The sequence below is a fragment of the Pseudomonas sp. PB120 genome (assembly GCF_009761815.1).
Lineage (GTDB): Bacteria > Pseudomonadota > Gammaproteobacteria > Pseudomonadales > Pseudomonadaceae > Aquipseudomonas.
Map to the genome: position 1 here is coordinate 57,672 of NZ_RWIN01000033.1, position 103,906 is coordinate 161,577.

Annotated in this window: 96 protein-coding genes, 1 tRNA gene and 2 pseudogenes (1 of these 99 running past the window's edge); 44 read left to right on the forward strand and 55 right to left on the reverse strand. The window is 59.6% G+C overall.

From position 1 onward, the window contains the following. The 8 genes from hscA to trmJ all read right to left on the reverse strand — a co-directional run. Positions 1-1,070, reverse strand: the 5' portion of a protein-coding gene (gene hscA, locus EJA72_RS05305) for a Fe-S protein assembly chaperone HscA (protein ID WP_157710464.1). Its footprint begins 793 nt before the window's first position; 1,070 of the gene's 1,863 nt are visible here — the first part of the coding sequence; it begins with the start codon at positions 1,068-1,070; its stop codon lies beyond the left edge, outside the window. Between the two features lie 51 nt (positions 1,071-1,121). Continuing rightward, positions 1,122-1,643, reverse strand: coding sequence for a co-chaperone HscB (gene hscB / locus EJA72_RS05310; protein ID WP_178129065.1), 522 nt, complete (start codon positions 1,641-1,643; stop codon positions 1,122-1,124). Between the two features lie 8 nt (positions 1,644-1,651). Further along, on the reverse strand, positions 1,652-1,975 hold the full coding sequence (iscA, locus tag EJA72_RS05315) for an iron-sulfur cluster assembly protein IscA (RefSeq protein WP_157710466.1): 324 nt from the start codon (positions 1,973-1,975) through the stop codon (positions 1,652-1,654). A 34-nt stretch (positions 1,976-2,009) separates the two neighbouring features. Further along, positions 2,010-2,396: a Fe-S cluster assembly scaffold IscU gene (gene iscU / locus EJA72_RS05320; RefSeq protein ID WP_003443374.1), complete on the reverse strand. Its 387-nt coding sequence runs from the start codon at positions 2,394-2,396 to the stop codon at positions 2,010-2,012. Between the two features lie 85 nt (positions 2,397-2,481). Beyond that, entirely contained in the window at positions 2,482-3,696 is a 1,215-nt protein-coding gene (locus tag EJA72_RS05325; protein ID WP_157710467.1) for an IscS subfamily cysteine desulfurase, read from the reverse strand. Between the two features lie 50 nt (positions 3,697-3,746). Beyond that, positions 3,747-4,238: a Fe-S cluster assembly transcriptional regulator IscR gene (iscR, locus tag EJA72_RS05330; protein ID WP_008042436.1), complete on the reverse strand. Its 492-nt coding sequence runs from the start codon at positions 4,236-4,238 to the stop codon at positions 3,747-3,749. Positions 4,239-4,523: 285 nt separating this feature from the next. Continuing rightward, entirely contained in the window at positions 4,524-5,300 is a 777-nt protein-coding gene (gene cysE / locus EJA72_RS05335) for a serine O-acetyltransferase (protein WP_007982740.1), read from the reverse strand. 2 nt (positions 5,301-5,302) lie between these two features. Next, positions 5,303-6,073 carry a tRNA (cytosine(32)/uridine(32)-2'-O)-methyltransferase TrmJ gene (trmJ, locus tag EJA72_RS05340; RefSeq protein ID WP_157710468.1) on the reverse strand — a complete coding sequence of 257 codons (771 nt, stop codon included), beginning with the start codon at positions 6,071-6,073 and terminating at the stop codon, positions 5,303-5,305. A gap of 145 nt (positions 6,074-6,218) precedes the next feature. Here trmJ and suhB point away from each other — a divergent pair, with 145 nt between their 5' ends. Beyond that, on the forward strand, positions 6,219-7,037 hold the full coding sequence (suhB, locus tag EJA72_RS05345) for an inositol-phosphate phosphatase (RefSeq protein ID WP_007982736.1): 819 nt from the start codon (positions 6,219-6,221) through the stop codon (positions 7,035-7,037). A gap of 259 nt (positions 7,038-7,296) precedes the next feature. Here suhB and EJA72_RS05350 read toward each other — a convergent pair whose 3' ends face one another. From EJA72_RS05350 to queA, 6 genes are all read right to left on the reverse strand, one after another. Continuing rightward, positions 7,297-7,848 (reverse strand): glycine zipper 2TM domain-containing protein, encoded by a 552-nt coding sequence (locus EJA72_RS05350; RefSeq protein ID WP_178129067.1) that lies wholly within the window; start codon positions 7,846-7,848, stop codon positions 7,297-7,299. 121 nt (positions 7,849-7,969) lie between these two features. Then, on the reverse strand, positions 7,970-8,884 hold the full coding sequence (gene secF, locus EJA72_RS05355) for a protein translocase subunit SecF (RefSeq protein ID WP_157710469.1): 915 nt from the start codon (positions 8,882-8,884) through the stop codon (positions 7,970-7,972). A gap of 9 nt (positions 8,885-8,893) precedes the next feature. Beyond that, positions 8,894-10,762, reverse strand: a complete 1,869-nt coding sequence (gene secD, locus EJA72_RS05360) for a protein translocase subunit SecD (RefSeq protein WP_157710470.1) — start codon at positions 10,760-10,762, stop codon at positions 8,894-8,896. Positions 10,763-10,825: 63 nt separating this feature from the next. Next, entirely contained in the window at positions 10,826-11,164 is a 339-nt protein-coding gene (gene yajC, locus EJA72_RS05365; protein ID WP_003185175.1) for a preprotein translocase subunit YajC, read from the reverse strand. A 43-nt stretch (positions 11,165-11,207) separates the two neighbouring features. Next, positions 11,208-12,323, reverse strand: coding sequence for a tRNA guanosine(34) transglycosylase Tgt (gene tgt / locus EJA72_RS05370; protein WP_178129083.1), 1,116 nt, complete (start codon positions 12,321-12,323; stop codon positions 11,208-11,210). A gap of 14 nt (positions 12,324-12,337) precedes the next feature. Continuing rightward, entirely contained in the window at positions 12,338-13,387 is a 1,050-nt protein-coding gene (gene queA, locus EJA72_RS05375; RefSeq protein ID WP_157710472.1) for a tRNA preQ1(34) S-adenosylmethionine ribosyltransferase-isomerase QueA, read from the reverse strand. Between the two features lie 107 nt (positions 13,388-13,494). Here queA and EJA72_RS05380 point away from each other — a divergent pair. The 4 genes from EJA72_RS05380 to EJA72_RS05395 all read left to right on the forward strand — a co-directional run bounded on the left by EJA72_RS05380 (position 13,495) and on the right by EJA72_RS05395 (position 16,722). Continuing rightward, a tRNA-Leu gene (locus EJA72_RS05380) sits at positions 13,495-13,579 on the forward strand. Positions 13,580-13,729: 150 nt separating this feature from the next. Then, positions 13,730-14,059 carry a hypothetical protein gene (locus EJA72_RS05385; protein WP_157710473.1) on the forward strand — a complete coding sequence of 110 codons (330 nt, stop codon included), beginning with the start codon at positions 13,730-13,732 and terminating at the stop codon, positions 14,057-14,059. Between the two features lie 146 nt (positions 14,060-14,205). Further along, positions 14,206-14,706 carry a DUF3916 domain-containing protein gene (locus EJA72_RS05390; RefSeq protein ID WP_157710474.1) on the forward strand — a complete coding sequence of 167 codons (501 nt, stop codon included), beginning with the start codon at positions 14,206-14,208 and terminating at the stop codon, positions 14,704-14,706. 333 nt (positions 14,707-15,039) lie between these two features. Then, entirely contained in the window at positions 15,040-16,722 is a 1,683-nt protein-coding gene (locus EJA72_RS05395) for an AIPR family protein (RefSeq protein ID WP_157710475.1), read from the forward strand. Between the two features lie 382 nt (positions 16,723-17,104). Here EJA72_RS05395 and EJA72_RS05400 read toward each other — a convergent pair whose 3' ends face one another. Next, positions 17,105-17,473, reverse strand: coding sequence for a PH domain-containing protein (locus EJA72_RS05400; protein WP_157710476.1), 369 nt, complete (start codon positions 17,471-17,473; stop codon positions 17,105-17,107). A 150-nt stretch (positions 17,474-17,623) separates the two neighbouring features. Continuing rightward, positions 17,624-18,568 carry an Abi family protein gene (locus EJA72_RS05405; protein ID WP_256679635.1) on the reverse strand — a complete coding sequence of 315 codons (945 nt, stop codon included), beginning with the start codon at positions 18,566-18,568 and terminating at the stop codon, positions 17,624-17,626. 557 nt (positions 18,569-19,125) lie between these two features. Here EJA72_RS05405 and EJA72_RS05410 point away from each other — a divergent pair. From EJA72_RS05410 to EJA72_RS05425, 4 genes are read left to right on the forward strand one after another with little or no spacing between them, the layout of a single operon-like run. Then, positions 19,126-19,602: a formate dehydrogenase subunit gamma gene (locus EJA72_RS05410; RefSeq protein WP_157710478.1), complete on the forward strand. Its 477-nt coding sequence runs from the start codon at positions 19,126-19,128 to the stop codon at positions 19,600-19,602. After that, positions 19,602-21,158, forward strand: a complete 1,557-nt coding sequence (locus tag EJA72_RS05415; RefSeq protein ID WP_157710479.1) for an NADH-quinone oxidoreductase subunit NuoF — start codon at positions 19,602-19,604, stop codon at positions 21,156-21,158. Before EJA72_RS05410 ends, EJA72_RS05415 begins: the two co-directional genes overlap by 1 nt. Next, entirely contained in the window at positions 21,155-24,031 is a 2,877-nt protein-coding gene (fdhF, locus tag EJA72_RS05420; protein ID WP_157710480.1) for a formate dehydrogenase subunit alpha, read from the forward strand. The genes EJA72_RS05415 and fdhF overlap by 4 nt, the downstream gene beginning before the upstream one ends. Then, positions 24,028-24,246, forward strand: coding sequence for a formate dehydrogenase subunit delta (locus EJA72_RS05425; RefSeq protein ID WP_157710481.1), 219 nt, complete (start codon positions 24,028-24,030; stop codon positions 24,244-24,246). Before fdhF ends, EJA72_RS05425 begins: the two co-directional genes overlap by 4 nt. Before the next feature lie 144 nt (positions 24,247-24,390). Here the strand turns inward: EJA72_RS05425 and EJA72_RS05430 are convergent, their stop codons facing one another. Genes EJA72_RS05430 through EJA72_RS05440 form a run of 3 tightly spaced genes read right to left on the reverse strand, consistent with a single transcriptional unit; the run spans position 24,391 to position 26,967 of the window. Further along, positions 24,391-24,843 carry a hypothetical protein gene (locus EJA72_RS05430; protein WP_157710482.1) on the reverse strand — a complete coding sequence of 151 codons (453 nt, stop codon included), beginning with the start codon at positions 24,841-24,843 and terminating at the stop codon, positions 24,391-24,393. Between the two features lie 55 nt (positions 24,844-24,898). Then, entirely contained in the window at positions 24,899-26,260 is a 1,362-nt protein-coding gene (locus EJA72_RS05435; protein ID WP_157710483.1) for an ATP-binding protein, read from the reverse strand. Beyond that, positions 26,257-26,967 carry a response regulator transcription factor gene (locus EJA72_RS05440; RefSeq protein ID WP_178129070.1) on the reverse strand — a complete coding sequence of 237 codons (711 nt, stop codon included), beginning with the start codon at positions 26,965-26,967 and terminating at the stop codon, positions 26,257-26,259. Before EJA72_RS05440 ends, EJA72_RS05435 begins: the two co-directional genes overlap by 4 nt. A gap of 173 nt (positions 26,968-27,140) precedes the next feature. Here EJA72_RS05440 and EJA72_RS05445 point away from each other — a divergent pair, with 173 nt between their 5' ends. The 6 genes and pseudogenes from EJA72_RS05445 (at position 27,141) to EJA72_RS05470 (ending at position 30,281) form a co-directional block, all read left to right on the forward strand. Further along, positions 27,141-27,932, forward strand: coding sequence for a VacJ family lipoprotein (locus tag EJA72_RS05445; protein ID WP_157710484.1), 792 nt, complete (start codon positions 27,141-27,143; stop codon positions 27,930-27,932). Beyond that, positions 27,922-28,149, forward strand: a pseudogene (locus EJA72_RS05450) (hypothetical protein); the annotation flags it as partial. The gene EJA72_RS05445 and the pseudogene EJA72_RS05450, both read left to right, overlap by 11 nt. Positions 28,150-28,418: 269 nt before the next feature. Then, the gene (locus tag EJA72_RS05455; protein ID WP_157710485.1) at positions 28,419-28,919 is read left to right on the forward strand and encodes an adenylate kinase; all 501 of its coding nucleotides are present in this window, start codon (positions 28,419-28,421) and stop codon (positions 28,917-28,919) included. Between the two features lie 21 nt (positions 28,920-28,940). Further along, complete coding sequence (locus tag EJA72_RS05460) at positions 28,941-29,534, forward strand: DedA family protein (RefSeq protein ID WP_157710486.1); 594 nt, start codon at positions 28,941-28,943, stop codon at positions 29,532-29,534. Between the two features lie 241 nt (positions 29,535-29,775). Then, on the forward strand, positions 29,776-30,030 hold the full coding sequence (locus tag EJA72_RS05465) for a type II toxin-antitoxin system prevent-host-death family antitoxin (RefSeq protein ID WP_157710487.1): 255 nt from the start codon (positions 29,776-29,778) through the stop codon (positions 30,028-30,030). Continuing rightward, entirely contained in the window at positions 30,027-30,281 is a 255-nt protein-coding gene (locus EJA72_RS05470; protein WP_157710488.1) for a Txe/YoeB family addiction module toxin, read from the forward strand. The genes EJA72_RS05465 and EJA72_RS05470 overlap by 4 nt, the downstream gene beginning before the upstream one ends. Positions 30,282-30,289: 8 nt before the next feature. Here the strand turns inward: EJA72_RS05470 and EJA72_RS05475 are convergent, their stop codons facing one another. After that, entirely contained in the window at positions 30,290-31,465 is a 1,176-nt protein-coding gene (locus EJA72_RS05475) for an aspartate aminotransferase family protein (RefSeq protein WP_157710489.1), read from the reverse strand. Positions 31,466-31,567: 102 nt separating this feature from the next. Here EJA72_RS05475 and EJA72_RS05480 point away from each other — a divergent pair, with 102 nt between their 5' ends. Both EJA72_RS05480 and EJA72_RS05485 read left to right on the forward strand, forming a co-directional pair. After that, positions 31,568-32,473 carry a LysR family transcriptional regulator gene (locus EJA72_RS05480; RefSeq protein WP_157710490.1) on the forward strand — a complete coding sequence of 302 codons (906 nt, stop codon included), beginning with the start codon at positions 31,568-31,570 and terminating at the stop codon, positions 32,471-32,473. 75 nt (positions 32,474-32,548) lie between these two features. After that, entirely contained in the window at positions 32,549-33,562 is a 1,014-nt protein-coding gene (locus tag EJA72_RS05485) for a sensor domain-containing diguanylate cyclase (protein ID WP_157710491.1), read from the forward strand. 13 nt (positions 33,563-33,575) lie between these two features. Here EJA72_RS05485 and msrA read toward each other — a convergent pair whose 3' ends face one another. From msrA to msrB, 3 genes are read right to left on the reverse strand one after another with little or no spacing between them, the layout of a single operon-like run. Continuing rightward, positions 33,576-34,280 (reverse strand): peptide-methionine (S)-S-oxide reductase MsrA, encoded by a 705-nt coding sequence (gene msrA, locus EJA72_RS05490; RefSeq protein ID WP_157710492.1) that lies wholly within the window; start codon positions 34,278-34,280, stop codon positions 33,576-33,578. Positions 34,281-34,311: 31 nt separating this feature from the next. Further along, a complete protein-coding gene (locus EJA72_RS05495) occupies positions 34,312-36,087 on the reverse strand; it encodes a cytochrome c biogenesis protein DipZ (RefSeq protein WP_157710493.1) in 1,776 nt (591 codons plus the stop codon). A 33-nt stretch (positions 36,088-36,120) separates the two neighbouring features. Beyond that, on the reverse strand, positions 36,121-36,639 hold the full coding sequence (gene msrB, locus EJA72_RS05500) for a peptide-methionine (R)-S-oxide reductase MsrB (RefSeq protein WP_157710494.1): 519 nt from the start codon (positions 36,637-36,639) through the stop codon (positions 36,121-36,123). 542 nt (positions 36,640-37,181) lie between these two features. On the opposite strand from msrB, the gene EJA72_RS05505 reads away from it, so the two are divergent. Beyond that, positions 37,182-37,898: a response regulator transcription factor gene (locus EJA72_RS05505; protein ID WP_157710495.1), complete on the forward strand. Its 717-nt coding sequence runs from the start codon at positions 37,182-37,184 to the stop codon at positions 37,896-37,898. Then, positions 37,895-39,415: a HAMP domain-containing sensor histidine kinase gene (locus EJA72_RS05510; protein WP_157710496.1), complete on the forward strand. Its 1,521-nt coding sequence runs from the start codon at positions 37,895-37,897 to the stop codon at positions 39,413-39,415. Before EJA72_RS05505 ends, EJA72_RS05510 begins: the two co-directional genes overlap by 4 nt. Before the next feature lie 35 nt (positions 39,416-39,450). Here EJA72_RS05510 and EJA72_RS05515 read toward each other — a convergent pair whose 3' ends face one another. From EJA72_RS05515 to EJA72_RS05530, 4 genes are all read right to left on the reverse strand, one after another. After that, a complete protein-coding gene (locus EJA72_RS05515; RefSeq protein WP_157710497.1) occupies positions 39,451-40,206 on the reverse strand; it encodes a class II aldolase/adducin family protein in 756 nt (251 codons plus the stop codon). Then, on the reverse strand, positions 40,203-41,147 hold the full coding sequence (locus EJA72_RS05520; protein ID WP_157710498.1) for a GTP-binding protein: 945 nt from the start codon (positions 41,145-41,147) through the stop codon (positions 40,203-40,205). Before EJA72_RS05520 ends, EJA72_RS05515 begins: the two co-directional genes overlap by 4 nt. Further along, positions 41,144-42,892: an amidohydrolase gene (locus EJA72_RS05525; RefSeq protein WP_157710499.1), complete on the reverse strand. Its 1,749-nt coding sequence runs from the start codon at positions 42,890-42,892 to the stop codon at positions 41,144-41,146. The genes EJA72_RS05520 and EJA72_RS05525 overlap by 4 nt, the downstream gene beginning before the upstream one ends. Before the next feature lie 99 nt (positions 42,893-42,991). After that, positions 42,992-44,596, reverse strand: coding sequence for a 5-guanidino-2-oxopentanoate decarboxylase (locus EJA72_RS05530; RefSeq protein ID WP_157710500.1), 1,605 nt, complete (start codon positions 44,594-44,596; stop codon positions 42,992-42,994). Positions 44,597-44,898: 302 nt separating this feature from the next. Between EJA72_RS05530 and EJA72_RS05535 the strand changes: the two genes are divergently transcribed. From EJA72_RS05535 to EJA72_RS05565, 7 genes are all read left to right on the forward strand, one after another. Beyond that, complete coding sequence (locus EJA72_RS05535) at positions 44,899-45,804, forward strand: LysR substrate-binding domain-containing protein (protein WP_157710501.1); 906 nt, start codon at positions 44,899-44,901, stop codon at positions 45,802-45,804. Between the two features lie 351 nt (positions 45,805-46,155). After that, positions 46,156-47,241, forward strand: coding sequence for an ABC transporter ATP-binding protein (locus EJA72_RS05540; RefSeq protein ID WP_178129072.1), 1,086 nt, complete (start codon positions 46,156-46,158; stop codon positions 47,239-47,241). Positions 47,242-47,331: 90 nt separating this feature from the next. Next, positions 47,332-48,444 carry an ABC transporter substrate-binding protein gene (locus tag EJA72_RS05545; protein WP_157710502.1) on the forward strand — a complete coding sequence of 371 codons (1,113 nt, stop codon included), beginning with the start codon at positions 47,332-47,334 and terminating at the stop codon, positions 48,442-48,444. 10 nt (positions 48,445-48,454) lie between these two features. Next, positions 48,455-49,327, forward strand: a complete 873-nt coding sequence (locus tag EJA72_RS05550) for an ABC transporter permease (protein ID WP_157710503.1) — start codon at positions 48,455-48,457, stop codon at positions 49,325-49,327. 8 nt (positions 49,328-49,335) lie between these two features. Then, positions 49,336-50,163 carry an ABC transporter permease gene (locus tag EJA72_RS05555; RefSeq protein WP_157710504.1) on the forward strand — a complete coding sequence of 276 codons (828 nt, stop codon included), beginning with the start codon at positions 49,336-49,338 and terminating at the stop codon, positions 50,161-50,163. 265 nt (positions 50,164-50,428) lie between these two features. Next, on the forward strand, positions 50,429-51,133 hold the full coding sequence (locus EJA72_RS05560; protein ID WP_157710505.1) for a hypothetical protein: 705 nt from the start codon (positions 50,429-50,431) through the stop codon (positions 51,131-51,133). 490 nt (positions 51,134-51,623) lie between these two features. Then, complete coding sequence (locus EJA72_RS05565; RefSeq protein WP_157710506.1) at positions 51,624-53,045, forward strand: PLP-dependent aminotransferase family protein; 1,422 nt, start codon at positions 51,624-51,626, stop codon at positions 53,043-53,045. Between the two features lie 165 nt (positions 53,046-53,210). Here the strand turns inward: EJA72_RS05565 and EJA72_RS05570 are convergent, their stop codons facing one another. The 10 genes from EJA72_RS05570 to EJA72_RS05615 all read right to left on the reverse strand — a co-directional run bounded on the left by EJA72_RS05570 (position 53,211) and on the right by EJA72_RS05615 (position 62,482). Then, complete coding sequence (locus EJA72_RS05570; RefSeq protein ID WP_157710507.1) at positions 53,211-54,017, reverse strand: N-acyl homoserine lactonase family protein; 807 nt, start codon at positions 54,015-54,017, stop codon at positions 53,211-53,213. Between the two features lie 14 nt (positions 54,018-54,031). Beyond that, on the reverse strand, positions 54,032-54,991 hold the full coding sequence (locus EJA72_RS05575) for a diiron oxygenase (RefSeq protein ID WP_157710508.1): 960 nt from the start codon (positions 54,989-54,991) through the stop codon (positions 54,032-54,034). Positions 54,992-55,058: 67 nt separating this feature from the next. After that, positions 55,059-55,817 (reverse strand): TauD/TfdA family dioxygenase, encoded by a 759-nt coding sequence (locus EJA72_RS05580; protein ID WP_157710509.1) that lies wholly within the window; start codon positions 55,815-55,817, stop codon positions 55,059-55,061. 21 nt (positions 55,818-55,838) lie between these two features. Beyond that, positions 55,839-56,711, reverse strand: coding sequence for a branched-chain amino acid aminotransferase (locus EJA72_RS05585; protein ID WP_157710510.1), 873 nt, complete (start codon positions 56,709-56,711; stop codon positions 55,839-55,841). Between the two features lie 23 nt (positions 56,712-56,734). Continuing rightward, positions 56,735-58,075 (reverse strand): KamA family radical SAM protein, encoded by a 1,341-nt coding sequence (locus EJA72_RS05590; protein ID WP_157710511.1) that lies wholly within the window; start codon positions 58,073-58,075, stop codon positions 56,735-56,737. Positions 58,076-58,106: 31 nt separating this feature from the next. Next, positions 58,107-58,751: a glutathione transferase gene (gene yfcF, locus EJA72_RS05595; protein ID WP_157710512.1), complete on the reverse strand. Its 645-nt coding sequence runs from the start codon at positions 58,749-58,751 to the stop codon at positions 58,107-58,109. 196 nt (positions 58,752-58,947) lie between these two features. After that, entirely contained in the window at positions 58,948-59,433 is a 486-nt protein-coding gene (locus EJA72_RS05600) for a cupin domain-containing protein (RefSeq protein WP_157710513.1), read from the reverse strand. Between the two features lie 82 nt (positions 59,434-59,515). Beyond that, positions 59,516-60,010 (reverse strand): RidA family protein, encoded by a 495-nt coding sequence (locus tag EJA72_RS05605; RefSeq protein WP_157710514.1) that lies wholly within the window; start codon positions 60,008-60,010, stop codon positions 59,516-59,518. 48 nt (positions 60,011-60,058) lie between these two features. Continuing rightward, on the reverse strand, positions 60,059-61,339 hold the full coding sequence (locus EJA72_RS05610; protein WP_157710515.1) for an acetyl-CoA carboxylase biotin carboxylase subunit family protein: 1,281 nt from the start codon (positions 61,337-61,339) through the stop codon (positions 60,059-60,061). Positions 61,340-61,381: 42 nt separating this feature from the next. After that, on the reverse strand, positions 61,382-62,482 hold the full coding sequence (locus EJA72_RS05615) for a hypothetical protein (protein WP_157710516.1): 1,101 nt from the start codon (positions 62,480-62,482) through the stop codon (positions 61,382-61,384). Positions 62,483-62,633: 151 nt separating this feature from the next. Here EJA72_RS05615 and EJA72_RS05620 point away from each other — a divergent pair, with 151 nt between their 5' ends. Together EJA72_RS05620 and EJA72_RS05625 are read left to right on the forward strand one after the other, a co-directional pair. Further along, positions 62,634-64,049 carry a PLP-dependent aminotransferase family protein gene (locus EJA72_RS05620; RefSeq protein WP_157710517.1) on the forward strand — a complete coding sequence of 472 codons (1,416 nt, stop codon included), beginning with the start codon at positions 62,634-62,636 and terminating at the stop codon, positions 64,047-64,049. Beyond that, positions 64,049-64,144, forward strand: a pseudogene (locus tag EJA72_RS05625) (DUF3077 domain-containing protein); the annotation flags it as partial. The gene EJA72_RS05620 and the pseudogene EJA72_RS05625, both read left to right, overlap by 1 nt. 56 nt (positions 64,145-64,200) lie before the next feature. On the opposite strand, the gene EJA72_RS05630 reads toward EJA72_RS05625, so the two are convergent. The 14 genes from EJA72_RS05630 to EJA72_RS05695 form a co-directional block, all read right to left on the reverse strand. Beyond that, the gene (locus EJA72_RS05630) at positions 64,201-64,653 is read right to left on the reverse strand and encodes a hypothetical protein (RefSeq protein WP_157710519.1); all 453 of its coding nucleotides are present in this window, start codon (positions 64,651-64,653) and stop codon (positions 64,201-64,203) included. Positions 64,654-64,657: 4 nt separating this feature from the next. After that, positions 64,658-65,275: a DUF6036 family nucleotidyltransferase gene (locus EJA72_RS05635; RefSeq protein WP_178129074.1), complete on the reverse strand. Its 618-nt coding sequence runs from the start codon at positions 65,273-65,275 to the stop codon at positions 64,658-64,660. A 214-nt stretch (positions 65,276-65,489) separates the two neighbouring features. Further along, positions 65,490-66,377 carry a heme o synthase gene (gene cyoE / locus EJA72_RS05640; RefSeq protein ID WP_157710520.1) on the reverse strand — a complete coding sequence of 296 codons (888 nt, stop codon included), beginning with the start codon at positions 66,375-66,377 and terminating at the stop codon, positions 65,490-65,492. 11 nt (positions 66,378-66,388) lie between these two features. Next, positions 66,389-66,724, reverse strand: coding sequence for a cytochrome o ubiquinol oxidase subunit IV (cyoD, locus tag EJA72_RS05645; protein ID WP_157710521.1), 336 nt, complete (start codon positions 66,722-66,724; stop codon positions 66,389-66,391). Beyond that, positions 66,725-67,351: a cytochrome o ubiquinol oxidase subunit III gene (locus tag EJA72_RS05650; RefSeq protein ID WP_157710522.1), complete on the reverse strand. Its 627-nt coding sequence runs from the start codon at positions 67,349-67,351 to the stop codon at positions 66,725-66,727. Between the two features lie 3 nt (positions 67,352-67,354). Beyond that, on the reverse strand, positions 67,355-69,385 hold the full coding sequence (gene cyoB, locus EJA72_RS05655; protein WP_157710523.1) for a cytochrome o ubiquinol oxidase subunit I: 2,031 nt from the start codon (positions 69,383-69,385) through the stop codon (positions 67,355-67,357). A 3-nt stretch (positions 69,386-69,388) separates the two neighbouring features. After that, positions 69,389-70,333 carry a ubiquinol oxidase subunit II gene (gene cyoA, locus EJA72_RS05660; protein ID WP_157710524.1) on the reverse strand — a complete coding sequence of 315 codons (945 nt, stop codon included), beginning with the start codon at positions 70,331-70,333 and terminating at the stop codon, positions 69,389-69,391. Between the two features lie 825 nt (positions 70,334-71,158). Beyond that, complete coding sequence (locus EJA72_RS05665; protein WP_157710525.1) at positions 71,159-71,668, reverse strand: disulfide bond formation protein B; 510 nt, start codon at positions 71,666-71,668, stop codon at positions 71,159-71,161. Positions 71,669-71,959: 291 nt separating this feature from the next. Continuing rightward, entirely contained in the window at positions 71,960-72,736 is a 777-nt protein-coding gene (locus EJA72_RS05670) for an ABC transporter substrate-binding protein (RefSeq protein WP_157710526.1), read from the reverse strand. Positions 72,737-73,047: 311 nt separating this feature from the next. Continuing rightward, entirely contained in the window at positions 73,048-73,500 is a 453-nt protein-coding gene (moaE, locus tag EJA72_RS05675) for a molybdopterin synthase catalytic subunit MoaE (protein WP_157710527.1), read from the reverse strand. 2 nt (positions 73,501-73,502) lie between these two features. Then, entirely contained in the window at positions 73,503-73,745 is a 243-nt protein-coding gene (gene moaD, locus EJA72_RS05680; RefSeq protein ID WP_157710528.1) for a molybdopterin converting factor subunit 1, read from the reverse strand. Further along, a complete protein-coding gene (moaC, locus tag EJA72_RS05685) occupies positions 73,742-74,215 on the reverse strand; it encodes a cyclic pyranopterin monophosphate synthase MoaC (protein WP_178129077.1) in 474 nt (157 codons plus the stop codon). The genes moaD and moaC overlap by 4 nt, the downstream gene beginning before the upstream one ends. Positions 74,216-74,479: 264 nt before the next feature. Then, positions 74,480-75,874 carry a PhoH family protein gene (locus tag EJA72_RS05690; protein WP_157710529.1) on the reverse strand — a complete coding sequence of 465 codons (1,395 nt, stop codon included), beginning with the start codon at positions 75,872-75,874 and terminating at the stop codon, positions 74,480-74,482. Positions 75,875-76,210: 336 nt separating this feature from the next. After that, positions 76,211-77,335 carry a polysaccharide deacetylase family protein gene (locus EJA72_RS05695; protein ID WP_157710530.1) on the reverse strand — a complete coding sequence of 375 codons (1,125 nt, stop codon included), beginning with the start codon at positions 77,333-77,335 and terminating at the stop codon, positions 76,211-76,213. Positions 77,336-77,655: 320 nt separating this feature from the next. Here EJA72_RS05695 and yaaA point away from each other — a divergent pair, with 320 nt between their 5' ends. The 15 genes from yaaA to EJA72_RS05770 all read left to right on the forward strand — a co-directional run bounded on the left by yaaA (position 77,656) and on the right by EJA72_RS05770 (position 97,404). Continuing rightward, positions 77,656-78,435: a peroxide stress protein YaaA gene (yaaA, locus tag EJA72_RS05700; RefSeq protein WP_157710531.1), complete on the forward strand. Its 780-nt coding sequence runs from the start codon at positions 77,656-77,658 to the stop codon at positions 78,433-78,435. Between the two features lie 812 nt (positions 78,436-79,247). Continuing rightward, positions 79,248-80,564, forward strand: a complete 1,317-nt coding sequence (locus EJA72_RS05705) for a nucleotide sugar dehydrogenase (protein WP_157710532.1) — start codon at positions 79,248-79,250, stop codon at positions 80,562-80,564. Between the two features lie 103 nt (positions 80,565-80,667). After that, entirely contained in the window at positions 80,668-82,149 is a 1,482-nt protein-coding gene (alg8, locus tag EJA72_RS05710) for a mannuronan synthase (RefSeq protein WP_372240678.1), read from the forward strand. A 36-nt stretch (positions 82,150-82,185) separates the two neighbouring features. Then, a complete protein-coding gene (locus EJA72_RS05715; RefSeq protein ID WP_157710534.1) occupies positions 82,186-83,355 on the forward strand; it encodes an alginate biosynthesis protein Alg44 in 1,170 nt (389 codons plus the stop codon). 9 nt (positions 83,356-83,364) lie between these two features. Next, the gene (algK, locus tag EJA72_RS05720) at positions 83,365-84,870 is read left to right on the forward strand and encodes an alginate biosynthesis TPR repeat lipoprotein AlgK (protein ID WP_157710535.1); all 1,506 of its coding nucleotides are present in this window, start codon (positions 83,365-83,367) and stop codon (positions 84,868-84,870) included. Continuing rightward, complete coding sequence (locus EJA72_RS05725) at positions 84,867-86,354, forward strand: alginate export family protein (protein WP_157710536.1); 1,488 nt, start codon at positions 84,867-84,869, stop codon at positions 86,352-86,354. Before algK ends, EJA72_RS05725 begins: the two co-directional genes overlap by 4 nt. A 26-nt stretch (positions 86,355-86,380) precedes the next feature. Beyond that, positions 86,381-87,955 carry a mannuronan 5-epimerase AlgG gene (gene algG, locus EJA72_RS05730; protein ID WP_157710537.1) on the forward strand — a complete coding sequence of 525 codons (1,575 nt, stop codon included), beginning with the start codon at positions 86,381-86,383 and terminating at the stop codon, positions 87,953-87,955. Positions 87,956-87,965: 10 nt separating this feature from the next. Beyond that, positions 87,966-89,414 carry an alginate O-acetyltransferase gene (locus tag EJA72_RS05735; protein WP_157710538.1) on the forward strand — a complete coding sequence of 483 codons (1,449 nt, stop codon included), beginning with the start codon at positions 87,966-87,968 and terminating at the stop codon, positions 89,412-89,414. A gap of 8 nt (positions 89,415-89,422) precedes the next feature. Beyond that, complete coding sequence (locus tag EJA72_RS05740) at positions 89,423-90,547, forward strand: mannuronate-specific alginate lyase (protein WP_157710539.1); 1,125 nt, start codon at positions 89,423-89,425, stop codon at positions 90,545-90,547. Positions 90,548-90,759: 212 nt separating this feature from the next. Beyond that, a complete protein-coding gene (locus tag EJA72_RS05745; protein ID WP_157710540.1) occupies positions 90,760-92,325 on the forward strand; it encodes an MBOAT family protein in 1,566 nt (521 codons plus the stop codon). Between the two features lie 11 nt (positions 92,326-92,336). Then, positions 92,337-93,512, forward strand: a complete 1,176-nt coding sequence (locus EJA72_RS05750) for an alginate O-acetyltransferase (protein WP_157710541.1) — start codon at positions 92,337-92,339, stop codon at positions 93,510-93,512. Between the two features lie 17 nt (positions 93,513-93,529). Further along, positions 93,530-94,186, forward strand: a complete 657-nt coding sequence (locus tag EJA72_RS05755; protein WP_157710542.1) for an alginate O-acetyltransferase AlgF — start codon at positions 93,530-93,532, stop codon at positions 94,184-94,186. Positions 94,187-94,336: 150 nt separating this feature from the next. Continuing rightward, entirely contained in the window at positions 94,337-95,788 is a 1,452-nt protein-coding gene (locus EJA72_RS05760; RefSeq protein ID WP_157710543.1) for a mannose-1-phosphate guanylyltransferase/mannose-6-phosphate isomerase, read from the forward strand. 294 nt (positions 95,789-96,082) lie between these two features. Next, complete coding sequence (locus EJA72_RS05765; RefSeq protein ID WP_157710544.1) at positions 96,083-96,547, forward strand: multidrug transporter; 465 nt, start codon at positions 96,083-96,085, stop codon at positions 96,545-96,547. 32 nt (positions 96,548-96,579) lie between these two features. After that, positions 96,580-97,404 carry an SDR family oxidoreductase gene (locus EJA72_RS05770; protein WP_157710545.1) on the forward strand — a complete coding sequence of 275 codons (825 nt, stop codon included), beginning with the start codon at positions 96,580-96,582 and terminating at the stop codon, positions 97,402-97,404. 127 nt (positions 97,405-97,531) lie between these two features. On the opposite strand, the gene EJA72_RS05775 is transcribed toward EJA72_RS05770, so the two are convergent. From EJA72_RS05775 to EJA72_RS05790, 4 genes are all read right to left on the reverse strand, one after another. After that, positions 97,532-98,380 carry an HlyD family secretion protein gene (locus EJA72_RS05775; RefSeq protein WP_157710546.1) on the reverse strand — a complete coding sequence of 283 codons (849 nt, stop codon included), beginning with the start codon at positions 98,378-98,380 and terminating at the stop codon, positions 97,532-97,534. Positions 98,381-98,405: 25 nt separating this feature from the next. Further along, complete coding sequence (locus EJA72_RS05780) at positions 98,406-98,606, reverse strand: DUF1656 domain-containing protein (RefSeq protein ID WP_007896379.1); 201 nt, start codon at positions 98,604-98,606, stop codon at positions 98,406-98,408. Beyond that, on the reverse strand, positions 98,596-100,788 hold the full coding sequence (locus EJA72_RS05785; RefSeq protein WP_157710547.1) for an FUSC family protein: 2,193 nt from the start codon (positions 100,786-100,788) through the stop codon (positions 98,596-98,598). The genes EJA72_RS05780 and EJA72_RS05785 overlap by 11 nt, the downstream gene beginning before the upstream one ends. A 139-nt stretch (positions 100,789-100,927) precedes the next feature. Further along, the gene (locus EJA72_RS05790) at positions 100,928-102,427 is read right to left on the reverse strand and encodes an efflux transporter outer membrane subunit (RefSeq protein WP_178129079.1); all 1,500 of its coding nucleotides are present in this window, start codon (positions 102,425-102,427) and stop codon (positions 100,928-100,930) included. A gap of 291 nt (positions 102,428-102,718) precedes the next feature. Between EJA72_RS05790 and EJA72_RS05795 the strand changes: the two genes are divergently transcribed. Beyond that, positions 102,719-103,687 carry a LysR family transcriptional regulator gene (locus EJA72_RS05795; RefSeq protein ID WP_157710548.1) on the forward strand — a complete coding sequence of 323 codons (969 nt, stop codon included), beginning with the start codon at positions 102,719-102,721 and terminating at the stop codon, positions 103,685-103,687. Positions 103,688-103,906: the final 219 nt, after the last annotated feature.

The window sequence follows — 103,906 nt, forward strand, 5'->3', positions numbered from 1 at the left end:
AGAGGCTGGCGACCGAAGGCTTCAGCCACGGCTTCGCGGACGCGAGGTACACGGGTCGAGCCGCCAACCATAACCACTGCGTGCACTTCTTCCAGCTCAACACCGGAATCTCGCACTGCGCGGCGGCAGGCTTTCAGGCTGCGGGCAACCATCGGCTCGATCAGCGCATTGAAGGCTTCACGGCTCAGTTCGGCTTTCCAGTCGCCGTAAGCAACTTCGACGGACGAGGCATTGGTGAGGGCTTCTTTGGCCGCACAGGCGGTTTGCAGCAAATGACGTTGCGCGCCCGGATCGAGGTCAGCCGACAAACCAGCACTCTCGATGATCCAGCCGGCAATCGCGTGATCGAAGTCATCGCCGCCCAGGGCGCTGTCGCCGCCGGTCGCCAGAACCTCAAACACACCACCGGTCAGACGCAGGATCGAAATATCGAAAGTACCGCCGCCCAGGTCATAAATCGCGACCAGGCCTTCGGCGTGCTGATCCAGACCGTAAGCCACCGCAGCGGCGGTCGGCTCATTGAGCAAACGCAGCACGTTCAGACCGGCCAGCTTGGCCGCATCCTTGGTGGCTTGACGCTGAGCATCATCGAAATAGGCCGGAACGGTGATCACCGCGCCCACCAGCTCACCGCCCAGCGTCGCCTCGGCGCGCTGACGCAGCACCTTGAGGATATCGGCGGAGACTTCGACCGGGCTTTTCGGGCCCTGGATCGTATCGATGAACGGCATGTGCGATTCGCCGCCGACAAAGCGGTACGGCAGCTGATCGCCCAATTGCTTGACGTCGGACAGACCACGACCCATCAAGCGCTTGACCGACAGCACGGTGTTCAAGGGATCGGTGGCGGCAGCCAGCTTGGCGGACTCGCCCACTTCGACGCGATCAGCGTGATAGCGCACGGCGGACGGCAGAATGACCTGCCCGTCAGCATCGGCCAGGGGCTCGGAAAGTCCACTGCGCAACGCAGCGACCAGCGAATTGGTAGTGCCCAAGTCGATCCCCACAGCCAGACGACGCTGGTGCGGTTGAGGACTTTGGCCGGGTTCGGCGATCTGCAGTAGGGCCATCGTTATCAGGACTTATCTGTATATCAGGCGTGCGACCGGAGCGGCACTGGGTTAATCGTCGAGGCGCTCTTCTAACTGGCGCACTTCGTAGGTGAGCTTGTCGAGGAACTGCATGCGCCGCATCAGGCGTTCGGCCTGTTCACGTTGCGCTGCATCATTCCAGCAGGCTGCGAAACTGTCGTTCAGTTTTTCCTGAGCCGCTTTCAACCGGCGCTTGAAGACGGCAACGCCATTCAGGTCGGCGCTGTCCTGCAGGTCTTCGAGCTCTTCGCGCAACTCCATCTGTTGCAGAAGAAACTCCGGATCATGCACCGTGACCTCCAGCGGCAGCTCACCACCGTTCAAGGCGAGCAGGTAACGCGCGCGCTTGGGTGGACTCTTGAGCGTCTGGTAGGCCTCGTTGAGGCTCGCGGATTGCTCTAGCGCCAGCCGCTGCTCCCGCTCGGAAGCGTCGGCAAAGCGGTCTGGATGGACACTGCGCGCCAACTCACGGTAGCGCGTAGCCAGCTGGTCGAGATCCAGATTGAAGCCCGGTTGCAGCTCGAATAAAGCGAAATGACAAGGAGTACCCACGAGCAGCCTCAGATGTTGAAGCTTTCGCCGCAGCCACATTCACCGCGTACGTTGGGGTTGTTGAACTTGAAGCCTTCGTTCAACCCTTCCTTGACGAAATCGAGTTCGGTGCCGTCCAGGTAGGCCAGGCTTTTAGGGTCGATGATCACTTTCTCGCCGTGACTTTCGAACACTTGATCCTCTTCAACCACCTCGTCGACAAACTCCAGCACGTAGGCAAGGCCGGAACAGCCCGTGGTGCGAACACCCAGACGAATCCCCTCACCTTTGCCGCGCCCGTTGAGGGAGCGTCGCACGTGTTGAGCAGCCGCTTCTGTCATGCTGATAGCCATCGGTGACTCCTTACTCGTCGCCAAATCTTGAAAGTCAGATCAAGCCTTTCTTCTGCTTGTAATCGCGAACGGCCGCTTTGATAGCGTCTTCAGCGAGTACGGAGCAGTGAATTTTTACCGGCGGCAGTGCCAGTTCTTCGGCCAGCTGAGTGTTTTTGATGGTCTCTGCTTCATCCAGAGTCTTGCCTTTCATCCACTCGGTCGCCAGGGAGCTGGAGGCGATAGCCGAACCGCAACCGTAGGTCTTGAACTTGGCGTCTTCGATGATGCCTTGCTCGTTGACCTTGATTTGCAGGCGCATAACGTCGCCGCACGCCGGAGCGCCGACCATGCCAGTGCCGACATCCGGGTCTTCCGCGTCCATCTTGCCGACGTTACGCGGGTTTTCGTAGTGGTCGATGACCTTTTCGCTGTAAGCCATGATTCTTAATCCTCACTCATCAGAGAGTCGCTCTTGAAGCCCTGCAAACCTTGGTATTACAGGGCTGATTTGCGGCGACTTGAAATCAGTGTGCCGCCCACTCGATTTTCGAAATGTCGACACCGTCTTTGTACATGTCCCACAGCGGCGACAGAGCGCGCAGCTTGGTAACGGCCTCGCAGACTTTCTGCGCGGCGTAGTCGATTTCTTCTTCGGTGGTGAAACGACCGAAGGTGAAGCGGATCGAGCTGTGTGCCAGTTCGTCGTTGCGGCCCAGGGCGCGCAGTACGTACGAAGGCTCAAGGGACGCCGAGGTGCAGGCCGAACCGGACGAAACCGCCAGGTCCTTGAGGGCCATGATCAGCGATTCGCCTTCAACGTAGTTGAAGCTCAGGTTCAGGTTGTGCGGAACGCGGGCAGTCAGGCTGCCGTTGACGTACAGCTCTTCCAGATGCTCGACCTGCTTGTAGAAACGGTCGCTCAGCGCTTTGATGCGCACGTTCTCGGCCGCCATGTCTTCTTTGGCAACACGGAACGCTTCGCCCATGCCGACGATCTGGTGGGTCGCCAGGGTGCCGGAACGCATGCCGCGCTCGTGACCGCCGCCATGCATGGTCGCTTCGATGCGAACACGCGGCTTGCGGCTCACGTACAGCGCGCCGATACCTTTAGGGCCGTAAGTCTTGTGGGCGGAGAACGACATCATGTCGACTTTCAGCTTCGACAGGTCGATGTCGACCTTGCCGGTGGACTGAGCGGCGTCGACGTGGAACAGAATACCCTTGGAGCGGGTCAGTTCGCCGATGGCTGCGATGTCGTTGATGGTGCCGATTTCGTTGTTCACGTGCATGACCGAAACCAGGATGGTGTCGTCACGCAGTTCAGCTTCGATCATTTCCGGCGTAACCAGACCGTCGGTGCGAGGCTCGATGTAAGTGACTTCGAAGCCTTCACGCTCCAGTTGGCGCATGGTGTCGAGGACAGCCTTGTGCTCAATCTTGGTGGTGATCAGGTGTTTGCCCTTGGTCGCATAGAAATGCGCCGCACCCTTGATTGCCAGGTTGTCGGACTCGGTGGCGCCGGAAGTCCAGACGATTTCACGCGGGTCGGCGTTGACCAGGTCTGCGACCTGACGACGAGCGTTTTCGACGGACTCTTCAGCTTTCCAGCCGAATACGTGGGAACGGGACGCCGGGTTACCGAAGTTTCCGTCGACCAGCAGGCATTCACTCATTTTTTGCGCAACACGTGGATCAACCGGTGTGGTCGCAGAGTAATCAAGGTAAATCGGCAATTTCATGGACTATCTCCTAAATCAGGCTGGCTGGCGTGCCGCTAGCTCTTTGGCTGTCATTCGACGGCGGACGCTTCAATCTTGTCCAGGCGTGGCGTCTTGCTGTTGCAACGACGCTGGTCCTGACGCTGGGCTACTTCTTGTACCTCACGGCGAGTGACAAGATCAGCCAAGCTGATACCGCTCAGAAATTCGTGAATCTGCAAGCTCAGATCGCACCACAAGTGGTGAGTCAGGCAGGTGTCGCCTTGATGGCAATCACCTTGGCCTTGACACTTGGTGGCATCGACCGATTCGTTTACCGCATCGATCACCTGGGCGACCTGGATGCCCTGCATGTCGCGGGACAGCTGGTAGCCGCCACCCGGACCACGGACGCTGGAGACCAGATTGCTGCGGCGCAATTTGGCGAAAAGCTGTTCGAGGTAGGACAGGGAGATGCCTTGGCGCTCGGAGATATCGGCCAGGGACACGGGCCCGTGCTGCGCGTGCAACGCCAGATCGAGCATGGCGGTCACGGCGTATCGGCCTTTTGTAGTCAGTCGCATGGACAATTACCACGGAGTTCGGAATGGGGCGAGTATGCAATTCCCGAGTATTTAAGTCAACTATAAGACCTAGTACTTTAGTCAGGTTTACCCGCAAAAGAGCGGCGGCATCATAGCAAAGGCTGGGGCGGTACAGCCAGCAATTGCGCGTTATCGTTTCCCACTGTAGGAGCGAGCATGCTCGCGATGGTCGTCAACGATTACGCGGGGCGCCTGACACCCCGCGGCGCTCTCGGGCCCATCGCGAGCATGCTCGCTCCTACAGGAAGGGGGGGGGCACGCTCGTCAGCTGGCCTGGCTTTGATCCTTGTCCTTCACACACGCAAAGTCTTCTTCACGCAGCTCAGGCAGATCTTTCGCACAGTAATTACTGCCCAGATCCTTCAACGCCCCGCACATCCCCTCCAGTCGCCCATCGACCGCCTGCAAATGGTCGAGCAACTGATTAATGGCGCGCGCCACCGGATCGGGCATGTCTTCAGTCACACCGTAGGCATCGAAGCCGATCTTCTCGGCCATGGCCTTGCGCTTGGCGTCCTGCTCTTCGTCGGATTTGACGATGATGCGGCCCGGGATACCCACCACGGTGGCGCCCGGCGGCACTTCTTTGGTCACAACTGCATTGGAGCCCACCTTGGCGCCGGCCCCGACAGTGAACGGACCGAGCACCTTCGCGCCCGCACCAACCACCACGCCATCACCCAGCGTCGGGTGACGCTTGCCCTTGTTCCAGCTGGTGCCACCCAAGGTCACGCCCTGGTAAATCGTGACGTCATCGCCGATTTCAGCGGTTTCACCAATGACGATGCCCATTCCATGGTCAATGAAGAAACGACGACCAACCTTGGCTCCCGGATGAATCTCGATTCCGGTCAACCAGCGCCCGAAGTTCGACACCAGCCGCGCCAGCCACTTCAAATCTGCGCGCCACAACATTGCCGACAAACGGTGAATCCAGATCGCGTGCATGCCCGGGTAGCAAGTCAGTACTTCAAAAGCGTTACGCGCCGCCGGGTCTCGGTGGAATACGCTTTGGATATCTTCACGCAAACGCTCGAACATCATTAATCCTTCCGCTTCAGAAGCTCACCACGGGCCGCTTTTTGGGTTTCCGTGAGGATGCCACGCAATATATTCATTTCCGCCCGGCTGACCGAGCTTCGTCCGTACAACCGGCGCAGGCGCGCCATCAAGTGCCGTGGCTTTTCCGGATCGAGAAACTCGATGGCCACCAGGGTTTGTTCCAGGTGCTCATAGAATCGCTCCAGCTCATCCATGGTCGCCAGCTCACCACTTTTGGTGGACGCCACTTCATCCTTCTCGACCTTGCTGGGCTGGCCTTGGGCCGCGAGCCAGGACATGCGCACTTCATAACTCAACACCTGCACCGCCGCCCCAAGGTTCAGCGAGCTGAACTCAGGGTCTGATGGGATGTGCACGTGATAATGACATCGCTGCAGCTCTTCATTGGTCAGGCCGGAATCTTCACGACCGAACACTAGGGCAATCTCGGCGCCCTGCCCGGCTTCCTCGACCACTTTGGTCCCGCATTCGCGAGGATCAAGCAGCGGCCAGGGAATGCGACGGTCGCGGGCGCTGGTGCCGAGCACCAGATTGCAGCCGACCAAGGCATCTTCCAAAGTGGCGACGACTTGCGCGTTTTCAAGGATGTCCCCGGCGCCGGAAGCACGAGCATCGGCCTCGTGGTGCGGGAACAACCGCGGTTCGACCAGCACCAGCCGCGACAGGCCCATGTTCTTCATGGCACGCGCAGCCCCGCCGATATTGCCGGGGTGGCTGGTATTGACCAGGACGACACGAATGTTATGCAGCAAGGGAGGCGCTCTCGAACACAAAAAGGGGAGCCGAATCTTACAGCGCCTACTACCGTTAAGCTATGAAAGCGAACACCGACCTTCTCCTGTAGAAACTTTCTGATAGAATGCCCGGCTTTCTTTAACAACCTTAGGTGACACATCCATGCAGCCCATGCTGAATATCGCGCTGCGCGCCGCCCGCAGCGCCAGTGAATTGATCTTCCGCTCCATCGAGCGCCTGGATACCATCAAGGTCGACGAAAAAGACGCCAAGGATTACGTATCCGAGGTGGACCGCGCCGCCGAGCAGAAAATCATCGACGCGCTGCGCAAGGCGTACCCGAATCACTCGATCATGGGTGAAGAGACCGGCATGCACGCCGGCACCGGCATCGAAGGCGAAGAGTACCTGTGGATCATCGATCCGCTGGACGGCACCACCAACTTCCTGCGCGGCATTCCTCACTTCGCTGTCAGCATCGCCTGCAAATACCGCGGTCGCCTGGAACACGCCGTTGTTCTGGACCCGGTTCGCCAGGAAGAATTCACCGCCAGCCGTGGTCGCGGCGCTCAACTGAACGGTCGTCGCCTGCGCGTCAGCGGCCGCACCAGCCTGGACGGCGCCCTGCTGGGTACCGGCTTCCCGTTCCGTGACGACCAAATGGACAACCTCGACAACTACCTGGGCATGTTCCGCGCCCTGGTTGGCCAGACCGCCGGCATCCGCCGCGCTGGCTCGGCGAGCCTGGACCTGGCCTACGTGGCTGCCGGCCGTTTCGACGCCTTCTGGGAGTCGGGCCTGTCCGAGTGGGACATGGCTGCAGGCGCCCTGCTGATTCAGGAAGCGGGCGGCTTGGTGAGCGACTTCACTGGCGGTCACGACTTCCTTGAGAAAGGCCACGTTGTTGCCGGTAACACCAAATGCTTCAAGGCAGTCCTGACGGCGATCCAGCCGCACCTGCCGGCTTCGCTGAAGCGCTAAGCGTCCAGCGACAGAAAAAGCACCCTTCGGGGTGCTTTTTTTATGCCCATCAAACTCACCCCTACCCCTGTAGGAGCGAGCCGGCTCCGGGCGGCGTTCCGACGATGGTCGTCAACGATAACGCTGACCGCGTGACACCCCGCGGCGTTCTCGGGTTCATCGCGAGCAGGCTCGCTCCTACAGTGAGTCAGCGGCATCCCATAAATCGCGGGCACAAAAAAAGCACCCCGCAGGGTGCTTTTTTTTGAATCTGAGCGGCTTATTGATTCGGCTGATTCTGCGACAGGATCAACTTGCCTTCCTTGTCGACCGGAATCTGGTTACCCGGATCGCGATCCATCCGCACTTTGCCTTCCTTACCGTCCAGCGAGTAACGAACGTCGTAACCCACAACCTTGTCGCTGATGTCATTCACGGTGTTACAGCGAGTCTGTGTCGTGGTGTAGGTGTCACGCTCTTGCATGCCTTCCTGAACTTTGTTGCCGGCGTAACCACCACCGACCGCGCCTGCAACCGTGGCAATCTTCTTGCCCGTGCCGCCGCCGATCTGGTTACCCAGCAGACCACCTGCCAGCGCACCGACCACCGTACCGGCAATCTGGTGTTGATCTTTCACCGGCGCTTGCCGGGTGACCGCTACATCCTTGCACACTTCACGTGGAGTCTTGATTTGTGTCTTGACCGGCTCAACGGCGAGTACTTGCGCATACTCAGGGCCGCTTTTTTTAACCAGGCTGTAGGTGGCCACAGCGCCCCCGGCAGTTACACCGACAGCACCCAGTACAGCACCAACCAGCATCGACTTGTTCACATGAACCTCCTGACCATCACATGCGGGACATGCCCGCGCTTCTCCCAGCCTTGGAGCACAAAAAAAGGCGCGAGTTCAACTCGCGCCTTTTTGTGCTGACAGATGGGAAAAGCGATGGCCGTTATGGACGGTCGTCGACTTCCTTCTCGGTCGCCGCAGGAGGAATCAGGTCCTCGCTGTTCAGGTTCAGCCAGATCAGCACCACGTTCGCGATGTAGATCGACGAGTAGGTACCCGCCAGAACACCGATGAACAGGGCGATGGAGAAGCCGAACAGGTTGTCGCCGCCGAAGAACAACAGGGCCGCGATCGCCAGCAAGGTGGAGATCGACGTCGCCATGGTCCGCAGCAGGGTTTGCGTGGTCGAGATGTTGATGTTCTCGATCAGGCTGGCCTTGCGCAGCACACGAAAGTTCTCACGGACACGGTCGAATACCACGATGGTGTCGTTGAGCGAGTAACCGATGATCGCCAGTACCGCCGCCAGCACCGTCAGGTCGAAGGTGATCTGGAAGAACGACAGGATACCGATGGTCACGATCACGTCGTGGATCAGCGAAACGATGGCGCCGACCGCGAATTTCCACTGAAAGCGGAAGGCCAGGTAGATCAGGATGCCGCCCAGCGCCATCAGCATGCCGAGGCCGCCCTGGTCACGCAGCTCTTCACCCACCTGCGGGCCGACGAACTCGACGCGCTTGACCGTCGCCGGGTTGTCGCCGCCAACCTTTAGCAGCGCTTCAGCCACTTGGTGACCCAGTTGCGGATCTTCACCCGGCATCCGCACCAGCAGATCGGTAGTCGCACCGAAGCTCTGCACGATGGCTTCGTGGTAACCCGAAGTGACCAGCTGCTCACGCACCTTGGTGACATCGGCCGGACGCTCGTAGGTCAGCTCGATGAGCGTACCGCCGGTGAAGTCCAGGCCCCAGTTCATGCCCTTGTGGAAGCAGCTGAACAATGCCAGCGCCGTAAGGAACAATGTGACGCCGAACGCAAAGTTGCGAACGCCCATGAAGTTGATTGTACGTAACATGGCAGCCCCTTAAATCCACAACTTCTTGAAGTCACGACCGCCGAAGATCAGGTTGACCATCGCGCGGGTCACCATGATGGCCGTGAACATCGAGGTAAAGATCCCGAGGGACATGGTCACTGCGAAGCCTTTGACCGGGCCGGTGCCCATCGCAAAGAGAATCCCGCCAACCAACAGTGTGGTCAGGTTGGCGTCGAGAATCGCAGTAAATGCCCGGCCGAAGCCTTCGTTGATTGCCCGTTGCACGGTCATGCCCGCCGCGATTTCTTCACGAATCCGCGAGAAGATCAGAACGTTGGCGTCGACCGCCATACCCATGGTCAACACGATACCGGCGATACCCGGCAGGGTCAGCGTTGCACCCAGCAGCGACATCAGGGCCAGCAGCAACACCATGTTCACAGCCAGAGCGACGGTGGCGATGATGCCGAAGAAGCGGTAGATGGCGATGATGAACAGCGAGACAAACAGCATGCCCCACAGCGATGCATCGATACCTTTGGTGATGTTGTCCGCACCCAGGCTCGGGCCAATGGTGCGCTCTTCAGCGAAGTACATTGGCGCCGCCAGACCACCGGCACGCAACAGCAGCGCCAGTTCGGACGATTCGCCCTGACCGTTCAGGCCAGTGATGCGGAATTGAGCACCCAGCGGCGACTGGATGGTCGCCAGGCTGATGATCTTCTTCTCTTCTTTGAAGGTTTGAACCGGTACGTCTTTCTCGACGCCGTTAACCACTTGCTTGACGTAAGTAGTCACCGGACGCTGCTCGATGAAGATCACCGCCATGCTGCGACCGACGTTGCTGCGGGTCGCGCGGCTCATCAGCTCGCCACCGTGACCATCCAGACGGATGTTCACTTCTGGCGTGCCGTGCTCGCCGAAGCCAGCCTTGGCATCAGTCACCTGGTCGCCCGTGATGATCAGGCCACGCTCGATCTGTGCCGGCGGACGCTTGCCTTCACGGAACTCGAAAGTCTCGGAAGTGGCTTTCGAAGCGCCAGGCTCAGCGGCCAGACGGAACTCAAGGTTGGCCGTCTTGCCGAGGATACGCTTGGCTTCTGCGGTGTCCTGAACGCCCGGCAGCTCAACCACGATGCGGTTGGCGCCCTGACGCTGGACGATCGGTTCGGCAACACCCAGCTCGTTGACGCGGTTACGCACCGTGGTCAAGTTCTGCTTGATGGAGTATTCGCGGATTTCCGCCAGCTTGGCCGGGGTCATCGCCAGACGCAGTACCGCCTGACCATTGAGGTCGGCCGGAACAATGTCGAAATCGTTGAAGTTCTTGCGGATCAGTGCACGGGCCTGTTCGCGGGACGCTTCATCACTGAAGCCCAACTGAATGGCACCGTTGAGTTGCGGCAGGCTGCGATAGCGCAGCTTCTCTTTGCGCAACAGGCTCTTCACATCGCCTTCGTAGACTTTCAGGCGAGCGTCGAGGGCTTTGTCCATGTCCACTTCCAGCAGGAAGTGCACACCACCGGACAAGTCCAGACCCAGTTTCATTGGGTGCGCGCCCAGGCTGCGCAGCCATTGCGGGGTGGTTTGTGCCAGGTTCAGTGCAACGACGTAGTCATCACCCAATGCCTTGCGCACGACGTCTTTGGCCGGCAGCTGGTCTTCAGCCTTGGTCAGGCGAATCAGACCGCCCTTGCCGTTGGCCGCCAGTGTGGCTGCCTTGACGTTGATCCCGGATTCCTTGAGCGCAACGCTCACACGATCCAGATCAGCCTGATTGACCAGCAACGCAGTGCTCGCACCGCTGACCTGAATGGCCGGGTCATCAGGATATAGATTGGGAGCGGAATAAATCAGACCGACCGCCAGCACCGCCAGGATCAGAATGTATTTCCACAGAGGGTATTTGTTCAGCATCACGCCGCCCGCTTATGACGCGGGGCGCCTTGCGCGCCCCGTCGATTGAGTAGAAGTTGAAACTTAGATCGCTTTCAGCGTGCCTTTTGGCAGCGTGGCGGCAATAGCGCCCTTCTGGAACTTCATTTCGACGGTGTCGGAAACTTCCAGAACAACGAAATCGTCGGCTACTTTAGTGATCTTGCCGGCGATACCACCGGTGGTCACAACTTCGTCGCCTTTCTGCAGGCTACCCAGCAGGTTCTTCTGTTCTTTGGCGCGCTTGGCCTGTGGACGCCAGATCATCAGGTAGAAGATGACCAGGAAGCCGACCAGGAAAATCCACTCAAAACCACCGCCCATTGGGCCGGCAGCAGCAGGTGCAGCGGCGTCAGCCATGGCATTAGAGATAAAAAAGCTCATTTAGCACTCCAGTTGCAAATGTTGAATCTTGGGGTCAGAAAACTCAGTCCAAAGGCGGAACAGGTAACCCGCGTTTGGCGTAGAAGGCATCGACAAAGGCGGCCAATGTACCCTGTTGAATAGCCTCGCGCAAACCAGCCATAAGCACTTGATAATGACGCAAGTTATGGATGGTATTGAGCATGCTTCCCAGCATTTCGCCGCACTTGTCCAGGTGATGCAGATAAGCGCGGGAGAAGTTCTGGCAGGTATAGCAATCGCAGGTCGGATCGAGCGGCGAATCATCATGGCGATGGAACGCGTTACGGATCTTGATCACGCCGGTGTCAATGAACAGATGCCCATTGCGGGCATTACGGGTTGGCATCACGCAATCGAACATGTCCACACCGCGGCGCACACCCTCAACCAGATCTTCCGGTTTGCCAACGCCCATAAGGTAACGAGGTTTGTCAGCCGGCATCTGACCCGGCAAATAATCCAGCACCTTGATCATCTCGTGCTTCGGTTCGCCCACCGACAGGCCGCCAATGGCCAGGCCATCAAAGCCGATCTTGTCGAGGCCTTCCAGCGAACGCATGCGCAGATCCTGGTGCATGCCGCCCTGAACGATACCGAACAGTGCGGCCGTGTTGTCGCCATGGGCTTCTTTCGAACGCTTGGCCCAACGCAACGACAGCTCCATGGAAATACGCGCGACGTCTTCGTCAGCCGGGTACGGCGTGCATTCGTCGAAAATCATCACGATGTCCGAGCCCAGGTCACGCTGGACCTGCATCGACTCTTCCGGCCCCATGAATACTTTGGCGCCGTCGACCGGAGAGGCGAAGGTCACGCCCTCTTCCTTGATCTTGCGCATGGCGCCCAGGCTGAACACCTGGAAACCACCGGAGTCGGTCAGGATCGGACCTTTCCACTTCATGAAATCGTGCAGGTCGCCGTGCTTCTTGATCACTTCCGTGCCCGGACGCAGCCACAGGTGGAAGGTGTTGCCCAGAATGATTTCAGCGCCAGTGGCCTCGATATCCCGCGGCAACATGCCCTTGACCGTGCCGTACGTGCCCACCGGCATGAAGGCCGGGGTCTCGACGGTACCGCGCGGGAAGGTCAGGCGACCACGACGAGCCTTGCCATCGGTGGCAAGCAGCTCAAACGACATGCGACATTCGCGACTCATACTGTTTCCTCTGGGCCGCTTGGAGCGGGATTACGGGTGATGAACATCGCATCACCGTAGCTGAAAAAGCGGTATCCGTTATCGACCGCGGCTTTATAGGCGGCCATGGTTTCCGGATAACCGGCGAACGCCGAAACCAGCATCAACAGCGTGGATTCGGGCAAATGGAAGTTGGTGACCAGGGCATCGACCACGTGAAACGGCCGGCCCGGATAGATAAAGATGTCGGTGTCGCCACTGAACGGCTTGAGCACGCCATCGCGCGCGGCGCTTTCCAGGGAACGCACGCTGGTGGTCCCCACGGCCACCACGCGCCCACCGCGAGCGCGGCAAGCGGCGACGGCATCGACCACGTCCTGACCGACTTCCAGCCATTCGCTGTGCATGTGGTGGTCTTCAATCTTCTCGACCCGCACCGGCTGGAACGTGCCCGCGCCGACGTGCAAAGTCACGAACGTCGTCTCAACGCCCTTGGCCGCAATCGCTTCCATCAACGGCTGATCGAAATGCAGCCCCGCCGTCGGCGCCGCCACCGCGCCCAGGCGCTCGGCGTACACCGTCTGATAACGCTCGCGGTCCGAGCCTTCATCCGGGCGGTCTATATAAGGAGGCAGCGGCATGTGCCCGACGCGGTCGAGCAGCGGCAATACTTCTTCAGCAAAGCCCAGTTCGAACAACGCATCGTGACGCGCCAGCATCTCGGCTTCGCCACCGCCATCAATGAGGATCTTCGACCCAGGCTTAGGCGACTTGCTGGACCGCACATGGGCCAGCACGCGGTGACTGTCGAGCACCCGCTCCACCAGGATTTCCAGCTTGCCGCCGGAAGCCTTCTGGCCAAACAGCCGCGCCGGAATCACCCGGGTATTGTTGAACACCATCAAATCGCCGGGGCGCAAATGCTCCAGCAAATCAGTGAATTGACGGTGTGCCAGGGCGCCGCTGACCCCATCCAGGGTCAACAGGCGACTACCGCGACGCTCGGCCAAAGGATGGCGGGCGATCAGCGAATCAGGGAGCTCGAAAGTAAAGTCAGCAACGCGCATGATGGGGTTCGTCTAGCAGGGCCGGGAAGTCTAGCGGAAATATCAAAAATTCTCTATGTACCTGATTGACCGACGGTAATCTCATCTCTATACTTCGCCGCCATTGAGCCCTGATGGCGGAATTGGTAGACGCGGCGGATTCAAAATCCGTTTTCGAAAGGAGTGGGAGTTCGAGTCTCCCTCGGGGCACCAACATTAAGAAAGGTCTTGCTTAGGCAAGGCCTTTTTTTTCGCCTGCGATAAAGTGGCCGACACCCCACCGACTTGTGGGAGCCAGCCTGCTGGCGATGCTTTTGATCTTCTCGCTTTTGGCTGGTACGACAATTCTCAAGGATTCACCCCATGGAACTGCTGCTGGAAACTGTTGCTTTGTTCTGTCTCAAGCTCGCTTATGAGACGGAGGGGTCGAGTCCGATTCTGCGGGATGATCCGATCATGAGTGATTATGAGCGGGAGGTTTTTGGCCTGCTGGTACGCCGGGGTGATGTCGAGGGTATTCAGTTCAGGATTGCGCACTGTGTAGGTGTGGCGCTGGACGCCATAGGCGGGGCTGATACGCCGCTAGGGCGAGAACTGCAACGGTTGTCGGCTGATTTCAGCAGTACACGGTCAATGGTGCAGCTGAATGCGCCGCTCATCGCGCTTAAGGATTATTTGAAAGATATTCAGTAAGTGATCGGGCCAGGGAAAGTTTGGTAACTCTTTAAACCGACGGGTATTGGATAAGGCCTTGGCTGATATGAAAATATATCCGCCACTTTTCGATTGCGTCAGCAGACAGCAACGAAAGACCTTCCCGGCATCACAAGGACGTATCAATGCGGCAAATCGCCCTCAGCAACAAAGCACTCAGAGGCATCCCCCGCCGTCTTCGCGCACTGGAACGCTGGGCTTCCAGTTTTCGCGACGAGTTTTACCCGCGATCCGAGTTCATGGAGCGCTACACACACTGGAAGATCCCGGTGCACGAAGCCCTGGTCGAAGGTCCTCAAGCCAGGATCGAAGTTCAGGCCTTCTGCATTCAGCAACTGCTCGAAGCCGCTAGCCACCTGTCCAACGCTGCTGACCGCTCGAAGGGTTACTATCGCGTCGCTTGCCTATTGACGTGGCCATGGGTTCACCAGAGTGAGGTCACCGTCTTCTATGACCGGGATTATTATCTTGGTTTTCTCGGTAAAACTAACGCTCTCATGCCAGAGCGGATCAGTCGTGCTCTTGCTTTGCATACACCAGAGAATTTCATCGAGCATGGGCATGACGTCACTCAGCCTGATGATGATGTTGCGGTACAGTGGTGTTGTATCGGGGAACCTCCTTGAAGCCCTTGGCGAGGCTCGCTCCCATCTGGTTTGGGTTGACAGGCATCGATTGCCCATAGAGTGTGAATAAAAAATCTGCCCCCTTTTCTCCCTTGCCTCCTTTTCTCCCTTTTCTCCAAAAATCACCAACTCCCCGGATGCTACAAAACCTAGACATGGCGGGCTTTGTTTTGCTTCATATTTGCTGGCGCAGGGGAATTTCAACCCCCGTCTAGCCCCCAAATCTTATGGTCTTTCAGGCCAAAAGGCGGCATTAAGCCAGCATGTACTTGCGATCAAGACAAGCAACCGGCTATCGTGGCATTTCAATATCAAGGCATCCACGAAGGAAATATGACCGACGCAATCCAAGATATTCTTGCTTCGATAGACGAACTGGCCGGCCGGGCTAAAATCTCCCGTAGCCGCGCATTTGCAGCTTGGTACGCGATAACCTTTTTTGACGTCGAAGAAGATGACGCCTTAGAAGCCGCTGCGGCGGATGGAGGTAACGACCAGGGCATTGATATTGCTTTTGCAGATCAAAGCAGCGAAGAAATCGTGGTGCTGCAAGCTCTCTGTCCGGTTAACTTCGTCAAAGTCACGCCTAAAAGTAAATGGGACGCTGTCATAAGCTCCATACCATACGTACGGGATCCGGATATGCTCAAGCCGCTCGGCAGAGCCGACTTGGCAGAAACGCTTAATGACCTAAAAAAGAGGTTCCCAACGTATTCGTTCACAGTTGGATTGATTTCTTTAGGCAAGAATTCAACTGCTATCGAGCGTTCAGTTCAAGCCCATCAAAAGCAAGCATCGGACAAAACCCGTTTCTTTTTTGATGCACAAGAAGACATCTGCTCACGATATAAATCCATTGTAGAAGCTGAGAACGGTATACCTGAGGACGTATTGAACTTCTCGGGCGAGCACTTTGAAGACAGCGGTGATTATGGGCGCGCCTGGGTTGGATCTGTATCAGCCGCCGAGCTAAAACGGCTGCACACAGAGCACAAGGATAAACTTTTCGCTGGCAATGTGCGGCTTTTCTTAGGAGCTCGCAAGGGAGGAATTAATGAACAAATTATTAAAACCGCCCAAACCACTCCGGGTAATTTCTGGGCACTTAATAACGGCATCACCATAGTTGCTGATAACGCAGATATTGAAGCAGACGAGAATGGCCGGAATCGCCTTCGTTTGAAGCGCTTCAGCATTGTCAACGGCTGTCAAACAACGTCTAGTTTAACAAAGGCGAATGCAGCTGCAGATGCAAAGGTTTTGGCGAGAGTTATCTCCGCGAAGGTTGGCCTTAAAGATGAAATTGTTCGATTCAACAATTCTCAGAACACTGTTAAAATTTGGACTGTTCGGGCTGTCGACGACATTCAAGAACACCTTCGTAAAGAAATTGAAAAGGTAGGATTGATCTACGCTCCTAAGCAAGCCGGTTCGCGCACTCGGAAAGATCCTAAAATTATTGAGCTCGATAAATTAGCGCAATATCTTGCGTCTCTCGAGCAGTCCTACCTGATCCAAGCTATTGACAATAAGAGTGAGCTATTCGATGAGCCTTATCAAAAGATATTTCATCGCGGCATAAAGCCAGTGGAAGTTCTCCTTGCTTGGTTAGTAGGAAACTCCGCAGAAGTAGAGCGTAAAAAACTGGCTGACGGCCTTGCTGGAGACCCCAACTCTAATTTATTGATGGTTACGAGTGCATATTGGATTGTTTACACCTGTTACAAAATCCTAAGAAAAATTTCAGACATAGACTCGAAGTTAATAACTCTAGAAAGGCTATGCCGCCAAGAATTTCAAAATGCTATCGCAAAGTATGCATCGGTTGCAGCGAACGTATTCTATGATGCCGCCGTAGATACTTATGATAGAGAGGAGTATGGCTCCTTTAAAAGTACTCTACGCTCCACTAGATTCTTAGGAAAAATGGAAAGTAAACTTAATAGTCGAGTATTAAAATTGCATGACAAATCATTACCCGACTTAGCTTTAGTTGCGAAGGCTATTAAGATTTAACGTCAGTCATGACATAGAAAAGGGACAGATTTATTTGAAAAACAAATCTGTCCCCTTCCCCGTCTTGTTGGTAGGTGTGTGCTTGTGGGGTGAGTTGCTTGCGATTGCGACGGCAGATTCAGCGTTGGTGTTGTTCGGGCTGGCGCTTTCGCGGGCAAGCCTTGCTCCTACGGGGGTTGTGGCGGGCTGACGGGCATTTTTGGCCTGAGTGGGTACGTTGCTTGCGATTGCGGTGGCACGGTCAGCATTTGTGTTGATTGGGCTGGCCCTATCGCGAGCAGGCTCGCTCCTACAGGGGGTTTTGTGTGTTAGTTGGTATTTGGATTGGCCTCGGGTTTTCGGGGCTTTTTATTGGGTGGGGTTGGTGCGGCAGCGACTCGGGTCAGAGCAGGTGCTGAGAGATCAGTTTGGAGATTTCAACCATTGATGTCTTGCCGGTGAATTCGAATTTCACTTTTCCCAGCGACGAGAAGTAAATCTCCAGTTCCGAATCCAGGTCGAACGTGCCTGAGGTCTCTACCGAGTAGGCCACGATGTTTTTGTAAGGCAGTGAGGTGAAGTCTTTTTTGCTGCCGGTGATGCCCTGCACGTTGACGGCGATGATGCGTTTGTTGGTGAACACGACGCCGTCGCGCATGGATTTGTAGGAGTCGATGACGTGTTCGCCGTCGATCAAAAGGGCGGAAACGCGTTCGGCGTATTCGTCGTTTTGCTTGAGTTTGAAGAATCCTTTGTTGTTGAAATCAATCATCTGTCTTTCCCTTATTTTCGAATGAACGGCTTGAGAATGACTTCATACCGTATCTCGATCGGTATTGCAGAGTCAGCCTGCACGCCGCTGCTCCCGTGAATGGATAGGTGAAGTCAGCCTCGATTTTTTCGGGACTGACTTCGAAATTCACTAGATCCCGAACGAATGTCGAGGAAACCCCGTTTCATCTGGAAAACCCATCGCTTTGAAAGTGCAGCCGGGCATAGCGGGCTTATGATCGATCAGATCTGCAACCTCGTTGATCCAGGTCGAAGCAGGTGCGATCTTCTGAAGTAGAAACCAGATGACTGCGATTAACCCATACAGCCGCTTGAGCGCATGTTGGTCCAGCCCCAACGTCTGAAAATACGGCTCGGAGGGGACCGATAACGGGTTAGCCGAAGCCTGATTCCATATGCGGGTATGGTGAGCACAGCGGTTGCGCAAGTGGCTGGTCTGCTGCATCCACCGACTGAGCATCTTGGCGTTGTTCAAACCTAGGCGCGCAAGTATCAGATTCTGATACTTGCTAGTGAGCAGTTCGAAGAACTCAGAAAGATCCCCGAAATCCCAAGCTTCCACTGCGACCCAGACAGGGATGGACTTACCGGCCCGCAAGTGCCACTGAATACAGTCCTCTTTGCTGCGCGCAATATGCGACTGCTGTTTCAAGCTCCAATCTGTCCACTTGTTGCGCGCAATACCACGGTTGTCCGTGTACGGCTGGGTCCATTTGTGCAGAATGAATTTCCCATTGGTGTAGGCCATCGGGTCGTGATAGCCGACCTCGTGAGCCGTTATGGTCTTGAAGTGAACCTCCAGACGCTCGATCGCATCCAGCATGAGCATTCGCAATCGTTTATCGAACTGGTACAGGTCTACGATCGCATCGAAGGAGGTGGCCCTCTGGAAAGTGTCCAGACGTAGAGGCTTGCCCGCGACCGGGCAGATTTCCTGCAAAAGACCGTTCATTTTAAATTCCCGCGCCGGGTACCAGAATCCACTGAGACGGTAATACCCTAGCTGCGCGAGCTTGCGCTCTGCACGAGACTGATCATTGATTTGCATACCCCTGTTGGTCAGCAGCGCAACCATATCGGGATACGTAAGGAACGGCTTTGGTGGGGCTGGTTTAGGCAACTTCCATGTTCCATAAACAAGAAGGCCCGAACGTAATGCCGGACTGAGCCAGCACCAGAGGATCGGGCGCGATTGGGATCAATGCTGCCGTAGCCTCTTCACAATGTCAACGTCGACGGTTCTGGCTGGAACCGTGTTTGCCTTACGCTTTTCGCGAGCAAGCTCGCTCCTACAGGGGTTTGGATTGTCCGGTAGAAATTATGTAACAACCCTCCAGCAACAGCGTCTCGCCTCGCCTCGCCTCGCTATCTTCTAGACTTAATGAAGAGTCGCAGGCAGAACCGAACACGTCGCTTTGGTGCAGATGAATCAATAGCAGCGTGGCAAGCTGCCTTAATGCCCTATAAAAGGTGCGGCAAAGACCGCACCGGGCACAACAAGATGCCCACTCAGGGCACCCTGGCCACCGGCCTGAAATTGCCACGATACCGTGACGTGGTGTGAGTGCCGCAGCCGACACTTTCGGACGAACGACGACCATCTGGTTTGTCCGTGACCGTGAGGATTGCTGAATGCCTGATGTTGAGTTGCACCTGCCTGTGGTCAACACCCTGCTGGAGCGCCATAAGGGTACTCCCGGTGCGCTATTGCCCATTCTTCATGATATTCAGGAACGCATCGGTTACGTCCCCGATGTCGCCGTCCCCGAGATTGCTCATGCCCTCAATCTGAGTCAGGCCGAGGTTCGCGGGGTGATCAGTTTTTACCATGACTTCCGTACCGCGCCGCCGGCCAAGCATATTCTGCGTTTGTGCCGCGCCGAGTCGTGCAAGAGCCGTGGCGCCGAGCAGCTTGCCGCGCAGTTACGTGAACGTCTGCAACTGGACGATCACGGTAGCAGCGCCGATGGCAGCATCAGTTTGCGCCCCGTTTATTGCCTCGGTGCCTGCGCCTGTTCGCCGGCCTTGGAGCTGGATGGCCGGGTGCATGCGCGGCTGAGTGCCGAGCGGCTGGATGCGTTGCTCGATGCTTGCCGGGAGGACGCGTGATGCCGACTCTTTATCTGCCCTGTGATTCGCTGGCCCGTGCGGTGGGTGCCGATGAGGTGTCCACGGCGCTGATCACTCAGGCCAAGGCACTTAATCTGCCGCTGGAGTTGCAACGCACGAGCTCACGCGGGTTGTATTGGCTGGAGCCGTTGCTGGAAGTGGACAGCCCGCAAGGCCGGATCGGCTTCGGTCCGTTGACCGCAGACGATGTGCCATCCGTGCTCGATGCACTGCAAACAGATTCCAGCCACCCTCTGGCCTTGGGCCTGGTGGAAGCGCTGCCTTATCTCAAATCCCAACAACGCCTGCTGTTCGCCCGCGCCGGCATCACCCGGCCGTTGTCGCTGGACGATTACCGCGGCCATGGCGGTTTCGAAGGCCTGACAAGGGCCGTCGCCATTGGTGGCGAGCAAACCGCCACAGCGGTGTTCGATTCAGGCCTGCGTGGCCGTGGCGGTGCGGCCTTCCCTGCCGGGATCAAATGGCGCACCGTGCGCGGCACTCAGGCGGCGCAGAAGTACATCGTATGCAACGCCGACGAAGGCGACTCCGGCACCTTCGCCGACCGCATGTTGATGGAAGGCGACCCTTTCCTGCTGATCGAAGGCATGGCCATTGCCGGCATCACCGTCGGCGCCACCTTCGGCTACATCTATGTCCGCTCGGAATACCCCGACGCCGTGGCTACGCTGCGCGCAGCGCTGAACATCGCCCGTGAAGCCGGTTATCTGGGCGCCAATGTCGGCGGCAGCGGTCTGGCCTTCGATATGGAAGTGCGAGTGGGTGCTGGCGCCTACATCTGCGGTGAAGAAACCGCGCTGCTGGATTCCCTCGAAGGCAAGCGCGGAATCGTCCGCGCCAAGCCGCCGATCCCCGCGTTGCAGGGCCTGTTCGGCCAACCGACCCTTGTGCATAACGTACTGACCCTGGCCTCAGTGCCGCTGATTCTGGCCAAAGGCGCGCAGTTCTATCGCGACTACGGCATGGGCCGTTCCCTTGGCACCATGCCCTTCCAACTGGCGGGCAATATCCGTCACGGCGGTCTGGTGGAGCGCGCCTTCGGCCTGACACTGCGCGAACTGGTGGAAGACTACGGCGGCGGCACCGCCAGTGGCCGGCCGCTGAAGGCCGCGCAAGTTGGTGGCCCGCTCGGCGCCTGGGTACCGCCATCGCAATTCGACACGCCGCTGGATTACGAGGCCTTCGCCGCCATGGGTGCGATGCTCGGTCACGGCGGTGTGGTGGTGGCGGATGACACATTGGACATGGCCCACATGGCGCGCTTCGCCATGGAGTTCTGCGCCGAGGAATCCTGTGGCAAATGCACGCCTTGCCGCATTGGTTCGACCCGGGGCGTCGAGGTAATCGACCGCCTGCTGGCTGCGCCGGATCAGGCCAATCGCGATCAGCAGGTGATCATCCTCAAGGACCTCTGCGACACGCTCCAATACGGTTCGCTCTGCGCGTTGGGCGGCATGGTTTCGTTCCCGGTCGCCAGCGCCCTCAAGTACTTCCCCGCCGACTTCGGTCTGCAAGCCTCGGAGGCCGAGCAATGATCACTGTATTCGATCCGAAAACCGATATGGATCTTGGCACGCCTGCCCGCGAGAGCCAGGTGCAAATCACCCTGAACATCGACGGCCGCAGCATCAGCGTTCCCGAAGGCACTTCGGTGATGCGCGCTGCTGCGCTGATGGGTACCACCATTCCGAAGCTCTGCGCCACCGACAGCCTGGAAGCCTTCGGCTCCTGCCGCATGTGCCTGGTGGAGATCGACGGCATGCGCGGCTATCCCGCGTCCTGCACCACGCCGGTCACCGAAGGCATGACCGTGCACACCCAGACACCGAAGCTCGCGACCCTGCGCCGTAATGTCATGGAGCTGTACATCTCCGATCACCCGCTGGACTGCCTGACCTGCTCGGCCAACGGCAACTGCGAGCTGCAAACCGTCGCTGGCCAGGTTGGGCTGCGAGAAGTGCGTTACGGCTATGAAGGCGAAAACCATCTCGCCGATGTGAAGGATAAATCCAACCCCTATTTCGATTACGACCCGAGCAAGTGCATCGTCTGCAACCGCTGCGTGCGTGCCTGCGAAGAAACCCAGGGCACCTTTGCTCTGACCATCACCGGGCGCGGTTTTGAGTCCCGCGTGGCCGCTGCCGGTGGGGATAGCTTCCTCGACTCGGAATGCGTGTCCTGCGGCGCCTGTGTGCAGGCCTGCCCCACCGCGACGCTGATGGAAAAAAGCGTGGTCGAATTGGGCCAGCCGGAACGCAGCGTGATCACCACCTGCGCCTATTGCGGCGTCGGCTGCTCGTTCCGCGCCGAGATGAAAGGCGACCAACTGGTGCGCATGGTTCCGGACAAGAACGGCCAGGCCAACCACGGTCACTCGTGCGTCAAAGGCCGCTTTGCCTGGGGCTACGCCACCCACCCGGATCGCATCACCAAACCGATGATCCGCAACAACATCAACGATCCGTGGCAGGAAGTCAGCTGGGATGAAGCGGTGACCTACGCCGCCAGCGAATTCCGCCGCCTGCAGCAAAAATACGGCCGCGATTCCATCGGTGGCATCACCTCCAGCCGCTGCACCAACGAAGAAACTTATCTGGTGCAGAAACTGGTGCGCGCCGCCTTCGGCAACAACAACGTCGACACCTGTGCGCGGGTTTGCCATTCACCGACCGGTTATGGATTGAAGCAAACCCTGGGCGAGTCCGCCGGCACCCAGTGTTTCGACTCGGTGATGCAGGCCGACGTGATCCTGGTGATGGGCGCCAACCCGAGCGATGCGCACCCGGTGTTTGCCTCGCAGCTCAAACGCCGCCTGCGTGAAGGTGCGCGGCTGATCGTGATCGACCCAAGACGTATTGATCTGGTGGACTCGGTGCACGCCCGCGCCGACTATCACCTGGCCCTGCGCCCCGGCACCAACGTTGCCATGCTCAACGCGTTGGCCCACACGATCATTACCGAAAACCTGCAGGATCAGCCCTTCATCGACGCCCGTTGCGAGGGCAACGATTTCGCCCGCTGGAGCGAATTCGTCAGCCGTGCGGAAAACTCGCCGGAAGCCATTGGCCCGATCTGCGGCGTGCCTGCTGCCGACATCCGCGCCGCCGCTCGCCTGTACGCCACCGGTGGCAACGCGGCGATCTATTACGGCCTGGGCGTCACCGAACACAGCCAGGGCAGCACCTCGGTGATGGGCATCGCCAACCTCGCCATGGCCACCGGCAACATCGGCCGCGAAGGCGTGGGCGTGAACCCGTTGCGGGGGCAGAACAACGTGCAGGGCTCCTGCGACATGGGGTCTTTCCCCCACGAGTTGCCCGGCTACCGGCACATATCCAACGAAACGGTGCGGGCGCAGTTTGAACAGGCGTGGAACGTCACCTTGCAACCTGATCCCGGCCTGCGCATTCCCAATATGTTCGAGTCAGCCTTGGCCGGCAGTTTCAAAGGTTTGTACTGCCAGGGCGAGGACATCGCCCAGAGCGACCCGAATACCCAGCACGTCACCGCTGCACTGTCGGCCATGGAATGCGTGGTGGTGCAGGACATCTTCCTCAACGAAACGGCGAAGTTCGCCCACGTATTCCTGCCGGGCGCTTCGTTCCTTGAAAAGGACGGCACGTTCACCAACGCCGAACGCCGCATCTCGCGGGTACGCAAGGTCATGGACCCGCTGGGCGGCAAGGCCGACTGGGAAGGCACCGTGGCGCTGGCCAACGCGCTGGGTTACCCGATGAACTACAAACACCCATCGGAGATCATGGATGAAATCGCCAGCCTGACGCCGACCTTCACCAACGTCAGCTACGCCGAACTGGATCGCCACGGCAGCCTGCAATGGCCGTGCAACGCGGCGGCGCCGGACGGCACGCCGACCATGCACATCGAGCAATTCGTGCGTGGCAAGGGACGCTTTATGCTCACCGGTTATGTGCCCACCGAGGAGAAGGTCAACAACCGCTATCCGCTGCTGCTGACCACCGGGCGCATCCTCAGCCAGTACAACGTCGGCGCGCAGACGCGGCGGACCGAGAACGTTGCGTGGCACGATGAAGATCGTCTGGAAATCCACCCGACCGACGCCGAAAGCCGTGGCATCAACGAAGACGATTGGGTAGGCATCGGCAGCCGCGCCGGGCAAACCGTGCTGCGTGCGCGGGTCACCGAACGGGTGGCGCCGGGCGTGGTGTACACCACGTTCCACTTCCCTGAGTCGGGGGCTAACGTGATCACCACGGACAACTCCGACTGGGCGACCAATTGTCCGGAATACAAGGTCACCGCCGTGGAGGTCAGCCGCGTCTACCACCCTTCGGAATGGCAAAAACGCTTTCAGGAATTCACTGAAGAACAGCACCGTTTGCTCAAGGAACGCCGCCAGGGCGCTAAAGCGGAGGTACGCCGATGAGTACGGCCAATCTGATCAAGATGGCAAACCAGATCGCCCAGTACTTTGCCACCGAGCCGGATCAGCAAGCGGCCGTGCTCGGTGTGCGTAATCATCTGCAGATGTACTGGACGCCGGGCATGCGCATGGAGTTGCTGGCGTGGCAGACGGAGCATCCGGCGGATTTGCATCCGTTGGCGCAAGCGGCGGTCAGTGGGGCGGGGTGGAAGGCTTAGGTTAAATCCTGCTGGATGAAAACCTGTGGGAGCGAGCCTGCTCGCGATGAGGGCAGTCCATTCAACATTGATGTTGACTGAACTGACGCTATCGCGAGCAGGCTCGCTCCCACATTTGTTACGGGGGTTTGAAAATTCTGAAGGCTATTCAATCTGAATCGGCCCCTTGGTTCCGGCATCGCTGTCGGTCCAGAAATCCTCATTCTGCAGCCGCCGATCACCCTGAATCGTGAAGGTCATCTTGCCCTGGCGAAACTGCAGCGTCCCATCGGTGCGCTTGGCGTTCACCCGCTTGCCATTGACCCAGACCTGCTCCTTGGCATCGATCCGAATCGTGGCAACCGTCGCGCCGGCATCGCTCTTGGCGACCCACTGCCCGGCATACGGCGTTTGGGTACTTGAGCTGTCCGCCGCAGGATTGGTGAACCCGGCCTTGGCGTTTTCCGCTTTGCTCTTGTGGATGTCACAGCCCTGAGTCTCGCTGACTTGCGTGCAACCGGACTGCTCAAGTTGTTTTCGGTACTTGTCGCTGATGGCATAGGCCGGTAGTTGCACCAACATCAGGGTGGCCAGTGCCGGCAAGATGATCCGTTTCATAAGTCCTCTCTTCTGATCAGCGCTTTCCCCAGCGCCCGCGAACGGCATGAAGCATTCACTGTAGTCCGAATCCTGTACCCGCATGCACCGGCAAGATGACCAACGCTGACAACCCGCCCTTCGCTCGATTCGTCAGTTTCAACTCCCCGCCATGCTCCAGCACAATCGCCCGTGCGGCCGATAACCCCAGCCCCACACCGCCCGTGCTCTTGTTCCGCGATCCTTCCATGCGAAAGAACGGCACAAACACTTGCTCAAGACTGGCCTGCGCAATACCCGGCCCACGGTCCAGCACGTTGATCTGCACTTCCCCGGCCTCAGTCATCAGTTCAATCGCTGGCTCGCTGCCGTACTTGATCGCGTTATCCAGCAGATTGGTCATCACCCGCTTCAACCCAAATGGTCGCCCGAAATACACCAGCCGCATCGGCCCGCTAAAGGCAATCTCGACCCCCTGATCGCGGTAGTCATCGAGCAAGGTTTGCAGCAGTTCGGCCAGATCAAACTGGGTCGCCGGTTCAAGCCGCGCATCATCCCGGAAGAATTCCAGCGCCGAATTGATCATCGCCTGCATTTCATCCACATCCCGAAACAGCCGCTGCTGTTGCTCGGCATCCTCGATGAATTCGCCGCGCAAACGCATACGCGTCAACGGCGCGCGCAGGTCGTGGGAGATGGCGGCGAGCATTTGCGTGCGGTCGCGGATGAAGTGTTGCAACTGGGCCTGCATGGCGTTGAAGGCGAGGATCGCCTGACGGATTTCCTGCGGTCCGAGGGGTTCGATGGGGGGTGCGCGAAAGTCCACGCCGAAGCGTCGGGCACCTTCGGCAAAACGCTGCAAGGGCGTGGCGAGACGGCGGGTCGCAATCAGGGCGACCAGCGCGGTGGAGATCAGCGCCAGCACGATGACGATCAGGTAGCGCGGCGTTTCGTCGAGACCCCAGCTGCGTGAAGGCGCGGAGAACATCAGCCAGGTCGAGTCCGCAAGTTCAATCAGCAGCGCGTAGTGCGCCTCTTCGGTGTGCTCGGTCCAGTCGGCCGGCTCGTACGTTTCGATGCGCCGATCCGGGGCTTTGAGCATCGGCTGCAAGATCTGCTTGCCCAGTTCGGACGTGGCATCCGGTGTATTCGGCAGGTTGATATTGCGTCGATCCGCGTGCCAACTGACGGTGAAGCCCTTTTCGCTGGCGGCTTGTGCCAACGGGCTGCGCAGGGTCGCCGGTGCGGCTTCGATGACGCGGGCGATGGCGGCGGCTTTTTCCAGCAGGCCGATTTCGGTCAGAGGCGGTCGCCCCCAGACCCCGGCGAGTTGAATGAACAGCCCGTTGAGCGCCAGGGAAATCAGCATGGCGAGGATGATGGTCAGGGCAATCCAGCGCGCCACCGTATCCCGCCGGATCCGCTTCAGCCAGCTCATCGCCGTGTCACGCTGGGGGTGAACAGGTAGCCGCCGTTGCGCACAGTGCGAATCATCGCCGGGCGCTTGGTGTCGGATTCGAGTTTGCGTCGCAAGCGGCTGACTTGCACGTCGATGCTGCGATCGAACGCGTCGTGGCAATGCCCCCGCGCCAGGTCCAGCAGTTGCTCGCGGGTGAGGATGCGTTGCGGGTGTTCGACGAAAACCAGCAGCAAATCGAATTCGCCGGCCGACAGCGGAATCATCACGTTGTCCGGCGAGCGCAGTTCACGCCGGGTGACGTCGAGGTGCCAGTCGGCGAAGTCGATCAGCGGCCGTGGACGTTCCTGCTCCAGCGGCCGGCGGTCCTCCACACGGCGCAAGACGGCGCGCACCCGGGCCAGCAGTTCTCGGGCGTCGAAGGGTTTGGTCAGGTAATCGTCGGCGCCGAGTTCGAGGCCGACCACCCGATCGCTGAGCTCGCCCATGGCGGTGAGCATGATGACCGGGATCGCATGGCGGATGCGCAGTTGCTGGCACAGGATCAGTCCGCTGTCCCCCGGCAGCATGACGTCGAGAATGATCAGGTCGGGCGCCTGGCGTTCGATGGCCGCCCACAGCGACGCGCCGTCGGTGGCGACCTCGACGCCGTAGCCGTGCTGGACGAAGAATTTTTTCAGCAGATCGAGGACTTCGAGGTCATCGTCGACAATTAAAAGGCTGTTCACCGAAGGTCACTTGAGCTTGAGGGGGCGGATGGAGCCCCCATCTAAAACCATTCACGGCAGCACGTCATATATTTCAATCCTGCAATAAAACGACAGCGACGCAATAAACCGGACATCTTTGCGCAAGGCTCGGGCCCCAGCATCACCACGAATTCCTCCCGAGTCTCGCGTCCATGTTGCCTTTCAAATGTGCCCCTTGGCTTGCCCGTAACACCTCGATCGCCGTGCTGGTCGCCGGGTTGGCGGGCTGCAGCAGCAAGCCGTCCTCCAGCGCCGAAGTGAGCTGCGCCGACATCACCTATTCGGTATACGACCCGGCAGAGCCGTTCAATCGGGGCGTCTTCGCGTTTAACCGGGTGGTGGATGATTACGCCCTCGCGCCGGTCGCTCGCGGCTATCGTCAAACGCCAGACTTTTTCCAGACGGGTGTGCATAACTTCGTGGCGAACTTTGGCGAACCCAAGGTGTTTATCAATGATTTGCTGCAAGGCAACCCGATGCGTTCGGCCAATACGCTTGGACGGTTCGTGCTGAACACTACGGTGGGCGTGGTGGGCTTGATCGACGTCTCCGGCAAAGCCGGCATTCCACGTCACAAAGCCGACTTCGGCCAGACCTTCGGTGTGTGGGGCATTGGCAACGGGCCAATCGTCGAACTGCCGTTGCTCGGCACGTCCAATAGCCGTGATGCGACCGGGCGTGTGCTGAGTTTCATGGTCGATCCGTTCGGCGACAACAGCGATACCGTGGACACACTCTCAACGATCAACACCGTGGGCGGCATCGTCGACGGACGCGCAGAAGCCCTGCCGCTGACCGACAGCCTGCAAAAACTGCCGGATTATTACAGCGCGTTGCGCAATGTGGTCGCCGAGCATCGTGCCAACTTCGTGGTCGAGGGCCAGCAAGGCACGCCCGAGAAAATCCAGCGGCAATGCACAGGAGCACCGGCCGATGGGTTCTGAAAGCCTGGTTCTTCAACAACGGGTGAGCTGCGACGACGCGGCGAACCTGCATTGTCGGGAAATCACCTTGCGCCTGTCGGCCGACTGCCGCCACCTGGTGCTCAGCCGCTACACCGAACACTATGGCCCGGCGGTGGTGCGCTGGATCGAGCGCAGTCACAGGGTGTCGGTGAGCGAGGTGTTTCGCTGGTTGGTCGCCAACGGCGAGGTGGATGTCAGGGAGGAGATATCACTTCCTGAGGCGGGTGAGCGGCGGCGGTGGAGTTCGGCGGGAATCGGGCAGGTGTTCTTTAATGAAAAAGGGCAACCTCGGGACATTAATACGCGGATGGTGGCGCCAGAGCACGACGATTGACGTATATAGCCCCCTGTAGGAGCGAGCTTGCTCGCGATGGACGTCAACGATGACGCATGCAACCTGAACAAACGCGGTGATGCGATGTTTTTCGCGAGCAAGCTCGCTCCTACAGTAGATCGGTGTTGCTCATGGACCTCGCTCGAACCTTGATCATCGGCAACTCCGGCTCCGGCAAGAGCTGGCTGGCCGAGCGATTGGCCGCGCATCTTAAAGCACCTTGGGTTGATCTCGATTCAATTCACTGGCTATCCGACGAACACAGCATCCCCCGCCCGCGCGCAGAAGCATTGGGAATGGCGCGGATCGCAGCCGATGAAGAGCGTTGGGTCATCGAGGGTGTTTACGGCTGGATAATCAGCGAACTTATCCATCGCGCTACTGCGTTGATCTGGCTGTGTGTCGAGGACGAAAGCTGCATGGACAACATTCGTCAGCGAGAAAAAAAGCCGTCCGATGACGAGTTACTGCTAGCGTTGCTGGAATGGGCTGGCAGTTACCGTCTTCGCGAAGACGCCAGCGGATTTTCCGCACATCGACATCTGTTCGAACGATTCAGCGGTTCAAAAATCAAACTCATACATCGCGCCGACATCACGGCATTTGCGGACCACCCGCGACACGCCAACTGATTCATCCGTCAAGGAGCGTCCTTGTTCGAACACATAGACATCAGTTATCTACTGGCCACTTACGGTTATTGGGCAGTGTTCTTCGGCTGTTTGCTGGAAGGTGAAACCATCCTGATCCTGGGTGGCATGGCCGCTCACCAGCATCTGTTGCAGTTATGGCCGGTGATTGCCTGGGCCAGTGTGGGCGGGATGATTGGCGATCAATTGTTGTTCTGGAGCGGACGGTATTTCGGCGGACGGCTCTTGCCGCGCCTGAGTAAAAAACAAGCCGCCGTCGAACGTGTGACTGGAATGATCGCGCGTTACCCGTCGACGTCGGTTTTCGCGGTGCGTTTTCTGTACGGCATGCGTCTGGTGGGGCCCGTGGTGATTGGCGCCAGCGGCCTGTCACCGATCCGGTTTACGTTGCTGAATGCCTTGGGTGCAGTGGGTTGGGCAACGCTGTTTGCCAGCGCCGGTTACTGGGCGGGTCAAGCGCTAGAAAGTGTGTTGGGCAACCTCAAACCGTATCGCCTGCCGATTGCGCTGGGCGTTTTGGTGCTGGCCGTGGCGATCGCGGTGATTCGGCATTGGCGATCCAGAGCCAAGGCGCGTCAGGCACTGATGGGCAAGTGACTGTCGCAGCATAAGGCTTGCGACGCAAAGGGTCTGCATGGCCGATATCCAAACACTTGGGCACATGGATGGCATGCAAATCGGATTGGGATTACACGAGTCTCGGAAACGTCTCGACGGACATTCAGCGATACTCAGCACAAACGCAGATGCATCGTCTGCATAACGACCACTCGTAGGTATCGCCTTGTCATCCTGTACTCATTTCTGTACGTTCTTAGCATCGAGCGAGGACTACAACATGCAAACCATCAACTACACCACCGCACGCGCACACCTGGCCGAAACCATGGATCGGGTCAATGAAGACCGCGCTCCATTGCTGGTCACTCGCCAGAAAGGCGAGCCGGTAGTGATGATGTCGCTGGCGGAATACAACGCTCTCGAAGAGACTGCTTATCTGCTTCGTTCGCCTGCCAATGCTGAACGGCTGATCAAATCGATCAGCCATTTGCGGGCAGGAAAAACCAAGTCAAGGCAACTCATCGAAGAATGAATATTGAGTTCACTTCTGAAGGTTGGGAAGACTATTTGTGGTTCCAACAAAACGATAAGGCCGGACTCAAAAGAATCAACCTCCTGATCAAATCCATCCTGCGAGAGCCGTTCGACGGACTCGGAAAACCAGAACCGCTCAAGCACAACTTCAGCGGCTGCTGGTCACGTCGAATTACCGGTGAACATCGGTTGGTCTATTCGGTTAAAGACGACGAGGTATGCGTCTTGATGTGCCTATATCATTACTGAGTAAAAACTCAGACTGAGTTCACTGCCCGACTCACCCCTCTCACAATCATCTCCACTTCCCGCTCATCAATCGTCAACGGCGGCAGCAAACGAATGGTTTTGCCCCGGGTGACGTTGATCAGCAAGCCGTGATCCCGTGCGGCGATCAGGGTCAGGTCGCGGATCGGTTGTTTGAGTTCGATGCCGATCATCAGGCCTTGTCCACGGATGGCCAGGACGTTCGGGTGGTCTGCCAACTCCATGCGCAATCTGGCAAGCAAGCGTTCGCCCTGGAGCTTGGCGTTTTCGCGCAGGCCCTGTTCTTCGATGATCTCCAACACCGTGCAAGCGACGCGACAGGCCAGCGGATTGCCGCCGAATGTGCTGCCGTGGCTGCCGGGTGTAAACAGTTCAGCCGCTTTGCCTCGGGCCAGGCAGGCGCCGATGGGAATGCCGTTGCCCAGGCCTTTGGCCAGGGTCATGACGTCCGGGACGATGCCTTCGTGCTGGAACGCAAACCACTGGCCGGTGCGGCCGATGCCGGTCTGGATTTCGTCGAGCATCAGCAGCCATGCGCGCCGGTTGCACAGTTCGCGCACGGCTTTTAAGTAACCTGCCGGCGCCAGTTGTACGCCGCTTTCGCCCTGAATCGGTTCCATCAGGATCGCCACAATCCTTGGGCCGTGGGCCTGTTGCACGGCGTCCAGTGCCTCGAGGTCACCGAACGGCACTTTGACAAAATCCCCCGGCAGCTCGTTGAAACTCAGGCGCACCGCCGGGCCGTCGCTGGCGGATAAGGTGCCGAGGGTTCGACCGTGGAAAGCGTTTTCCATGACCACCACCAACGGTTGCTCGATCCCTTTGTGCCAGCCGTACAGCCGCGCAAGCTTCAGCGCCGTTTCGTTGGCCTCGGCGCCGGAATTGTTGAAAAACGCCCGCTCCATGCCCGACAACCGAGTCAGTTTCTGCGCCAGTTGCTGCTGCCAATCGATGCTGTAGAGATTGGAGGTGTGCAGCAGCAAACCGGCCTGTTCGCTGATGGCCGAGACGATTTTCGGGTGAGAGTGGCCGACGTTGGTCACGGCCACACCCGCCACTGCGTCCAGGTATTCGCGGCCGGCCTGATCCCACAGGCGCGTGCCCAGGCCCTTGCTGAAACTCAGGGCCAGTGGTTGGTAAGTGCTCATCAGGCAGGCGGCGGTCATGACATCAAGCTCCATCAATTGTCGGTGTTTTTGCAGTATGGTTAGCCACCTGAGCTGGATAAACACCGCTTCACTTCAATCATTTATAAGCTGGGCTTGATAATGGATGTGTTCCAGGCAATGACCGTGTACGTCAGGGTGGTGGAAGCCGGCAGCATGACGGCGGCCGCTTTACAGTGCGAAATGTCTACCACCATGGTGGGAAATCACCTGCGAGCGCTGGAGCAACGCCTGGGAGTGCGCTTGCTCAACCGCACGACGCGGCGCCAGCGCCTGACAGAGTTCGGCACGGCGTACTATCAGCGCTGTCTGGAAGTGTTGGGCCTGGTCGCCGACTCCGAGCGCTTGGCCGAACAGGCCCTCGACGAGCCCATCGGCACCCTGCGCATCACTGCGCCGCTGACTTTCGGCACTGAAAAACTTGCGCCGGCGTTGAGCGAATTTGCGCTGCTGTGCCCACGGGTCAAGCTGGACATCGTCCTCAGCAACGGGCGCCCGGACCTGCTGGAAGAAGGGATCGACGTGGCCTTTCGCCTGGGCAACACCGAGGAGCCCCACCTGATCGCCCGCCCACTCGTCGATTACACGCTGACCATGTGCGCCTCCCCAGAGTATTTGCGTCGCCGGGGCACCCCGGAAAATCCGCTCGACCTGCAGCACCACGACTGCCTGTCCTTCGCCTACCCCGCCGGCGATGACTGGCAGTCGGTGGAAAAGCAATGGCGCCTGAGCGGGCCGGAAGGTGAAGTGTCGGTGGCGGTCAGTGGACCGATGTTGATCAACAGCTCGGCCGGGCTGCATCAAGCGGCGCGGACCGGCATGGGGATCGTCTTGCTGCCCGATGCCTTGGTGGAGCAAGACCTGCAGGACGGAAAACTGCTGGCCCTGATGCCGGACTATCTGCCGCCCTGCCGGCCGATGAACCTGTTGTACGCCCAGGATCGCTACCGTTTGCCGAAACTGCGCAGTTTTGTCGAATTTGCCCTGCAGAAATGGGGCAAACACTAGCGGGCTCGCCGCCCCATCGACTACTCTGCGCCGCTTGCGGGTTACTTTGACATCAGCGCAACAGGGAGTGCAGTGATGGAAGACGCTTCGAACAACGAGTCGTTGAAGTTCAATCTGTCGGATTTGAACGAAGACATGCTGCACACCATCCTGGAACTGGTCAGCGAAGGCATCTGGGACTGGAACGCCAACACCGGGTTCGTCTACCGCAATCCGGGCTGGTACGAAATGCTGGGCTATGCGCCTCACTCCCTGGACAACAGCGTGTTGACCTGGGAAAACGTGATCCACCCGGATGACCACGCGCACGTCATGGCGCAGTTTGATGCCTATCTCAATCGTCGCGCCCCCGCCTATCAGGCCGAATATCGCTGTCGCATGCAGGATGGCACCTACACCTGGATCGAAGACCGCGGTTACGTGATCGCGCGCAATGCCGACGGATCGGTGGCGCGAATGGTGGGCGCGCACCGCAGCATCGCCGACAAGAAACGCTTGCTCGAAGCGTTGGAGCAGCGCAATCACTCCCTCGAAGCCATCGTCGAGGAGCGCACCCGTGAGTTGTCCCGGGTCAATCAGCAATTGCAGATTCAACTCGAAGAAAATCGCAAACTGGCCGAAACCGATGTGCTGACCTCCGTCGCCAATCGCTACCGCCTGGAAAAAGCCTTGCCCCTAGCCTGTGACCGCGCCCAGCGCTTTCGACAGCCGCTGTCGCTGATCGCGATGGACATCGACGACTTCAAGAACATCAACGACCACTACGGCCATGCCCTGGGCGATGCCGCCCTGGTGCAGGTGGTCGACAGCGTGAAGCGGTGCGCACGAGAAGGCGATCTGCTTGCCCGTTGGGGCGGTGACGAATTCATCATGATCCTGCCCGATACGCCGCTGGCCGATGCCAGACTCCTCACCGAGGACATCCGCCGTGCGCTCGCCATCCTGCTGCCGGTGGGGGACTATCAAGTCACCATGAGCTTTGGCGTGGTTCAGCGCTTTGAAGACGAACAACAGACCGGGCTGCTGGCCCGGGCTGATCAAGCCCTGTATCGATCGAAGATCGCGGGTAAGAATGTGATTTCCGGATAAGGGCCGCGCCTGCTCACATCCCCGCCTTCACCAGCACCGGTTTTTCCTGATAGCGATTCGGGTACAGCTGCTTCAGCTGTGCGACTTTCGGTAGATCGTTGATCACGATGTAGGGGTACGTCGGGTGCTCGGTCAGGAAGTCCTGATGTTCCTCTTCCGCCGGGTAAAAACCGTTGTAGGTTTCCAGTTTGGTCACGATGGGTTTGTTGAACGAATGCGCAGCGTCAAGCTGGGCGATGTAGGCCTGGGCAACGCGTTGCTGTTCACTGTTCTCCACGAAGATGGCCGACCGATACTGCGTACCGCTGTCGGGCCCCTGGCGATTGAGTTCGGTCGGGTTATGCGCCACCGAGAAGTAGATTTGCAGCAAGGTGCCGTAGCTGACCTGCGTGGGATCGAAGGTGACTTCAACCGATTCGGCATGCCCGGTATCGCCCTCGCTCACCCGCTCGTACCGCGCGGTATTTGCCGCCCCACCGGCATACCCGGAAACGGCTTTCTTCACGCCTTTGACATGCTGGAACACCCCTTGAACGCCCCAGAAACAACCGCCTGCAAACACAGCGATTTCGCTGTGGGCCTGGGTGGTTTCATCAAGGGCTGGCGGGGCGATGACGACGGCGTCTTCGGCGCCAAAGGAGAACGCCGAGCATTGGCCGATGAGGCCGGCAGCGGCCAGGCCCAAAACGGTTCGACGCCAGTTGAATGGAGATTTCATGAGGTGACTCCCTGGAAAATTGAGTTCGTGATCAACCAAAGGTAAAGGCGTACGCAGACACGCCCGGATCGAGAAACTCGATGCTGAACGTGCGGTCCGTGACATCGCCCGGCTGGCGCACCAGCTGGTACAAACGTTGTTCGGTTACGCTGCCGCTGCCATCGGGTGCCACGTCGGTACCGTGGGCATCGCCGGGCGCTTTGCCGTCGACCAGCACCTTGAAGCGCACCGGTTTGCCATCAGTGCCCGGGCCCAGCACCAGGTGCAGATCGCGAGCGTGGAAGCGGTAAACGATGCGGCTGGAAGGTGCATTCGCCGTGGCCCGTTCCGAACCGACCTGCCACTGACCTGCCAGGCTCCAGTCGTTGAGCGCCAATTGCGACGGTGGGTGGTAGGCCGACACCTTGTCCGGCACCAGGCCGGTTTCGGGCACGAAATGTTCCGCACGCTGATAACCGACGTAGGTTTCTGGCGATTGCACTTCGTTCATGTCCGGCGCAAGCTGGACGCCCTCGGCGCTGGCATTGATCAGACCGTCCGCCACCTTGGCATTGCCCGCTTCGCGCAGCAGTTGCTGAATGACCCGCTCCGATTCGGCGTATTCGCCTTCGCCAAAGTGGTGATAACGAATCCGCCCCTGAGCGTCGGCAAAATAGTGGGCCGGCCAGTATTCGTTGTTGAAGGCGCGCCAGATCTTGAAGTCGTTATCGATGGCCACCGGGTAGTTGATGCCCAGGTCTTTCATGGCCTTGGTGACATTGCCGACGTTGCGTTCAAAGGCAAATTCGGGGGCATGCACGCCGATCACCACCAGCCCCTGATCGCGGTATTTTTCGGCCCAGGCTTTTACGTAGGGCAAGGTGCGCAGGCAGTTGATGCAGGAGTAGGTCCAGAAATCCACCAGCACCACTTTGCCCTTCAACGCCTGGGCATCGAGGGGTGGCGAGTTGAGCCATTGCACGGCGCCGTCCAGCGGTGGAAGGTTGCCCTCCACCGGCAACGTGCCCGGTGCCTTGTCAGCCACTTTCATCGCGCCGTTGGAGGCGGAATCCTGTGCCATCATCGCCCCGCTGCCGTTGGGTGATTTACCGGCCAAACGACTCACCAGCGCCTGCTCGATGCCACCCGTGGAGGCGGTCGAAAACTGTGCCAGAATCCCGGTATCCAGCCCCAGCGCAATCGCCGCCACACCGGCCAGCATCGCCGCGCCAAGACCTCGACGCACCCATTCGCCAGCGCCGATGGAGCGCTTCATCGCAGCAAAGACTTTACCGCCCAACAGTAACGCAACGGCCAGCGAAGTGGCGGCGCCCGCCGCGTAGGCCAGCAGTAACAAGGTGGTCGCAACGCTTGCCCCTTGCAACGCCGCGCCGGTCAGCAACAGGCCCAGAATCGGCCCGGCACAGGGCGCCCAGAGCAAACCGGTGGCAACACCAATCAGGAAAGAGGCGCCAGGACGCGGCCGCGCATCGGCACCGGCGGCCTCCGACAACCGACTGCCCGCCGCCACCAGCGGACGGGTCAGGCGTTCAGCCAGTTGCGGCAACAACAGCGTCAACCCGAACAGCGCGACAAACACCAACGCAAGCCAGCGACCGTATTGATTGAGCTGCACCACCCAACCGCCCCCCACCGCCGCCAGTGTGGCGACCAGCGCAAAGGTAATGGCCATCCCCGCCAGCAGCGGCAGGCCGCTCTTTACGAACGGCTGGCCGGTACGGGCGAAGACAAAGGGCAAAACCGGCAGGATGCACGGGCTGACAATTGTCAGCACACCACCCAGATAAGCGAGGACCAGGAGCCACATAGCGTCGACCTGCGTTAAAAGTGAAAGAAAGGATCAAGCCGTCTTCGGCTGGAAGGTCATCGCCAGGCCGTTCATGCAGTAGCGCAGACCGGTGGGTTTTGGGCCATCGTCGAAGACATGGCCCAGATGACCGCCGCACCGCCGGCAATGGACTTCTTCACGCACCACGCCGAACGAACGGTCCTGGCGCGTGGCCACAGCCTTGTCCAGCGGTGCCCAGAAACTCGGCCAGCCCGTACGGCTGTCGAACTTGGTCGCGGAAGAAAACAGCGCCAAGGCGCAACCGGCACAGGCGAACGTACCGTCGCGGTGCTCGTTGTTCAGCGCGCTGCTGTAGGCCCGCTCGGTGCCCTCCTCCCGGAGGATGTCGTATTGCTCGTCGCTGAGCAGGGTGTGCCATTCGGCATCGCTGTGGGTCACCTCGAACACCTCCGCCGCGTTGGCGTCACTGATCAACGCCGCGCTTGTCGAAAATTTTGGCAATACACCGATCACCAGGGCTGCAGCCCCCAGCCCACCGCTCGCTAACAGAAATTGTCGCCGTGAAAACATGGCCGTCTCCAAAAATCCAGGGTGCCTTTCATGGAACACAGCCTAGGCTTGGGTGGATCGCCAAATCCTCACGGAGAGTTAAACAATTCGTGATAACTGGAGCCGTGAAAAACCCGCACAATGCCTCTGCCACACCTGTAGGAGCGAGCTTGCTCGCGAGGGTGGTAAACGATGACGCGGGACACCTGACGCCCCACGGCGCCCTCAGGTTTTTCGCGAGCGGGCTCGCTCCTACAATAGGGGCAATACGCACGATGCCTCTGTCACTGTAGGAGCGAGCTTGCTCGCGAGGGTGGTAAACGATGACGCGGGACACCTGACGCCCCACGGTGGCCTCAGGTTTTTCGCGAGCGGGCTCGCTCCTACAGTAGGGGCAATACGCACGATGCCTCTGTCACTGTAGGAGCGAGCTTGCTCGCGAGGGTGGTAAACGATGACGCGGGACACCTGACGCCCCACGGCGCCCTCAGGTTTTTCGCGAGCAGGCTCGCTCCTACAGTAGTTGGTGGCAATACGCACGATGCGCAGAAGGATTGAGCTTTATGGAACAGACCAAACGCGTTCTCGTGGTCGAGGACGACCTGCACATCGCCGACCTTATCTGCCTGCATCTGCGTGATGAGCAGTTCGAGGTGGTGCATTGCGCCGACGGCGATGAAGGCATGCGCCTGCTGCAACAAGGCACCTGGGACGCGTTGATCCTGGACCTGATGCTGCCGGGTGTCGACGGCCTGGAAATCTGCCGCCGCGCCCGGGCGATGGCCCGCTACACGCCGATCATCATCACCAGTGCGCGCTCCAGTGAAATGCACCGGATCGTCGGGCTTGAACTGGGCGCCGATGATTACCTGGCCAAACCCTTTTCCATGCTCGAACTCGTGGCCCGGGTCAAAGCGCTGCTGCGCCGGGTCGACGCCATGGCGCGCAACCTGAAAATGGACGCCGGCAGCCTGATCGTCGACGGCCTCTCCATCGACCCGATCACCCGCGATGTGTCCCTCGAGGGCAAGCGCCTGGACCTCACGCCACGGGAGTTTGACCTGTTGTATTTCTTCGCCCGCCAGCCCGGCAAAGTCTTCTCGCGCATGGACCTGCTGAACGCCGTGTGGGGCTACAGCCATGAAGGCTACGAGCACACGGTCAACACCCACATCAACCGCTTGCGAGCCAAGATCGAGGCCGATCCGGCACAACCGGTGCGCATCCTCACGGTGTGGGGGCGCGGCTACAAATTCGCGGCAAGGGAGGAGCAGCCATGAGGCTGACCCTGACTCAACGGTTGTCGCTGGTGTTCGCCGTTTTGTTGCTGGTGTGCTGCGGCACGTCGGCATGGATGCAGGTGCGCTCCAACCAGATGCATGAACAGGAAGTGGTGCAAGGGCTGTCACGGGACCTGGCGCAACACATTGCCCGCGACACGGTGCTGATGGACACCAAAGGCCTGATGCCCGATGCGGTGCGCAATCTGTTCAGCCAGCTGATGCTGGTCAACCCCAGTGTCGAGGTGTACCTGCTCGACACCGAGGGCAAGATTGTCGGCAACGCGGCGCCCGAAGGGCGGATTCACCGGGATCGGGTCGACCTCGCCCCGATCCAGCGCTTGCTCCGAGGGGATGCCCTGCCGATTCTCGGCGACGACCCGCGCAGCGTCGATGCGCGCAAGGTGTTCAGCGCCGCGCCGCTGAAAGTCGATGGCAAACCCGCGGGTTATCTCTACGTGGTATTGCTCGGCGAAGACCACGATCGCCTGGCCGAACGCGGCGCCACCAGCGCCGCACTCAACACCGCCCTGCTCTCCATCGCGCTGGTCGCGTTGCTTTGCCTGATTGCCGGTCTCACCGCGTTCGCCCTGATCACCCGACCGTTGCGGCGCCTGACTGAAACCGTCAGCCGGTTCGACATTGACGGTGTCCCGTCGACGCCGCCCGCATCAGCCCCGGTGGAAAAAGCCGCGAGTCACGATGAGATCGCCATCCTCGACGCCACCTTCCGCCAGATGCAGGCGCGCCTCAGCGAACAATGGCGCTCATTGACCCGCCAGGACCAGGAGCGCCGCGAATTGGTGGCGAACATTTCCCACGACCTGCGCACACCACTGGCCTCGCTGCACGGCTACCTGGAAACCCTGTCGATGAAGGACGCCACGTTGTCCCCTGCCGACCGTCGCCGCTACCTCGGCATCGCCCTGGACCAAAGCCGCAAGGTCGGCGGGCTGGCGCAATCGCTGCTGGAGCTGGTGCGGCTGGAACACGGTTTTGTGCAACCGGTGCTGGAGCGCTTCTCGCTGACCGATCTGGTGCAGGATATTTTCCAGAAATTCGAACTGACGGCCGAGGCGCGTCAGGTCGAACTCAAGGCGACGTTCGCGCCCAATGTCGCCGCCGTCTGCGCCGACCTGGGGTTGATCGAGCGTGTGCTGACCAACCTGTTCGACAACGCCTTACGTCACACGCCACAGAGCGGCGCCATCGACATCAGCCTTGTGCCGCAAGGCCGGTTCGTCGAGATCACCGTCAGCGACAGCGGCCCGGGCATTGCGGCCGAACTTCGGGAAGGCTTGTTCTTGCGCCCGTTCAATATCGGTGGTGCCCGGCGTGATGGAGGATTGGGGTTGCGTATCGTGCATCGGATCCTGCAGCTGCATGGGCGCGAGATCCGCCTGGTGGATGTGCCGGGGCAAGGCGCGACGTTCAGCTTTTCGCTGCCGGTGGATGAGGAAACCGCGAATGCCCTGGCGGAGCGCTCGATGAACCTGAATACGCCGGGGAAAACCTGATTGGCCATGCTGGCCCGAACAACCGAACATTCAGATCAGTCGCGATAACCCGGCGCCACCCGGTCGAGCAATCGCAATAACGCCGCCCACGCCAATTGCATCGCATCCGGATCGTTCAACTCGCCTTCATCCAGCGGCCGGCCAGGATCATTGAACTGCCGCTCGGTGTACTCACACACCTCAGCCGGCGGCAAAACCAGCTCACCGGCCGCCATCGCCGCCAACTGAATTTCGCAGGCTTTTTCCAGGTAATACATGCGCAAAAACGCCTGACTTACGGTTTCACCCACGGTCAACAACCCATGGTTACGCAGCATCAGCACCGGCTTATCGCCCATGTCCAGCACCAGTCGTTCTTGCTCACTCAAATCCAGCGCCACACCTTCATAGTCGTGGTAGGCAACGCGCCCGTAAAACTCCATGGAAATCTGATTCACTGGCAACAATCCACACTTCAACGCCGCGACCGCACAACCGGATTTGGTGTGGGTGTGCAGCACGCATTGCGCATCCTCCCGCGCCCCATGAATCGCGCTGTGAATCACAAACCCCGCCGGATTTACCGGGTACGGTGACGACTCCACTGCCTGACCATCGAGTCCGATTTTCACCAGGTTGGACGCGGTAATTTCATCGAACATCAACCCGTAGGGATTGATCAGGAAATGATGCTCAGGCCCCGGAATGCGCACCGAGATGTGAGTGAAGATCAAATCGGTCATACGAAAGTGCGCGATCAAGCGGTAACAGGCGGCAAGTTCTTCACGTAAACGTTGTTCGCTCGGGTTCATGCGCTCACCTTCACGGTGCAGGCCTCAAGTCCTTGACCCAAGGCCTCCCAACCGTCGAAACCACGGCGGGCGATGAACACCAGCCGAGTCGTATCGGCGCCGGCTTCATCGATCGCCGGCAGAAACTGACTGCGGGTACCGACGTGTTGCAGCCAGTGCGCCTTGTTGCCCTGCGCCAGCTTCACCAATCCCTTGACCCGAAACACATCGCTGGGCAGCGCCTGCAACCAGCCGCGCAATGCTTCGGCATCAAGTACTACGTTGCCCTGCCACAACCAACTGCTGAACATTTCGCTGTGATTGTCGGTGGACACCGGCGTCAGCGATTTCAGCACACGCGGTTCCAGGTCCAGCTCCGAATCCAGCCAAAGGGCATCCGGCAGCTGCGCCTGCACACTGACATGCACCCGGGTCTTGGCGCCCAGCGCATCGCGTAAAACCTGCAACTGCTGATCGTCGACCAGATCGGATTTGTTCAACAACAGCAGATCGGCCGCAGCCACCTGCGCCCTGGCCAGTCGAGCGTATTCACCCTCGAGTTGCAGGTGCCGGGTGGCGTCGACCACGGTAATGACCATGTCCAGGTGCATCTGGCTGCGCAGTTGCGGGTACGCCAGGGTTTGCACGATACGCTGCGGATCGGACACGCCGCTGCATTCGATGACGATACGCTCAAGCCTCGGCTGCAGTTGCGCCAGGCTGGTCAGCTGCGCCAACAGGTCTTCCTGCACTGTGCAGCAAATACAGCCGTTTTGCAGGCTGACCACCGTGTCCGTGACTTCGGAAACGATGGCCGCATCGATGTTCAGCTCGCCGAAATCGTTGACGATGACGGCCAGACGACTGCCCTCCGCTCGGCGCACCATCCCGTTGAGCAAGGTGGTTTTACCGGCCCCGAGAAACCCCGAAACGACGGTGACTGCAATCCGTGGTGTGCTCATTTCGCCTTACCTTCCAGCACCGGTGGCTCGCCTTGCCAGACCGATTTCAGTCCCGCCGATGCCAGGGTCGAGTGCCGGTCGTAGACCAACTGCCCTTGCACAAAGGTCAGCAGCACGTTGGTGCGGTGGATGTAGTTGCGTGCCGGCTCGGCGAACAGGTCGCGGTCAATGACAATCAAGTCCGCCGATTTTCCGACTTCCAGGCTGCCGGTGCTGTGTTCCAGTCCCATGGCGACGGCACCATTGCGGGTGACCACGTTCAGCGCCTGTTCGAGGCTGATCGGATCACCAAAGCAGGACGGATCGTCGTTCCACGGGTTCTGGCGGGTGACCATGGTTTCCAGCGCCAGCCACGGGTCGATGGACGCCACCGGCCAGTCGGTGCCCATGACCGCCGTGCCGCCAGCTTCGAGCACGCCTTTGAAGTCATAGATGCGCTTGAGCCGTTCCTGACCGTAACCCGAGCGCGCACCGCTGGCGAACGGCGTCGGGTACCAGGCCGCGGGCGAGAACTCGGCAATGACGTTCAGCTCCTTGAAGCGCGGCAGGTTGCCCGGGTGCAGCAACGTACTGTGGGCGCACTGGTGGCGCACGCCACTGAAACCATTGCGACGACGCGCTTCGGCCACGGCATCGAGGAACACGTCGGACGCGCCATCGCCGGTGCAATGCGCGATCACCCGGATCCCCTTGCTGTCCATGTCCACCACCATGTCGGTGATGTGTTCCGGCGTCAGGTTGAGCTTGCCGCGCCAGCTCTTTTCCTCTGGCCATGGTGCCAGCAGGTACGAAGACTTCGGCTCGACCGTGCCGTCGAAGTGGAACTTCACCGCGTTGGCACTCAGGCGTGCACTGCGGTAGTAGTGACGTTCGCCACTGAGCAATTCCCAACGACGACGTACCGGAAAAATATCGTCCTGCCAACTGATGGCGGCTTCGATGCGTACGGTCAGTTCGCCGCTGTCGTCCAGTTCTTTCAATGCCTGCAAACGTTGTTCGCAAACATGAACGTATTTGCTCGCGGTCACGCCACGGGAACTCTGAAAATGCACGCCATCGCGGTAGGCGCGGCGCAGTACGCTGACCGGTGTCGGTGGCATGGCGGCATGGATCATCGCGTAGGCGCCGTCGATCATCAGGCCGGTGGGTTCACCGGTCAGTTCATCGCGCTCCAGATAGCCGTTGCGCGGGTCAGCGGTGTGGCCATCGATGCCCGCCAGTTCCAGCGCTTTGGAGTTGACCATCATGGTGCCCCACATGCGGTCGAGCAGCGCCACGGGGCGGTCCGGCATGACGCTGTCGAGCCAGGCGCGACCCGGCGTCAACCCGGCCTCGCGGAAGGTGTAGCGCACCCAATATTGCCCATAAATCCAGCCGTCACCCGGATGGGAATCGGCGTAGGCGAGAATGCTTTCGCGCAGTTGTTCGGGCGTCGGGTCTTCGATGCCGACATCGAGGTCATCGCTGTAGCGCGGCGCCAACGCCAGGTCGGGGTGCGTGTGCATATCGTGCAGGCCCGGCATGCAGAACGCGCCTTGCAGATCATGCAACACGGTGTTCGGGCCCTTGAACGCCTGCAGCGCGTCAAGACTGGCGACACCGATCAACTTGCCGTCGCGGATCGCCACGGCCTCGGCCCACGGGTTCGAGGGGTCCTGGGTATAGATGCGACCGTTAGCAAGGATCAGATCGGCAAAGGTCCCTTGCGCGGAATGGGTCGAGGAAAAGTTGTCGGACTCAGCCATGTAAGCCACCTTTTGAGTTCAGTGCGATGGGAAGGTCCACCGTGCGCCGGGCGCTTCGGGGACCTGGAAATGTTCAGGGTTGTCACGCGCACGCGGCGCTTACTCCGCCAGAAACGCGGCAGCGTCCAGTTCGAGCATGACCGGTGTTTCCGTGCTAGCGAGTTGGGCCAACAACTCGCGCAGCGTGTGCAGATTGCTGACCGGGTGATGCGGCACGTGGCAGCTGCGGGCCAGGGCGGCGAAGTCCGGCGTGAGAATGTCCACGCCCACTAACGGCACCGCTTTGGCATTCATGTAGTCGCGAATTTCGGCGTAGCTGGTGTTGTTCCACAGCAGCAAAATAATGGCTGCGCCCGCCTCTTTGGCGGCGATCAGTTCGGCGCTGGAAAACTGCAATCCACCGTCCCCGACCAGCGCCACCACCGGGCGCAGCGGCCGGGCCAGTTTGGCGCCGATGGCAGCGGGCAATGCGTAGCCGAGCGTTCCGTACCCCGTCCCGGCGTTGAACCAACTGTCAGGCGTTGGCGCCCGATAGCCCAGGGCGCCCTGATACACCGGCTGCGTCGAATCACCGACGATCAGCGGCTGCGGCAGGCAGTCACGGACCGTATCGAGCACGGCCTGTAAGCGACTCTGCTTCGAACTCCAGCCTGCGTGTTCCAGCGCATTGACCTGCGTTACACGGGCACTCGACCACGTTTGAACGGCCTGGCGTTGCGGCAGTTGCGCCAGCAGCGCACGTAGGCCTTGGTCGGCGTCACCCAACAGACCGACAGCCGCCGGTTGCGCGCCAAGCACCTGCATCGGATCGATGTCCAGACGAATCAGCGGGGCGTTGAACGTCAAAGGCCCCAGGCCGAAAAAGTCGTAATCGGTTTCGCCCAGTTCGGTACCGACGGCGAGCACCACGTCCGCCTCGGCGATCAATTCGCGACCATGGGCTGACGACTGCACGCCATCGAGCAGCAACGGGTGTTCGGGGGGCAGCAGGCCTCGGGCATTGGTGGTCAGCGCGACCGGCGCCTGTAGACGTTCAGCGAGCAATGTCAGGGCCTCGGCCGCTCGACGGGTGCCACCACCGGCCAGGATCAATGGCCGCTGCGCGTTGTTGATCAGCGCGACGGCGGCATCGATGGCCGCAGGCGCCGGTGCAGGCGCCGCCGGCAAGGCGCGGGGGCGCAAGTCGAGCCCTTCGGCGGACATGTCCAGCACATCCAGCGGAATTTCAATGTGCACGGGACGAGGCCGTGTGCAGCCAAACAAGGCAAAGGCACGCGCCAGCACTTCAGGCAATTGGTCCGGGTGCTGCAACGTGTGGCTGAACGCACACACACCGGCGACCATCGCGCGCTGGTCGGGCAGTTCATGCAGGTGACCATGGCCCAGGCGCAGGTGTTCGCGTCGGTTGCAGGTGGAGATCACCAGCATCGGCACCGAGTCCGCATAGGCCTGGCCCATCGCGGTAAGAATATTCGTCATCCCGGGGCCGGTGATGATGAAGCAGACACCCGGCTTGCCGCTGGCACGGGCGTAACCGTCCGCCATGAACCCGGCCCCCTGCTCGTGGCGCGGGCTGATGTGCTTCAGACGACTGCCTTCCAGGCCGCGATAAAGCTCGACGGTGTGCACGCCGGGAATGCCGAAGACGGTTTCGACGCCATAGCCTTCCAGCAACTGAACGAGCGCCTGGGCACAACGGGTCATGCAGCACCTCTTTGATAATGGGCCAGTCTGGCCCGATGACGAGTTGAGCTAGTATTGTTGAACCAACCGATACAACAATCGATTTTTTTTGGCCTGACTGTTCGATTTACTTCACCATACTCATTAGTGCAGTCACGCATGAACTTGTGGCGAGGGAGCTTGCTCCCGCTGGGACGCGTAGCGGCCCCAAAAGCTTTCCAAACGCTTTGCGACTGCTTCGCAGCCGAGCGGGAGCAAGCTCCCTCGCCACAGAATTAGCGTTCGCTTAATGTCTGTTTTCTCAACTTTCAGCGGGATGATTTATGCGTTTTCCATCGATGACAGCCCTTCGTGCCTTGGACGCGGTCGCCCGGCTGGGCAGCGTGTCGGTCGCCGCCCGTGAACTGAACCTGACCCGTAGCGCGATCAGCCACCAGATCAGCAAGCTTGAAGAATGCGTCGGTTTCGCCCTCACCGAACGGATCGGCCGTGGGATCGGTTTGACGTATCAGGGCGAACGCTATGCGCGGGAGGTGCACGGGATTCTCATGAACTTGCTCGACGCCGGTCAGTTGGTCGACGACCAGGAGATCTCCGGCCGGTTGTGCGTCAGCTGTGCGCCGGGCTTTGCCACGTATTGGCTGTGCCACCACATCGGCGCGTTCCTGCGCCAGTACCCGCAAGTGCAATTGCAGCTGATTTCGCCCCGGACACCGGACGACATCAGCAACCCCGGCGCCGATCTGTTCATTACCTACGGGATTGGCGACTGGACGGAGATGGTCGTTGAAGAAATCGTAGCGCTGCGCTTTTTCCCGGTGTGCAGCCCGCGTTTGATCAACGCACTGGGCGGCCTGAAGAACCCGCAGGAACTCAGCGCCTACCCGTTGCTGCACATGACCGACTACTCGGACTGGCGCGTCTGGCTGACCGCCGCCGGTGCCTCGGGGGTCAACGCGGTGAGCGGAATACTGTTCTCCGATGCGCATTGCGCGCAGTCGGCGTGCATTGCCGGCCAGGGCATCGCCATCGGCGACAATCTGATCAGCGGCGATGCGCTGTCCAAGGGTTTGCTGGTGCGTCCGTTCGACATCACCATCGACCTGCACCGTGGCTATTACCTGGCCGCCGACCCGCAAAAGGCCGAACGCGCGGTGGTCCAGGCCTTCAGTAACTGGGTCAAGACCCAACTCCAGTCGTCCCGCCAAACCTGGCAAGACACCCTCTGAAACCCCGCAATGTATTTTTGTGACGGCCGCCTTTGTGGTGAGGGGATTTATCCCCGATGGGTGGCGAAGCCGCCCCAAAATCTGCCACCCCCGCTTTAACAGGTACACCGCGTTATCGGGTGTTGGGGGCCGCTTCGCGGCCCATCGGGGATAAATCCCCTCACCACAAAGCCGCACGCCTCCAGTTTGTGTTGTAAATGAAGGCTGGAGATTGAGTAATAAAACTAACCAATATGGGCAAAATAATTCCATTGATGTAGCGATATTTTTAACAATAATGAGCCCAAAGCCCCTGCCGGATTTGCATCCGCCCTCGCACGCCTCGGGGCAATAAAAAGAGGAATATTCATCGTGTCCAGCGGTTCTGCGATTCAGCTCAGCGCACAAGGTATCAGCCAGTATTACGGTCGTTTCGCGGCGCTGGATAACGTCGATCTTGACGTTCGCCAAGGCGAATTCCTGACCCTGCTGGGCCCGTCCGGCTCCGGTAAAACCACCTTGCTGATGATCCTCGCCGGCTTCCTCAGCCCGACTTCGGGCAAGTTGATGGAACACGGCGTGGACATCATCAAGCGCTCGGCCGAGAAGCGAAACTACGGCATGGTGTTCCAGGGTTATGCGCTGTTCCCGCACATGAGCGTGGCTGATAACGTGGCCTATCCGCTGCGCATCCGCAAAGTCGCCGCCGAGGAGCGCCAACGCCGGGTCAAGCACATCCTGGAAGTGGTCGGGCTGGGCGCGCACATGCACAAGAAGCCGGCCGAACTGTCCGGTGGCCAGCAACAGCGCGTCGCGATTGCCCGGGCGCTGGTGTTCGAACCGGATTTGCTGTTGCTCGACGAACCGCTGTCGGCACTCGACAAAAACCTGCGCGAACAGCTGCAAACCGAACTGCAACGCATCCATCGCCAGGTGGGCACCAGCTTCGTCTTTGTGACCCACGATCAGAACGAAGCGTTGGCGCTGTCCTCGCGCATCGCGATCTTCAATCACGGCAAGCTGACCCAGGTCGACACGCCGGAAAACATCTACAACCGCCCCGAGAGCCGTTTCGTCGCCGAGTTCCTCGGCAAGATGAACCTGTTCCCGCTGGTGGACATGACCCGCAACGGCCCGACCGCCAGCGGTCGCTGCGGCAACAGCGTGTTGCATGCCCTCGCACCCAATCCGCTGAATGCCCAGCCGACGGTACTCGCCGTGCGCCCCGAGCACATGGAACTGCACAGCGACTGCCCGTCCCTGGACGGTTACAACGTGATGCCCGCGCAACTCACCGACAAGGTCTATCAGGGTTCCAGCACTCACCTGGCGCTCAAGGTCGATGGCGTGCCCGTCAACCTGTCGGTACCCGGTAATCATCCGGGCGCCCTGATGCCCAGCGGTGCGCCGGTATGGCTGAGCTGGCCGGTACAGCAAAGCTTCCTGCTGCAGGCCTGAAGTCGCCCGCGACTTTCATCACCAAGCTCTCCCCTAATGACAACAACAAGGCGACTGCCCTGAGGGACACCCGCCAACTGAGGACGTGCAATGAGCCAGGATCATCAACGCGACTGCATTGAAGTGCTGATCGAAAAAGCCCGAGGCGGGCAGATCAACCGTCGGACCTTCATGCAGGCCATGGGACTGTTGGCCGCGGTGCCGCTGGCCCTGCGCAGTGGCATCAGCTGGTCGGCCGACAAGCCGCTGGTGGTGGTCAACTGGGGTGGCGACGCCCTGAACGCGTTCCGCTCGGCGTGGACCGAGACCTTCACCAAGAACACCGGCCTCCAGGTGCGGATCGATGGCGCCGGCCCGACCGAGGGCGCGATCCGCTCGCAGCTCGCCAGCGGCCAGCCGAGCTGGGACGTGGTGGATGTCGAGAGCTACAGCGCCCTCGTGCTGGGCCGCGAAAAGATCGTGCAACCGCTGGATTACAACGTGATCAAGCGCGACCAGGTCGCGCCGGCGCTCGCCTCCGACTTCGGCATCGCCAGTTATCAGTTCAGCTACGTCATGGCCTGGGACAGCGCCAAATTCGGCGACAACGGCCCGAAAACCTGGGCCGATTTCTGGGACGTCAAGAAATTCCCGGGCAAGCGCACGCTGTACAAATGGATGAACGGGATGCTCGAAGCGGCGTTGCTGGCCGACGGTGTTCCCGCTGATCAGCTCTACCCGCTGGACGTGCCACGGGCGATGAAAAAGATCGATGAGATCAAACCCCACGTGCTGTCGTTCTGGAGTTCGGGTGCCGAGAGTCAGCAGTTGATGGTCGACGGCGAAGTGTCGGTCGGCGCCATCTGGCATACCCGCGCCAAACTGCTCAGTGAAGACACCGACAACCGTGTGCGCTGGAGCTTCGACAACGGTTTTATCAACTCCAGCAGCTGGGCCGTGTTGCAAGGCAACCCGGCGGGCACGCAGCCGGCCATGCAGTTCATCCAGCATGCGTTGCAACCTGAAGGCCAGCTCAAACTGTTCGAGTTGCTGGGTAACGGACCGTCGAACAGCGCGACCGAAAAACTCATGTCGGCTCAGCAACTGAAGGCCAACTGCGCCTCGCCAGAGAACCTGAAAAAACAGATCGCCCTCAATGCCCAGTGGTACGCCGACAACTACTCCAAAGCCCTGGAAGAGTATTTGACGCGCTTGTCCAAGTGAGCCATCGACCATGAATATGACCCTGACCTCAACCCTGACCAAACCCAAGCCCCGGTTCAGCTCGCCGGGCCTGGAGCGAGGGTTGCTGCTGTTTCCGCTGCCGGTGTTGCTGCTGATTTTCTACGTGCTGCCGTTTCTGGGCGTGGTGGGTTGGAGCTTCTCGCTGCCGACGCCGGGCATCGAGCAATACCAGCGCATCGCCACCGACCCGGCCATCCACGAGATGCTCTGGCGCACCTTGCGTTTGTGCATGACCGTGAGTTGTCTGGCGTTGCTGATCGGTTACCTGCTGGCCTACTGCTGGGTGTTCAGCCCGCCGTTCTGGCAGCGCGTGGTGGAAATCTGCATCTTCATTCCGTTCTGGATTTCGGTACTGGTCCGGGCGTTCGGCTGGTTGATCGCCTTGCGCAGCAACGGCGCGCTCAACGAAGGGTTGATGGGCATGGGGCTGATCGATCAACCGCTGCAACTGAGCCGCAATGAAATTGGCGTGGTCATCGGCATGCTTCACGTGATGATTCCGTACGCCGTGTTCCCGTTGCTGTCGAGCATGCGTCAACTCGACCAGCGCATCCTCATGGCCTCCCGCGGCTTGGGTGCCGGTGCTTTTCGCACCTTCTGGCAAGTGCTGCTGCCGCAGACACTGCCGGGCATGCTGGGTGCGTTCATCATGGTCTTCGTGTTCTGCCTGGGCTTCTTCATCACCCCGGTTTTGTTGGGCGGCGGGCAAACGGTGATGATTGCCGAATACGTGTTCCTGCAAATGTTCCAGACCAGTAACTGGGGCTTGGGCGCGGCACTCAGCGTGGTGCTGCTGGCTCTGGTCAGCGCATTGATCTGGGTGTTGCTGAAAATCACCCGCGTGAACCGACTGGTCGGCTGAGGTTACTTATGAACACCCATCGCACAAGCCTGAGTACCCGGCTGCTGGCCGTGATCGCCATGGCCTTCATGCTGTTCCCGTTGCTGACGGTCATTCCGGTGTCCTTCACCAGCAAACGCTTCCTGTCGATGCCGGAAGGCAACTGGTCGCTGCGGCACTACGAAGCACTGGTCAGCAACCCTGACTGGTTCCACGCGATCAGCCAGAGCCTGACCATTGCCTTCGCCACCAGCGTGATCGCCACGTTGTTGGCCGTCAGTTTCAGCCTCGGCATCTGGTACATGCGCTCAAAACTGGCCACGGCACTGATCGGCCTGGTGCTGTTGCCGATGGCGATTCCGCCGGTGATTTCGGCGCTGGTGCTGTACTTCATGGAAACCAAACTTGGGCGCTTCGCACCGGGGATGGGTTACGACACCCTGACCGGCGTGGTGATCGCCCACGTGATCATGGTGGTGCCGTATGGCGTGGTGACCATGATGGTTGCCCTCAGCCAGATTGACCGGCGCATTGAACTCGCCTCACGCAACCTCGGCGCCAGCCTGATGCAGACCACGTTCATGGTGATCCTGCCGAACCTGAAACTGGGCATCGCCTCCACCGCCCTGCTGGCCTTTGCGCTGTCGTGGGAAGAAGTCGCGGTGACGCTGTTCATCACCAGTGTCAACGTCGATACCTTGCCGAAGCGGATCTGGAGCGGTTTGCGCGATAACGTTGACCCGAGCGTGGCGGCGATTTCGGTGCTGCTGATCTCGATCACGCTGTTGGTCCTGATTGGCCGGTTGGTGCTTCAGCATCTGGCGGATAAACGGGTGCAGAAGCTTCTGCACCCGTAGGAGCGAGCTCGCTCGCGATGGACGTCAACGATAACGCTGACAGCCTGACGCCCCGCGGTGTTCTGTCGTCCATCGCGAGCAAGCTCGCTCCTACAGGCGGGTGCAGAACGATTGCGTCATTGTGAGCGTCCAGCGGAATCGGCAAAAACTTGAGCAGCCGGTCGGTGGGCCGTGACAACGTCGCCCCGGTCCAATAGATTAGGCGACCTGAAAAAGCCCTGTGCTTTTTCGCCCCAATTCAAGTTAAAGAAGTAGTGAAATTTCAATGTCCGATTCCAATACCGCTGAATCCGTAGTCACCTTGTCGTCCAAAGCGGAATACGAAAACTCCATCAATCTTTCACAGCACGTGCCCCAGGCCAAGACCATCAGCGAGATGGTCCTGGACGCTTTCCAGTCCACCCGGGAAAGCGACCAGATCCGCGAGCTGCGCACCGCGATTCGCCAGGCTCACGACAGCTTCGACGACGATAAAGCCTACGAACTGATGGGCGAACTCAAGCAACTCAAGGACGCCGAAGCTTCTGACATCGCGGCCCTTGAAGACTTGAGCAGCAAATTCCCGATCAGCCGGATTCTGTCCAGTTTCAAGGACGATCCGTCGTTTCAAGAGATCGTTTACGGTCTGGCGCTGAAGGTGCTGAACCAGACGCATCAGGCGATCAGCAACCCGAGCAGCGGCAAGAGCAAGGCGGCGCGCGCCAAGAAAGACGTCGAAGTATTCACCATCAGCAAAGACGGCATGAGCGTCACCCTGCCCCTGCGCACACCGCGTTCGCGCATGAGCGTTGACCGTGAAGCGCTGGAGTTCCTCGGTTTCACCTTCGTTGGCGAAGGCGAAGAGGCGGAACTGGAAAGTGAGACATTCCTGGACAACAACGGCACCGAGCAAGCGGTCAACCGCAAGAACATCATCACCGCGCTGCAGCAGCAGACGGCGTTCGATGGCTTCAGCATCGCCGCGCAGTAAAACCCGCCCTTGATGCAGAAACAGCGCCCATGTGGCGAGGGAGCTTGCTCCCGCTGGGCTGCGTAGCGGCCCCCTTTGTGAGTGCTACGCACTCAAGCGCGAGCAAGCTCGCTCGCCACAGGTTTGTCGCCGCGCAGTAAAACCGCTTCCAGCTGCACATGACGCACACTTGATGCAGAAACAGCGCCTTTGTGGCGAGGGAGCTTGCTCCCGCTGGGCTGCGTAGCGGCCCCTTTTGTGAGTGCTGCGCACTCAAGCGCGAGCAAGCTCGCTCGCCACAGGTTTGTCGCTGGTTCGTGTATCCCCTCAAGCCCCGCCCTCATGCGGGGCTTTTTATTGCCCGTGATTCGGGCAAATCCGCGATTACTCTTCCAGTATCGACGCCAGAACCACACTTCCCATAACCCAACAGCACCACGGGTCCGCCTGCGGGGAGCGTCAACCTCACTTTCCAGCCCAAGACCTCAGTGGTGCGATTGCTGAGGTCATCATGCACACGACGCCCCTTTACCGTCAGTTAGCCAACCACTATCTGGACGCCATCCGCAGCGGCACCTTGAAAACCGGTGAGCGCTTTCCCTCCATACGACTGATGATGGAAAAACACGCCGTCAGCCTGTCGACCGCCGTGCAGGTATGCCGGGAGCTCGAAGACTATGGCGTGCTTGAAGCGCGCCCACGCTCCGGCAACTACATTCGCCAGCCCGACACACTGCCCAAGCCCATCACTCCCCCGCCACTGGACACCGGCGTCTACGTCGGCATCCATGAACAGGTCTCGTCGGTCCTCAAGGCCAGCCAGCGCGCGACCATCAAGGTCAATTTCGCCAGCGCCTACTGCGCGTCGGAACTGTATCCGCTGAAGATTTTGCAGGACCACATGATCAAGGCCTTGCGTCAGGATCAACACCTGCTCGGCGCTCCGGGCACGCCCTGCGGCAACATCGCGCTGCGCAGCACTCTGGCGCGTCGAGCACTGACCGCCAAAACCAACCTGGCGCCCGAGCGCATCGTGATCACCAATGGCGCGACCGAAGCGATCAACCTCGCCTTGCGCGCGGTCACTCAACCTGGCGACACCGTGGCCGTGGAGTCCCCGACGTTCTACGGCCTGCTGCAAATTCTCGAAAGCCTGAACCTGCGAGTGCTGGAAGTGCCAGCGACAGCCGATGCCGGGATCAATCTGTTTGCCCTCGAACAGGCATTGCAACGCCCCGAACGCATCCGGGCCTTGATCGTCATTCCCAACCTGCAGAACCCACTGGGCAGCATCATGCCCGAGGCCCACAAGGCGCGGCTGGTGCAGCTGTGTGCCGAGCACGACACCGTGCTGATCGAAGACGACACCTATGGCGATCTGGTCGACACGGAGCAGCCGCTGTCCACGCTCAAACACTGGGACCGCACCGACAACGTGATCTATTGCGCCTCGTTGAACAAAACCCTGGCCCCCGGCATGCGCCTGGGCTGGATCAGCGCCGGCAAATGGCACGACCGCGTGGAAATGCTCAAGCACACGCAGTCCCGTGGCTGCGAGGCATTGTCACAACTGGCCGTCAGTGCCTTCATGAAGACACCGTCCTACGAACGTTACCTGCGCCGTTTGCGCACAACCCTGACTCAACAACGCCGCCACATGAGCGCAGCGATCACGCGTTACTTTCCCGCGGGTACCCGCGTGACCCATCCACAGGGCGGCACGTTGTTGTGGGTGGAATTGCCGGTGCACTACTCGTCCATGGCGTTGTTTCATGAGGCGCTGAAGGTCGGTATCCAGATTTCGCCTGGGGATATCTTTTCCAACGGCAAGCGATTCCATCACTTTGTGCGGATTGGTTGCGGGGCACCGTATTCGCCGAAAATCGATGAAGCCCTGGCGACCCTTGGTCAACTCCTCAAAAAGCAGGGTTAACACCACTTTATAACTGCCTGGCCTGCACCCTGTGGCGAGGGGATTTATCCCCGCTGGGCTGCGAAGCGGCCCCGTTTTTCCCCAGTCATACCGCATCCAACGAATTACGACGGCTACGCCGCCGAACGGGGATAAATCCCCTCACCACAGGGGCAGGCTGGGTATCTATGGCGTTGTGGGGGATTGGTGCAAACAGATAATGTGCGGATCGTCGTTCCAGTGCGGGAATCGTTCGGCGATCAGCGGGTCGTGACCGGGGATGACGTGGTCTTCGCTGTCCGCCAGGCGATCGATTTCACTGAACGCCTCCAGTGTCTGCGCCAGGTCATCCAGGATCGGAAACGGGCTGCGCTGTCGGATGTTCGCCCACAAATGCGCCGCATCCGAAGCCAGGACAATCCACCCGCGCTCGGTCGCCACGCGCACCACCTGGCTGCCGGGCGTGTGCCCGCCCACGGGGTGCAGGGTCACGCCGGGCAGCACTTCGACGGTGCCGGTGTGCAAGCGCATCCGACCCTCGAACAGCGGTGGCAACGCCGACATCACGTCATCGACCTCGTAGGTTTTGTTCACCGTGTGATGGGCCATTTTCGGCCCGGTGCAGAAGCGCAGTTCCGCTTCCTGCACGTGCACCGTCGCCTTCGGAAACAGCCCCAGGTTGCCGGCATGGTCCCAGTGCAAATGGGTGAGGATCAGGTGCTCGACCCGTGACGGATCAATGTCGAGCTGACGTAGGGATTCTTCCGGCAGGCGATACATCTCACGGTTGCGTCGAGCCGCCGTGGCCGGTTGAAAACAGGTATCGACCACCAACACCTGCTGCTCGTTACGGATGACCCAGAAGTAATAATCCAGCGGCATCGACGCATTCGGATCACCGCAGCAGGCGTCGTACAGAAAGTTCTCCCGGGCGGTGCGCTGGGCATTGGCGCCGACACGGATGGCGAAGACTTCATACACAGGAACGGACATGTTCACCTCCTGATTCAGGCCATGGCCGCGGTGTTGAGGGTCGGACGAAAGTCGAAATCGATCTCGTCGGTAATCCCCAGGTCCTCGGCCAGGCGCAGCAGGCCGCTGTAGTCGCGCATGATCGTGGCGTTCTTGTTGCTCTCGCGGGTGTCGGCAATGATCAGCGCCGCGTCCTCGACGCCGAGCTGCGTCAGAATCGCCTCCCACATCGAGTAGTCCTGAGCGACAAAAGCGCTCAGCGCCTCCGACAACGTCTGTGCGAAAAATGCCCGTTGCGTCGGCTGCATGTTGGCGTACATGACTTTCGCCACTTCAGCGAGAATCTTGCTGTGGGCATATTCGTCACGGTTATGCAGTTCGGCCACGCGACGGTTTTGCGGCTGAATGGTTTGATCGTCCGCCAGCAGATCCAGATAAGCGTTAACGCTGATCTCGGCCACCACCGCAAAGGTGATCGCCGCCAGGTCACGCTGCCACTGCTCGCTCAACGTTTCACGCAACGCAACCAGGCGCAGATAGGTCACCGACGGCGGAAGCTCCAGGTCCTGATCCAGTTCACGTTCTTCTTTGGTCCGTTCGATGGCCCGCAGGTGCATGAGCGTGTGGTAGTGCTCGTCGATCAGCGTCTGCTGCATCGCCTCGCGAAAATGCCAGTCGTTTTTGCCCAGGTACTGGTTGGCGATGACGCTCAGCGCCGGGTTCACCACGTACTCTTCGGCGGTCACCGTGCGCAGGTTGTAGCCGATCCAGCCCCAAGTGACCACGTTGCTTTTGAGCTCATCGCTCAGTGCCTGGAATCTCGGGTGATGGAAGAACGGCACCATGCACTCCGGGTAATCCGGGCGCGTCGGGTCGAATGCTTCGCTGACCGACAGTTTGTCCGGTGCACACACCGTGGCGCGCTTGGTCCAGGCCTGATTGAGCCGCACGACCAGTTGATGATCGACCTTGGCCATCTCGATTGCTGTTTGCATGACGCGATACCTGTAAGACGCGTACCCGCCCTGGGGTACGCCGATTGAATTGTGGGCGACGGAAAAATCAGGCCAGCCAATAGCGGGTCAGGTTGCGCGCCGGGTCAGTGTATCGGCTGCGAGCGTGAATCATTCGCCAGTTGTCCCAAATCAGCAGGCAACCGTCGGGAATCAGCACCGGCGTGTTGTGCCGCACGAAGTATTCCTCACCGAGGATTGCAAACCGGGCCAGCGGCGAGGCGCTATTGGCGACCAGCGATTGCAGCAGATTTTCCTTCGACGGATTCACGTCGCCGTAATGAAACTGGTTGTAGCTGAAGCGGAAAATGTCCCCGTCCTCGGTCGGCGTCAGGATGTACTCCTTGACCCGACGTTGCGCGGCTTCACCGGGTTTGGCGGTGGCGACGAATTCTACGGGGGTTTCGTCGATCCATTCCCGTAACTCGGGTTCGGTCCGTTCCAGGAATGCGAGAAACTCGATCCCGTCGACCAACCCGGTGTGCCCGCCACCGCACGTCGCCTGTTGATGACAATGCAGCGCCAGATAACGCGGCGGCGGCCCGTAGACCGGCGCTTCAGTGTGCGGGCCGATGCCGTTCATGCTCTGGGAATACGGCAGGTCTTCGTACCCGGGCTTGCGGGTGATGGCGAAGGCCATTTGCCCGTTGAATTGCGGAATGATCTGCCCAAACGCGTGCAATGTTCCTACGACATCCTCGGCCAATTCTTCCGGGGTCAGTACCGCCCAGCCACGGGACGACAGTTCTTCATGGCGATGGCCCAGCGAAACGAACGGTGTAGACGCAACAATCCCTTGATCTGACATGGTGATATTCCTGGCTGTTTATCAGGCGTTAACGGTTGAGGTGTAAGCGGCAATGAAGTCGCGACAGGCGGCGCCCGGTTGATAGCGCTGCTCGTCGATGCTCTGCACGGGGGTGATTTCGGCGGCGGTGCCCGTCAGAAAACATTCCTCGAAGTCGCCCAGCTCCGCAGGCAGTAGGGTTCGCTCGATGACTTGGTAATCCAGCGCCTTGGCCAGTTCGATGACGGTCTGGCGGGTGATGCCATTGAGGAAGCAATCGGGCAACGGCGTGTGCAGCGTCCGGCCTTTGACGAAGAACACATTGGCGCTGGTGGCTTCGGCCACATGGCCACGCCAGTCGAGCATCAGCGCGTCGTGGTATCCGTTGTTTTCAGCGTCGTGCTTGCTCAGCGTGGCGATCTGGTAATGCCCGGACGCCTTGGCTTCAAACGGGCTGCTGCTCGGTGGCGGACGGCGCCACTCGGCAGTCTTCAAGCGGATGCCGGCCATGCGCGCCGCCGGGTCGAAATAGCTCGGCCATTGCCAGCAGGCGATGGCCACATGAACGCGGTTGAAACGGGCCGAGGTGGAAATCATGTCGCTGCCGCGCCACGCAACTGGCCGCAGGTAGCCGTCGACCACCTGGTTGCGTTGCAGCAGTTCATGGCTGGCCGCTTCCAGTTCGGCCAGCGCATAGGGGATGGCGAAATCCATCAGCGCCGCCGAGCGATACAACCGCTCGCTGTGTTCGCGCAGTTTGAAAATCTTGCTGTTGTAGACGCGCTCCCCTTCATACACCGTGCTCGCGTAATGCAGGCCGTGGGTCAGCACGTGCAACCGTGCCTGGGACCACTCGACGAACTCGCCGTCGAGCCAGATAAAGCCTTCTCGCTGATCAAACGGAATACCGCTCATCTTTCAATCTCCTGTGAATCGTCCTACGCCGTTTCCAGCAGGACCGGTATCAATTCGGGCGCCGCCAACGGATCGTTCTGAAAGAAAAACCGCCGCTCGCCAAACGCCGGCCGCAACTCATCGAACCAGGTCGCTTGCGGGTCGAACCGCGCATAGAAGGTGCGCAGTACCCACTGAGGATTGCGCGCCTGGAGAAACTGCAGCACGAAGACTTTTTCCCCCGCGACGGTCTCGATGCCGTTGATCAACACCTTGCCGTAGAAGGTGCTCATGGACGGCCCGCGAACGGTTCGCGCCAGCCCGGACACCGTTCGGTACGCCGCCTGGAAGATCTCGAACGCGCGAGCCAGCGGCATCGCGAAGTAATGGCTCGGCCCGGTATCGCGTTCGACAAACATGTAATACGGCACCGCGCCCAGTCGCACGCCTTCGGTCCAGAGCGCCGCCCAGTCGGCCGGGTTTTCGTTGATGTGCCGAATCACCGGCGCCTGCATGCGCAGGGTCGCGCCGGTCGACCGGATGCGTTCGACAGCCTGGCGGGCGATGTCCTGGCGGAGTTCCACCGGGTGGTTGTAGTGGCCCATGATCGAGAGGTTTTTCCCGGCGGCGACGATCCGCTTGAACAGGTCAAGCAACTCGGGCGCATCCTTGTCGCTGACAAATCGCTGCGGCCAATACGCCACGGATTTGGTGCCGATGCGGATGCTGTTCAGGTGAGGCAGTTCCAGCAGCGGCTCGATGTACCCGGCCAGCGAGCGTGTGTTCATGATCATCGGGTCGCCGCCGGTGATCAGCACATCGGTCACTTCGGGATGAACCCGCAAGTAACTCACCAGCTCCTGGGATTCCCGGGCATTGAACTTGAGTTCTTCCTCACCGATGAACTGCGCCCAGCGGAAACAGAACGTGCAGTAGGCGTGACAGGTCTGGCCGGCGCCGGGGAAAAACAGCACGGTCTCGCGGTACTTGTGCTGAATGCCCTGCAGGACTTTTCCGTCCAGGCTGACGCTGTTATGCGTCAATTGCCCGGCCGGATGTGGGTTCATGCGCAGCCAGATCGCCTCGATCCGCCGCTTGATGGCAACGGCGTCGTCCTGTGCGATCAATTGCTTGAGCTGCGCGTACTCGTCCGGCAACAGCATGTCCTTGTGCGGAAAGGTCATGCGAAAAATCGGATCGTCCGGGATGTTGCTCCAGTCGATGAGCGTTCCGAGTACGTATTCATTCGTGCGAAACGGCATGACCCGCGCCACGACCGTCATGGCTTCCTGCAACGCTGGCGTCAGCTTCTGCCAGTACGGCGTGTCGCGAATCGTGCGTGAGTTATAGGGTTTGTATCTTTCCTGCTCCGACATTCCCTGCATGGCAGCGCTCCTGATCATGTCCTGGCGGTTGTCACTGAATGGCCGGCGCTGTGCGCTCGATGTCCATCCACGCCCGAACGCTGTCGCGATCCCATTGCCGGTGCACATAGGCGGCGAGGCGCGCCGGGACTTCATCGCCATTGGCGACCAGTCGGTTGAGCATGATGGCCAGGTCGGTGTCGGCAATGCTCCAGTCGCCAAACAGGTGCTCCGCGCCGCCCTCCAGCAGGCGATCGGCGACGTAAAACAACCGGTCGACGGCCGCCAGGGCTTCGTCGGACAGCGGGTTGTTCTTTTTGCCGAAGTAGACGAGGTCTGCCGGACGCTCCTTGCGAATGACCAGCAAATCGCTGCGCAGCCAAGCCTGGAGTTGGCGAGCGCGGGCGCGTTGCTTGATGTCCAGGGGCAACAGTTTTTTGTGACCCGGCGCGAGTTCGTCCAGGTATTCGGCAATGGCCGAAGATTCCGACAAGGCGAACTGTTTATGAACTAACGTGGGAATTTTGCACGTTAGCGACAGATCTTGATAAGGCTTTAAATAGTTATCACGGCTTTTTAAATCAACCTTAACCAGATCAAACGAAAGTTGCTTTTCCTTCAACCCCACAAAAGCCGACATCGCAAAGGCACTGACAAAATCCGCACCGACATAGAGTTTAAATTTCGTGCTTTCCATAGACCACTCCCTTTCATTAACTGCGCTGATTAACAGGCATTGGAAGTGATCGTAGTTAGTTGGTCGATGACTGAATAGATACAGAAAATGCCTGTTTCGACGAATACAGAAAATGCCGCAGGCAGGCTGGAGGGGGCTTGGCAGAAATGAAAAAGGGAGCCAGTGAACACTGACTCCCTCGTGTGAAACGGGAGGATTACGCCGGGCGGGTAATCAGCCCATGGCTGTCGGCAAAATTGGAGAGCAGCGCCACTTGCGGCATGTTGCTCATGTTCAACATCGCCAGGGGCTCGACGGTGCCGGTGTTGACGAACCCGTGTTTGGTCCAGGCCGGCACCAGCAGTACGTCGCCCGGGCTGACCGATACTTCATCAGCATCGCCCAACGTCAGCGCGCCGCTGCCGGACTGAATGACGAACAGGTGCCACCATGAATGGGCATGTCCCTTGAGCACAACGCCCGGGTTCAACCATTGCATGGCGATGGCCATTCCCGGGGTCACTTCGCAGCCCTCGACAGATGTGTCGTGAGCCAGGGCGACGGTATCGACATCGCTGTGTTCCAGGTTTTTACGCGCTTGCGTTAGTTCAGCGCCTTTCCACACACGTGGACTGACGTGTTGATGGTGCAAACTTTTGCGAAAATCTTTATATGAAAACAATGCACCCTGGAAGTTACTCATACGCACGCCCCGTCTTTTCCTGCTTACTGTAGCGCCGAACCTTATGTTAACGATCCGACACTGTAAAGCCGAGCGATTGTATTTATAACGCTGAAGGGCGCAACGCCACGATCATGTCCACTTCCACTGCAGCATTTTTTGGAAGTTGATAAACACCGACGGTTGTCCGTGTATGTTTACCGGCATCTCCCAATACATGACTGAACACGTCCGAAGCACCGTTGGCCACGTCGCTGAGATCGACAAAGTCCTCCGTGCACCTCACGTACACCGTGACGCGGATCAGGGACTTTATTTTATCCAGTGAGCCGATGGCATCGACGATCAGCGAAAGCCCGCGCATCGCGCTGATGCTGGCGGCCGCTTGAGCATCGGCGAGGTTGAGCTCCTTCCCGACTCGGCCGGGGTACTGGATTTTGCCGTTCATGCGCGGCACCAGCCCACTGACGTACACCTCATCATGATGCCGGATCAGGGGGACGTAATGCCCGCCCGCCGTGTTCTCACCATAGATGTCGTAGTTGAGTTCCTTTGCCAGGGTCAGGAAGCGTTCGTCGCAGCTCATTTGCTCAATCATTTACCAATCCTCTTAATCAATAATGCAAAAAACATTGATTACCGCGCCTTAGCCCATCGCTCGCGCGGGAGGTGCCAGACAGGTCACCTCGACGCGTGACTCGATGGCTTCGGCGAGAATCAGCAGGTCCTTGCTAAGTTGCTCGTAGTGCTCGTTGAACAGCACGATGTGGCCAATGAACGAGGTGTTGTCCTGCACCAATGCCGTGACCGAATCACCGAGGCGCTTGGCATACACGGCCTCCACACACTCGATGTTCAGCGACCGGGCCAGCGCCTCGATGTCTGGCGCACCGCGCAGCAGACCGCCCGCCGGCGCCCTGAGCAGGCGAATGCCGCAATAGCCCCGGGCGACGGGGTCGACCGTTTCGGTCGTGCCTTCCACCGCCCACCGGACCCAGCGCTCCCATGGGTCGAAATCGATAAACGCCAGACGGGCCAGGTCCCAGATGTGCATGCCGCCGGGGCGCATGTTGGTTTCCACCGCCGAGGTCAGGCCGTCGCTGCGCAGGAACACTTCGTTGTGATAAGCGCCGTTATCCAGCGAGACCAGACCGGACATGTGTCGGCCAGCCTCCGCCAGGCGCACTTGTACGTCCGCGGTCAAAGGTGCGGGCACCACTTGCTGGATTTCTGCGCGATAGGCGCCTTCGGTGGTGGTTTTTTCGGTGAGCCACGTACTGCCCGCCACGTAATCCCAGCTGTATTCCCGTGCGTTCTGAATCAGTTCTTCAAGGACGATGCCGCCCTCGCGATAGGGCTTGAGCGCCTGCCAGGCTTCATCGCATTCGGACGGGTGATGGATGACCCGGCACCCTCGGCTCGCACCTTCACAGGCCGGTTTGATGAACGCTTTGCCGCCGAGCTCGACCACCCGCTGACGCAATTCGGGCAGGCTCTCGATGCGTGCGGAATACACCGCACGGTAATCCTGCGGTGCCTGGCTGGCCGAAGCTTCCAGCTTGCGAAAGATTTGCTTGTCCAGCCCCGCCCGCGCCTCGCCAGGCGTGATGCCTGGCAGGCCGTAATGGCTGGCCAGAGCAGCACCGAGCAGCACGCCGCGGTCGGAAAACGGCAGCACCCCGATCAGTTTCCAGCGGTCGGCATTCAGGCAACCGGCCACCAGTTCAAGGGATGCCGCTACATCTTCAACCGCCAATGACGTGGTGCACACGTGGTCGGCGACTTGATCGTCCCCGGGCCGGATCTGCTCGACCAGCAGGATCAACCGGGCGTTGTAGAGCGTCTTGCAGAGGTCGCGCAGCTTCGGGATATCGTGGACCCGATTGCCGTTGTACCCGACCACTACTACGCATGACGTCGTGTTCATGAAACCTCCGAACCGTGAAGCAAAAAACGCAAACGCGATGACTCAGTCATGCAGGGACGCGTTGGATTTGCGGTTGAGCCAGTACCAGGCCAGGATCCCCGCTGCACCGATGGCAGCCAGCATCAGCGCGTTGTAGGGCGGCGGCGCGACACGCATGATCAGCACCGTCAGCCCGGCGCCCACGCCCAGCGAGACTTCCTTGACGAACATGTTGTTTTGTTTGACGGAGAAGTAATCGAGGTAGCTGAACGCGCACTCGGCGATGGACAGCAATGCGACCCAGACCAGCGCCCCGGCCAGCGTCTCGACATGGAACGCGGCCGGTGACGAGAGCACCGCGAAGCCGCCAATGATGATCCCGATGACCGCAACCACCTTGAATCGACCGGTGCGCTCGATCAGTTTCATCACCGGCACCTGGGCGAACACCACCACGGCGCTGTTGAGGATCAGCATCAAGCCGTACCAGGCCGGCAACTCACCGGTTTCGAGAAGGATGGCTTGGGGCAGGATCGAGAACACACCGAAGAGCTTGATGCCCATGATGATGCCGGCGATCACCCACGGCAGCTTGTTGCGCCAGCCGCTGCCTTGCTGGGTGACCGGGCTGGGAACAGCCGCTTGCGTGGTGAACGTGGCGCCCAGGGCGATGGGCAGGCACAGCAGGACGAAACAGGCGGCGCCGAGGAAAAACAGGGTGGGTGTCAGCAGCGGCGACAACAGGATCAGGCCCGCTACCAGACTGCCCATGTTCATGGCCACGCGGTTGTAGGCCGCTCCTTCCTTGGTCTGCGCCGCTTCGCTCTTGATCAGATACCCGGCAATCGCGATGCCGTACGCAAACAAGGCAGCGGCGAACATCACCAGGCCCTGGTTGCTGGTGACTGCCAGCAGCACCAGGCCGAGGGCAGCGCACAGCAGCGTGACACTCAGGGAACGCCGACCCAGCACCAGCAAGGTCAACGGCAACAACAGCAGCAAGGCCCGATACCCAAGGGCGAGGATGCTGTTGGTGGCGGTGTCGAGCCAGACGTTGGCCTTGCCCAGTACCGCAAACAGCGACACGGCGGTGATGATCCGGATCGTGAACAGGCGGATGTTGATCACCGGCTTGGCGATGGCGACCGTTGTTTGAACACTCATGCAACACACCTCAGCAACCGAACGATGGCCGTGCCCACAGACGCCGACCATCAGGAAAGTCTTTAAGGCGATGGTAGAGAGAGACGTTTGTTTTCATCAGGGCAAGTTCGTATAGAATCAAACGAACTTTACTGCCGGAGAGACCAGTAAAATGCAGGTTCAACGTGCGGTCATCGCTGCCATAGAATTCCAGCCCGGCGTGCCGCTGGTGCAGCAGATCGTTGATCAATTGTCCGTTGCGATCAGTCAGGGCGGGCTGCCCCACGGGGCCAAGCTGCCGCCCATTCGCGAACTCTCCGACCTGATGAACGTGGGCAAATCCACGGTGGTCGACGCGCTGGACCGCTTGCGGGCCAAGGGCCTGGTGGTTTCACGCCAGGGCTCGGGGCATTACGTGCACCGCACCAGCACCACGCTCCAGACCGGCACTGGCCCGGATCTGCAACCTCAAGACACCCTCAGCGTGGTCCGCCGCGCATTGTTGCTGGACAACGGCGCCCTGCGTCCCGGCTGCGGATTCCTGCCGACCTCGTGGCTGCCGGCTGACGAATTGCTCAAGGCGGTGCGCGGCACCTTGCGCGCCACCAGCCTGCGCATGGGCGAATACGGCGTTGCCGGCGGCTACCTGCCGCTGCGCCAGGCATTGCGGGTCAAGTTGTCGACCTTCGGCATCGAAGCGCCGGTGGACCAGATCATCACCACCGCCAACACCATGCAGGCCATCGACCTGCTGATGCGCCTGCTGATCAAGCCCGGCGACACGGTGCTGCTCGACGATCCGTGCTACTTCAACATGCACGCCAACCTGGCGTTACACGGGGCCAAGGTCATCACCATCGCCCGGGATTGCGACGGCATGGACCTGGACGCGTTCGAGCAATTGTTGATCGCCCACAAGCCTGTGCTCTACATGACCAACAGCACGCTGCATAACCCGACCGGGCATTCATTCTCCCCGGCCCAGGTTTACCGGTTGCTGGAGTTGAGCCACCGCTATGGCTTCCACATTCTGGAAGACGATTTGTATGCCGACATTCAACAACGCCGCACGCCAAGACTGGCCGCGAGCGGGCTGGACAATGTCAGTTATATCTCCGGTTTCTCCAAGACCCTGACCGCCAACAGCCGCGTCAGCTACGCGGTGCTGTCCGCGCCACTGGCGGCCCGGCTGGTCGCCCTGAAAATGGCCTGCGGCGGCGTGACCTCGGAACTGGCGGAGCAGATCACCTGCACCATGCTCAGTGACGGCAGCTACACCAAGCACGCGCGGCGTACGGTGGATCGGTTGTATGAATCGAGCAGCCGCGTGGCGCGCTGGCTCGAAGAGGCCGGGTGCTCGGTGTCTTCGTTGCCAGGTGAAGGGTTGTTTATCTGGACGCGATTGCCCGACGGGCTGGACGCGGAAACCCTGGCGAGAAAGGGATTGGAGAATGACCTGGTGTTGGCGCCCGGTACGTTGCTTAGCAAGGCCGCTGATGCCAGCCATTTCCTGCGTTTCAACGTGGCGCACAGCGATCACCTTCAGGTGCGTGAGCGGTTCTTCCGGTTGCTCGACACACAGAGATGACGGACCGTCATCAATCCTTCTTGCAGGAAATGAGCAAAGCCGTGATCGATGACGTGGTGAAGGTGCTAGACGCTCCGGGTAACAACTGCAATTGAATAAAAAAGCCCCGCGATTCTATTGAATGCGCGAGGCTTTTCAGATTTCGGTTAGTTCAGGAAAACATCGAGCGCTGCTCTGCCTCGTAGTGCCGTGTCTGATAAGGCATCAGAGTCTGAACTTTCAGACCAAGCCCTTCACTCAACCCCCAGGAAACAGCAAGTTCATCACGACGCAGCCGAAGCCGTGCAGCAACCGACGACGTCTCGAGTGGTCTCGAAGTTGAATGAGCAAACAGTTCGAGGGCATTGAGGGTTTCCGATACTCGGATATCGGACACGCATGCAAATCGAGTGAATCGCTCGAGCAGATAGCCCGCACGCCGCACCTCCAGCTCGTCACTGTGGCATTGCAGAAATGCTGTCACCTCTCTCTCAAGATTGGAATCTGAATACCAAACGGCTTTCGCCGCGCTAACGAGCGCGGCGTCATCTGCCTGACTGAGAGGACTTTTGACCAGTGTGTCCAAGGCAGATGAGAGGGCTTGGCCTACAAGGAGCTTCGTCAACTGTCTACTCCAAATAGTCTTGCAGGATATTTGTAAGAACGGAGGTGGGTGGCTCTTTGTTGCCAACATATACATCAATCGCTTGCAACGCCAGCCGGCGTAGTTCGGCGCCCAGAATAAAGCCGCCTCTGAGAAGCGCCATGATATCGCCGATATCCTGATCGGTAGCCCTGCCCAGTTTGGAGATGGCAATGTCGATAGGCGCTGCAATGTGAACGTGTAAAGGCGACTCTTGCGAAAACTCTGCCAGACGAAGGCTTCGCTCCCAGTAATCCTCATGAAGGGGGCCAAAGCTTGTGTTGTATTGCAGGTCGTAATTCAGCTCCATCACTCGCCCGGATCGTTCGTCTACAAATAGCTCAGGGATCTGCGCGAGCATGGTTTGGAGGTGAAGGCCTTCGGGAACATTAACCTCGTAAATTTCAGCATCGACGTCCGTGGAAACACGATGATTTGTATAGAGGTGAACTGCGCAGCCACCAAATACGATAATTCTGACTGCTCCCGGTGTTGCATTCTCAAGCACCAAATCCGCTTCGGCCGACTTGAACATCGACACCAGTGCCTGCCCCAGCGCTGTGCCTGTATTAATACGGGGAGTGATTACATCCGGCAATTCCATTTCGAACCTCTACCATTAAAGGAAGTGTGGTGATCGAAATGGACCGTACCCAGCAAACACGGATCTGGCGTTAGGACGTTTCCTAAATGCCCTGCACCGTTTTCCGAAATGAGCAAATCCTTCGTACGACGCAAAGCTTTGATGGATTTTCATCCAACAAAAAACCCCGCACCTTCTCTCAAAGGGCGGGGTTTTTCTTTACAGCATCCGACGCTTAAGGCGCGTACGTCAGCAACAACTCGGTCGGCACTTTGAAGTCCAGGGACATCATCACGCTCAACGCGGTAATGGTGAAGATCGAGAACACGAACAGCTTGCGTGCCCAGACCGTGTCATCCACTGCCTTGTAGCCGGTCCAGGCCATGTACAACCAGTACATCCCCATGGCCGCGGCGACGGCGAGGTAGCTCATGCCGGCGTAGCCGCTGAAGGTCAGCATCAAGGTCGCCACGAGGAACGCCAGGATGTAGAGCAGGATGTGCTTCTTCGCCACTTCGATACCGCGCTTCACTGGCAGCACCGGAATCGATGCGGCCAGGTAATCGTTGAAGCGGAAGATCGCGATGGCGTAGGAATGCGGCATCTGCCACAGGCTGAACATCACCAGCAACGTCAGCGCGGCCATGTCGAAGCTGTTGCTGACGGCGACGTAACCGATCACCGGCGGCATCGCGCCCGACAGACTGCCCACCAGCGTGCCGTGAACCGACTTGCGCTTGAGGTACAGGCTGTAGAAACCGACGTAGATGACAAAACCGATCACCGCGAACAACGCGGCCAACGGGTTGGCCACCTTGTACAACAGTGCAACGCCGGCGACACCCAGGACGGTCGCATAGATCAGGGCCAGCTTCAGGGAGATCAAGCCCTGGACCAGCACCCGGTTCTTGGTGCGTTCCATCTTCAGGTCGATGTCGCGGTCGATGCAGTTGTTGAACACGCAACCGGAGGCGACGACCAGGGACGTGCCGATCATGGCGGCCAGGAAGATGGCCAGATCGACATGCCCTTTCGAGGCCAGGAAAAATCCGCCTGCCACTGAAAGCACGTTACCGAAAATGATCCCCGGCTTGGTGATTTGGATAAAGTGCTTCAACGACATCCGGATTTACCTCAGTGCGCCATCATGTTGTTGTGGATGCTGAACATGATCCACAGCGACAGGCCAACCAGCAGGACAATCACGATCGCGGCGAACACAAACGCAATCACGTTGTTACGTTGCGCGGCGGAACGGTCCAGGTGAAGGAAGTACACCAGGTGCACCAGCACCTGGATGACTGCGAAGGCCAGTACGATCCACAGGGTCAGGGCTTTCGGCAGCGACGGGTACATCACCAGACCGAACGGGATCAGGGTGAGGATGACCGACAGGACGAAACCAATGCCATAGGACTTGACGCTGCCGTGGCTGGCGTCGTGGCTGTCATGGGAGTGAGTGTTAGCCATTTACATAGTCCCCATCAGATAAACAACGGTGAATACGCAGATCCACACCACGTCCAGGAAGTGCCAGAACAGGCTCAGGCAGCTCAGACGGGTCTTGTTGGTCGCCGTCAGGCCGTTTTTCTGCACCTGATACATCATGATCGCCATCCAGATCAGACCGCTGGTCACGTGCAGACCGTGGGTGCCGACCAGGGTGAAGAACCCGGACAGGAAGCCGCTGCGGCTAGGACCGAAGCCCTCGGAGATCAACATGTGGAACTCGTTGATTTCCATGCCGATGAAGCCGGCGCCGAACATGAAGGTCAAGGCCAGCCAGCCCAGGACCTGCTTCTTGTTACCCCGGAAGAACGCCAGCATGGCGAAGCCGTAGGTGATCGAACTGAACAGCAGCAGAGCGGTTTCGCCCAGTACGTACGGCAGTTCGAAGATGTCGTGGCCCGACGGGCCACCCGCTACGTTGTTAACCAGTACCGCGTACGCTGCGAAGATCGACGCAAACAGAATGCAGTCGGTCATCAGGTAGAGCCAGAAACCGAATACGGTCATCTCGCCCGAGTCGTGGTGATGGTCATCGTGCCCATGTTCATCGACATGGGTGTGTCCAGCATTGGTCACTAAGTTCGACATGGTTTAAGCCTGTTCCAACGAGGTTTCAACACGGGTGGCGGTAGCTGGGACTTTCCCGGCCGCAACCAGACGCTTGTGCTGTTCTGCTTCGATGCGCTCGATCACGTCGACCGGCACCATATAGCCCTGGTCATCACGAGCAGCGTGGATCACGAAGTAGCCCACGGTGCCAACCAAACCAACGATGGCCAACCACCAGATGTGCCAGATCATCGCGAAACCGAACACGGTCAACAGAGCACCCATGACCAGACCGGTCGCGGTGTTGTTTGGCATGTGGATCGGCTCGTACTTGGCCGGAGCCTGGTACGCGGTGCCGTTTTCCTTGGCTTCGGTGAACGGGTCGATGCTTTCTGCTTTTGGCAGTACGGCAAAGTTGTAGAACGGTGGTGGCGACGAGGTCGACCATTCCAGCGTGTGGGCATTCCACGGGTCGCCGGCTTCGCACATGTTTTCTGGCAGCTTGCGATCACGCACGCTGACGTACAACTGGATCAACTGGCAGGCGATACCGACTGCAATCATCACCGCGCCGAACAGGGCCACGTACAGGTACGGCACCCACTCAGGGTTGGTGGTGGCGTTCAGACGACGGGTCATGCCCATGAAGCCCAGTACATAGAGCGGCATGAACGCGACGAAGAAGCCGGTGATCCAGAACCAGAATGCGGCCTTGCCCCAACCTTCGTGCAGCTTGAAGCCGAACGCTTTCGGGAAGTAGAAACCGAAACCTGCGATGTAACCGAATACCGCGCCGCCGATGATCACGTTGTGGAAGTGAGCGATCACGAACAGGCTGTTGTGCAGCACGAAGTCAGCACCCGGGATGGCCAGCAGTACGCCGGTCATGCCGCCGATGGCGAAGGTCACCATGAAGCCCAGGGTCCAGAGAACCTGGCTGGTGAAACGCAGACGGCCTTGGTAGATGGTGAACAGCCAGTTGAATAGCTTCACCCCCGTCGGGATCGAGATCAGCATCGTCGCCAGGCCGAAGAAGGCGTTGACGTTGGCGCCCGAACCCATGGTGAAGAAGTGGTGCAGCCAAACCATGAAGCCCAGGATCGAGATCGCGCCCGAAGCGTAGATCATCGAGTGGTGGCCGAACAGACGCTTGCCGGAGAAGGTCGAGATGACTTCGGAGAAGATACCGAACGCCGGCAGAATCAGGATGTAAACCTCGGGGTGACCCCAGGCCCAGAACAGGTTGACGTACATCATCGGATTGCCACCAAGTTCATTGGTGAAAATGTGGAAATCCATGTAACGGTCAAGCGTCAGCAGTGCCAGGGTAGCGGTCAGGATCGGGAACGAAGCCACGATCAGGACGTTGGCCCAGGTGCAGGTCCAGGTGAAGATCGGCATGTCCATCAGTTTCATGCCAGGGGTACGCATTTTCAGCACGGTGGCGAGGAAGTTGACCCCCGTCAGCGTCGTCCCCAACCCGGATAACTGTAGCGCCCAGATGTAGTAGTCCATCCCCACGCCAGGGCTGTATTGCAGACCCGACAGCGGTGGATAGGCAACCCAGCCGGTCTTGGCGAATTCACCGACGCCCAGGGACAGGTTGATCAGCACAACGCCGGACACCAGCAGCCAGAAGCTCAGGGAGTTCAGGAACGGGTAGGCAACGTCACGCGCGCCGATCTGCAGCGGCACTGCAAGGTTCATCAGGCCGGTGAAGAATGGCATCGCCATGAAGATGATCATGATCACACCGTGGGCGGTGAAGATCTGGTCATAGTGTTCAGGCGGCAGGTAGCCAGGCGAACCCTCGGTGGCCATGGCCAGCTGGGTACGCATCATGATGGCGTCGGCAAAACCGCGCAGCAGCATGACCATGGCAACGATGATGTACATCACGCCGATTTTCTTGTGGTCGACCGAGGTCAGCCACTCGGACCACAGGTAGGTCCACTTCTTGAAGTAGGTGATTGCAGCGAACAGCGCCAGACCACCGAGCGCGATCATGGAGATGGTAATCATCACAATCGGTTCGTGGAACGGGACCGCTTCCCAACTTAATTTACCAAACATCGTTTACTCCTCTGCCCCGGCAGCTGAATGCGAACTCATGTCCATCCCTTCCATAGCGGCCACTTCGTGCTCTTTCTTCTCGTGGTGCATTGGCTTGCCCGGTTTCATGCCTTCGTACTTGTCGAGGATGGTCTGGAACAGGTTTGGCGTGAACGAGGAGTACAGCGCGACTGGGTTGTTCTGGCTTGCTTTGGCAAGGGCTTCGTATTCAGCTTTTTCAAGCTGTTTAGGTGCCTTTTTGACTTCGCTGACCCAGGCGTCGAACTCTTCCTGAGTGGTCGCGATAGCTTTGAACTTCATGCCGGTGAAACCCGCGCCGCTGTAGTTGGCGGAGATACCGTCCATTTCAGCGTTCTGGTTGGCGATCAGGTGCAGTTTGGTCTGCATGCCCGCCATCGCGTAGATCTGACCGCCCAACGCAGGGATGAAGAACGAGTTCATCACCGAGTCGGAAGTGATCTTGAAGTTGATCGGCGTGTGCGCCGGGAACACGATCTTGTTGACCGTGGCAATGCCTTGTTCCGGGTAGATGAACAGCCACTTCCAGTCCAGCGCGACCACTTCAATGGTGACCGGCTTGACGTCGGATTCCAGCGGCTTGTACGGATCCAGCGCGTGGGTCGACTTGTAAGTGACGTAACCCAGGGCAATGATGATGAGCACAGGAACAGCCCACACCGCGATTTCGATCTTGGTGGAGTGCGACCACTTCGGCGTGTACACGGCGTCGGTGTTGGACGCGCGGTATTTCCAGGCGAACAGGAAGGTCATCACGATGACCGGAACCACGACCAACAGCATCAGCAGCGTTGCGGTGATGATCAGGTTTCGCTCGTCAAGGCCAACCTGGCCCTTGGGATCGAGCAAGGTCATGTTGCAGCCTGACAGCAACAACGTGCCGATCAGGGGCAATAAGCCTAGTAGTCTGGGGTACCTGTTTTTACTCATCTCACGACCTCTAAAGCAGCTTGCGCAATGCAGTTGGGTTTTGATCGCCAACACTTCACCCTGCCAAGGGTTGGCATTTTCTTGGATTGAATAAGGGCTGCCCGTCGCGCGTCAGACGCAGTTCGACAAATCCTGGGCGAGCGTTAAGTTCTTATTCGAATTCGTGGTCAAAGGCCTTGTTACAGACCAATTCCATTTGGTGCGGATAGTGGAGGCACCGACACCTTGGGAGTCGCATGAGGCCATCTGGCTTCTCGACACCCGTTTACTGCTCATGCACCTGAGTCAGGGTGAGCAATGCCGGGAATTCAGTGCGGGCGATTGTAGATATGTAACGAGTCATAAACCATGTCTCATCCCGAAATAATTTTTATCCATTCCAGCAACAATCATTAACGGTTTTCGCAAAAGTGCGGCATCTTATCGAAATTAATTCTCAACAAAAACACCAAAATAAGTAGGTCTACCAAACGCAGTTCAGACAGTATCGAAGGCGCAACGCCCTCCTCCGACCCGGCGCCAGCCCCTATCTGACAAGGGCTCCGGCCATTCGCCAGGGCCTGTTAAAACTGCCTGTTTCGGTTTTGGCAGGCTCGCGTGCCAGGTTGCCCAAAAAGGCCAATTTCGTTGCGCCGTTCTTTACCAATACGTGTTACCGAAATGCGTTGCGACACTCTTGCTGTGACAACATGTCGCACACGTGTCGCACCCCTGACTGCCGCGTATCACGGACTTTTAACCTGGCCTCTGAAATGCACAACGCCCCGGCCCTCTCAACGAGGACCGGGGCGTTTTATTTGAAGTGCTACGGTGTGGCAGACAGCCTCAGCGCAGGGCTTTGCGGTTACGCGAAATGAGCAGCGGCACCAGCACCACGACCAGCACAAACGCGAGCAACGCCCACTGCGCCAGGGACAAGCCGAGGATCGGCGGATACGGCGTAGAGCAGAAGCCGTCGACCTGGAAGCCCAGCGGGAAGATCTTCGCCAGCGGCAAACCGTCGACAATCGGTTGCAGCACATCGATGCCGCAACTGACCGAAGGGTAGAACTGGGTGAACACGTGATGGCCGGCGACCGCAACGCCGCCCAGGGCGCTGATCACCACCAGGGTTTCAAACACCGTAATGCTGCGACGGGTGCGCATGGCCGCGCCGATGAAGGCAAAAATCGCAATCAGCAGCAACGCATAGCGTTGCAGGATGCACAGCGGGCACGGTGCCTCTTCCAGAACGACTTGCATGTACAACGCGCCGCCGATCAGGGCCAGGCAGATGATGCCCAGCAACACCAGATAGCGCCGTTCACGTCCCAACCGCATTGTTTCCTCGCTCATCGCGTTTCCCTTCCAGATATCGATTGCCCCGAAGTCTACACGCTGGCCCCGGGCTTGGAGAGCCCGGAGCGCATGGAGAGATCGGGGGAATAAACGACAGGCCGGTTAAGCAGCGATTAACGGGTAACGCTCTATAGCCCCACTGTAGGAGCGAGCTTGCTCCGGGCGGCGTTCCGACGAAAAGCGCCTGGGCGACGCCTTTCACTCAGACAGCCCGCGTTATCGTTGACGACCATCGCGAGCAAGCTCGCTCCTACAATTGAACGCAGTTCAATGTGGGAATGCAGCTAATCAGTCGCCGTAGATATCGGACTTGAAGTACTTGTCCGAGATCTTCTGGTATTCGCCATTGGCGCGAATGCCGTCGATGGCGGTGTTCAGTTCGGAAACCAGTTCGGTGTTGCCCTTGCGAACGGCAATCCCGGCGCCCTCGCCCACGTATTTCGGGTCCTTGAGTTCCGGGCCGACAAACGCGTAGCCCTTGCCGCGCGGCATCGACAGGAAGTCATTGAGCGGAATGGTGTCGGCGAAGATGGCGTCGAGGCGGCCGGCGGCCAGGTCCATATAGATCTCTTCGTTGTTGCCGTAGCGCTTGACGTTGATGCCCTTGGGCTCAAACACCTCGGTGGCGTAGCGGTCGGTGGTGGTGGCGCGCTGCACGCCGACCGTCTTGCCCTTGAGGCTGGCGTACTGGTCATCCACGACGGCGCCGTCCTTCATGACCAGGCGCGATGACGTGAAGTAGTACTTGTGGGTGAAATCCACCGACTTCTTGCGGTCTTCGTTGATGGTCATGGACGACAGCGCCATGTCGATTTTCTTCACTTTAAGGGAAGGAATCAGGCCGTCGAACTCACCTTCGACCCAGACGCACTTGACCTTCATCTGCGCGCAGAGGGCATTGCCGATGTCGTAGTCGAACCCAACGATTTCACCTTGGTCGGTTTTGGAGGCAAACGGTGGGTAAGCCGCTTCGATCCCGATGCGCAGGGTTTTCTCGGCGGCGAACAGGCTGCTGCACGCCAACAGACTCAGTGCCATACCGGTGATGAGGGGGAGTTTCTTCATGTTCGTTCTCTCGCGGGTTGTTGTTGGTTTGGCAAGACAGAAGAAAGAGCTGGAACGGGGAACGCCTTTTTTGTACTTATAATTCCATACTGGACTTTTATGTATTGGTCGTCAATTGGGCGGGCGCAGTTGTGCTGGCCGATGGTCGGGAGGTGGGTCAGGAGGATATTGGGTGTTGCGGATGACGCTATCGCGAGCAGGCTCACTCCCACAGGGGAGCGGAGGCGTACCCAGGATTTGCGTTCACGCAAATCAACTGTGGGAGCGAGACCGGCTTGCCGGCGATGACGTGCCAGAGGCCAATGAAGAAATTACTGCTTCCAGCGATCCGCCGCCGCATGGTCGCTGTCACGCCCTTCAACCCAGCGCGCGCCATCACGGGTGTTCTCTTTCTTCCAGAACGGCGCACGGGTTTTCAGGTAGTCCATGACAAACGCACACGCATCGAACGCCGCCTGGCGGTGGGCGCTGGCGGCACCGACGAAGACGATCGGCTCGCCCGGCTCCAGGGCCCCGATGCGGTGCAGCACTTCCAGTTTGAGCAGCGGCCAGCGTTGTTCAGCCTCGACGGCAATCTTGCCGAGGGCCTTTTCAGTCATGCCCGGATAGTGTTCAAGGAACATCCCGGCCACATCGAGCCCGTCATTGAAGTCGCGCACGTAGCCGACAAAACTCACCACCGCACCGACGCCGACATTGGCCGCGTGCATGGCATTGACTTCAGCGCCCGGATCGAACGCCGTGGACTGCACGCGAATCGCCATGTTCAGCCCCCGGTCACGGTCGGAAAAAACGCCACTTCATCGCCATCGCTCACCGGCTCGTCGAGCTGGCAAAGGTCTTCGTTGCGGGCGCACATCAGGTTCTGCTCGCTCAGCACATCGGCGCCATCACGCCGGGCCAGCAGTGCACGAACGTCGTCGACGGTGGCAAAGTCGCCTTCGACCTTCACCGAGTCCACGCCCAGCGCTTCGCGGTAACGGGCAAAAAATCTCACGGTGACGTTCATGGCTGATCCGCCTGGAAATGGCCGCTCTTGCCACCGATTTTCTCCAGCAGCCGCACGCTTTCGATGGTCATGCCGCGATCCACGGCCTTGCACATGTCATAGATCGTCAGCGCCGCGACACTGGCAGCGGTCAGCGCTTCCATTTCGACGCCGGTCTGACCGGACAACTTGCAACGGGCAACGATGCGCACCGCGTCGTCCCCTTCGGCACTGAGTTCGACCTTGACGCCGGTGAGCATCAGCGGATGGCACAGCGGGATCAGATCGCTGGTTTTCTTTGCCGCCTGAATGCCGGCGATCCGCGCCACGGCGAACACATCACCCTTGGGATGACCACCACTGACAATCATCTGCAGGGTCTCGGGCAGCATGCGCACCAGCGCTTGGGCAGTCGCTTCACGGAACGTCACGGCTTTTTCGGTGACGTCGACCATGTTGGCGCGACCTTGGGAATCGAGATGAGTCAGCACAGGGTTACTCCTGATCAGGAGCCCCGATTGTAAACCTGCGGGTCAATTTTTCGCACGCACGATTATCGGTTCACACAATTCCCCTGTAGGAGCGAGCCTGCTCGCGAAAAACGAAAGGACAACGCGGTCATTCAGACAGTACGCGTTATCTTTGACGTCCATCGTCGGAACGCCGCCCGGAGCAGGCTCGCTCCTACAGGGGTTAGGTGTCGGGCATAAAAAACCGGGCAGCCTGTGAAGACTGCCCGGTTTTGTGTTGGCGGGTTACAAATGCGATTCCGCGTATTCAGCCAGAATCGAACGTGGCACCCCTTGCAGGGTGATGTGGACGCCGTTCGGGAAATCCTTGAAGCGTTCGGTCAGGTACGTCAGCCCGGAACTGGTCGCGGACAGGTAAGGGGTGTCGATCTGCGCCAGGTTGCCCAGGCACACCACTTTGGAACCGGCGCCGGCACGGGTAATGATGGTTTTCATCTGGTGCGGCGTGAGGTTCTGGCATTCATCGATCAGAATCAGGCTCTGCTGGAAGCTGCGACCCCGGATGTAGTTGAGGGATTTGAACTGCAACGGCACTTTGCTGAGGATGTAATCGACGCTGCCATGGGTATTTTCGTCATCCATGTGCAAGGCTTCGAGGTTGTCGGTGATAGCGCCCAGCCACGGTTCCATTTTCTCGGCTTCGGTGCCGGGCAGGAATCCGATTTCCTGGTCCAGACCCTGCACGCTGCGGGTCGCAATGATCCGGCGGTAGCGCTTGCTGACCATGGTCTGCTCGATGGCCGCCGCCAGGGCCAGGATGGTTTTACCCGAACCGGCTGCGCCCGTCAGGTTGACCAGGTGAATGTCCGGATCAAGCAAGGCGTACAGCGCCAGGCTCTGATAGATGTCACGCGGTTTCAGCCCCCAGGCTTCCTGGTGCAACAGGGGTTCCTGATGCAGGTCGAGAATCAGCAGCTTGTCCTCGTCGATCTCCTTGATCCAGCCGACAAAGCCCTGTTCGTCGATGATGAACTCGTTGATGTGCACCGCTGGCAAGTTGTCGATCATCTTGACCTGGTGCCAGGTGCGGCCGTGGTCCTGGCGGGTTTCGACATTCTTCACCAGATCCCAGAAGGACCCGGCCATCGTGTGATAGCCGTTTGGCAGCAGCGAAACGTCGTCAACCAGTTGGTCGGTGCTGTAGTCCTCGGCCGCGATCCCGCACGCGCGGGCCTTGAGGCGCATGTTGATGTCTTTGGTGACCAGCACCACGGGCAGCTTCGGGGAGCGCGCGTGCAGGTCAATCAACTGATTGATGATGATGTTGTCGTTCAGGTGTTCCGGAAGAATGATGTTTGGTTCGGCGCGTTTGCTCATCAGAATTGACAGCAAACCCTTGGGCCCACTTTTGCCACGCTGGATCGGCACGCCCAGCTCAACGTCTTCGGGGCTGGCATCGCCCAGTGTCTTGTCGATCAGGCGAATCGCCTGACGGCATTCCGCAGCCACGCTGTGATGCCCGCTCTTGAGCTTGTCGAGCTCCTCAAGCACGGTCATCGGGATGGCAACGTGGTGTTCTTCGAAGTTGAGCAGCGCGTTTGGATCGTGAATCAATACGTTGGTATCGAGTACATAAAGGATTGGCTGGTTGGAGGAAGAACTACGTCCGTGATCATCCATACTCGGTCACCTTTGTGGGAGCCATTCGACGCAATACCATGACAGTGCTGCGCCTCGAAGTGACTACCGAACTCACCTGCTGGGACTCAAGTGAACTGCACACAAACTGGGGTCTTGGGAGACGCCACCTGTGTTGCAGGTTTCGGCGGTCTGTCTTCGTAATACTCCAAAACCTGTGACAGAAAAAAGTACTTTGACGCTTTTTCGAAGTTTATTTTTCAGAGTGACCAATAGCACTTGGCGGATGGCCATCACCCCGTTAAAGTCGGAAGTCCGCCTGCATCGAAATCCCTCCTGAAATCGCCCCTCCCCCAATGATTACGGGGTTTTAGCGTTTCAGCGAAAACCATCCTGACAGTCTTCCCAGCCAATCCCGCTCTGCGCCGTTTGCGTGATCAACCAAGGCAGTGCCGTCTTCACCGCATCCTGTTTCACATTGAAATTGATCACCCCGTGCCGCCACAGCAGCATCAGGGTCAGCACCCGTTGCGCGCTCTGATTGCCCTTGAGTTTGCCGGCGCCATCCTGGGCATCGATGTCCCACAGCGCCACCTGCAAGCCCTGAGCCTTGAAGAAGCCTTCGGCATCCGCGCGGCGCTGGCCATCGGGCGGGCGAAACAGCGGTACGTAGTTTTCCGGCAGCTTCGTTTTCACCAGTTCTACAGTGCGCCGCACCGAATCCTGCCAGTCTTGCCAATGGCTATGGGAACGGAACTCCCAACCCTGGACGCCGATGCACTGGGTTGAATACGTCGATTGCAGGCTGGCCACCGAACGTTCTGCCAGACGGGCCTGAACGTCCTTGCCGAGGACGAAGAACGTGCCACTCATGTTCGACTTGCGCAGGTACTCGGTGGCCCAGGCCGTGTTGTCCGGTGCCACGTTCGCGGCGCTGTCGAAGGTCAGCAGAAACAGGCGGTCGTTCATCTCGTCGCCGTTGCGTTCATAGTCGCCAAAACGATCGATTTCGCTGCTGGTTTGCGGGAACAGTGCAGCCTTGCGCAACTGCTCGTCGAGGTATTGGGCGTGGAACAGCCGGCTCGGCTCGGCCCACTTTGTGTAGTAGCTGTCTTCGCTGAGCTGAAACTTGCCGGCCTCCTCGCGCAGGGTCTGCATGTCCTCGACCAGGAAACAGAACGACGCATCCTGATCGCAGCTGCGCTGGGCGAAGTTGTAATTGCTCAGCAAGCGCTGCCACAGGCGCTGGCGCAAGTGGTTGACCGAATCCATATTGATCGTGCGCAGGCCCAGGCGCTGGGCCAGGCTTGGCTCATCCAGGGTTTCGCTGGCCAGCAGGACACGGGCGAACATGAGGATTTCGGCCCTCGACGCCACGTCGAACAGGGTCGGATTGCCGAGCTGTTCAGGCCAGGTGCTGCGATCAAGCGTTGCCACATCGCCGGGCGCCGCCAGGGCACCAAAACTCAACAGCCAGGCCGAGAATAGAAAAACGATACGCAATGGGATGTCTCCATAACAAAACCCGCGCGGCACTATAGCTGATCGCGGCCCAACTCCCGCAGCAGCACAAGCATCCTTGCGGCGAGGGAGCTTGCTCCCGCTCGATTGCGCAGCAATCGCAAAACCGGCGAATGCGATGTTCCTGAAAAATCAGGATGCAGCTTGGGGCTGCTTCCCGGCCCAGCGGGAGCAAGCTCCCTCGCCACAAAAGCCTTTACAGTCAAAACCGCGTCGAGCCGTCGATCCCCTATGGACTTGATAGCTGGAGTCAAAACGGCCTACCCCCTAGAATCGCCCCCACGATTAAAGGAGACGACTTCATGCTGATGGTGATTTCCCCCGCCAAGACCCTCGATTACGAAACACCGCCGGCGACCCAGCGCTTTACCCAGCCGCAATACCTCGATCATTCCCAGGAATTGATCATGCAGCTGCGCGACCTGACCCCGGCGCAAATCAGTGAATTGATGCACGTCTCCGACAAGATCGGCGGGCTCAACGCCGCGCGCTTCGGCAGCTGGACGCCTGCGTTCACCCCGGAAAACGCCAAGCAGGCCTTGCTCGCGTTCAAAGGCGACGTTTACACCGGCCTGAATGCACAAACCTTCAGCGAAGCCGATTTCGATTACGCCCAGCAGCACCTTCGCATGTTGTCCGGCCTGTACGGCCTGCTGCGGCCACTGGACCTGATGCAGCCGTATCGACTGGAAATGGGCACCAAACTGGCGAATGCCCGTGGCAAGGACCTCTATGCCTTCTGGGGTACGCGGATCAGCGAGTGGTTGAATGAAGCGCTGGCCGAGCAAGGCGATGACGTGCTGCTGAACCTGGCCTCCAACGAGTATTTCTCGGCGGTCAAACGCAATGCCCTGAACGCCCGCATCATCAACACCGACTTCAAGGACCTGAAAAACGGTCAGTACAAAATCATCAGCTTCTACGCGAAAAAAGCCCGCGGCATGATGAGTCGCTTCGTCATTGAAGAACGGATCAACGACCCGCAAGCCCTCAAGCAATTCGACGTTCAGGGCTACCGCTACAGCGCCGAGCAGTCGAAACAGGACAACCTGGTCTTCCTGCGCGATCACGCTCCCGAATAACGCCCCTTTGTGGCGCACGACATCAATAGCCTCGTCGTGCGCCCGCTTCTCATCGTCCGACAATTCCCCTCCTGATTCGCCATTTTTACGGCGTCAAAAATCCAACACCCATATTTCTAACTTTAGTTTCACTCGACTTCGATGATTTTTTTCAGTAGTGGCACTGAAAATTTTTCTCAGTAGTGGCACATGAATATCTAATTCGACGACGCCCCTGTGTATCAAGGGTGAAACAGCCGTTGCCATCAATATGAAAGCAGTGCCATCTTTTTCAATATTTCAAGAAATTTCAGAATTCGTGATGAGCGGGCTGGAACTATGTCCAAATGCGTAGCTCATACCACCGGTAACGATTATCACCGTGCTTGTACGAGATAACTTACGCAGAGAAGAGATTCACGCAGCGAAGTTGTCACATTAACTTCCGCTGATTAATCCCTGATTTGGGCAACACATGAAGGACAGGAGATAACGGATGATGGCTATCCCCTACACGGCCAAGGCTGCGCCCCTATAAACGTGCTCATTTGAGCACCCAACCGCTTGATTTACGGGCCTTTCGCCTGGCATTGAGCGCGCAAGACCTTTGCACAAAAGTCCTCTGGCTAGAGGATCAGCTGCATAACAGGGCAACTCACAATAACAAAGCCTAGTTGCGCATACCTTGAGTGCACTTATTTAGACACTCGGAACTTAGTATGCCTGCACACGGCATTGTGGCGCCTGTCAGCCGCACTTCCGAGTGCACTTTGACCGCTGAACACTATTAACTCCAGCCATGTAATGGCTTGATAATCACAGAGGTAAATGCGATGCGCATCAGCATATTTGGTTTGGGTTACGTCGGTGCAGTATGTGCCGGTTGCCTGTCTGCACGGGGCCATGACGTCGTTGGCGTCGATATCTCCAAAGACAAGATCGATATGATCAACGCCGGCAAATCGCCGATTGTTGAACCTGGTCTGGGCGAACTTCTGGCACAGGGTATCGAGACCGGCCGTCTGCGCGGTACGACCAACTTCGCCGAGGCGATTCGCGACACCGACGTGTCGATGATCTGCGTCGGTACGCCCAGCAAGAAGAACGGCGACCTGGAACTGAACTACATCGAAGCCGTGTGCCGCGAAATCGGTTTTGTCCTGCGTGACAAAGCGACTCGCCATACCATCGTGGTTCGCAGCACCGTTCTGCCGGGCACCGTGGCCAACGTCGTGATCCCGATCCTCGAAGACTGCTCCGGCAAGAAAGCCGGCGTCGATTTCGGTGTTGCGGTCAACCCTGAGTTCTTGCGTGAAAGCACCGCGATCGCCGACTACGACCAGCCGCCAATGACCGTCATCGGCGAATTCGACAAGGCGTCTGGCGACGTACTGCAAGCACTGTACGAAGAGCTCGACGCACCGGTCATCCGCAAGGACATCGCCGTCGCCGAGATGATCAAGTACACCTGCAACGTGTGGCACGCCACCAAGGTGACCTTCGCCAACGAGATCGGCAACATCGCCAAGGCTGTGGGCGTCGATGGTCGTGAAGTGATGGAAGTGGTCTGCCAGGACAAGACACTTAACCTGTCCCAGTACTACATGCGCCCTGGTTTCGCGTTCGGCGGCTCCTGCCTGCCCAAGGACGTACGCGCCCTGACCTTCCGCGCCGGCTCGCTGGACGTCCAGGCACCGTTGCTGAACTCGCTGATGCGCAGTAACGAATCGCAAGTGCAAAACGCTTTCGACATCGTCTCCAGCCACGACAAACGCAAAGTTGCCCTGCTGGGCCTGAGCTTCAAGGCCGGTACCGATGACCTGCGCGAAAGCCCGCTGGTTGACCTGGCGGAAATGCTGATCGGCAAGGGTTACGACCTGAGCATCTACGACAGCAACGTCGAATACGCCCGTGTCCACGGCGCCAACCGCGATTACATCGAGTCGAAAATCCCTCACGTATCGTCGTTGCTCAACGCCGATTTCGACGAAGTGATCAACAACTCCGACGTGATCATCCTCGGCAACCGCGACGAAAAATTCCGTGCCCTGGCGCAAAACGCCCCACACGGCAAGCAAGTGATCGACCTCGTCGGTTTCATGTCGCAAGCCACCAGCGTGGCCGACCGCACCGAAGGCATCTGCTGGTAAGTCAATTTTCCGGCCGGGGACTGTTCCCCGGCCGGACTTTCGCCTGCCTTAACCCCATCGGGCCACCCCACAGGCTCGCCCGAGATCGAGACGGATGCAGATTATGCACAGGCTAAAGCACGGCCTACTTCAGGCCGCCGGTTGGCTGTTTTACTTAAGTATTCTGATGGGCATCGCCTTGGCGTTGCCTGCGAGTACGTTCGATTCCGAGTCGAAGGATTTCATCTTCCTGATCGGCTTCATCGGGATCTGGCGTTACTCGATGGGTGCCACGCACTTCCTGCGCGGCATGCTGTTTTTGTACGTGGTCTACCCGCACCTGCGGCGCAAAGTGCGCAAGCTGGGCAAAGCGGCAGACCCGTCCCATGTCTACCTGATGGTCACCAGTTTCCGCATTGATGCGCTGACCACCGCGCAGGTGTACAGCTCGGTGATCCGCGAAGCCATCGACTGCGGCTTGCCGACCACCATGGTCTGCTCGATCGTGGAAATGTCCGATGAGCTGCTGGTGAAAAGCCTCTGGGCCCGGATGAACCCGCCTGACCGGGTCAAGCTCGACTTCGTGCGCATTCCCGGCACCGGCAAACGCGATGGCCTGGCCTACGGTTTTCGCGCCATCTCCCGCCACCTGCCGGACGACCGCGCCGTGGTCGCCGTGATCGATGGCGACACCGTGCTCGCCGAAGGCGTCGTGCTCAAGACCGTGCCCTGGTTCCAGCTGTTCGGCAATGTCGGCGGCCTGACCACCAACGAGTTCTGCGAAGTGCGCGGCGGCTACATCATGAGCGAATGGCACAAGCTGCGCTTCGCCCAGCGTCACATCAACATGTGTTCGATGGCCCTGTCCAAGCGCGTACTGACCATGACCGGCCGGATGTCGGTGTTTCGCGCGTCCGTGGTCACCAACCCGGACTTCATCGCCGACGTGGAAAGCGACTCGCTGCAACACTGGCGCCTGGGCCGCTTCAAGTTCCTGACCGGTGATGACAAGTCGAGCTGGTTCAGCCTGATGCGCCTCGGTTACGACACGTTCTACGTACCGGACGCGGCGATCCACACCGTGGAACACCCGCCGGAAAAAAGCTTTATCAAGGCCAGTCGCAAACTGATGTTCCGCTGGTACGGCAACAACCTGCGCCAGAATTCCCGCGCCCTCGGCCTGGGGATCAAACGCCTTGGCCTGTTCACTTCGGTGGTGCTGTTCGACCAGCGCGTCTCGATGTGGACCTCGCTGCTCGGCCTGACCGTCGCGCTGATTGCCAGCTTCAAGTACGGCACCGCGTTCATTCTGGTTTACCTGCTGTGGATCGGCATCACCCGCCTGATCCTGACCGTGCTGCTGTCGTTGTCCGGTCACCGGATCGGCCCGGCCTACCCGGCGATTCTCTATTACAACCAGATCGTCGGCGCGCTGGTGAAGATCTACGTGTTCTTCCGCCTCGACCAACAGTCCTGGACTCGCCAGCCCACTTCCCTGACCCGTGATCTCGCCAGCTTTCAACGTTGGTTCAACACCTGGTCGTCTCGGACCATGACCTTCTCCGCCGGCAGCATTTTTGTCGCCGTGCTGCTGATGATGGTCTGACCGCCCCCTTATTGAATTAACCAGGAAATCGCCCCTATGAATACCGCCGTCAACGCCAACGTAGTGCATGAATCTGAAGCCCAGCGCCAGCACGCCCGGGTAAAAATCCCGGCCAAGCTGCGCTTCTTCGGCCCAGACCGGACCCCGGTTGAAGCCCGGGTCATCGACCTCTCCGCCGGCGGCCTGGCGTTCAACGCCGGCCAGCTGCCGCTGAAGATCGGCGACGTGCACAAGGCTCGTCTGCAATTCGTCATCGATAACCTCGGCCTGGCCATGGACGTGGAGCTGCAAGTGCGCTCCTTCGACCGCCAGACCGGCCGTGCCGGTTGCCAGTTCCAGAACCTGGAACCGCAGGATATCTCGACCCTGCGCCACCTGATCACTTCGCACCTGGCCGGCGACATCGTCAGCATGGGTGAAGTGCTGGCAACGCTGCAACGCGACAACTTCACCAAGGCGCGCAAGGTCAAGGACGGCGGCCATGGCATGACCCCGTTCGGTCGCCTGCGCGCCGTGACATTCAGCCTGGCGATTTTCCTCGTCGGCCTGGCGGCGTTCGGTTTCATTTTCAAATCGGTGTACGGCATGTACTTCGTCAGCCACGCCCAGGCCGGTCTGGTCAGCGTGCCGGGCATGAACATCACCATGCCGCGTGACGGCACCGTGCAGAGCCTGATCAAAGCCGACGGCGTTGCCGCCAAAGGCGCCCCGCTGGCGACCTTCAGCACCAGCATGCTCGACGTACTCAAGGGCCATCTGGACGAAGACCAACTGCAACCGGCCAAGGTTGAAGAACTGTTCGGCAAGCAAATGACCGGCACCCTGACTTCGCCGTGCGATTGCACCGTGGCGCAACAAATGGTCGCCGACGGTCAGTACGCCAGCAAGGGCGACGTGATCTTCCAGCTGGTGCCGCGCAACAGTGAAGCCAACGTCGAAGCGCGCTTCTCCTATCGCCAGTTCGGCGACGTGCTGCCAGGCAGCCCGGTGCGCTTCCAGATTGCCGGCGAAGACAAATCCCGCACCGGCAAAATCGTCAGCAGCACCAGCCTGAAAAGCGCTGACTTGTCCTCCGACATCCGCGTGCTGATCCAGCCGGACGAGCCACTGGACAGCAAGTTCGCCGGTCGCCCGGTTGAAGTGAACAGCGACCGTGGCCCGAACCTGAACTGGCTGATCGACAAAGCCATGGCTTCCGGTCTTTAAGTCGAGGACATGCCTGTGACGACTCCTACCTTGAACACACCGCAGACCCTGTGGGAGCGAGCCTGCTCGCGATGGGATCAACGCGGTTCGACTGATGCACCGCGCTGCCTGAATCGCCAGCAGGCTGGCTCCCACATTGGAACAGTGTGTGCCTTGGCATTGGCAGTCAGTCTGGCCGGTTGCGCCGGCCTGCCCGACCAGCGCCTGGCCAATGAAGCCCTCAAGCGCGGCGACACCGCGCTCGCGGCGCAGAATTACCAGCAACTGGCAGACCTGGGTTACAGCGAGGCCCAAGTAGGCCTGGCCGATATCCAGGTCGACAGCCGCGACCCGGCGCAGATCAAGCAGGCCGAAGCGACTTACCGCGCGGCGGCCAGCGTTTCGCCACGGGCCCAGGCTCGTCTGGGTCGCTTGCTGGTGGCCAAACCCGGTTCCACCGAAGCCGAACAGCACGAAGCCGAAGGCCTGTTGAAGAAAGCTTCCGTCGCCGGTGAAGGCAACACCCTGATACCGCTGGCCATGCTGTACCTGCAATACCCGCACAGTTTCCCGAACGTCAACGCTCAGCAGCAGATCAGCACATGGCGCGCCGAAGGCAAGCCGGAAGCGGGCCTGGCCCAGGTGCTGCTCTATCGCACCCAAGGTACGTACGACCAGCACCTGGATGAAGTCGAAAGCATCTGCAAGGCCGCGTTGAACACCACCGACATCTGCTATGTCGAGCTGGCCACGGTCTACCAGAAAAAAGCCCAGCCAGAAAAACAGGCCGAGCTGATCAAGCAACTGCAAGCGGCTCACGCCCGTGGCACCGTTTCCGCGCAACGCGTGGACAGCGTTGCACGCGTACTGGGCGATGCAACCCTGGGCAAGACCGACGAGAAAACCGCGCAATCGCTGCTCGAAGACATCGCTCCCGGCTACCCGGCGTCCTGGGTCAGCCTGGCGCAACTGCTCTACGACTTCCCGGAACTCGGCGACGTCGACACGATGATGAAGTACCTGGACAACGGCCGCGCCGCCGACCAGCCGCGCGCCGAACTGTTGCTCGGCAAGCTCTACTACGAAGGCAAGTGGGTCCCGGCTGACGCGAAAGTCGCCGAAGCGCACTTCCAGAAAGCCGTCGACAAGGAAGTGGCCGCCGATTACTACCTCGGCCAGATCTACCGTCGCGGTTACCTGGGCAAAGTCTATTCGCAGAAAGCCCTGGACCACCTGCTCAAGGCGGCGCGTAACGGCCAGAACAGCGCCGACTTCGCCATCGCCCAACTGTTTTCCCAAGGCAAGGGCACCAAGCCCAACCCGCTTAACGCTTATGTCTTCAGCCAATTGGCCAAGGCCCAGGACACCCCGCAAGCCACCGAGCTTGCGCAAACACTCGAAGCCCAACTGCCGCCTGCCCAGCTCGCCGAGGCCCAACGCCTGTTGAAACAAGAACAGGCCGTTCGCGGCGCCTCGAGCCAGAACACGCTGGAACTGCACGCCCTGCAAGAAGAAGACGGCGAGGAATCCCTATGAAGTTGAATCCATTTGTACAGGCCGGTATTGGCCTGACATTCGCCCTGTTGTGGTCGTGCCCGACCCTGGCAGCACTGACCGACACCAAGAACTACGGTCTCGATGTGAAAGTCACCGCCCAGTCCGAAGACGACACGGACCTGGGTACGCAAAGCGGCGGCGACGTCAACGGCGTGGGCCTTGACCTGCGTCCGTGGATCTACGGCGAGAGCGGCGCGTGGAGCGCTTACGCCATGGGCCAGGCCGTGACCGCCACCGACATCGTCGAGACGGACACCCTGCAGCAGTCCGACAGCGCTGGTACTCAGACCACCGACAGCGGTGATCGCAAGACCAAGAAAAACTACCTGGCGATGCGCGAGTTCTGGGTCGGCTACAGCGGCCTGACGCCGTACCCGGGCGAGATCCTCAAGCTCGGCCGCCAGCGCCTGCGCAATGACGACGGCCAATGGCGCGACACCAACATCGAAGCCCTGAACTGGACCTTCGACACCACCCTGTTGCGGGCCAACGTCGGCGTTGCCGAACGCTTCAGCGAATACCGCACCGACCTGACCGAACTGGCGCCGAAAGACAAGGATCGCCTGCACGCCTACGCCGATGCGGCGTATCAGTGGACACCGGGCAACTGGGTCGGCATTCGCGGTCATCACACCCACGACGACGGCAAGCTCGACTACGCACAACCGGGTGTGGCCGCCGATACGCTGGACAAGAAAGAGAATGGCGACATCAGCTGGATCGGCCTCACCGCCGACAGTGACGCCTATAACTGGCGCAACACCAACACCGTCAATTACTGGGGCAGCGTCACCGGCATGAGCGGCGACCGCGACAAGGTCAACCCGCTGAACGCCGACGGCACCGCGCCGGCACAAGCCAAGTCCAGCGGCAACATCGATGGCTGGGCCACCGACCTGGGCGTGCGCCTGCGCCTCGATCCGCAATGGCAAGTCGGCGCAGCCTATGCCCGCGCCAGCGCCGAATACGAACAGAATGGCCTGGAAAGCAACCGCTCGAACTACACCGGTACCCGCTCGCGGGTTCACCGTTTCGGCGAAGCCTTCCGTGGCGAAATGCAAAACATGCAAACCGCGACCCTGTTCGGTTCGTGGATGCTCAACGACGAATACGACGCCAGTCTGATCTACCACAAGTTCTGGCGCGTCGACGGCAACAAGCCGGTCGGCAGCAATGGCATCAACGCCGTCGAGAACAACACCGACGACGCCACGGGCGCGATTCTCTCCAGCACGTCCCTGCCGCTGGAAGACGGCAACAAAGACCTCGGCCAGGAAATGGACGTGGTCGTCACCAAGTACTTCAAGCAAGGCTTGCTGCCCGCGTCCCTGAGCCAGTCGATTGATGAACCATCGGCCCTGGTGCGTTTGCGTGGCGGTGTGTTCAAGCCCGGCGATGCCTACGGCAAAGGCGTCGACTCGTACATGCACCGCGCGTTCATCGACGTGATCTGGCGCTTCTGATGCGAACCGCGAAGGGAGTGCCCGACATGAACAGCCCGAAGAGAGGCTCGTTGACCTTGCTGGCCGGCGCGATGCTGCTGGCAAGCTCCGCTGCCTTCGCCACTGCGGAGCCGGCGGCGAAGCCGGTCACCCTGGCCAAGGAACTGCAACAGGCCAAAACCTATACCGTGAGCAGCGCGCCAACTGCGCCGCTGGAGCTGGCCAAGCCAACCTTGCCGGACACCTCCGGCTACACCGCCGAGGCCATCGCCGCGAAAATCGTGCGGACCAAGGCCGGCAAAATCAGCGTGCGCCGGATGATGCAGGAAGACGCGTTGAAGGACTTCATCGGTGGCGACAACAAGATGGCCGAATGGGTGGTGCGCCAGCACGGCATCCCGCAGGCGATCTTCGTCGACGACGGCTACATGAACCTCAAGGACCTGGCGAAGAAACTGCCCAAGCAGTACTTCAGCGAAACCTCGCCGGGCGTGTTCCTGGCCAAGTTGCCGATCGTGGTCGGTCGCCACGGCATTCTGGAAATCGACAAGCAGACCCAGGAATTGCGCCTGTCGCAAGAGGCCGGTTCGTTCCTGGTCAACGACGGCCAGTTGTTCGTGCGTGACACCAAAATCACCGGCTGGCGCGAGAAGGACAACGGCCCGGCGACGTTCAACTCGCCGAAAGAATTCCGTCCGTTCCTGCTGTCCTGGGGTGGCACCGAAACCTACATCGCCAACAGCAAGATCGCCAGTTTCGGCTACGCCAACAGTAAGTCCTACGGCGTGAGTATTTCCCAGTACACGCCGAACATGGCCAAGGTCCTCAAACGCCCGGAGCCGACCGGCTGGATCGTCGGGTCCGAGTTCTCGGACATGTGGTACGGCTTCTACTGCTATGAAACCCGCGACTTCGTGGTCAAGGGCAACACCTACAAAGACAACGTCGTCTACGGCATCGACCCGCACGACCGTTCCCACGGTCTGATCATTGCCGACAACACCGTTTACGGCACGAAGAAGAAGCACGGGATCATTATTTCCCGTGAGGTCAACGACAGCTTCATCTTCAACAACCGCAGCTACGACAACAAGCTCTCGGGCCTGGTGATCGACCGTAACAGCGTGAACAACGTGATCGCCTACAACGAGATCTACAAGAACCACACCGACGGCATCACCCTCTACGAGAGTGCCGACAACCTGCTGTACGCCAACAAGGTGATCAGCAACCGTCGCCACGGCATCCGGATTCGTAACAGCGTGAACATCCGCCTCTACGAAAACCTGTCCCTGGCCAACGGCCTAACCGGTGTCTACGGCCACATCAAGGACCTGAGCGACACCGACCGCGACATCAAGCTCGACCCGTTCGACGCCGAGGTTTCGCTGATCGTGGTCGGCGGTGAACTGGCCGGCAACGGCAGCGGGCCGCTGTCCATCGACTCGCCGCTGAGCGTCGAGCTGTATCGCGTGTCCATGCTCGCCCCGACCAAATCCAGCGGCATCAGCTTCAGCGGGATTCTGGGCGAGCGTCAGGACGAAATTCTCGACCTGCTGGTGCGCCAGCAGAAAGCCGTGCTGATCGACCCTGTCGAACGCCAGACCGAAATGCGGGACTGAGGATAATTTTATGCACCCACACTTGATCAAATTACTCAGCCTGTCGGCCCTGACCGCCGGCATTCTCGCGGCCAGCAGCGGTGCTCGCGCAGACGACATCCAGGCACCCACCTTCAGCGCCGAACCGTGCTGCAACCTGTGCCCGGAAGCGCACGACGCGAAGAACTACACCACGCGTTACCAGCAGAACTTCACCACTCTGGTACAGGCCCAGGGCGATTGGCTGTTCCGTACCCAGGAAGACTTGCGCACCGAATTCGACACCACGCCCGCCGGCTACAAACGCATGAAAGAACTGCACGATGCGTTCAAGAGCAAAGGCGTGGAGCTCGTTGTCGTTTACCAACCCACCCGTGGCCTGGTGAACCGCAACAAGCTCAACCCGGAAGACAAGGCCAAGTTCGATTTCGACAAGGCGCTGAAGAACTACAAGACCATGCTCGGCCGTTTCGCCGCCATGGGTTACGTGGTGCCGGACCTGTCGCCGCTGACCAACGAATCGCTGCCCGACACCCTGCCCGCCCATGACTTCTACTTCCGCGGCGACCAGCACTGGACGCCGTATGGCGCCCAACGCACGGCGAAAATCGTCGGCGCGAAAATCAAGCAAATGCCTGAATTTGCTGACATTCCGAAACGTGAATTCGAGAGCCACAGGTCGGGTCGCATGGGCAAGACCGGAACGTTGCACAACATGGCCGGTCAACTCTGTGGCACCAGCTACGCGATCCAGTACATGGATCAGTTCACCACCGAGCCGAAAGGCGAAGCAGCAGATGGCGACCTGTTCGGTGATTCCGGCAATCCGGAAATCACCCTGGTCGGCACCAGCCACAGTGGCAAGAACTATAACTTCGCCGGTTTCCTCGAAGAGGCCATCGGCGCCGACATCCTCAACGTGGCGTTCCCCGGCGGTGGCCTGGAAGGTTCGATGCTGCAGTACCTGGGCAGCGAAGAGTTCCAGACCAAGCCGCCGAAGATTCTGATCTGGGAATTCTCGCCGCTCTACCGCCTCGACCAGGAAACCATCTACCGCCAGATGATGGCGCTGCTGGACAACGGTTGCGAAGGAAAGGATGCACAGATGACCGGCAGCACCACGTTGAAACCGGGCAAGAACGAATTGATGGTCAACAGCAAGAACCTGAACCTGCAAAACAGCAGTCACCAGGTTGATATCCGTTTCGCCGATCCGTCGGTGAAAACCCTGCAAGCCACCCTCTGGTACATGAACGGTCGCCACGAGGACATCAAGATCGAAAAACCGGAAACCTCCGAAACCGACGGGCGTTTCGCCTTCGAGTTGCGCACGGACGAAGACTGGGCCTCGCAGAATCTGCTGGCCGTCGAAGTCCAGGGCCCTGAAGCCGGTGCCGCGCCACAGAAAGTCGAAGCGAAAATCTGCAAACGCAACGTGTTCCCAGGCGCTGAGCAACGTACCGCTCAGGCCGGGCAATGAGGTCTGCCATGCGAAACCGAACGTTGAAAAATCTGATCGCGCCATCGCTGCTGACGCTGGCGATGTTCGCCGGCGCTACCCAGGCTGCCGCGCCACTGCGCCCGCCACAGGGCTACTTCGCGCCGATTGAAAAACTCAAGACCGGCGACAGCAGCGAAGGCTGTGACGCAATGCCCGCGCCGTACACCGGCTCGCTGCAATTTCGCAGCAAATACGAAGGCTCCGACAAGGCCCGTTCGACCCTGAACGTGCAGTCGGAAAAAGCCTTCCGCGACAGCACCGCCGACATCACCAAACTGGAACGCGGCACCAGCAAGCGCGTGATGCAGTTCATGCGTGACGGTCGTCCGGAGCAGCTCGAATGCACCCTGAACTGGTTGACCGCGTGGGCCAAGGCCGATGCGTTGATGTCCAAGGACTTCAACCACACCGGCAAGTCGATGCGCAAATGGGCGCTGGGCAGCATGGCGTCTTCGTACATTCGCTTGAAGTTCTCCGACTCCCATCCGCTGGCGAACCATCAGCAAGAGTCGCAGTTGATTGAGGCCTGGTTCAACAAGATGGCCGATCAGGTGGTCAGCGACTGGGACAACCTGCCGCTCGACAAGACCAACAACCACTCCTACTGGGCCGCTTGGTCGGTGATGGCAACGTCCATCGCCACCAACCGCCGCGACCTGTTCGACTGGGCCGTGAAGGAATACAAGGTCGGCGCTAATCAGGTCGACGCGCAAGGCTTTCTGCCCAATGAACTCAAACGTCAACAACGCGCCCTCGCCTATCACAACTACGCCTTGCCGCCGCTGGCGATGATCGCCAGTTTTGCCCAGGTCAACGGCGTGGATTTGCGTCAGGAAAACAACGGCGCGCTGAAACGCCTGGGTGATCGAGTGCTCGCGGGGGTTAAAGACCCCGACATCTTCGAGAACAAGAACGGCAAGGAACAGGACATGACCGACTTGAAAGAGGACATGAAATTCGCGTGGCTCGAACCGTTCTGCACCCTCTACACCTGCTCGCCGGAGGTGCTTGAAAAGAAACACGGCATGCAGCCATTCAAGACCTTCCGCCTCGGGGGTGACCTGACCAAGGTCTACGACCCGGCCAATGAAAAAGGCAACAAAGGTTCCTAGAGCCAAACACCAATCCCCTGTGGGAGCGAGCCTGCTCGCGATGGGATCAACGCGGTTCAACTGATGCACCGCGCTGCCTGAATCGCCAGCAGGCTGGCTCCCACATTGGACCAGTGTCAGGCAAGTGTTGAGTGTTTAGCCCCCCGGTTTTTCGTGGGGGGTTTGGGGGGGCCGTTGGCCCTTGACTGTTGGTTAAACATGGAGAGATCGGGATGGTATTTTCATCCAACGTATTCCTGTTTCTGTTCTTGCCGGTCTTTCTCGGCTTGTACTATTTGAGCGGAATACGCTATCGCAACTTGCTGCTGTTGATCGCCAGCTACGTGTTCTATGCCTGGTGGCGCGTCGACTTTCTCGCGCTGTTCGCGGCCGTCACGCTGTGGAACTACTGGATCGGCCTCAAAGTCGGCGCCGCCGGCGTGCGGACCAAACCGGCCCAGCGCTGGCTGTTGCTTGGCGTGGCCGTCGACCTGTGCATTCTCGGCTACTTCAAGTACGCCAACTTCGGCGTCGACAGCATCAACGCGATGATGACCTCGGTCGGCCTGTCGCCGTTCATCCTGACCCACGTGCTGTTGCCGATCGGGATCTCGTTCTACATCTTCGAGTCCATCAGCTACATCATCGACGTCTACCGTGGCGACACCCCGGCGACTCGCAACCTGATCGACTTCGCTGCCTTCGTCGCGATCTTCCCGCACCTGATCGCCGGCCCGGTGTTGCGTTTTCGCGACCTCGCCGATCAGTTCAACAACCGCACCCACACCCTCGACAAGTTCTCCGAGGGCTGCACGCGGTTCATGCAGGGTTTCATCAAGAAGGTCTTCATCGCCGACACCCTCGCGGTGGTGGCCGACCATTGCTTCGCCTTGCAAAACCCGACCACGGGCGATGCCTGGCTCGGCGCCCTCGCCTACACCGCGCAACTGTATTTCGACTTCTCCGGCTACAGCGACATGGCCATCGGCCTGGGCTTGATGATGGGTTTCCGCTTCATGGAAAACTTCAAGCAGCCGTACATCAGCCAGTCCATCACCGAGTTCTGGCGCCGCTGGCACATCAGCCTGTCCACCTGGCTGCGTGACTACCTGTACATCACGCTGGGCGGTAACCGCAAAGGCACGCTGATGACCTATCGCAACCTGTTCCTGACCATGCTGCTCGGTGGTCTGTGGCACGGCGCGAACATCACCTACATCGTGTGGGGTGCGTGGCACGGCATGTGGCTGGCGATTGAAAAAGCGCTGGGCCTGAACACGTCCCCACGCAGCATCAACCCGATCCGCTGGGCGTTGACCTTCCTGCTGGTGGTGATGGGCTGGGTGATCTTCCGCGCAGAAAACCTGCACGTCGCCGCCCGCATGTACGGCGCGATGTTCAGCTTCGGCGAGTGGTCGCTGTCGGAACTTAACCAGGCCAGCCTCACCGGTCTGCAAGTGGCGACCCTGGTGGTGGCGTACGTGACGCTGGCGTTCTTCGGCATCCGTGATTTCTACACTAACCAGCCGCCGGTCAAAACCAAGCCTGTGGTCAACGTCGAGACCGACGGCCCGGCTGCTGCGACACCTGGAATGATCAAGGCCGTACCGGGCGACAACCCGGCCAGCATCCATCAACCGGGTTACACCGTGGGCGTTGAAGCCACCGTGCAACCGGCCTACTGGACGGCTGACTGGTCGCGTTACGTGATGCGTGGCCTGGTGCTGCTGCTGTTCATCGCTTCGATTTTCAAACTCTCGGCGCAAAGCTTCTCGCCGTTCCTTTACTTCCAGTTCTGAGGGATCTGACCATGACCCGCTCATTACGTCTGTTCTACATCGCCCTGTTCCTGGTGACCTTGCTGGTCCTGGGGCTGTGGTCGACGCGTAGCTTCCTTGGCTTCAACACCAACGCCGACGCGACGGTGCTCAACGGTCGCTGGACCAAAGCCGTGGAGACGCACTACGACGCCGAGTTCCCGATCAAGCGCCTGGGCACCAACCTCTGGGCCGCGCTGGATTTCAAACTGTTCAACGAAGGCCGTCCGGGCGTGGTGCTCGGTCGCGACCAGTGGTTGTACAGCGATGAGGAATTCAACCCGATCGTCAACGAAGAGCTGAACCTGCAAGGCAACTACGCGCTGGTCGAAGGCGTGCGTCAGACCCTGAAAGAGAAAGGCGTGAAACTGGTCATGGCCATCGTGCCAGCCAAGACCCGCCTCTACCCGGAACACTTGGGTGAAGTGAAGCCTTCGAGCATCCACGCCAACCTCTACCAGGATTTCCATGCCCGCGTCGCAGCCGACAAGATCCTCGCCCCCGACCTGCTCGCCCCATTGCAAAAAGCCAAGCAGAACGGTCAGCAAGTGTTCCTGCGCACCGACACTCACTGGACGCCGGAGGGCGCGCAAGTCGCCGCCGAAACCCTGGCCAACACCATTGCCGACAAGACCCCGCTCAGCGGCGAGCCTCAGCGCTTCGTCACCGAGCCGGCGGAAAAAGTGACCCACAAGGGCGACCTGCGCTTGTTCCTGCCGCTGGACCCGCTGTTTGAAAACATGATGCCGGCGCAAGAGCCCTTGCAGAAACGCAACACCGTGGCCGTGGACGACCAGCCTGCTGGTGACGACGCGCTGTTCGCCAACACTGAAGTGCCGGTGGCCCTGATCGGCACCAGCTACAGCGCCAACCCGAACTGGAATTTCGTCGGCGCGCTGAAAGAAGCCCTGCACAGCGACGTGGTCAATTACGCCGAAGACGGCCATGGCCCGATTCTGCCGATGCTCAGCTACCTCAAAAGTGATGCTTTCAAGAACAGCCCGCCACAGGTGCTGATCTGGGAGTTTCCTGAACGTTATCTGCCTGTGAACAACGAAATCGGTGACGCCGACCCGCAGTGGGTCGCAGAGCTTAAACAAGCCGGCGCTCGCCAACAAAACGTAGCCGCAAACACTAAATCCGAGACGCCCGACCGGGCGCAAAACTGAAAGAGAGAGGTACTACCATGACTTTCACTACTACTCCTCGCCGTCTCGCCAAGACCTTTGCACTTGTTGCCGGCATGAGCGTGTTGTCCATGCAGGCGTTCGCCGGTGGCGACGCCGCGCTCTACGGCCCGACTGCACCGAAAGGTTCGAGCTTCGTACGGGTCTACAACGCCGGTAACGCTGAAGTCAGCGCCACCGTCGGCACCACCAGCCTGAACGACGTCGCGCCGCTGTCCAGCAGCGACTTCAGTTTCATGCCAGGCGGTGACTACAGCGCCAAGGTCGGCAGCCAGACCCTGCCGGTAAAACTGACGGGTGACCACTATTACACGCTGGTCAACAACGCCAGCGGCGCGCCACAATTGATCGAAGAGCCGCCTTTCAAGAACAAGCAGAAATCCCTGGTTCGCGTGCAGAACCTCAGCGACAAGGCGCTGACCCTGAAAACGGCCGATGGCAAGACCGAAGTCGTCCCGTCCGTGGCAGCCAAGGGCCGTGGCGAACGTGAAATCAACCCGGTGAAAGTCAGCCTGGCCCTGTACGACGGCGCCACCAAAGTCGGCGACGTGAAGCCGGTGGCCCTGGAACGCGGTGAAGCAGCGGTGCTGTACGTCACCGGCAACGGCAGCAGCCTGTCGCCAGTCTGGGTAAAACGCCCGGTTTCGACGCGCTAACACATTTTCCCGAATTGACCCGGCTCTCTGTGGGAGCCGGCCTGCCGGCGATGCAGGCACCTCGGTTTTGTCGATGTACCGAGGTGATGCCATCGCTAGCAGGCTAGCTCCCACAAAAGCCTAACCAAACAAATTTCAAGGAGTAACAACATGATTCCGGTGATCTTGTCAGGTGGTAGCGGCTCGCGTCTTTGGCCGCTTTCGCGTAAGCAATTCCCTAAGCAATTCCTCGCCCTGACCGGCGAACACACACTGTTCCAGCAAACCCTGGAGCGCCTGGTGTTCGAAGGCATGGACACCCCGATCGTGGTCTGCAACAAGGAACACCGTTTCATCGTCAACGAGCAACTGCTCGCCCGTAACCTGGACACCCAGCGCATCCTGATGGAACCGTTCGGCCGCAACACTGCGCCGGCCGTGGCCCTGACCGCGATGATGCTGGTCAATGAAGGCCGCGACGAGTTGATGCTGGTACTGCCGGCCGACCACGTGCTGGAAGACCAGAAAGCCCTGCAGCGCGCCCTGGCCCTGGCCACCGTCGCCGCCGAAAATGGCGAAATGGTGCTGTTCGGCGTGCCAGCCACCAAACCGGAAACCGGCTACGGCTACATCAAGTCGGCCAACGATTCGCTGCTGCCCGAAGGCGTCAGCCGTGTCTCGCAGTTCGTTGAAAAACCGGACGTGAAACGCGCCACCGAGTTTGTCCAATCGGGCGGTTACTTCTGGAACAGCGGCATGTTCCTGTTCCGCGCCAGCCGCTTCCTCGAAGAACTGAAAAAACACGATCCGGACATTTACGACACCTGCGTCTTGACCCTGGAGCGCAGCGAGCAGGATGCCGACACGGTCGACGTCGACCCGGCCACCTTCGCCTGCTGCCCGGACAACTCCATCGACTATTCAGTGATGGAAAAAACCCAGCGCGCCTGCGTTGTGCCGTTGACCGCCGGCTGGAGCGATGTCGGCTGCTGGTCGTCGCTGTGGGAAGTGAATGAAAAAGACGCCAACGGCAACGTCACCAAAGGCGACGTGGTGATCCAGGACAGCAAAAACTGCATGATCCACGGCAACGGCAAACTGGTGTCGGTGATCGGCCTGGAAAACATCGTGGTGGTCGAAACCAAGGACGCCATGATGATCGCGCACAAGGACAAGGTCCAAGGCGTGAAACAGATGGTCAACACCCTCAACGAGCAGGGTCGCAGCGAAACCCAGAACCACTGTGAAGTCTACCGTCCGTGGGGCTCCTACGATTCGGTGGACATGGGCGGCCGCTTCCAGGTCAAGCGCATCTCGGTCAAGCCGGGTGCGTGCCTGTCGCTGCAAATGCACCACCACCGCGCCGAGCACTGGATCGTGGTCAGCGGCACCGCCGAAGTGACGTGCGACGAGAACGTGTTCCTGCTCACGGAAAACCAGTCGACCTACATCCCGATTGCCTCGGTCCACCGCCTCCGCAACCCAGGCAAGATTTCACTCGAGATCATCGAAGTGCAATCGGGCAGCTATTTGGGTGAAGACGATATCGAGCGGTTTGAAGATATCTACGGCCGGTCGACTCCGATCGAGCGCGGCGTGTCGGTGAAAACCATCGCGCAGTAAGCGTTCAGCAATACAAGAAGCCCCCGCTCGGCCCGCTGCGTTCCCCATCCGCAGCGGGTTGGGTGGGGGCTTTTTTTGGGTCTGTTTTTTTGTGTTGCCTCGACCGGCCTCTTCGCGGGCAAGCCCGCTCCCACAGGGTTTTGAGTTGGTCATATATTCTGTGTTCACTCCGGTCCACTGTGGGAGCGGGCTTGCCCGCGAAGAGGCCTGCACATCCACCACAACCATCAAGCCCATCGCCACCTCACCCGCGCTTAGGTAGGATGAACCTCTCATCCCCCGAGGTTGCGCGTCATGTTCATCGGTGTCCTGCTGGTCATCACCTGGCTCATCCTGTTGCTGCGCTATCCCGCCAAGGCCCTGCCGGTTTCAGTCGCGGCCGCCATTGGCCTGGGGCTGGTAGCGACCTGGGTGATCTGGCTGGACAATCGCGAGATCAAGCAACTCGCGCGCCTTGAGTTGCGCATCACGTATGCGCCGGAAAATTGCCCTGCGGACCGGCCGTTGCAGCTGAAAATGAACAACGGCAACGACGTACCGCTGACCGAACTGCGCTGGCGCGTCGCCGCCTACGCCCCCGGCGACACGGTCAATCTCGCCGACAATCAATACGCCGCCCCCCGCTACCGCGGCCCGGGCGAATTGCAGGCCGGCGCCAATTGGGAAGACTGCTTGCCCCTGCCACCACTGCGCCCCGGTTATCGTCCACAAACCCTGGAGTTTCGCGCCGAGCGATTGCAGGGTAGTTTCTCCGACTGATCCCCCTCTCCCTTTTGCACAAGGACCGCGCCATGCCCGTTGCGTTGATTACCGGTTGTTCCAGCGGCATTGGCCGCGCCCTGGCCGATGTGTTCAAACAGGCCGGCTACGAAGTCTGGGCCAGCGCTCGCAAAGCTGAAGACGTGGCGCTGTTGACCGCCGCCGGGTTCACCGCTGTGCAACTGGACGTCAACGACGGCCCTGCACTCGAACAGCTGAGCGAGCGGATCAACCAGGAACGCGGCGGCCTCGATGTGTTGATCAACAACGCGGGTTACGGCGCCATGGGGCCGCTGCTCGATGGCGGCGTGCCGGCGATGCAGCGCCAGTTCGAAACCAATGTGTTTGCGGTGGTCGGCGTCACCCGCGCCCTGTTCCCGGTGCTGCGTCGCGCCAAAGGATTGGTGGTGAACATCGGCAGCGTTTCCGGGGTGCTGGTCACGCCGTTTGCCGGCGCCTACTGCGCCTCGAAAGCGGCCGTGCATGCGTTGAGCGATGCGCTGCGCATGGAGCTGGCGCCGTTTGGTGTGCGGGTGATGGAAGTGCAGCCAGGCGCGATTGAGTCCAGCTTTGCCAAGAATGCCGGCCATGAAGCCGAGCAGTTGATCACGGAGCAATCGCCATGGTTTCCGCTGCGCGAAGGCATTCGGGCCCGGGCCAAGGCGTCACAGGACAAACCGACGCCGGCCAGGGAGTTCGCTGCCGGGTTACTCAAGGCCGTGCAACAAGACAAACCACCACGCCTGATTCGTCTGGGGAATGGCAGTCGGGCGTTGCCGTTGTTGGCGGGGTTGCTGCCCAAGGGGTTGCTGGAGTCGGGGTTGATGAAGCGGTTCGGGTTGCGCGGGCAGCTCTGAGACCGAGTCGACACCATCGCGAGCAGGCTCGCTCCCACAGAGGATTTGTGTCGTTCGCCTGATTTGCGTTCAACTCGGTCAATGTGTGAGCGAGCCTGCTCGCGATGCAGGCACCTCGGTCTAACGGCTAGTTAACCACCACGGTGCAGGTAATCCCCGCCGCCAACAGCACCCCGTCCGGCACTTCATCAATGTGAATCCGCACCGGTACCCGCTGCGCCAGGCGCACCCAGTTGAAGGTCGGGTTCACGTCGGCGATCAGCTCGCGGCTTTCCGGGTTGTCCCGGTCGTAGATCCCGCGGGAAATGCTCTCCACATGGCCCTTGAGCACTTCGCCGCTCATCAGTTGCATGTCAGCCTTGTCGCCCACGCGCACGTGGGGCAGTTTGGTTTCTTCGAAGAAGCCATAGACCCAGAACGAGTTCATGTCGACCACGGCCATTTTCGCTTCGCCGATGCGCGCGTAGTCGCCGCGATGGACGTTGAGGTTGGTCACGTAACCGTCCACCGCTGCGCGGACTTCGGTGCGCTTGAGGTTGAGTTCGGCCGCCTCGAGTTGCGCTTGGGCGTTTTGATAATCGGCCAGTGCCGAGTCGGCGATGTTGCTGGCGTCGTCACGGTTTTCCTTGGAGATCACCAACGCGTCCATGTCCGCGCGGCGATGGGCGTTGACCTTGCGCATTTCCCAGGTCGACTTGCGTGAAGCCACCAGCGATTGCGCCTGTTTGACCGCGATGCGGTAGTGCTCGGGGTCGATCTGCATCAGCAAATCGCCCTTTTTCACCAGTTGATTGTCACGCACCGGCACGTTGACCACTTCCCCGGTGACGTCGGCGGCCACGTTGATGATGTCGGCGCGCACCCGGCCGTCGCGAGTCCACGGCGTGTCCATGTAATGCACCCACAGGGTACGGCCGATCCATATCGCAAGGGCCAGCACCAACAAGGTCGCGAGCAGGCTGAAAAGCTTTTTCATCAGGGCCTTCTTCAGAAATAGAGAGTCAACGGTAGACAGTCAGCGCCAAAGCGCCGAACAGACAGGTAAACAGGCTCAGGCGCAGCAGCGCCGGGTGCCAGAAAAAACGGTACAGGTCGAACCCGGACAGGAACCGGTCAAGTGCCCAGGCCAGCGCCGCGGCGATGAAAAACATCAGGGTCATGGTCGGCATGTACACGCCGTGGAAGGCGATCTCACGAGGCATGTTCAAGTCCTTGAGCCGGTGGGTTGGCGTAAGCGGCGAGCGGTGACTGCGGGTCGAGCAACGAGGTGCGAATGAAGTGCAGATAGCTCTTCACCCGACGCAATGCCGAGGTGTCGAAGTGCGGGGCGAAGGGCTCGTCGGTGGCTTGTACGCGGCTGATCGCATGGTCGACGGCGATCAGGGCGCGCTCCAGATTGCTCCGTCCCGGTTTCAGGAACAGCCGCACCAGCGAGCGACCCATCACGCGGATTGACTGGCGCCATGGCTGGGATTCAGCGTAGGCCGGATGCACAGGCAGGATCGCCTGCTCCTTGCGCAACTCGATGATCGCGTGACCGACTTCCAGCACCACGAACATCCAGCGCAACAAGTCCCGCTGTACTGTCGGTTGCCCTACCGCAAGGCCATAAGCCTGGTGCAACAGGTCACGGGTGCGACTTTCAAAACTCGACGCCAGGCCCTTGAGCTTGCCGCTGATGGCATAGACCACCTGACTGCGCAGATCCTGCTCCAGGCGGCGCCACAACCAGCGGCTGTTCGGCGGCAGGATGATCGCTCCCGCTGCGGCGCACACCAGCATGCCGAGCACCATGGCGATGTAATCGTTGATGAAGCCGTAAGGGTTGTAGACGGTGAGGTTGTCCGGCACCGAACCGGTGCTGAAGAAAATCAGCAAGCCGAGGCCGACACCCACGTATTGCGGACGGGACGTGAGGAAAGAACCAAGCACTATCACCGGCGCGAGCATCACGCACAGCAAGGGAAATCCGTCGATCCACGGGAAGACGAAAAACATCTCGAAGAAGCCGATCAACGCACCGAGAAAAGTGCCGCACGCCATCTGGAAAGCCATGCGCTTGGGGTTCGGCGTGGCAGCCGAAAGGCCCACGGTGGCGGCGGCGATCAGGGTCATGGTCGCCCCGCTTGGCCACGCCGTCGCGACCCAATAGCTGCCCAAAACCACCAGGATGAACGCCGCGCGAATCCCCGAGGCAGCCGATGCCATCCAGTTGGTTTGCGGGGTGAACGGTTCGTCCCACTGCTCCCGCTCATGGCTGTGGTCGGCCAGCGATGCGTGGGTCTGTGCATAGCTGTGCAGATCGTCGACAAAGCGATACAGCAGTTCGTAGGCCGTATGGAAATCCAGCTGCTCGGCGTCGCACGGATTGCTCTCCTGGAAAGCGGCTCGCAGGCTGCGCACTCGCGCAGGCAAGTTGTCCTTGTAAGTCGCCAGCGCTGCGGCCAGGCGCGCGGCGTCGGGGCTGGTCAGGGCTCGGCCACTGAAACCGTCGAGCACTTCGGCGAGGTCTTGCAGCCCCGGTTTGATCGCCGCGACCACATGATCGATGCCGCTGCTGCGCAAGCGTTCGAGCAACTGGTGCAAGGCGTTGAACCGGGTGGTGATGCCCATGAACTCACTGTTCAAACGACTGAGCCGGCCGTTTCGGCGACGCATGTGCGGGTCTTCGAAAACGGTGACGCTGCGCAGGCCTTCCAGCCCGACCGCTTCGGCGATGAAACGCACGTTGCTGGCTTCAAAAGCGTCCCGCTTGCTGCGACCGCGCAAGCCATCGGTGACAAACAGGGCGAACACCCCAAAGCGCTGATACAAGGCGTTGCGCATGGCCGCACTTGCGGTTTGCGGCAGGATCGCGGCGCTGACCAGCGTCGAGCAGAGAATCCCCAGGGAGATTTCCAGCACCCGCCACACCGCCGCCATGAACGCGCCGTCCGGGTGCGCCAGCGCAGGCAAGCCGACCATCGCTGCGGTGTAGCCGGCGAGGACAAAACCGTAGGCGCGGAAGTTGCGGTAACGCGCCGCGCCGGCGGTACAGATGCCCACCCAGATCGCCAGTGAACCGAGGAACAGTTCAGTGTTCTGCGCGAACAGGGCAATCAGCGCGACCATCACCGCCGAGCCGGTCAGCGTTCCGAGAAAGCGGTAGAAACTTTTGGCGAACACCTGACCGCTTTGCGGCTGCATGACGATGAACACGGTGATCATCGCCGTGCGCGGCTGCGGCAATTCCAGGCGCATGGCCAGCCACAGGGTCAGGAACGCGGCGATCAGCACTTTGAAAATGTAGACCCAGGTCACGCCGTCACTGCGCGCCCAGTCGAAGAAACCCCGGCGCCATTCAAGGGAGTACAGCCAGCGCAAGGGTGCGGGCAAGGTCGTCATGAAATCCTGCTCAACAAAATTGAATCCAGACTCAGGACCTGTGGGAGCCAGCCTGCTGGCGATAGCGGGGTATCAGTCGACATCAATGTTGAATGTGCCGGCCTCATCGCGAGCAGGCTCGCTCCCACAGGAGTTGTGTTCAACGTAAAAGAATCGGGGTTTTCGGGGCAGCGGTCTGGCTGTCCTTCGGCACATCGTTGCCAGCACCGAGGCCACCGCCGAGTGCCGTGACCAGTTCGGCGTGGGCACTGAGGCGCGCCGCCTGAACCTGTTGCTGAACCTGCTGCTGCTTGAACAACAAAGTCTGGGCGTTGAGCACGTTGAGGTAATCGGTGAGTCCGCGCTGGTAAGCGATCATCGCGATGTCATAGGTCTTCTGCGCCGTGGCCACGGACTCCGCCGCGAAGGTCTGTTGCTTGTCCATGGACTCGCGGCGGATCAACTGATCGGAGATGTTTTTCAGCGCATTGACCAGCGTCTGGTTGTACTTGGCCACGGCGATGTCATAACCGGCCGAGGCTTCGCCCAGCTCGGAACGCAAACGGCCGCCGTCAAAGATCGGCAACGAAATCGCCGGACCCACGCTGTAGTTGAGTTTCTTGCCGGTCAAAAACTCCAGCGCCCCGCCGCCCGTGGCCATGTAGCCGAGGCTGCCGACCAGGTCGACGTTGGGATAAAAACCGGCGTGAGCGACATCAATGCCACGGGCCTGGGCCGCCACTTGCCAGCGACTGGCAACCACGTCCGGGCGCTGCCCGAGCAATTGCGCGGGCAAGGACGACGGCAGTTTCAGCGCGGCGCCCAACGCCAGCGTCGGCCGTTGCAACTGCGCGCCGTCGCCCGGGCCTTTGCCGGCGAGGGCCGCGAGTTGATTGCGGCTGAGGGCAATTTCTTCATCCAGCGCGTCGATCTGGCGATGGGTTTCCGGCAGCGGCGTTTCCGCCTGGCTGACTTCGAAATGAGTACCGATGCCGCCACTCAGGCGTTTTTGTGCGAGGTCGAGAATCTGCTGCTGCTGTTTCAGCGTCGCCTCGACGATATCCCGCTGGGCGTAGTGCAACGACAGTTCGATGTAGGCACGCACGATATTGTTCTGCAATTCGAGCTGGGCCAGGCGCGCTTCGGCAGCGGTCATGTGCGCCATGTCCACGGCGCGCTCGGTGGCATTGCTTTCGCGACCCCACAAATCGAGGGCATAGCTGAAGCCCAGCGCAGCGTTGTTGTCCCAGGTCGTGGTGTTGGCCAGTTCGCCCGGGCCGTAGAACTGATCGGTGGGCCAGTTGTGGCGCTTGAGGGTGGATTCGCCGTTGATTTGCAGCGACTCGGCGGACTCGGCGATACCGGCCATGGATTTGGCCTGACGCACGCGGGCTGTCGCCATCGCCATGGTCGGGCTGCCCTGCACGGCGAGGTCGATCCAGCGGTCCAGTTGCGGGTCGCCATACGCCCGCCACCATTGGGCGGTGGGCCAGTGCGCATCCTGAGCGGCGCTCTGGATAGCTTCGTCGGTGGCCAGTGAATTGACCTCCAGTGCCTTGCCCTGCGGGGCAATACCTCCGGTGCCGATGCAGCCGCTGATTGCAAGGGTTAAAGCGAGAACACTGAGCGGCTGAAGCGCTCTGCTGATGCGACGCGGCACTGCTGCAAATTCCTGAAATAGGGGGAGGCACGGAGCTCTTTGTAGGAGCGAGCTTGCTCGCGAAGAACGTCAACGATTACGCGTTCTTCTGAAAAAACGCATTGTTCTCGAGTTTTTCGCGAGCAAGCTCGCTCCTACAACGGACCGAGACAATTCTAGGGGGGAGCCTGGTTGGCGATAAGCCGGGATTCTTGTGAATCTTTGTTACCGTTCACGCGATAATCCCTTGGTCGGGGGTCTCAGACTCCGAAACGTTGTGTCACAATTTGCCACCGCACCCGAGAGCACCCCATGGACACTTTGCAAAACATGCGCGCCTTCAGTTACGTGGCCGAGGCCGGCAGTTTCACCGCCGCCGCCGTGCAACTCGATACCACCACGGCCAACGTCTCGCGCGCGGTCTCCAATCTGGAAGCCCACCTGCAAACCCGCTTGCTCAACCGAACGACCCGACGCATCGCCCTGACCGAGGCCGGCAAACGCTATTTGCTGCGTTGCGAGCAGATCCTGTCCTACGTCGAAGAAGCCGAAGCCGAGGCCAGCGACGCCCACGCGCGCCCGGCCGGGCAACTCAAGGTGCACACCATGACCGGTATCGGTCAGCACTTCGTGATCGACGCCATCGCCCGATATCGCAAGACCCACCCGGACGTGACCTTCGACCTGACCATGGCCAACCGCGTGCCGGACTTGCTCGACGAGGGCTACGACGTGTCCATCGTCCTCGCGAGCGAATTGCCGGACTCCGGTTTTGTCTCGCAGCGATTGGGCATCACCTACAGCATCGTGTGCGCCTCCCCGGCCTATGTGAAAGCCAATGGCTGCGCGCAGAAGCCGAGCGAACTGTTGAACCATGCCTGCCTGCGCCTGGTGAGCCCGGTGATTCCGCTGGAGAAATGGACCTTCGACGGCCCGGAAGGCCAGGAAATGGTCACCATTAATAGCTCGCCGTTTTTGGTGAACTCCGCCGACGCGATGAAAACCGCGATTACCAGTGGCATGGGCGTGGGTGTGTTGCCGGTGTATGCGGCAATCGAGGGTCTGCGTAACGGTTCGTTGGTGCGGATGATGCCGAAGTACCGGTCGCAGGAGCTGAATCTGTATGCGATCTATCCTTCGCGGCAGTATCTGGATGCGAAGATCAAGACGTGGGTTGAGTATTTGCGGGGGTCGTTGCCGGAGATTCTGGCGGCGCATCAGGTGGAGTTGGCGGCTTATGATTCGAGCGGGAGCATGGCGGGGGTTCGGGTGGCTAACTGATCTGCGGTTTGTTTTTTAGCGTTGCGGTTGCGGTTGCGGTTGCGTGCATATCCGTTGCTGCGGTAACGGCCGCTTATGGTTTCGCTTTTACAGCGAGTCACTTGGAAGAGCCCCAAGTAACCAAGGGCTCTTGCCCCTGGCGTACGGCCCTTCGCTTAGGCTCAGGGTTCCCTCGCTCCGGTCCTGCTCCGTGGGCCCGCCGCCATCGGCCATCCATGG

Excerpts from the sequence above, each read along its gene's own strand:
- iscA (WP_157710466.1), bottom strand. The coding sequence starts at position 1,975 with ATGGCTATCAGCATGACAGAAGCGGCTGCTCAACACGTGCGACGCTCC.
- iscU (WP_003443374.1), bottom strand. The coding sequence starts at position 2,396 with ATGGCTTACAGCGAAAAGGTCATCGACCACTACGAAAACCCGCGTAAC.
- EJA72_RS05325 (WP_157710467.1), bottom strand. The coding sequence starts at position 3,696 with ATGAAATTGCCGATTTACCTTGATTACTCTGCGACCACACCGGTTGAT.
- iscR (WP_008042436.1), bottom strand. The coding sequence starts at position 4,238 with ATGCGACTGACTACAAAAGGCCGATACGCCGTGACCGCCATGCTCGAT.
- cysE (WP_007982740.1), bottom strand. The coding sequence starts at position 5,300 with ATGTTCGAGCGTTTGCGTGAAGATATCCAAAGCGTATTCCACCGAGAC.
- suhB (WP_007982736.1), top strand. The coding sequence starts at position 6,219 with ATGCAGCCCATGCTGAATATCGCGCTGCGCGCCGCCCGCAGCGCCAGT.
- secF (WP_157710469.1), bottom strand. The coding sequence starts at position 8,884 with ATGTTACGTACAATCAACTTCATGGGCGTTCGCAACTTTGCGTTCGGC.
- secD (WP_157710470.1), bottom strand. The coding sequence starts at position 10,762 with ATGCTGAACAAATACCCTCTGTGGAAATACATTCTGATCCTGGCGGTG.
- yajC (WP_003185175.1), bottom strand. The coding sequence starts at position 11,164 with ATGAGCTTTTTTATCTCTAATGCCATGGCTGACGCCGCTGCACCTGCT.
- tgt (WP_178129083.1), bottom strand. The coding sequence starts at position 12,323 with ATGTCGTTTGAGCTGCTTGCCACCGATGGCAAGGCTCGTCGTGGTCGC.
- queA (WP_157710472.1), bottom strand. The coding sequence starts at position 13,387 with ATGCGCGTTGCTGACTTTACTTTCGAGCTCCCTGATTCGCTGATCGCC.
- EJA72_RS05385 (WP_157710473.1), top strand. The coding sequence starts at position 13,730 with ATGGAACTGCTGCTGGAAACTGTTGCTTTGTTCTGTCTCAAGCTCGCT.
- EJA72_RS05390 (WP_157710474.1), top strand. The coding sequence starts at position 14,206 with ATGCGGCAAATCGCCCTCAGCAACAAAGCACTCAGAGGCATCCCCCGC.
- EJA72_RS05395 (WP_157710475.1), top strand. The coding sequence starts at position 15,040 with ATGACCGACGCAATCCAAGATATTCTTGCTTCGATAGACGAACTGGCC.
- EJA72_RS05400 (WP_157710476.1), bottom strand. The coding sequence starts at position 17,473 with ATGATTGATTTCAACAACAAAGGATTCTTCAAACTCAAGCAAAACGAC.
- EJA72_RS05405 (WP_256679635.1), bottom strand. The coding sequence starts at position 18,568 with ATGGTTGCGCTGCTGACCAACAGGGGTATGCAAATCAATGATCAGTCT.
- EJA72_RS05410 (WP_157710478.1), top strand. The coding sequence starts at position 19,126 with ATGCCTGATGTTGAGTTGCACCTGCCTGTGGTCAACACCCTGCTGGAG.
- EJA72_RS05415 (WP_157710479.1), top strand. The coding sequence starts at position 19,602 with ATGCCGACTCTTTATCTGCCCTGTGATTCGCTGGCCCGTGCGGTGGGT.
- fdhF (WP_157710480.1), top strand. The coding sequence starts at position 21,155 with ATGATCACTGTATTCGATCCGAAAACCGATATGGATCTTGGCACGCCT.
- EJA72_RS05425 (WP_157710481.1), top strand. The coding sequence starts at position 24,028 with ATGAGTACGGCCAATCTGATCAAGATGGCAAACCAGATCGCCCAGTAC.
- EJA72_RS05430 (WP_157710482.1), bottom strand. The coding sequence starts at position 24,843 with ATGAAACGGATCATCTTGCCGGCACTGGCCACCCTGATGTTGGTGCAA.
- EJA72_RS05435 (WP_157710483.1), bottom strand. The coding sequence starts at position 26,260 with ATGAGCTGGCTGAAGCGGATCCGGCGGGATACGGTGGCGCGCTGGATT.
- EJA72_RS05445 (WP_157710484.1), top strand. The coding sequence starts at position 27,141 with ATGTTGCCTTTCAAATGTGCCCCTTGGCTTGCCCGTAACACCTCGATC.
- EJA72_RS05455 (WP_157710485.1), top strand. The coding sequence starts at position 28,419 with ATGGACCTCGCTCGAACCTTGATCATCGGCAACTCCGGCTCCGGCAAG.
- EJA72_RS05465 (WP_157710487.1), top strand. The coding sequence starts at position 29,776 with ATGCAAACCATCAACTACACCACCGCACGCGCACACCTGGCCGAAACC.
- EJA72_RS05470 (WP_157710488.1), top strand. The coding sequence starts at position 30,027 with ATGAATATTGAGTTCACTTCTGAAGGTTGGGAAGACTATTTGTGGTTC.
- EJA72_RS05475 (WP_157710489.1), bottom strand. The coding sequence starts at position 31,465 with ATGACCGCCGCCTGCCTGATGAGCACTTACCAACCACTGGCCCTGAGT.
- EJA72_RS05480 (WP_157710490.1), top strand. The coding sequence starts at position 31,568 with ATGGATGTGTTCCAGGCAATGACCGTGTACGTCAGGGTGGTGGAAGCC.
- EJA72_RS05485 (WP_157710491.1), top strand. The coding sequence starts at position 32,549 with ATGGAAGACGCTTCGAACAACGAGTCGTTGAAGTTCAATCTGTCGGAT.
- msrA (WP_157710492.1), bottom strand. The coding sequence starts at position 34,280 with ATGAAATCTCCATTCAACTGGCGTCGAACCGTTTTGGGCCTGGCCGCT.
- EJA72_RS05495 (WP_157710493.1), bottom strand. The coding sequence starts at position 36,087 with ATGTGGCTCCTGGTCCTCGCTTATCTGGGTGGTGTGCTGACAATTGTC.
- msrB (WP_157710494.1), bottom strand. The coding sequence starts at position 36,639 with ATGTTTTCACGGCGACAATTTCTGTTAGCGAGCGGTGGGCTGGGGGCT.
- EJA72_RS05505 (WP_157710495.1), top strand. The coding sequence starts at position 37,182 with ATGGAACAGACCAAACGCGTTCTCGTGGTCGAGGACGACCTGCACATC.
- EJA72_RS05510 (WP_157710496.1), top strand. The coding sequence starts at position 37,895 with ATGAGGCTGACCCTGACTCAACGGTTGTCGCTGGTGTTCGCCGTTTTG.
- EJA72_RS05515 (WP_157710497.1), bottom strand. The coding sequence starts at position 40,206 with ATGAACCCGAGCGAACAACGTTTACGTGAAGAACTTGCCGCCTGTTAC.
- EJA72_RS05520 (WP_157710498.1), bottom strand. The coding sequence starts at position 41,147 with ATGAGCACACCACGGATTGCAGTCACCGTCGTTTCGGGGTTTCTCGGG.
- EJA72_RS05525 (WP_157710499.1), bottom strand. The coding sequence starts at position 42,892 with ATGGCTGAGTCCGACAACTTTTCCTCGACCCATTCCGCGCAAGGGACC.
- EJA72_RS05530 (WP_157710500.1), bottom strand. The coding sequence starts at position 44,596 with ATGACCCGTTGTGCCCAGGCGCTCGTTCAGTTGCTGGAAGGCTATGGC.
- EJA72_RS05535 (WP_157710501.1), top strand. The coding sequence starts at position 44,899 with ATGCGTTTTCCATCGATGACAGCCCTTCGTGCCTTGGACGCGGTCGCC.
- EJA72_RS05545 (WP_157710502.1), top strand. The coding sequence starts at position 47,332 with ATGAGCCAGGATCATCAACGCGACTGCATTGAAGTGCTGATCGAAAAA.
- EJA72_RS05550 (WP_157710503.1), top strand. The coding sequence starts at position 48,455 with ATGAATATGACCCTGACCTCAACCCTGACCAAACCCAAGCCCCGGTTC.
- EJA72_RS05555 (WP_157710504.1), top strand. The coding sequence starts at position 49,336 with ATGAACACCCATCGCACAAGCCTGAGTACCCGGCTGCTGGCCGTGATC.
- EJA72_RS05560 (WP_157710505.1), top strand. The coding sequence starts at position 50,429 with ATGTCCGATTCCAATACCGCTGAATCCGTAGTCACCTTGTCGTCCAAA.
- EJA72_RS05565 (WP_157710506.1), top strand. The coding sequence starts at position 51,624 with ATGCACACGACGCCCCTTTACCGTCAGTTAGCCAACCACTATCTGGAC.
- EJA72_RS05570 (WP_157710507.1), bottom strand. The coding sequence starts at position 54,017 with ATGTCCGTTCCTGTGTATGAAGTCTTCGCCATCCGTGTCGGCGCCAAT.
- EJA72_RS05575 (WP_157710508.1), bottom strand. The coding sequence starts at position 54,991 with ATGCAAACAGCAATCGAGATGGCCAAGGTCGATCATCAACTGGTCGTG.
- EJA72_RS05580 (WP_157710509.1), bottom strand. The coding sequence starts at position 55,817 with ATGTCAGATCAAGGGATTGTTGCGTCTACACCGTTCGTTTCGCTGGGC.
- EJA72_RS05585 (WP_157710510.1), bottom strand. The coding sequence starts at position 56,711 with ATGAGCGGTATTCCGTTTGATCAGCGAGAAGGCTTTATCTGGCTCGAC.
- EJA72_RS05590 (WP_157710511.1), bottom strand. The coding sequence starts at position 58,075 with ATGCAGGGAATGTCGGAGCAGGAAAGATACAAACCCTATAACTCACGC.
- yfcF (WP_157710512.1), bottom strand. The coding sequence starts at position 58,751 with ATGGAAAGCACGAAATTTAAACTCTATGTCGGTGCGGATTTTGTCAGT.
- EJA72_RS05600 (WP_157710513.1), bottom strand. The coding sequence starts at position 59,433 with ATGAGTAACTTCCAGGGTGCATTGTTTTCATATAAAGATTTTCGCAAA.
- EJA72_RS05605 (WP_157710514.1), bottom strand. The coding sequence starts at position 60,010 with ATGATTGAGCAAATGAGCTGCGACGAACGCTTCCTGACCCTGGCAAAG.
- EJA72_RS05610 (WP_157710515.1), bottom strand. The coding sequence starts at position 61,339 with ATGAACACGACGTCATGCGTAGTAGTGGTCGGGTACAACGGCAATCGG.
- EJA72_RS05615 (WP_157710516.1), bottom strand. The coding sequence starts at position 62,482 with ATGAGTGTTCAAACAACGGTCGCCATCGCCAAGCCGGTGATCAACATC.
- EJA72_RS05620 (WP_157710517.1), top strand. The coding sequence starts at position 62,634 with ATGCAGGTTCAACGTGCGGTCATCGCTGCCATAGAATTCCAGCCCGGC.
- EJA72_RS05635 (WP_178129074.1), bottom strand. The coding sequence starts at position 65,275 with ATGGAATTGCCGGATGTAATCACTCCCCGTATTAATACAGGCACAGCG.
- cyoE (WP_157710520.1), bottom strand. The coding sequence starts at position 66,377 with ATGTCGTTGAAGCACTTTATCCAAATCACCAAGCCGGGGATCATTTTC.
- cyoD (WP_157710521.1), bottom strand. The coding sequence starts at position 66,724 with ATGGCTAACACTCACTCCCATGACAGCCACGACGCCAGCCACGGCAGC.
- EJA72_RS05650 (WP_157710522.1), bottom strand. The coding sequence starts at position 67,351 with ATGTCGAACTTAGTGACCAATGCTGGACACACCCATGTCGATGAACAT.
- cyoB (WP_157710523.1), bottom strand. The coding sequence starts at position 69,385 with ATGTTTGGTAAATTAAGTTGGGAAGCGGTCCCGTTCCACGAACCGATT.
- cyoA (WP_157710524.1), bottom strand. The coding sequence starts at position 70,333 with ATGAGTAAAAACAGGTACCCCAGACTACTAGGCTTATTGCCCCTGATC.
- EJA72_RS05665 (WP_157710525.1), bottom strand. The coding sequence starts at position 71,668 with ATGAGCGAGGAAACAATGCGGTTGGGACGTGAACGGCGCTATCTGGTG.
- EJA72_RS05670 (WP_157710526.1), bottom strand. The coding sequence starts at position 72,736 with ATGAAGAAACTCCCCCTCATCACCGGTATGGCACTGAGTCTGTTGGCG.
- moaE (WP_157710527.1), bottom strand. The coding sequence starts at position 73,500 with ATGGCGATTCGCGTGCAGTCCACGGCGTTCGATCCGGGCGCTGAAGTC.
- moaD (WP_157710528.1), bottom strand. The coding sequence starts at position 73,745 with ATGAACGTCACCGTGAGATTTTTTGCCCGTTACCGCGAAGCGCTGGGC.
- EJA72_RS05690 (WP_157710529.1), bottom strand. The coding sequence starts at position 75,874 with ATGGATGATCACGGACGTAGTTCTTCCTCCAACCAGCCAATCCTTTAT.
- yaaA (WP_157710531.1), top strand. The coding sequence starts at position 77,656 with ATGCTGATGGTGATTTCCCCCGCCAAGACCCTCGATTACGAAACACCG.
- EJA72_RS05705 (WP_157710532.1), top strand. The coding sequence starts at position 79,248 with ATGCGCATCAGCATATTTGGTTTGGGTTACGTCGGTGCAGTATGTGCC.
- alg8 (WP_372240678.1), top strand. The coding sequence starts at position 80,668 with ATGCACAGGCTAAAGCACGGCCTACTTCAGGCCGCCGGTTGGCTGTTT.
- EJA72_RS05715 (WP_157710534.1), top strand. The coding sequence starts at position 82,186 with ATGAATACCGCCGTCAACGCCAACGTAGTGCATGAATCTGAAGCCCAG.
- algK (WP_157710535.1), top strand. The coding sequence starts at position 83,365 with ATGCCTGTGACGACTCCTACCTTGAACACACCGCAGACCCTGTGGGAG.
- EJA72_RS05725 (WP_157710536.1), top strand. The coding sequence starts at position 84,867 with ATGAAGTTGAATCCATTTGTACAGGCCGGTATTGGCCTGACATTCGCC.
- algG (WP_157710537.1), top strand. The coding sequence starts at position 86,381 with ATGAACAGCCCGAAGAGAGGCTCGTTGACCTTGCTGGCCGGCGCGATG.
- EJA72_RS05735 (WP_157710538.1), top strand. The coding sequence starts at position 87,966 with ATGCACCCACACTTGATCAAATTACTCAGCCTGTCGGCCCTGACCGCC.
- EJA72_RS05740 (WP_157710539.1), top strand. The coding sequence starts at position 89,423 with ATGCGAAACCGAACGTTGAAAAATCTGATCGCGCCATCGCTGCTGACG.
- EJA72_RS05745 (WP_157710540.1), top strand. The coding sequence starts at position 90,760 with ATGGTATTTTCATCCAACGTATTCCTGTTTCTGTTCTTGCCGGTCTTT.
- EJA72_RS05750 (WP_157710541.1), top strand. The coding sequence starts at position 92,337 with ATGACCCGCTCATTACGTCTGTTCTACATCGCCCTGTTCCTGGTGACC.
- EJA72_RS05755 (WP_157710542.1), top strand. The coding sequence starts at position 93,530 with ATGACTTTCACTACTACTCCTCGCCGTCTCGCCAAGACCTTTGCACTT.
- EJA72_RS05760 (WP_157710543.1), top strand. The coding sequence starts at position 94,337 with ATGATTCCGGTGATCTTGTCAGGTGGTAGCGGCTCGCGTCTTTGGCCG.
- EJA72_RS05765 (WP_157710544.1), top strand. The coding sequence starts at position 96,083 with ATGTTCATCGGTGTCCTGCTGGTCATCACCTGGCTCATCCTGTTGCTG.
- EJA72_RS05770 (WP_157710545.1), top strand. The coding sequence starts at position 96,580 with ATGCCCGTTGCGTTGATTACCGGTTGTTCCAGCGGCATTGGCCGCGCC.
- EJA72_RS05775 (WP_157710546.1), bottom strand. The coding sequence starts at position 98,380 with ATGAAAAAGCTTTTCAGCCTGCTCGCGACCTTGTTGGTGCTGGCCCTT.
- EJA72_RS05780 (WP_007896379.1), bottom strand. The coding sequence starts at position 98,606 with ATGCCTCGTGAGATCGCCTTCCACGGCGTGTACATGCCGACCATGACC.
- EJA72_RS05785 (WP_157710547.1), bottom strand. The coding sequence starts at position 100,788 with ATGACGACCTTGCCCGCACCCTTGCGCTGGCTGTACTCCCTTGAATGG.
- EJA72_RS05795 (WP_157710548.1), top strand. The coding sequence starts at position 102,719 with ATGGACACTTTGCAAAACATGCGCGCCTTCAGTTACGTGGCCGAGGCC.